69 protein-coding genes (1 of these 69 running past the window's edge) are annotated in these 115,343 nt (G+C 31.2%); 41 read left to right on the plus strand and 28 right to left on the minus strand.

Features of this window, described 5'->3' with window-relative positions; translation table 11 throughout:
- The 8 genes from AC061E_RS09990 to AC061E_RS10025 all read left to right on the plus strand — a co-directional run.
- Positions 1-312: hypothetical protein (locus AC061E_RS09990; protein ID WP_478286109.1), on the plus strand; the 312-nt coding region annotated here is incomplete at its 5' end.
- Positions 313-654: 342 nt separating this feature from the next.
- The gene (locus AC061E_RS09995) at positions 655-1,767 is read left to right on the plus strand and encodes a pyridoxal phosphate-dependent aminotransferase (protein ID WP_478286110.1); all 1,113 of its coding nucleotides are present in this window, start codon (positions 655-657) and stop codon (positions 1,765-1,767) included.
- A 291-nt stretch (positions 1,768-2,058) separates the two neighbouring features.
- The gene (locus AC061E_RS10000; protein WP_478286111.1) at positions 2,059-2,334 is read left to right on the plus strand and encodes a DUF3781 domain-containing protein; all 276 of its coding nucleotides are present in this window, start codon (positions 2,059-2,061) and stop codon (positions 2,332-2,334) included.
- Between the two features lie 169 nt (positions 2,335-2,503).
- Positions 2,504-2,860 carry a Yip1 family protein gene (locus AC061E_RS10005; protein WP_478286112.1) on the plus strand — a complete coding sequence of 119 codons (357 nt, stop codon included), beginning with the start codon at positions 2,504-2,506 and terminating at the stop codon, positions 2,858-2,860.
- 447 nt (positions 2,861-3,307) lie between these two features.
- Positions 3,308-3,919: a hypothetical protein gene (locus tag AC061E_RS10010; RefSeq protein WP_478286113.1), complete on the plus strand. Its 612-nt coding sequence runs from the start codon at positions 3,308-3,310 to the stop codon at positions 3,917-3,919.
- A 208-nt stretch (positions 3,920-4,127) separates the two neighbouring features.
- The gene (locus AC061E_RS10015) at positions 4,128-4,499 is read left to right on the plus strand and encodes a DoxX family protein (RefSeq protein ID WP_478286114.1); all 372 of its coding nucleotides are present in this window, start codon (positions 4,128-4,130) and stop codon (positions 4,497-4,499) included.
- 5 nt (positions 4,500-4,504) lie between these two features.
- Complete coding sequence (locus AC061E_RS10020; RefSeq protein WP_478286115.1) at positions 4,505-4,723, plus strand: DUF4287 domain-containing protein; 219 nt, start codon at positions 4,505-4,507, stop codon at positions 4,721-4,723.
- A gap of 478 nt (positions 4,724-5,201) precedes the next feature.
- A complete protein-coding gene (locus AC061E_RS10025; protein WP_478286116.1) occupies positions 5,202-6,773 on the plus strand; it encodes a carboxypeptidase-like regulatory domain-containing protein in 1,572 nt (523 codons plus the stop codon).
- A 159-nt stretch (positions 6,774-6,932) separates the two neighbouring features.
- On the opposite strand, the gene AC061E_RS10030 is transcribed toward AC061E_RS10025, so the two are convergent.
- Positions 6,933-9,536 (minus strand): DUF6923 family protein, encoded by a 2,604-nt coding sequence (locus AC061E_RS10030; RefSeq protein WP_478286117.1) that lies wholly within the window; start codon positions 9,534-9,536, stop codon positions 6,933-6,935.
- A gap of 143 nt (positions 9,537-9,679) precedes the next feature.
- A complete protein-coding gene (locus AC061E_RS10035; protein WP_478286118.1) occupies positions 9,680-11,224 on the minus strand; it encodes an SDR family NAD(P)-dependent oxidoreductase in 1,545 nt (514 codons plus the stop codon).
- A gap of 275 nt (positions 11,225-11,499) precedes the next feature.
- Between AC061E_RS10035 and AC061E_RS10040 the strand changes: the two genes are divergently transcribed.
- Complete coding sequence (locus AC061E_RS10040; protein ID WP_478286119.1) at positions 11,500-12,279, plus strand: O-methyltransferase; 780 nt, start codon at positions 11,500-11,502, stop codon at positions 12,277-12,279.
- A gap of 57 nt (positions 12,280-12,336) precedes the next feature.
- Here the strand turns inward: AC061E_RS10040 and AC061E_RS10045 are convergent, their stop codons facing one another.
- Positions 12,337-13,008, minus strand: a complete 672-nt coding sequence (locus AC061E_RS10045; RefSeq protein ID WP_478286120.1) for a DUF6565 domain-containing protein — start codon at positions 13,006-13,008, stop codon at positions 12,337-12,339.
- Between the two features lie 374 nt (positions 13,009-13,382).
- On the opposite strand from AC061E_RS10045, the gene AC061E_RS10050 reads away from it, so the two are divergent.
- The 6 genes from AC061E_RS10050 (at position 13,383) to AC061E_RS10075 (ending at position 21,387) form a co-directional block, all read left to right on the plus strand.
- Entirely contained in the window at positions 13,383-14,069 is a 687-nt protein-coding gene (locus AC061E_RS10050) for an ABC transporter ATP-binding protein (RefSeq protein ID WP_478286121.1), read from the plus strand.
- A 181-nt stretch (positions 14,070-14,250) separates the two neighbouring features.
- A complete protein-coding gene (locus AC061E_RS10055; protein ID WP_478286122.1) occupies positions 14,251-15,108 on the plus strand; it encodes an ATP-grasp domain-containing protein in 858 nt (285 codons plus the stop codon).
- Positions 15,109-15,142: 34 nt separating this feature from the next.
- Positions 15,143-15,712, plus strand: coding sequence for a cob(I)yrinic acid a,c-diamide adenosyltransferase (locus AC061E_RS10060; RefSeq protein ID WP_478286123.1), 570 nt, complete (start codon positions 15,143-15,145; stop codon positions 15,710-15,712).
- Between the two features lie 164 nt (positions 15,713-15,876).
- Positions 15,877-16,098, plus strand: coding sequence for a DUF2795 domain-containing protein (locus tag AC061E_RS10065; protein ID WP_007138072.1), 222 nt, complete (start codon positions 15,877-15,879; stop codon positions 16,096-16,098).
- Positions 16,099-16,183: 85 nt separating this feature from the next.
- Positions 16,184-19,525, plus strand: coding sequence for a preprotein translocase subunit SecA (secA, locus tag AC061E_RS10070; RefSeq protein WP_478286124.1), 3,342 nt, complete (start codon positions 16,184-16,186; stop codon positions 19,523-19,525).
- Between the two features lie 941 nt (positions 19,526-20,466).
- Entirely contained in the window at positions 20,467-21,387 is a 921-nt protein-coding gene (locus AC061E_RS10075) for a homing endonuclease associated repeat-containing protein (protein WP_478286125.1), read from the plus strand.
- A gap of 687 nt (positions 21,388-22,074) precedes the next feature.
- Here the strand turns inward: AC061E_RS10075 and AC061E_RS10080 are convergent.
- Positions 22,075-22,734: a hypothetical protein gene (locus tag AC061E_RS10080; RefSeq protein WP_478286126.1), complete on the minus strand. Its 660-nt coding sequence runs from the start codon at positions 22,732-22,734 to the stop codon at positions 22,075-22,077.
- 570 nt (positions 22,735-23,304) lie between these two features.
- Here AC061E_RS10080 and AC061E_RS10085 point away from each other — a divergent pair.
- The 4 genes from AC061E_RS10085 (at position 23,305) to AC061E_RS10100 (ending at position 26,684) form a co-directional block, all read left to right on the plus strand.
- Entirely contained in the window at positions 23,305-23,910 is a 606-nt protein-coding gene (locus tag AC061E_RS10085) for a hypothetical protein (protein ID WP_478286127.1), read from the plus strand.
- A gap of 191 nt (positions 23,911-24,101) precedes the next feature.
- Positions 24,102-25,022: a hypothetical protein gene (locus AC061E_RS10090; protein ID WP_478286128.1), complete on the plus strand. Its 921-nt coding sequence runs from the start codon at positions 24,102-24,104 to the stop codon at positions 25,020-25,022.
- A gap of 621 nt (positions 25,023-25,643) precedes the next feature.
- Entirely contained in the window at positions 25,644-26,201 is a 558-nt protein-coding gene (locus AC061E_RS10095; RefSeq protein ID WP_478286129.1) for a hypothetical protein, read from the plus strand.
- Between the two features lie 231 nt (positions 26,202-26,432).
- A complete protein-coding gene (locus tag AC061E_RS10100; protein WP_478286130.1) occupies positions 26,433-26,684 on the plus strand; it encodes a hypothetical protein in 252 nt (83 codons plus the stop codon).
- On the opposite strand, the gene AC061E_RS10105 is transcribed toward AC061E_RS10100, so the two are convergent.
- Positions 26,667-26,879 (minus strand): hypothetical protein, encoded by a 213-nt coding sequence (locus AC061E_RS10105; RefSeq protein WP_478286131.1) that lies wholly within the window; start codon positions 26,877-26,879, stop codon positions 26,667-26,669. The two genes, AC061E_RS10100 and AC061E_RS10105, sit on opposite strands and share 18 nt — an antisense overlap.
- Before the next feature lie 2 nt (positions 26,880-26,881).
- Positions 26,882-27,103 (minus strand): hypothetical protein, encoded by a 222-nt coding sequence (locus AC061E_RS10110; RefSeq protein ID WP_478286132.1) that lies wholly within the window; start codon positions 27,101-27,103, stop codon positions 26,882-26,884.
- A gap of 341 nt (positions 27,104-27,444) precedes the next feature.
- Here AC061E_RS10110 and AC061E_RS10115 point away from each other — a divergent pair, with 341 nt between their 5' ends.
- The 16 genes from AC061E_RS10115 to AC061E_RS10190 all read left to right on the plus strand — a co-directional run bounded on the left by AC061E_RS10115 (position 27,445) and on the right by AC061E_RS10190 (position 40,790).
- Complete coding sequence (locus AC061E_RS10115; RefSeq protein ID WP_478286133.1) at positions 27,445-27,744, plus strand: hypothetical protein; 300 nt, start codon at positions 27,445-27,447, stop codon at positions 27,742-27,744.
- Positions 27,745-27,928: 184 nt separating this feature from the next.
- Positions 27,929-28,390: a hypothetical protein gene (locus AC061E_RS10120; RefSeq protein WP_478286134.1), complete on the plus strand. Its 462-nt coding sequence runs from the start codon at positions 27,929-27,931 to the stop codon at positions 28,388-28,390.
- Positions 28,391-28,699: 309 nt separating this feature from the next.
- Positions 28,700-28,999, plus strand: a complete 300-nt coding sequence (locus AC061E_RS10125) for a hypothetical protein (protein ID WP_478286133.1) — start codon at positions 28,700-28,702, stop codon at positions 28,997-28,999.
- Positions 29,000-29,171: 172 nt separating this feature from the next.
- Positions 29,172-29,738, plus strand: coding sequence for a hypothetical protein (locus AC061E_RS10130; protein WP_478286135.1), 567 nt, complete (start codon positions 29,172-29,174; stop codon positions 29,736-29,738).
- Positions 29,739-30,014: 276 nt separating this feature from the next.
- Positions 30,015-31,262: a hypothetical protein gene (locus tag AC061E_RS10135; protein WP_478286136.1), complete on the plus strand. Its 1,248-nt coding sequence runs from the start codon at positions 30,015-30,017 to the stop codon at positions 31,260-31,262.
- A gap of 255 nt (positions 31,263-31,517) precedes the next feature.
- Positions 31,518-31,817: a hypothetical protein gene (locus AC061E_RS10140; RefSeq protein WP_478286133.1), complete on the plus strand. Its 300-nt coding sequence runs from the start codon at positions 31,518-31,520 to the stop codon at positions 31,815-31,817.
- A 208-nt stretch (positions 31,818-32,025) separates the two neighbouring features.
- Positions 32,026-33,027 carry an IS30 family transposase gene (locus AC061E_RS10145; RefSeq protein ID WP_478286137.1) on the plus strand — a complete coding sequence of 334 codons (1,002 nt, stop codon included), beginning with the start codon at positions 32,026-32,028 and terminating at the stop codon, positions 33,025-33,027.
- A gap of 155 nt (positions 33,028-33,182) precedes the next feature.
- Positions 33,183-33,470 (plus strand): hypothetical protein, encoded by a 288-nt coding sequence (locus AC061E_RS10150; protein ID WP_478286138.1) that lies wholly within the window; start codon positions 33,183-33,185, stop codon positions 33,468-33,470.
- A gap of 184 nt (positions 33,471-33,654) precedes the next feature.
- Complete coding sequence (locus AC061E_RS10155; RefSeq protein WP_478286139.1) at positions 33,655-34,455, plus strand: DUF4241 domain-containing protein; 801 nt, start codon at positions 33,655-33,657, stop codon at positions 34,453-34,455.
- Positions 34,456-34,641: 186 nt separating this feature from the next.
- Complete coding sequence (locus AC061E_RS10160; protein WP_478286128.1) at positions 34,642-35,562, plus strand: hypothetical protein; 921 nt, start codon at positions 34,642-34,644, stop codon at positions 35,560-35,562.
- A gap of 154 nt (positions 35,563-35,716) precedes the next feature.
- A complete protein-coding gene (locus tag AC061E_RS10165) occupies positions 35,717-36,250 on the plus strand; it encodes a hypothetical protein (RefSeq protein ID WP_478286140.1) in 534 nt (177 codons plus the stop codon).
- Positions 36,251-37,037: 787 nt separating this feature from the next.
- Positions 37,038-37,457, plus strand: coding sequence for a hypothetical protein (locus AC061E_RS10170; RefSeq protein WP_478286141.1), 420 nt, complete (start codon positions 37,038-37,040; stop codon positions 37,455-37,457).
- 167 nt (positions 37,458-37,624) lie between these two features.
- Positions 37,625-38,362 (plus strand): hypothetical protein, encoded by a 738-nt coding sequence (locus AC061E_RS10175; protein ID WP_478286142.1) that lies wholly within the window; start codon positions 37,625-37,627, stop codon positions 38,360-38,362.
- Positions 38,363-38,556: 194 nt separating this feature from the next.
- On the plus strand, positions 38,557-39,366 hold the full coding sequence (locus tag AC061E_RS10180; protein ID WP_478286143.1) for a class I SAM-dependent methyltransferase: 810 nt from the start codon (positions 38,557-38,559) through the stop codon (positions 39,364-39,366).
- A gap of 148 nt (positions 39,367-39,514) precedes the next feature.
- Positions 39,515-39,973 carry a hypothetical protein gene (locus tag AC061E_RS10185; RefSeq protein WP_478286144.1) on the plus strand — a complete coding sequence of 153 codons (459 nt, stop codon included), beginning with the start codon at positions 39,515-39,517 and terminating at the stop codon, positions 39,971-39,973.
- A gap of 166 nt (positions 39,974-40,139) precedes the next feature.
- Positions 40,140-40,790 carry a hypothetical protein gene (locus AC061E_RS10190; RefSeq protein ID WP_478286145.1) on the plus strand — a complete coding sequence of 217 codons (651 nt, stop codon included), beginning with the start codon at positions 40,140-40,142 and terminating at the stop codon, positions 40,788-40,790.
- 880 nt (positions 40,791-41,670) lie between these two features.
- On the opposite strand, the gene AC061E_RS10195 is transcribed toward AC061E_RS10190, so the two are convergent.
- From AC061E_RS10195 to AC061E_RS10300, 22 genes are all read right to left on the minus strand, one after another.
- Positions 41,671-43,611, minus strand: coding sequence for an alpha/beta fold hydrolase (locus AC061E_RS10195; RefSeq protein ID WP_478286146.1), 1,941 nt, complete (start codon positions 43,609-43,611; stop codon positions 41,671-41,673).
- Between the two features lie 12 nt (positions 43,612-43,623).
- Entirely contained in the window at positions 43,624-44,274 is a 651-nt protein-coding gene (locus tag AC061E_RS10200; RefSeq protein WP_478286147.1) for a 4'-phosphopantetheinyl transferase family protein, read from the minus strand.
- A 15-nt stretch (positions 44,275-44,289) separates the two neighbouring features.
- The gene (locus AC061E_RS10205; protein ID WP_478286148.1) at positions 44,290-48,735 is read right to left on the minus strand and encodes a non-ribosomal peptide synthetase; all 4,446 of its coding nucleotides are present in this window, start codon (positions 48,733-48,735) and stop codon (positions 44,290-44,292) included.
- Positions 48,736-48,953: 218 nt separating this feature from the next.
- Positions 48,954-50,597: a cyclic peptide export ABC transporter gene (locus AC061E_RS10210; protein ID WP_478286149.1), complete on the minus strand. Its 1,644-nt coding sequence runs from the start codon at positions 50,595-50,597 to the stop codon at positions 48,954-48,956.
- 236 nt (positions 50,598-50,833) lie between these two features.
- A complete protein-coding gene (locus AC061E_RS10215; protein ID WP_478286150.1) occupies positions 50,834-53,287 on the minus strand; it encodes a TonB-dependent receptor in 2,454 nt (817 codons plus the stop codon).
- Between the two features lie 457 nt (positions 53,288-53,744).
- Positions 53,745-54,110 (minus strand): hypothetical protein, encoded by a 366-nt coding sequence (locus AC061E_RS10220; RefSeq protein ID WP_478286151.1) that lies wholly within the window; start codon positions 54,108-54,110, stop codon positions 53,745-53,747.
- A 72-nt stretch (positions 54,111-54,182) separates the two neighbouring features.
- Entirely contained in the window at positions 54,183-55,538 is a 1,356-nt protein-coding gene (locus AC061E_RS10225) for a M56 family metallopeptidase (protein ID WP_478286152.1), read from the minus strand.
- Between the two features lie 11 nt (positions 55,539-55,549).
- Entirely contained in the window at positions 55,550-55,924 is a 375-nt protein-coding gene (locus AC061E_RS10230; protein ID WP_478286153.1) for a BlaI/MecI/CopY family transcriptional regulator, read from the minus strand.
- Positions 55,925-56,013: 89 nt separating this feature from the next.
- A complete protein-coding gene (locus AC061E_RS10235; RefSeq protein ID WP_478286154.1) occupies positions 56,014-56,715 on the minus strand; it encodes a thioesterase II family protein in 702 nt (233 codons plus the stop codon).
- Positions 56,716-56,806: 91 nt separating this feature from the next.
- Positions 56,807-58,435, minus strand: a complete 1,629-nt coding sequence (locus tag AC061E_RS10240; protein ID WP_478286155.1) for an MBL fold metallo-hydrolase — start codon at positions 58,433-58,435, stop codon at positions 56,807-56,809.
- Positions 58,436-58,471: 36 nt separating this feature from the next.
- The gene (locus AC061E_RS10245) at positions 58,472-68,848 is read right to left on the minus strand and encodes a non-ribosomal peptide synthetase (RefSeq protein ID WP_478286156.1); all 10,377 of its coding nucleotides are present in this window, start codon (positions 68,846-68,848) and stop codon (positions 58,472-58,474) included.
- 318 nt (positions 68,849-69,166) lie between these two features.
- Positions 69,167-70,381 carry a glycosyltransferase gene (locus AC061E_RS10250; RefSeq protein WP_478286157.1) on the minus strand — a complete coding sequence of 405 codons (1,215 nt, stop codon included), beginning with the start codon at positions 70,379-70,381 and terminating at the stop codon, positions 69,167-69,169.
- A gap of 3 nt (positions 70,382-70,384) precedes the next feature.
- Entirely contained in the window at positions 70,385-71,761 is a 1,377-nt protein-coding gene (locus tag AC061E_RS10255; protein ID WP_478286158.1) for an FAD-binding oxidoreductase, read from the minus strand.
- Positions 71,762-71,765: 4 nt separating this feature from the next.
- A complete protein-coding gene (locus AC061E_RS10260; RefSeq protein ID WP_478286159.1) occupies positions 71,766-72,881 on the minus strand; it encodes a 4-hydroxyphenylpyruvate dioxygenase family protein in 1,116 nt (371 codons plus the stop codon).
- 10 nt (positions 72,882-72,891) lie between these two features.
- Complete coding sequence (locus AC061E_RS10265; RefSeq protein ID WP_478286160.1) at positions 72,892-74,211, minus strand: aminotransferase-like domain-containing protein; 1,320 nt, start codon at positions 74,209-74,211, stop codon at positions 72,892-72,894.
- Between the two features lie 52 nt (positions 74,212-74,263).
- Positions 74,264-74,530 carry a phosphopantetheine-binding protein gene (locus AC061E_RS10270; protein ID WP_478286192.1) on the minus strand — a complete coding sequence of 89 codons (267 nt, stop codon included), beginning with the start codon at positions 74,528-74,530 and terminating at the stop codon, positions 74,264-74,266.
- Between the two features lie 237 nt (positions 74,531-74,767).
- Complete coding sequence (locus AC061E_RS10275; protein ID WP_478286161.1) at positions 74,768-77,896, minus strand: non-ribosomal peptide synthetase; 3,129 nt, start codon at positions 77,894-77,896, stop codon at positions 74,768-74,770.
- A gap of 1 nt (position 77,897) precedes the next feature.
- The gene (locus AC061E_RS10280) at positions 77,898-89,135 is read right to left on the minus strand and encodes a non-ribosomal peptide synthetase (protein WP_478286162.1); all 11,238 of its coding nucleotides are present in this window, start codon (positions 89,133-89,135) and stop codon (positions 77,898-77,900) included.
- The gene (locus AC061E_RS10285; RefSeq protein ID WP_478286163.1) at positions 89,135-98,812 is read right to left on the minus strand and encodes a non-ribosomal peptide synthetase; all 9,678 of its coding nucleotides are present in this window, start codon (positions 98,810-98,812) and stop codon (positions 89,135-89,137) included. Before AC061E_RS10285 ends, AC061E_RS10280 begins: the two co-directional genes overlap by 1 nt.
- Positions 98,813-98,985: 173 nt before the next feature.
- A complete protein-coding gene (locus AC061E_RS10290) occupies positions 98,986-104,589 on the minus strand; it encodes a non-ribosomal peptide synthetase (protein WP_478286164.1) in 5,604 nt (1,867 codons plus the stop codon).
- Between the two features lie 808 nt (positions 104,590-105,397).
- Complete coding sequence (locus AC061E_RS10295; RefSeq protein WP_478286165.1) at positions 105,398-107,407, minus strand: tetratricopeptide repeat-containing sensor histidine kinase; 2,010 nt, start codon at positions 107,405-107,407, stop codon at positions 105,398-105,400.
- A gap of 110 nt (positions 107,408-107,517) precedes the next feature.
- Positions 107,518-107,754 carry a hypothetical protein gene (locus AC061E_RS10300; protein ID WP_478286166.1) on the minus strand — a complete coding sequence of 79 codons (237 nt, stop codon included), beginning with the start codon at positions 107,752-107,754 and terminating at the stop codon, positions 107,518-107,520.
- Between the two features lie 111 nt (positions 107,755-107,865).
- Here AC061E_RS10300 and AC061E_RS10305 point away from each other — a divergent pair, with 111 nt between their 5' ends.
- The 6 genes from AC061E_RS10305 to AC061E_RS10330 all read left to right on the plus strand — a co-directional run.
- Positions 107,866-108,540 carry a response regulator gene (locus tag AC061E_RS10305; RefSeq protein ID WP_478286167.1) on the plus strand — a complete coding sequence of 225 codons (675 nt, stop codon included), beginning with the start codon at positions 107,866-107,868 and terminating at the stop codon, positions 108,538-108,540.
- Positions 108,541-110,226: 1,686 nt separating this feature from the next.
- A complete protein-coding gene (locus AC061E_RS10310) occupies positions 110,227-112,056 on the plus strand; it encodes a GEVED domain-containing protein (protein WP_478286168.1) in 1,830 nt (609 codons plus the stop codon).
- 334 nt (positions 112,057-112,390) lie between these two features.
- Positions 112,391-112,549 carry a hypothetical protein gene (locus tag AC061E_RS10315; RefSeq protein WP_478286169.1) on the plus strand — a complete coding sequence of 53 codons (159 nt, stop codon included), beginning with the start codon at positions 112,391-112,393 and terminating at the stop codon, positions 112,547-112,549.
- A gap of 307 nt (positions 112,550-112,856) precedes the next feature.
- Entirely contained in the window at positions 112,857-113,654 is a 798-nt protein-coding gene (locus tag AC061E_RS10320; RefSeq protein WP_478286170.1) for a hypothetical protein, read from the plus strand.
- 144 nt (positions 113,655-113,798) lie between these two features.
- Positions 113,799-114,248, plus strand: coding sequence for a MarR family winged helix-turn-helix transcriptional regulator (locus AC061E_RS10325; protein WP_478286171.1), 450 nt, complete (start codon positions 113,799-113,801; stop codon positions 114,246-114,248).
- Positions 114,238-115,343, plus strand: partial view of a serine hydrolase domain-containing protein gene (locus AC061E_RS10330; protein WP_478286172.1) — the 5' portion only. It continues 226 nt past the right edge of the window; 1,106 of the gene's 1,332 nt are visible here — the first part of the coding sequence; the start codon lies at positions 114,238-114,240; its stop codon lies beyond the right edge, outside the window. The genes AC061E_RS10325 and AC061E_RS10330 overlap by 11 nt, the downstream gene beginning before the upstream one ends.

The raw sequence follows: 115,343 nt of genomic DNA on the forward strand, positions 1-115,343 counted from the left end.
TTTTATCCACCTGCTATTCAACCTTCGTACGCTCCAGAATACTATTTATGGTATCAGTATAGGATAGTAGACAAGAATACTAGCACTATTGTCGAGGCTGGTATGTTTTGCGAAAGTGGGATAAGAAAAAAAATAAAAGTTCAAAAAAATGCTATAGAAGTTGTTAAAAAGCATTTTTCAAACTGTAAAAACATCATGAGTAATTTGGCTGAGTTTGAAACAAGATTACCAAAAAAAATGGGAACTGGGTTTACAGATGCCTATATTGCAGGTTTCATGCATCAAAAAAAGCTTTTGAAATGTGAGTTATAATTCGCAAGTCGACAATTAAATTTACGTCTATTTAGATTACCAAAAATCGAAAATTGCACATGACATCAGAACCGTGAAGGCTAGATTTTGCCGACAGAACGCGAAAAATTTCGGGCTTAATGATTATTTCAAAAGAAAAACCCGGAAACTACATTCGCTACTAAGGATCTGGGCATTAGACTTGATGAAAAAGTGTTTTTTGTATCTTTAATGTCTTGCTTCGACTGATCGCTATAGCTGGAGAGACAAATCCACTGTAATACAACAACTTTGGTAGCAATTTTATAAATCTGCGATTGTAACAAAATATTTTTTTAAAAGTCTAATTAAAGAAAAAGAAATATGGAAACGGACAGAAGACTTTGGCTGAAAAAAATCGGAATTGGAATAGCTGGTATTGGACTTACAAACTTCAATTCATTAGCTTCACCTCTTGTATCAGAAAATTTAATTGATAGTTTTGAGAATGATGCTAACTTAATTTTTTTACGCTCAAATGAAAACCCTTATGGTCCATCTCCATTAGCAAGGAAAGCATTTGTTGATAATGCGAATATTAGTAATCGTTATAATTGGGATATAGAGACACAAATAATTTCTGACCTTGCAAAAAAGAATAGTGTTAAAGACGAAAACATAATGTTGGGTGCCGGTTCAACTGAAATTTTAGATTTGGTTGCAAAATTTGTGTCACTAAAGAAAGGTAATTATGTAATCGCAGACCCAAGCTATGATTATTGGACAGTTACTTTAGATAATTTTGGTTTAAATAAAAACAAAGTACCACTTACAACCGATAAGAAAATTAATTTACAAGCTATGTTGGAAGCCGTAAACCAAGATACAAAATTGGTTTATATCTGTAATCCAAATAACCCAACAGGATCAATTTGTGAAAGAGAAGCATTGGTTGATTGTGTAACCAAGATTTCACAAAATACAATTGTATTAATTGATGAGGCCTATTTGGAATTTACTAAACAGCAATCCCTTAGCAATCTCATAAATGACCACAAAAATATTATTGTAACCAAAACATTTTCCAAAATCTATGGTTTGGCTGGAGCACGAATTGGTTATGCTATTGCGAACAAAACGATAATTGATAATTTGGCAAATTCGCAATCCAATACAAATAATAGCGTTAGTGTATTATCGAAACTTGCTGCTATAGCCTCGTTGAAAGATGATAAATTTGTTTCAAATTGCAACTTGTTAAATGAAAATGCAAGACAATATACCATCAACGAACTCCAAAAATTAAATTGTGAGTGCATTTCCTCTAACACAAATTTTATCTATTTCTCACTTGCAAAATACAATAAGGATTATTTCAAACAATTAGAAGATAATAATATTGAAGGGGGAAGGATATATGAAGAGCAAGGTCAATGGACAAGAATTACAGTGGGTAAAATGGACGAAATGAAAAAATTTATTAAAGCCATACAATAAAAAACATGACTTCAACAAATTATTCAGAAGGTAGAATTATATACTATCTATCAAAATAAAAAACACATGTACTAGCAGTTAAAACCCAATGTTGCGGCTACAAAAATCATCTTATACATGCATAGCGCAATATTATATTTGTTGCTCACAACAAAGAGCATCCTCAATTCGGAGATGAAATAGTTAATAGTTAAAATGGGCAATTTTCCTTTTAGTTGGTTGCCGACTTTTATTGTACCAATCGTTTTATTTGGACATTTAACTTCAATTAGACAATTAATTAGAAAAAAAATGAAAAATTTTAAAAGTGAAATTTTAAAAAACATATGTTACACCGAACTTGTTTACGGAAGAATTAATAAGAAACTAAATATTGAACTTTCAAAAGAAAAAATTGAAGAATTTATTTTGGAAACTATTTCAGAAACTGACGAAGCGAAATTTCAAAAAAAAGGAAAAAATATTTACATTACAAACAAGGAGAACAACATTAGATTAACAATTAATTCCTATACGAACAGAATAATCACAGCAGACAAATTAAATATAAAAACAAAGAACGACTAACAGCAGTTTGTAAAAATGGAGGGTTTTGGGCTTAATTTCCAGTTGGTTTAGTATTTGCAAAGTCAATATTTAACCGAAACTAAAGGCTTTTTTAATCCACTACTTCTGCAAGCTTCAAAACCTTGGCAATAATACTCAAAAATCGAAAAGAAAAGAAACAATAAAAAATATGATTGAAAATTTTGAAGATAATTTAAATCCAAACTTTATTTCGGACAAAAAAATATTTACTAAAATTTGGACTTCACCAAGAGAAGTTTTTAAATTTATTCATACTTACAAATATGACAAGTATGTGACTGGCTTATTGATTTTGGCTGGAATTTCAAGAACATTTGACAGAGCATCAATGAAAAACATGGGTGATGATTTCTCGATTTGGGGAATAATTGCATTTTGCATAATTATTGGAGCAATATTTGGTTGGATTAGCTACTATATTTATTCTGCAATGATTAGTTGGACAGGAAAATGGATAAATGGAAAAGGAAATACAGATTCAATTTTAAGAGTTTTGTCTTATTAATTAATTCCATCAGTAATATCATTGCTATTTCTTGTTCCACAAATTGCAATATATGGAAATGAAATATTCAAGTCAGAAGGAGATATAAGTAGCAGAGGAATTGTTTCAAGTATAATCGTTAATGGTTCTATGATTTTGGAATTTACACTTGGAATCTGGAGTTTAGTTCTATGTGTAATTGGTATATCTGAAGTTCAAAAATTATCAATTGGAAAATCAATTATGAATTTAATATTACCAGCAATCGTAATAATTACTCCTATTTTAATTATAGTATTAATAATATATGCAATTAATTAGAAGCGCTATCTGCAAATAGGCGTTTGGTAGAAATTACTCTTATACTAATCTTGACCCATAAGTTAATGGAAGAAAAGTGGAGAAATAAAAGTAATTAATGAGAAAAAATATTTTTATAAATAATTGTTTTAAATACATTGTTAAAAGTTGACAAAAAAAAACGAGACTGAATTAGAAACGAAAAATAATATGAATAAGTTAGTTTTATTAATCTTCCTAATGACTTTAAACTGTTTTTCACAAAAAATTGAAAAACTTGAATTTTCAGTTTCCGAAATTGATAGTTTAAGTAAAAATGAAAGTTGTCTGATCATTTATGATTTAGGAGGCAAAATTGAAGCACAGAAAGTTTCTAAAAATCTTGAAAAAGATATAAAAACTAATGGAATTGGATATTTTTCAATAAAGCCACATTCATATCAGAGAGAAATTGTAAAAACTGAAAATCTATCTCAAAAAGAGCTAAGAAATTATAATGAAGATCAAAATTGTAAGTTATTAAGAGTCGATTATGACAATGAAATTGATTTTGAAGATGGAACTTTTAATAAAATAAATGTGAAATTTTATTACAATAAAAATCAATTATTTTATATAAAATATCTAGAACAAAACAAAAATGATATAGTCAATGAAACTGATATTAATCATAACTTTTTTTTGGTAGATATTGACAAAGAATTTATCGCCAATGAATATTTAAAAAAATGGATTCTCAATCAAAACAAAGAAATAGTTAAAAAGTGTGTTTTGAATTAAAAATTGAAATAGAAATTAAATAAACAACAGAACGCCTAACAGCTTCAAAGGATTTGGACAATTAACTTTATGGGAAGTTGGTTTTGTATTTGGAAGTTTAGAAATAACTGAAAAATAAATCTTAATTTAGTACAAAAACTACTGACTAACAAAACTTTAGTTGGGATTATAGCAAAACTCATGACAGAAAATAAATAATTCAAAAAAAATGAAGAAAGAAAAAATAATATTTTGGACAGCAACAACAATAATCGCATTGTTTGAAGGAGTAATGCCTGCATTGACTTCACAAACAGAATTGGCAAAAGAAGGTATTAAACATTTGGGATATCCAGAATATTTTGGAGACACTTTGGTAATTTTTAAAGTTTTAGGAGTTTTAGCATTAGTCATTCCACAGGTTCCTAAACGAATAAAAGAATGGGCTTATGCCGGATTTGCTTTTGACTTTATTTTTGCAACAATTAGCCACGGAGCAGTTGATGGAATTAATGGGCAAACTTTTTTTCCATTAGTAGTATTTGGGATTCTAGCCGTTTCATACATTTACTATCACAAATTAAATTCTAACAAAAATTAAATATTATGTTGTTTCAAGCGTACATTGACAATATCAAAGCCAAAACTGGAAAGACACCTGCAGACTTTAAAAAAATGGCGGATGAAAAAGAATTTATCATTGACGGGAAACTTAATCCTAAAATTAAGGCAAAAGAAATTACGAATTGGCTCAAAGAAGAATATGAATTAGGACACGGACATGCAATGGCAATTTATGCAACATACAAAGGAAAAACTGAATGATACAAAACACAACAAACCGCTAAAAAATGCTAAATCCAATGGCTAGATTGCTTTAAATTGTTCGTTTTTTTTACTAACTTCACTCAATCGGTTATAGAAAAAAGGTTTCCATAAGACGCAACAAGCTCTACCACAACCGTTTTCGGTCAGCAGTGCTAGAAAGTAAAAAATCCCGATGTCGCGAATAAATAAAATTATCTCATACGCAGATCGTTCAGCATCATACTATGTCAACACACCAACTTCGGAGATGAAATAGTTCTACCTTAGACTACTCAAATGTCTCCAACTTTACGCTTACAGACATACTCACAAAAAAACACAATAAACCCCACCTCAAGTTCATAATCATAACTTGGGATGGGGTTTTTCGTATGAATACATTAACAGAAAATTAGCACAATTACACTACTTGAGTATTGAAATAACATATACATTTGAAAATTATTTTCAATCATCAAACTGTAAATCAACTCAAATGAACGTAAAATCTGCAAACACACCCATCAAAAAAAAATCTAAATTCATACCATACCTGCTCTTGTTGAGTACGATTTTGTTTTTTCAATATTCTTGGTCACAAAATATTTCAGTAAAAATAATTGATGCCACTACTAAAGAGCCCATACCTTACGCCACCATCAATATTGATAAAAAAGAACATTTGATCTCAAATGCCGAAGGTTTTTTTAACTTATCTGAAACTACAATTCAAGACGAAAATACACTAACCATTACCTATCTAGGCTACAAAAATCTTGAAGTTAAAGTAAGTCAATTATCAAAACTGGATTACGTTATAGCCCTTACTCCCACTATTTTTGAACTAAATGATGTACAAGTAAATGGTGAAAAACCCAATCCATATTCAATCATGGCTACCGTTAAAGCAAATCTTTCTTTGAATTACAGCAATACCGATAATCCTATTAAAGATATGCTATTTGTGCGAAAATCAACAGCGACCAATCCTCATGAAATTGTAGTAGATGTAAATAAGTCTACAGGCTTTTCAAAACAAGCGCTCAAACAAGTCAATGGTGATATTCAAAACTTTACCAATGCCTTAGTTAAATCACCCCCAAAAGAGTATACTGACATGCTGTGTAATTTGTATACTAATACTATTAAAAAAGACAGTAAGTCATTTGTATCACATAAAATGAACGTTCTCAAAGCAACGGTTCTCAAAAATGAAGGAAGTGCAACCTCATCAGAAGAGTTGAAACAAATAGGCATAAAAACAATGCTAAAACACTTAGATTCTACAAAGTATTACCGCATTAAAAGTGGACTCTTTGGTTCCCAAGACACCATTTCATTGCGGAAAGATTTCAATAAAAAGAAAACAAAATCTAAAAAAGAAAATAAAAGTACGCTGCTTACAACCACAAAATACAATTTAACAGAATTCATTCAGAACAATAATTTAGGTAATTCTTCACAGCATGATTTTATAAAAAACCCTGAACTGTACCGTTACAAATTTGAAGGAACTACTTTTACTGAGGAAAACGATTATGCATTCGTACTTTCATTTTCACCAAAGAAAAGCAAAGCAAAATATACGGGTAAACTCTACATTAATGAGTCTGATTATGCCGTTCTTAGAGCTGAATTCCAACTTGATGAAGGAGAGAAACTTAACAATGTTAATTTAAAATTGCTTTTAGGTATTAAAGTAGCTCAAAATAACAACAAAGGAATTTTAATGTACCGAAAAAAATCAGATGAAAAGAACTATTACCTGCACTATGCCTCTGAAGAATTAGGTCAATATTTTTATATAAACCGACCTTTAAAATTTATTGAAATCACCAAAGAAGACAAAGATATTCTATCATTAGACATAAAATTTGAAGGTAACTCTACAACTAAAACTGAATTTTTAAATCTTTCACATTCTCTTGTAACAGATATTGATGTTACTAAAGTTGTTGAAAATGAATTCAAACTTGTAGCTATAAAATCATACGATCCTAAAATATGGAAAGGCTACCATGCTATTGAACCAGTAGCAGAATTAAAGAGATTCAGAGTAAAAGATTAATTTATATCATGCAACTTCTTATCATACTTTTCTAACAGAATATAATTTTAAAAATATAATGGCTGTACAAAAATACAGCCATTTTACTAACTAACTAAAAAAAAACAACTAACTAACTAAAAAAAAACAACTAACTAACTAAAAACTAACTAACAAAAATCACTTAACAATTATTTTTACAACTTCATATGATAAAGTAGAGCTGATTATTTTACCAAAATAGATACCTGCAGTCAAACTTGATTTAGAAATCCCAACTTCATTATTTCCTACTTGTGTATCGTGGTACAACGTTTTTATAAGCTTACCGTTTACATTATAAATTTCTATAGTAACCCTTTCTGAATTCATTGCTGTAAAACGCAGTTTTGAATTTTCATCAATTGGATTTGGAGATATTGAAACTTTGTTTCCCTGGGATCCTATATCAAAATCAGCTCTATCCAGTGTAAGATTTTTTGAAAACTGTATAGTTTGCAAATCCATTTCCTTAATGGTTGCTTTTCCATCAAGAGCAGTCATTTTAAACACTATTGTTTTAATATCGTTTAGCACCAATGGACTTCCAATACTTGACACAAATGCTGTAAATGGTATTGCAAAATCTTGCAAATCATTAGTAAGTATAATTGTAGCTTTATATTGTTGCTCCCAGTTTGCAATACTATTTTTTACAAAAACTATTTCTAGTACACCCGTTCCTTTTCCTCGAAGATGCAAACTTTTATAAGTTGATAAATCTACAGCTTTAAATCTTGGCGTTAGCGCTCTGTACGCAGCAACATAATCTGTAGTAGTGGCTGTAAGATTTAAGTTGCGTTCTACAGGAAAACTTCCAGCATCATATTCTCTTGAATTTAATCCAATAGTATAATTAGTTACTGTGGTAGTACTGGCTGGGGCATCAATTCCCCAAGGTCCATCAGACAAGAATAAATCATCTGGAGTGGCAACCCCATCCCCTATTCTAAATCCGATGTCAAACAAATTACCCGTTGGCACCACAATATCCGTTACATATTTTTTATTCAAATTAATAGAACTGTTTATTTTTTGCTCAGTACTGGTTTCTGTTTTTCTCAAACCTCCATCAAAAGTTACGGCGCTTGTAGCATTTGTATTGATAACTTGTAACTCCAAGTTTCCGTTGCTATATCTTCCTTTTTTGACGAATACTGTTGGTGGCTCTGATAAGGTATAACCAATAATTGGTTTTTGTTTTTGAATTAAATTAACAACTTCTTGCCCTATTTTAAACAAATCATCAATTGAATTTGTCCAAATTTGAAAATTATAAAAGCCAATATTCTTTTCATATTTATCAAGATTCCAATGGCTTTCTAGCGCATAATTCGCATCTGTATTTACTTTCTTAGCCGAAAAACTCAATACATACTCAATACTATTATCTGCATTTTTTATAATCGTTTTGATAAAAGGCTGCTCGTTAATTTCTATAGTTGATACTGAAAGAATTTGTGCTCCTAACAATCTATCGCAAATAAACTTAGTATGTTCATACACGCCATTATTTGTTTTCAAGGCGAGAATAGAGGCAATTGTTTTATTATTTTTAATGTAATCTACTGAGTATACTTCGGATGCATTGGTAATAGAAAGTAAATCTGTAGGAGTAGATTCTACAACTGATTGCTCATTAATAATACCAAATGGAATAAAATCTTTAAGTACTGTACCCGATGCTTTTCTAGAATACAAACTTGGTTTTGTTACTTTTCTTGCTGTGGCAACATCAAACTTGTACGCTGTTTTTACTCTGTTAAAATTTCGTTTGTTAATTTGTTCTGATAATCTATTGTTACTCTCTAGACCGCCCTCATTAGCTCCAGAAATTGAAGCGTTATAAACAGGACAACTAGCATATCCTGAACAAGATGGATCATCACAATCAATTAAATTATCGCCATCATCATCAATCCCATTATCACAAATTTCTTGAGGAACAGGCGCCGTAGGACAACGTGCTCCATCATTGCTAGAACTTGATGGACCAAAGGCAAATAAATTAGAATTCATCCCAATTACACCATCTAAATCTTTAACATCACGGATCACATAAACGGTCCCTGTTTGATTAGCAGACACATAAAAACTTCCTGCTAAATCAAAATATACAGCTCCATAGGTATAATTATTACCTAACATTGCCGGTACAACTCCTAAATTTGTAACTACTCCATTTAATGGATTAACACGATACAAAATATTAGTAGCTTGTTCCACAGTATATAAATTACCGTCAACAGCATTGAAAGCCCAATCGTGAACATTGATGCCTTGTGATAATTCAAAAGAACCTAAATACTGCAAATAAGATTGTGAGGCTGGATCCAAATCAATTTTGTAATAGGTACTCCCACCAGATTTAAAAAAATAAATACCATCTGGACTCACATCACCTACAAATCTACTCGCATCAGGTAATGCGCTAATGGTGTAAATGGTGGTATTAAAATTTTTACCAATCCTAACTATAGATTTAGAAGGAGAGGTTAAATAGCCCCAAATATATCCATCCTTAGCATTATAACCTGCTCCATTTATACTTCCAGTTGTAATATTTTGTGCCACCGAAATAGAATTACCAGATGCTAAGTCAATTGCAAAAATATCATTGCCTTGAAATAAGTAGGCATTAAAATCACAATTAAAAGGTATGTCTTGTGCACTAAATTTAATAGTAAAAAGTAACAAAAACAATAAAAATCCTCTTGATACTTGACGATGTATAATTTTAGTCATATCTATTTCTTTTTAAGTAATTAATATGTTAAAATTAGTTTAACATATTAAAGAAAAAAAAATATTTAGATATTATGGAGAGTAACTATCGATGGATGGTCTTTTTCTATAGACCATCCAAAAAAAAAAACATAAACTACTCTCTACCAAGCAATAGGATTGTAATCTTTCAAAAACTTCCCACACCAATGTTTACCGGTATTGATGCCGTCAAACAAAGGATCCATTACTCTTGCAGCACCATCCACAATATCTAAAGGAGGTTGAAAATCTTGTTCTTCTTGTTTTCTTTTGGCTAATTCTGCTGGATCTTCATCGGTAACCCAACCTGTGTCCACTGCATTCATAAAAATTCCGTCTTTTGCCAAAGTACCCGCAGCGGTGTGCGTTAACATATTCAAAGCCGCTTTTGCCATATTGGTATGCGGATGACGGTCTTCCTTGAAATCACGGTAAAACTTGCCTTCCATCGCCGAAACATTGATGATGTGTTTTTTGCCTGTGTTGTCTTTTTTCATCACCTCCGAAAGGCGGTTGCACAATACAAAAGGCGCTACGGAATTTACCAATTGCACTTCAATCATTTCGGTAGTTTCTATTTGTCCTAATTTTAGACGCCAACTGTTTGTTTTTCTTAAATCTACTTGCTGAAGGTCGGCATCGAGTTCTCCTTCCGGAAAAACTTCTTGTGCGACCAAGGCATTATCAAACGAATACGGAATCTGCGATAATTTGGCGGAAGCCCGCAACCCAATTCCAGGTTCTGGTCCGTGCCAAGTTACAGGCATATTCTCATTGGATGAAAAACCCGTGGTCAACACTTTCAATTCATCAAGACAATTCGTGTGATCCAGCAATAATTCTTGTGCTTGTTGTGGTAATGAAGCTAGGGAACGCTCCTCGTTTTCCATTAGATGCGTATAGAATCCAGCAGGACGTCTTACGGTTTGCGCCGCATTATTGATGAGAATATCCAATCGCTGGTATTTTTGCTCAATGAAATTACAGAAAATCTCCACACTAGGAATGTGTCGCAAGTCTAAGCCGTGAATTTTCAATCGGTGACCCCAATCCATAAAATCTGGCTCATTAGAAAAACGCAAAGCCGAATCGACTGGGAAACGAGTCGTAGCAATAACCGTTGCGCCACCGCGTAAAAGCATCAACGTAATGTGATAGCCTATTTTTAAACGGGAACCTGTAATTACAGCAACTTGTCCCTTTACATCAGCAGTTTGAAAACGTTTGGCATAATTAAAATCGCCACAATCCGTACACATGCTGTCATAAAAGTGGTGCATTTTAGTAAACTCCGTTTTACAAACGTAACAGTTTCTGGGTGTTTCTAATTCTAATTGTTCTTTGCTGGCCAGATCCGTGTAAGCCAGCAATTTGGGCGCTACAAATACGCTTGCTTCGCGCGCTGAACGAATTCCAGTTTCTTTCCTTGCGGTTCTATCTTGCTTTTCTTTTTTACGTTTGGCAACTAATTTTCCATCTTTTTTGCGTCTGGAAAACTCGTCCCGATCAGGGCGAGAAAATTGACCTGCAGCTTTAATTAAAGCCGTTCGTTGTTCTTTTGGAATATCAAATATCTGATTCGTATCGGTATTTAATTGCGCCAAAATAGCGATGCATCTGTCAATTTCTTCTGAACTTATTGCAGTTTTATGTTCTATTTGTTCCATCATTATCATAAAAAAGGATCTCAATTTAGTGTAAAATCCAAGGGCGCAAATATAGACTTTTTAAAGTCGTAAAGTTTCAAGGTAATACCGCAGGAAATTTTAACGCGAAGATGCTAGTTTTGCATTTTGACTTTCGACTATTATCTTACTATCTTCGCACCTACGATGTTCTTTCACAAAGAGGCACGAAGCACCGCAAAGAGTCACAAAATTGAAAAAAAACTGTATCTATTTCTGTTTTGTCTTTGAGAATCTCTGTGTAACAAAAAAGTATTATGCTGTTTCAAATCAAATCCTATTTACAATTCCTTTGGCACTCTAAAAATGAGCATGCGGTGCATTCTCCGTTTGTATTTAACTTGATTACAAAATGCTTTTATGACCACAAACCAAAACCCGAATATGCAGTTTTAAGAAAATACAGAAACACGCTTTTAGCAAATAGTAATTCGATTGAAGTAACTGATTTTGGTGCGGGATCCAAAGTTTTCAAATCGAATACAAGAGTCGTTGCAAAGATTGCGAAAACAGCAGGAATTTCTCCAAAACGAGCCGAATTATTATTCCGGATCACCACATATTTTCAACCTGAAAGTATTTTAGAAATTGGAACTTCTTTAGGATTAGCAACTGCGGCACTTGCTTTAGGTCATAAAAAAGCAAAAATCACAACGCTGGAAGGTTGCCCGCAAACGATGGCAATTGCAAAAAGTCAATTTCAATTATTTAATTTTGATCATGTAAATCCCATCGTAACCGAATTTAGTAATTATTTAAGTGACTTTCGACCTTCGACTTTCGACTTTAAACTCATTTATTTCGATGGCAATCACTCTAAGAAAGCAACTTTAGATTATTTTGAATCCTTGCTTCCAACTGTAACAAATGATACGCTGTGGATATTCGATGATATTCATTGGTCGCTAGAAATGGAAGAAGCTTGGAAAATCATACTAAATCATCCTAAGGTAACAGTGACAATTGATACGTTTCAATGGGGATTGGTATTTTTTAGAGGAGAACAACCCAAACAACATTTTATAATTAGAGTATAAAGCAAAAAAAAATGACAACCATTCCTGATTGCCATTTCCTTTTGAATTAATACAACTTTATTCTTTAGCTCTTTTCATTTCTCCTGATTTTGCACCCATACGGTTTAACGTATACATTGGCGCAAATTTCAATTTCAAACCTGCAATTTTGTTATTATCTGCACTAGTAAGGCCTTCTTTTTCAACGGTATTTTTACGACTATCAAGTGCTTCATACATCAATTTTACTTCATCCCAATCTTCACGAGAGTAGGCATCTTTATTATTTTCAACAGTATCCACAAATTGTTGATATACACTTAAAATATTGTTTTTATTAACCCAAACAAAACTCATATCCTCACCTACTTTTCCTTCTCCAAAAAGCGTATTACGCATTTGTTGTTTTGGATTTACAGGTATAGCAGCAAGTGCTTCGGCTCTCATTTTTTCAAGGTTCGCTTTCATCGTTTCATACTTTGTTCTACTTGCCTCAATACGCGCTTTAGCTTCAGCGTCATCAGCCATATCAGCAAGAGCAATCTCAGCCTCTGCGCTTTTTAATTTAAAAGCCGATTCAATTTCCATCCAGTTGTCCTTAGTATCCTCAGCTGCTACATTACTTAATGAATCCACATACATAACATAATTGTCTACTTTAATTTTTGCTTGTTCTGTTTTTTCATCTTTACAAGCTGTAAATCCTAATGCAATAACTGCAAGTCCTAATATTAGTTTTGTATTTTTCATTTTTTATGTTTTAGTGGTTAATACGTGACAAATGTATACGCAAACCTTTCATTTTCAATTTAAAACAAAAAATTATACAACTAATTACTATAATTGTGCAAAACTGACTAAAACAATGAGAATGCTTCACAAATAGTAATTATAGAGATTGTCTTGCAAAGTTTTAGCTGAGGATTTCATGTCAATGAATGAGATACTGATTCCAGCATTTATACTTCCCAATTTATGAAAACGAAAACCAAATCAAATTACTATACCAATACCTGTAACAAATAAAAAAAACTGCTACTTATTACTCAAATAAAACTTTTATACCTTTATATATCAACTTAACAGCATCTTTCAGGTAACGAAAGAATAAAATTTAATAAAGAATGGCAAACCCACTAATTCAGATCACCGATATTAAGCGAAATTTTGTTCTAGGAAATGAAATTGTATATGTACTTAAAGGAATTAATTTACAAATCAATAAAGGAGAATATGTTGCATTAATGGGACCTTCAGGATCCGGTAAATCTACTTTAATGAATTTATTGGGATGTCTTGACACTCCTACATCTGGAAATTATATTCTTAACGGAAAAGATGTGAGCCAAATGCGTGATGATGAACTCGCAGAAATTAGAAATAAAGAAATAGGTTTTGTATTTCAAACTTTTAATCTCTTGCCACGAACGACTGCCTTAGACAATGTGGCCTTGCCTATGATTTATGCTGGTTTTTCAAAATCAGAAAGAAATAAGCGTGCCACCGAAGTACTGAAACAAGTGAACCTATCAGATAGAATGGACCACCAACCCAATCAGCTTTCTGGAGGTCAAAGACAGCGTGTAGCCATTGCGAGAGCATTGGTTAACAAACCCTCTATTATACTTGCTGATGAGCCTACAGGAAACTTAGATAGTAAAACATCTGTAGAAATCATGAAGCTCTTTGGCGATATTCATGCCCAAGGAAACACCGTAATATTAGTAACGCACGAAGAGGAAATAGCAGCTTATGCACACCGTGTCATTCGTTTACGTGATGGTCTTATAGAAAGTGATGTATCAAAGTAATCGGTAATCGGTGTTCAGTTGCAGATGACAGTTTTATAACGACTGTGATTTTTAGATTTTTTTTTTAAATCAAGTAACATTAAACGAGCACCAATTACAATTATCCCTACGAGAGGTAATCTAGAGTAGGGAAATATAATTTCAATTGCTTTTATTAAGTACCGTATAAACTTTTTCATACATGAAAATCGCTTTACTAACCTGCGAAAAACTTCCCGATTTAAATCCTGAAGATCAAAAACTAATTCCTGCACTAGCAAAATATAACATTCAGGCTGTAGCGGCAGTTTGGGATGATGCTAGCATCAATTGGTCTCAATTTGACTGCTTGGTATTTAGAAATACTTGGGACTATTTTGAGAAAGAACAAGCGTTTATACTTTGGCTTGACCAGATTAAAAAATTAGGCGTTAAAACACTAAACACCATTGATACGGTAAAAAATAACATACATAAATTTTATTTAAAAGAGCTAGAGCAAAAGGGAATCCCCATCATTAAAACCATATTTATTGACAAAACCCAACTGCTGGATTTAAACAAACTAATACCAAATCACTGGAATAAAGCAGTCATAAAACCCGCTTTTTCGGCAGGATCTTATCTCACCGAAGTGTTTGACCGAACACAAATTCAAGCTATAAACAATCAATTTCAATCTATAGCTGCAGATAAAGAATTACTCCTTCAGGAATTCATGCCAGAGATTCAAACACTGGGGGAAACATCATTCATCTTTTTTGACAAGAAATTCTCTCATGCTGTGAATAAAAAACCTATTTCTGGCGATTTTAGAGTACAATCACTCTATGGCGGAAAATATACGCTAGTAGAACCATCAGTAGAACTCATCCAAAAAGCACAAAAAGTAGTCAACACTTTTCAGGAGGATTTGTTGTATGCTCGGGTAGATGGAATCGTAATTGAAAACGAACTTTATTTGATGGAGATAGAATGCATTGAACCTGATTTGTATTTTAATTTGAGTTCAAATTCATTAGATCACTTTGTTACAGCATTAATAAAATTAATAGCCTAAATTTGTTTTTTTTATAAAAACTAAGATCTCATTAATGAAAGTATATACAAAAACTGGCGATAAAGGCACTACAGCCCTTTTTGGAGGTACCAGAGTAGCCAAAGACCATGCTCGCATAGAAAGTTACGGAACTGTTGACGAATTGAACTCTCACATAGGTCTTATTCGGGACCAAGATATCAATGCGCATTACAAAGATATATTGATAGAAATTCAAGACCGTCTTTTTACAGTAGGAGCAATTCTTGCAACGCCTCCAGAAAAAGAGGTAAAGAAAAACGGCGAATTGCGTTTGCAAAATTTAGGTATTATTGAAACGGATATTGAATTATTAGAAAATGAAATAGACGCGATGGAAGAAGCGCTACCGCCAATGACACATTTTGTATTGCCCGGTGGTCATACCACTGTGTCATATTGTCATATTGCACGCTGTGTATGCCGAAGAGCAGAGCGCCTAGCCGTACATTTAAGTCATGACGAACCCGTTGTTGAAATCGCAATTAAGTACTTAAACCGACTTTCTGACTACCTTTTTGTGTTGGCACGAAAGTTGTCCTACGACTTAAAAGCGGATGAAGTTCAATGGATTCCAAGAAAGTAATCAGTCACCGTTTTCAGTAGCAGTTTTTTAACGAAAACTTCAAACTTTAAACCTGAAACTTTAAACAAAAAAAAACGTTCTTAACTTTAACTAAAAATAAATCGTTTTTTACTTGTATTTTTCAGTAAAAAATTTATTTTTGCACAAAACTAAATCGACAACAGATGTATTGGACATTAGAATTAGCATCGTATTTAAGTGATGCACCATGGCCTGCTAACAAAGACGAACTTATTGACTACGCTATTAGAGCTGGAGCTCCATTAGAGGTAGTAGAAAACCTTCAATCTATTGAGGATGAAGGCGAAATATATGAATCAATGGAAGAAATATGGCCAGATTATCCCACAGACGAAGATTATCTTTGGAATGAGGATGAATATTAAAAAGCAAACCAATTAAAAAGTCTCAAAAGAGGCTTTTTTTTGGTTTAAATTTACAGAAATACACAATTAGAAATATAAAAATATCATGAGTTTCATAAACAGCATAATCAAGGTTTTTGTGGGCGACAAGTCTCAAAAAGACGTCAAAGCACTACAACCCTATCTCACTAAAATTAAAACATTCGAGGAACCCCTTAAAGCTTTATCCCATGATGAGCTGAGAGGTAGAACTGTTTTTTTTAAAGACAAAATCAAACAAGATCGAGCTGACAAAGACGCTAAAATTGCTGCTCTAAAGGTAGAAGTAGAAAGCATTGTAGATATTGACAAGAGAGAGGATATCTACGTGGCTATTGATGCCCTTGAGAAAGAAGCTTACGAAATTTCAGAAAAAACATTAATGCAAATCCTTCCTGAGGCTTTTGCAGTGGTAAAAGAAACAGCTAGACGTTTTAAAGACAACACCCAAATTGAGGTTACTGCTACCCCAAAAGACCGTGAATTATCTGGCGCAAAAACATACATCACCTTAGATGGAGACAAAGCCATTTGGGCTAATTCTTGGAGTGCTGCAGGTAAAGAAATCACCTGGGATATGATTCACTATGACGTTCAGTTAATAGGAGGAATGGTATTGCACGAAGGTAAAGTTGCCGAAATGCAAACCGGTGAAGGAAAAACATTAGTAGCTACATTGCCGCTTTACTTAAATGCCTTGACTGGAAACGGAGTTCACCTTGTTACGGTGAATGATTATCTTGCAAAAAGAGATAGTACCTGGAAAGCACCTTTTTTTGAATTTCACGGTATGACTGTGGAATGTATTGACAATTACCAGCCAAGCTCTGAAGGTCGTAAAAAAGCCTACGATGCAGATATCACGTATGGTACCAACAATGAATTTGGTTTTGATTATTTAAGAGACAACATGGCTCATTCTCCAGATGACCTTGTACAAAGAAAACACAATTACGCTATTGTAGATGAGGTTGACTCGGTATTGATTGATGATGCTAGAACACCTTTGATTATCTCTGGACCAGTTCCACAAGGAGATCGTCACGAATTCAATGAATTAAAACCAAAAATTGAAAACCTAGTAAGTCTTCAACGTCAATTAGCAAACGGATTCTTATCTGAAGCTAAAAAACTAATCAAAGAAGGAAACACTAAAGATGGTGGATTTCAATTGCTAAGAGCTTACAGAAGTTTACCTAAGAATAAAGCATTGATTAAATTTTTGAGTGAAGAAGGTATCAAACAACTGCTTCAAAAAACCGAAAATCAATACATGCAAGACAACAAAAGAGAAATGCACAAAATTGATGAGGCATTGTATTTTGTTATCGAAGAAAAAAACAATCAGGTAGAATTAACAGATAATGGAATCCAGTACCTATCTGGCGATACAGATGCTGACTTTTTTATCCTACCAGACATTGGAACTGAAATTGCCAATATCGAAAAGAAAAAATTAGAGAAAGACCTTGAAGCCGAAGAGAAAGAAAAATTATTTCAAGACTTCGGGATCAAGAGTGAGCGTATCCATACATTAACACAGCTTTTAAAAGCCTACGCTTTATTCGAAAAAGATGTAGAGTATGTAATCATGGACAACAAAATCATGATTGTAGACGAGCAAACAGGTCGTATTATGGACGGTCGCCGTTATTCTGACGGATTGCACCAAGCCATTGAAGCCAAAGAAAATGTAAAAATTGAAGCTGCTACACAAACTTTTGCAACGGTTACTTTGCAAAACTATTTCAGAATGTACAACAAGCTAGGTGGAATGACTGGAACTGCAGTTACAGAAGCTGGCGAATTGTGGCAAATATACAAGCTTGATGTAGTAGAAATCCCTACTAACAGAGGTATTTCTAGAAAAGACAAAGAAGATTTCATCTACAAAACAACTCGTGAAAAATTCAACGCAGTTATTGAAGATGTAACCGAATTGTCTAAAGCCGGAAGACCAGTACTTATTGGAACAACATCGGTTGAAATTTCAGAATTACTAAGCCGAATGTTGAAAATGCGTGGCGTAGCACACAATGTCTTGAATGCAAAAATGCACAAGCAAGAAGCACAAATTGTGGAGGAAGCTGGAAAACCAGGCGTAGTAACCATTGCCACAAACATGGCTGGTCGTGGTACCGATATCAAATTATCTCCAGAGGTTAAAGCTGCTGGCGGACTTGCCATTGTAGGTACAGAGCGTCATGACTCGCGTCGTGTAGACCGTCAATTACGTGGTCGTGCAGGACGTCAAGGAGATCCAGGAAGTTCTCAGTTTTATGTATCGCTTGAGGACAACTTAATGCGTTTGTTTGGTTCTGAACGTGTAGCCAAAGTAATGGACCGTATGGGATTACAAGAAGGCGAAGTGATTCAGCACTCTATGATGACCAAATCTATAGAACGCGCTCAAAAGAAAGTAGAAGAAAACAACTTTGGAGTACGTAAACGTTTGTTAGAATATGATGATGTAATGAATGCACAGCGTGAAGTAGTCTACAAGCGTCGTCGTCACGCCTTGTTTGGCGAACGCTTAAAGCTGGATATTGCAAACATGCTGTATGACACGTGCGAGTTAATCATTGATCAAAACAAAGCAATAAATGATTTCAAGAACTTTGAGTTCGAATTAATACGCTATTTCTCGATCACATCTCCAGTAACCGAAAGTGAGTTCGCCAAAATGAACCCAATGGATCTTACCGGAAAAGTATACAAAGCTACATTAGATTATTATACTGAAAAAACAGCACGTAGTGCCCGTGAAGCGTTCCCGATTATCAAAAGCGTTTATGAAGATCAAAACAATCAGTTTGAGCGCATCGTAGTTCCATTTACGGACGGAATTAAATCTTTGAATGTAGTTACCGACTTAAAAATGGCTTACGATTCTCAAGGAGCACAACTAGTTGCTGATTTCGAGAAAAACATCACACTAGCCATTGTAGACGAAGCGTGGAAAAAACACTTGCGCAAAATGGACGAGCTAAAACAATCTGTTCAACTAGCCGTACACGAGCAAAAAGATCCGTTGCTAATTTACAAACTAGAGGCCTTCAACTTGTTTAGAGCCATGATTGATAATGTAAACAAAGAAGTGATTTCATTCTTGTTCAAAGGAGATTTGCCAGCACAAGAAAACCAACGCATTCAAGAAGCCATTGATGTAACTCCCGTTGAGGATTACACCACTTCAAAAGATGAAATTGTAAGCAGCGAAAGTGCAAATCAAGAAGCGATGCAAACACAGCAACGTCAAGTTACGGAGACCATCACTCGCGACATGCCAAAAATCAATCGCAATGACAACGTAACCATTCAAAACGTGGCCAACGGTCAAACACAAGAAATGAAATACAAAAAAGCCGAAAGCCTAATCGCCTCAGGTCAATGGGTATTAGTCAACTAAAACCTTATATTTCAAGATTCATAAAACTCCACTGCGCAAGTAGTGGAGTTTTTTTTATGCTCATTTTTTTTCGGGAGCTATTCCTGCCATACGCTGCAAGCTATTGCGTTTCAAACCCTTTTTCTAGGCACTTTCAGGAGCTTCCTGCGGTCGCTCTGCCAGCGCTATAAAAAGTGGTTTTCAACCCGCATAGGCTTTACGCTGCTGTCAGGGCTATACCGTAAAACTACCCCACAAGAAAATAAAACCATCCAAAAGCAAGCCGCTTCCTTAAAAAAAATCGAAAACAAATAAATACATAAGAAAAGGTAGTAATAATTAAAAAATCAACCAAACAATTTATAAGAGAAATTTACTATATTTGAGAAAACAAAAAAGCGAAACAAACCTTCGCCAATCTACCCAAATTTGGGTGCATACACGAAAGTTTGTTTCGCATATATACTAGTTAGGGTGTATAGCTCCGTTGAAAAGACACAGCCGACATCAACCAGACGTTTTGCAACTGAAAAAATAATAATGAACTAGCTAGCGTGCCGACGCAAATCAAGCTCAGAATCTGACATCGAAATGCGAAAGAAAAGCAAATGTGAATCACTTTGCGGAAAACAGAAAGCGGAAAAAAATTTCGTTTTTTTTTGAGTTTTAATAGAAAAATATAATTCCGACGACAAACAGAAAACAGAAAAGCTACCGAAATTGAAACGTGGAAAAGTTGCCGACATTGGACTGGAAAATTGGAATGGATGAACTTTGGTGCTTTTCAAACGTGTCACTACACACCCTAACACACGCTACAAGCGATTTGGGCAATTGGTTTAATGGGAAAATTGGTTTGTATTTGGAAGTTTTGGCTTATCCGAAAATTTACGCTAATTTAGTCCCAAACCGCGTGTAGCGCGGGAACGTTATAGCCAATAATCCCAAAAAACTGGAGATAAATGAAATTTGAATTAACAAACGGAAGACATAGAATTTCTAATATAGAATATATTAATGATTTACGTTTTGTTGCAAATAATTTAGGTAAAAACTCTTTAAAACAAAGAGATTACTGTAAAGAAAATGGTGCAAAATATAATGTTAAAAGTGCTATAAATAGGTTTGGAAATTGGGATAATACTTTAAAAAAAGCAGGGCTCGAAGGCGAAAAAAGTCTTAAAGGAATGGAATATGGAGAAAAATCAATTAAAGATGAAGTTTTATTAGCTGATTTAGTTAGAGTTGCAAATGAATTAAACAATCCAAACATTACTATAAATGATTATGAAAATTTAGGTAAATATACTCACGTAACAATGGGAGTTAGATTTGGTAGTTGGAATAAAGCTAAAGAAAAGGCTAATCTTGAAGTTATCTATAAAACAAATAATTCCAACGAAGATTTATTTAAAAACATTCTTGAGTTATGGACGCATTTTGGTCGTCAGCCAAAATATGGAGAAGTGATAAGTCCATTGTCAAAATTTAATGGTTCAACATATGCTAGACGATTTGGTTCTTGGCAAAACTCATTGGAAGCGTTTGTAGATTATATCAATAATATAGACGACGATTCTGAAGAAATCGAAACACAAGAATCACAATTAATCCCAATCAATCCAACTCAAAAAGAAAATGATTCTATCAAAGAGATTAAAATAAAAAAAACATCAAGAAATATTAATTTGAGGTTGCGGTTTATGATTCTACAAAGAGACAATTTTACTTGCAAAAAATGTGGACAATCACCAGCAAAAAATCAAAATATTATTTTACATGTTGACCATATTCTTGCTTGGAGTAAAGGCGGAGAAACAGTTATTGAAAACCTTGAAACTCTTTGTAAAGAATGTAATCTAGGAAAGAGCAACGTGCTATAATTACTGGCTATAACACACGCTACAACGGATTTGGGCAATTGGCTTAATGGAAAGTTGGTTTTGTATTTAAAATGATTTGGCAAATCCGAATAATGGGCTTAATTTAGTCCCAAACCCGCTGTAGCGCGAGAACGTTACTGGAGACTTGCCGAAATTACGCAGGTAAAACCAATTAAATATAAACATTTGTTTCCGCAGAAACTATAAAAACAGAAGCGTGAAAGTTGGAATTTATCCGCAGAAACTTGAAAAATGAAAACTGAAAAGCAGAAGCGTGAAAGTTGAAACTTATCAGCAGAAACTTGAAAAGTTGGATTTTGAAAAGCGGAAACTTGAAAGTTGAAACCTGAAAAGTAGAAGCGTGAAAATTGGAACTTGCCAAACAGAAACGTGAAAAGTTGGAACTTGATTTTTTGCGCAGAATTTAAAAATAGAAAAGAAAATAATTGAAAATAAAACGCCGAAAATTACGAACCGAAAAGTAGAAACGTGAAAGTTGGAGTTTGTCAATTGAAATGTGAAGAGTTTGCGGTTTAATCGTAATTTCGTAAAACAAGCCTCCAGTAACACACGCTACAAGCGATTTGGGCAATTGGCTTAATTTAAAAATGGTCTTGTATTTGGAAGATTTGGCAAATCCGAAAATAGGGCTTAATTTAGTCCCAAACCGCTTGTAGCGCGAGAACGTTAGCAGATAGTATCAGACGAGTAGGTTTTAATAACAAGTTCTGCGCATTTAAGCAATATTTGTTGAACATCTGATTCTACATAATTGTAATTACTAAATGCAATTTCTAATTTCCACTTTAAAGATTCGCTATAATCTTTTTTCGTTAAATCCCCATCGTTTAAATCTTCGAGTAACCTATTTGCACAATCTTCATTAGGTTCAAAATTTGTATAAAAATAATGCCCGCAACCTTCACAATTTTTTGGTTCTTTTTCCCCGCCGCCAAAATCAGGGTCGTGTCCTTCAGATGAAAATTTTGATTTTTTAGGATGTTCTTTTAATTCTGTTTTTTTAGAAGATGCAATTAAATCTTTTGGATAATGACTACAATCTTTACCGTTATAAAGTCCTGTTTCTTCAATTTGTTTGTATTTATCTAAAATTTCAAGCCTTCTTTCTTTGTTATGTTTTTTTGCTGATTTAACAGCATCATCAATGCAATTTTCGCAAAAATCTTCATCTCCCATATCTTCATCATCTTGTTTTACAAAATAACCAATATGATGTGGCTCATAAGTAGATGCGGGCAATAGCTCAATAGCTTTTTCCAAAACACCATCTGCTAACATCGGTTTGCACGCATTATGGCACTCTTTTGTGTTTGAATTTTCAGGCATAATTTAAAGTTTGGTTTATTTTTGTTAATATTGTTTCTCACTCGCCACAACGACGAGCAAGCCGAGAACCGTTATGCGTGAGTTGCCGAAATTACGCAGATGAAAACAATCAGAAAATAAACTTTTGTTTCCGCAAGAAGTTTACAATGCGGAAGCATGAGAGTTGGAACTTGCCAGCGAAAAGTTGAAAAGTTTAAACGTGAAAAGCAGAAGCGTGAAAGTTAGAATTTATCAGCAGAAACTTGAAAAGTTTAGACCTGAAAAATAGAAACCTGAAAAGCAGAAACTTTATTTTTTTGCACAGAGTTTTAAAAAGAAAAGAACGTTTTCAAAATAATGAACCGAAAATCAGAAACTTGAAAATTGGAATTTGCCAACAGAAGCGTGAAAAGTTTACGGTTCAATTGTAATTTCGACAAAACAATCCCCGCATAACACACGCTACAAGCGATTTGGGCATTTGGCTTAATGGGAAAATTGGTTTTGTATTTGGAAGTTTTGGCTAATCCGAAAAATAACGCTAATTTAGTCCCAAACCGCGTGTAGCGCGGGAACGTTATGTATAACCTTATGACAGAAATTATCCAAGACATAAAAGACGGACTTAACCTTGCTTTAAACGAAGCAATTATTGTCGGACTTGATTATGACAAGGAACGCAAAACTGTTTACCTTACTTTTTATCCTATTGCTATTCAACAAGACGGGACAATACCCAATGACAATAGATTTCTTTTTGCTTTTAGAAACGTTGGACGACTTGCTTCTTCATTAACTCTTGACATTGAAAATGAAGCTACTAAATTCGACCCAAACGAACTTTCTGACCAAATGAGTGAATTTAAAAACGAATCACTTTATGGTTGGGAATTTATAGACAACTCTGAAGAGTTAGTTTTCAAGCAATGGAAAGACAATGTAAGTTTTGATACAATTATTACTTCCGGCTTTGAAAAACAACATACAATTGACCTTTTTCAAGAAGATAAATACAGCAAAAAGACAATTGACATTAGAATATGGTTTGACAAAATAGAAATATTTGACAGCAACTTAAAGCCGTTTGACACACAAACTTTCATTGACAACGGCAAAAGGGGTTGGGACAAATTGTACAAAGATGGTTGGACAACCACAGAAGCAGAATTAAAAGGAAAACTAATAATAAACGAATGAAAAGAAAGGCTATACATAACACACGCTACAAGCAAGCTGGGCAATTGGTTTAATTTGAAGATAGTTTGTATTTGATACATTTGTTTTTAACAGAAAGAATACGCATCTTTAATCCCAGCCTGCGTGTAGCGCGGGAACGTTGGCGGTAAGTTTAACACGAAATCGTAAATTCAATAACCCATGATAAAAAAATGAAAAAACTTCTTTACATACTTTCCCTATTTTGTTTTTTGAATTCGTTTGCTCAAACTATGATTAAAGTTGAAACCTATGATGATGATGAAAAACACAAATATTTTTTACCCCATTTAATAGATGAAAACGATATGGGAAGCAGTCTAGGAACTGAAGATGACAATGGTTTTTACAGTCTAAAATATTTGAAACTAGACAGCCTAAAAACTTATCGATTATATCTTGATGATTCTCGATTTATAAAGGTCGATAAAAAATTAAATTTAAAAAACAATGATACTTTAATTGTAAAATTACAACCTAATCCAAACTACAAACCCAAAACCTTCTCCAAAGATGTAATATTAATCAATTGCCCGTTTTATGATGTTTATCCGTATATGCCAAAAATAGCTACAAGACTTGATGATTTACCTTTAAAGGTATCTCAAAAAGTTAAAGATTATCTTTTATCTAGAGTTGGAGAAAAGTTTTATAAACAGATTTATTTCAAAGAAGGAAAAATAATTGATAGCATTTTTTATAAAAGACATAACATGGAAACACGATACCTTTATATTTTATGTTTTTCATTTTCAAATATTGAAAAAGGAATTGGCGAATATACTTCTAACATTGAAGTAGATGAATTTGGTAAAATTATTAAAGACATTGATTTACCGATAAAAAATCCTTTAATAAATAATATAATTTCTTTACAAGAAACAAAAAACAAAGCCGTTAACCGTAAATTCAATGTTAAAGAAAAAACAAAAATAGAATTGAATTACGATGTAAGTAAAAATATATTGGTTTGGAAATTCACAAATGAAGATTATAAATCAAATAATACTTTTCTTCAAAAAATATTAAGATATAATGCTCATAATGGAAAGTATTTAGATTCAAATATTGCTGAAGGACAATGGATTGAATAAAACCTACCGCCAACACACGCTACAAGCAATTTGGGTATTAGGCTTAATTTGAAGTTGGTTTTGTGTCAGGAAGATTTGGCAAATCCGAAAAATGGACTGAATTTAGTCCCAAACTGCTTGTAGCGCGAGAACGTTATGGTGTATAGCTCGGTTGAAAAGACGCAGACGACATCAATCAGACGTTTTGCAACTAAAAAAATAATCATGAATTAGCTAGCGAGCCGGCAGAAATTAAGCTTAACATCTGACATCGAAATGCCGACGGCAAGCAAATTTGACTCACTTTACAGAAAAACAGAAAACCGAAAATATTTTCTATTTTATGTGAATCTTAATTGAAAAATAGCATTCGTCCGACAAACAGAATACAGAAAAGCTACCGAAATTGAAACGTGGAAAAGTTTCCGACAATGGAATGGAAAATTGGAACGGATCAACTTTCGTGCTTTTCAAACGTGTCGCTACACACCATAACACACGCTACGAGCGATTTGGGTATTAGGCTTAATTTGAAAATGGTTTTGTATTTGGGAATTTTGGCTAATCCGAAAAATAACGCTAATTTAGTCCCAAACCGCGTGTAGCGCGGGAACGTTAGCGGATATAATCGCGACCAAAATTATGGAAAAAGAGAATTGTTATTTAGAGTTTGATTATTTTGAAGATTTGAATTTTGAAGATTTGAAATTCACTTTTGAAAAAATAAAATATTCGAAAAATAACTCAATTGAAACTAACGATAATTATTGGTTAGAAAATTTTCCTAAATATTCCATTGAGAAATTTTGGTTTTTAGATTCGGACTTGAAACCGAATTTTAAAACTGCCGACAAAACAGAATTTAATTGGCACTTTTATTCTTTGATAGAATTATTGAGCATAAATTACGGAATAGAATATATTGACTTAAAGAAAGTAGACAAAAACAAAGGTTTACTTGAATATAATCCTTACGAATATCCGTATGGCGGAATTGACGGAATCGTAATGTTTGTAAAATCTTTTAATTGTATTCCGAAAATAATTCATGATGGTACAAGTGTTTATGAAATAAACTTTGAAACTTCTGAAGTATTTAATATTACAGATTTAGAAGATGAAAACAAACAAAATAGTTCTCTGGAAAAATTTAATGCGGTTAAATTATTATATAAATTCGCAAACAGATTTAAACAATAAAAAATTACATCCGCTAACACACGCTACAACGGATTTGGGCAATTGGCTTAATGGAAAGTTGGTTTTGTATTTGGGATGATTTGGCAAATCCGAAGAATAGGCTTAATTTAGTCCCAAACCCGCTGTAGCGCGAGAACGTTAGCAAACAGCTTAAGAAAACCGTACAGAAAAGACTAAAACGGAAAAAATTAGCAGTTTGTAAAGCGTTACTAAATAAAAAAAAGTAACAGAATGGAATACAAACCAACAGAAGAGCAACTCCAAAAATGGGGCGAAAAAATTGCAAAGTCCTTGTATGGGTTTACTAAAGATGATTTAGAACCATTATTTGAAAAGTACGTTTTACCAATTTACATAATGTGCGCAAGAAAACCTAATCAGGAAAGTAAGTGGAAAATTGTAAACCGTGAAACAGGAGAAGAATACCCTTTAGAAACAGCTAGAAAAGAGTTAATAGAACAGAAATTAGTTAATTGGAAATAGTTCACTTTCAGGAATAGCAAATTCATCTTCTCCATCAGGGTATTCTTTATATAGCCAAGCGATTCTTTGAGCAGGTGTTCTATCCCAACGAGATATTAAAATAACTGTTGTTTCTAACTTTGAGTTAGGGTTTATAATTTTTAAAATATCTCCTTCTTGATATTTCGGTACTTTTGGTTCAGACTTTTTAGCCATAATTATTTTTTTAATTTTAATTCAGAGTGGTAGACTAAATATTCTTTTTTTGTTTCAACATCTCTAATCCAATAGTTTTCTATAAAAGGTCTATCTTCAAAACTTCCGTCCTTATTTGGTAGAACATCTATAACTTGATACGAAGCGTCAGAAAGGATACCATTACGGGAAGTGTAAGATACTAAATCATTAACAGTAAATTCACAAGAACCAAATTTATGCATAGTAAAAAAGTTTTGCCGAAAGTACAAAAATAAACTATATTTGGAAAGGAAAATAGTAATAAAAAAATAAAGCCGATTTGCTAACAGCGGTTTTGCAAGATGCGGACAACGGTCTTAAAACAAACATAATTTTGTACTTGCGAAGTACAGTGAAAAATATAAATAATAGGTAATGCGAGTTCCGCACCTCGCAAAGCCGCAAAACGTTGGCAGTAAGTTTACCGCAGAAGAAGAAAAAAAATGGAAATGGAAAATAAGAATTTTAAAAGAATATTTTTTTAAGTTTATTATTATGTTCAATAGCAGTAACTTATTTTTACTTTTTTTCTGCAAGAATTCAAGTGGAAGTTTATAATAAAACTGATTTTGATATTGACTCTTTGAAAATTGAAGACAAATATTACGAAATAACAAAGCGAAAATCGATAGTTATTAATTGTAGAAAATTAACAATACAAGACAATTTGCCTTTTGGAACTCCAGAAGGAATAATTAAAAATATGCAACGTGATACAATAACTTATCCTCTTTGTGGAACAGGAATTGAAAAAATAAGAAGTGGAAAATATAAATTTGACATTGAAGCTGAAATTGGAAAAGATTATTACAAACTTAATTGGAAAGAACATAAACAGCATTGAAAAAACCTACTGCCAACACACGCTACAAGCAATTTGGGGATTTGGCTTAATTTGAAATTGGTTTTGTATTTGGAAGATTTGGCAAATCCGAAAATAGAGCTTAATTTAGTCCCAAACTGCTTGTAGCGCGAGAACGTTGTGCGTCAGTTTACCCGAACAGAAACGAAAAACAAAAAATCTGAAAATGAAAAGTAAAATATTTCTTGTTTTAATTCTTGCCTTATCAAGTTTAAATACATTCAGCCAAGCTTGCGGAATGTATAAAGTCAAAATAATTGGAAAGATAGTTAAATCTGAAAAAGTATTTGATAGTATAAATGTACCAAGAATTCGATTTTTTGATATACAAAACATAGAGGAAAAAGATAACTTTATCAATATTAAAATTGAAAATGATGAATTCAATATTGAGACAACTTCAAATTTGACTTCTCATTTATATGATAATGCCGACGATTTAAAAAAGCATTTTATTGAAAACAGAAAAGTATTTCCTATTATTTTATACGAAAATATAGATGGCAAAATAAAACAAACAAAAATCGATATTGATTGGGAGAAAATTGAAATTAAAAAAATTGAGAATACCAAATTTGGAAGTTTTTTTGAAATAAACTTAAAAGAAATAAATACATTTGAAAACTAAATAGCTAAGAAGAAACAGAAGTATAAAAATATATATTAAATAATAAAACCGAACGCACAACAGCAGTTACACAAGATGCAAGGATTTAGTGGAATTGCCGTTTCGCATTGAACTTTTTACTTAAATAGAAAATAAGCAGTCACGAAGCCTTGCACCTCGTGTAGCTGCAAAACGTTGGCAGTAAGTTTACCGCAGAAGAAGAAAAAAAATGGAAATGGAAAATAAGAATTTTAAAAGAATATTTTTTTAAGTTTATTATTATGTTCAATAGCAGTAACTTATTTTTACTTTTTTTCTGCAAGAATTCAAGTGGAAGTTTATAATAAAACTGATTTTGATATTGACTCTTTGAAAATTGAAGACAAATATTACGAAATAACAAAGCGAAAATCGATAGTTATTAATTGTAGAAAATTAACAATACAAGACAATTTGCCTTTTGGAACTCCAGAAGGAATAATTAAAAATATGCAACGTGATACAATAACTTATCCTCTTTGTGGAACAGGAATTGAAAAAATAAGAAGTGGAAAATATAAATTTGACATTGAAGCTGAAATTGGAAAAGATTATTACAAACTTAATTGGAAAGAACATAAACAGCATTGAAAAAACCTACTGCCAACACACGCTACAAGCAATTTGGGGATTTGGCTTAATTTGAAATTGGTTTTGTATTTGGAAGATTTGGCAAATCCGAAAATAGAGCTTAATTTAGTCCCAAACTGCTTGTAGCGCGGGGACGTTATGCGTCAGTTTAGAAAACCTAAATGCCGAAAATATGACAGAATTAAAAAAAGAAGATGTTGAAATTTTAGATTTCATATTAGAAATAATATCACACGAAAATAGATTTGTGAGTACTACTGATTTGTCTAAATTTGGAACTGGGAATCCGCCTGAATTTTCAGAATCAGAATTTGAAAAGATGATGTTCATACTGAATGAATTTAAAGTTTGTAAATGTGTTTTTAGTGCTGATGCTAATGTCGTTTATGCTAATACAAAAACATCTTATTTCGTAAAAGAAGGTGGATTTAAAAAAGTTTATGATGAATCTATCATAGAAAAAAGACATTCACAAATCATAAGAGAAAAAGAACTTGACGATGCTAAATTATCTAAATGGCAAGTAAAATATTTTTGGTACATATTTGCGTTTGGTTTAATAGGGGGAATTTATAGTACTGTTGAAATTATAAAAAGCCTAACAACATCAGAAAACGTAAAAGAAAAACAAGTAACCAAAGAAGAAATGGAATTGGAACTATCCAAACTGCGTACTTTAATTTTAACCCAAAAAAAGGATACTCTTTTAACTCCTGCCAATTCTGAAAAAGGTAAATAATATCTTTAAACATAACATAATAATTAAAACTGAATCCGACTTAAAAACGGTGCGGAAGCGAAACCGAAGTATTGAACATAAAAAACCGAACGCATAACAGCCACTACAACGGATTTGGGCATTTGGCTTAATGGAAAAATGGTCTTGTATTTGGAATATTTGGCAAATCCGAAGAATAGGCTTAATTTAATCCCAAACCCGCTGTAGTGCCAAGACGTTATGTGGCATTAACAGACACGAAACAGCTTGTATTTGAGTGTCATAAATGAAAATATTTTGGAAAACCTAAGAAGTTTATTATATCCAGCTTTGCATAAATTCTACAATGCTTTGAATAGTTTGGAAAAGTTTGAAAAGGGTTCAAACTTTTTTGATAATATTGGCTATTTAGATAACTTTTTTTCGGAATATAGAAATATCACTTTTGTTTTGCAGAAATCTCTGGCTAAAACAGAATATATGCCGATGTACGAAAGGTTAAGAAATAAATATCTTGTTAATGATGTCGGAAAATGGTTTGTTGATAAACGAAATAGCGTACTTAAGGAGAAACCGTTTGATCTTGAAAAACGAATAATTATTAAGATTTATACAGGTAAAGATATTTTTTCTTTGCCTGAATTAGTTTATACAATTGAAAATGATGAAGAGTATTCTTCAATTATTGAATCACTGAAATCTTCTTTTTTGAAGATTGGTGAAATTGAAATCTTCTTTTCTGTAGAATTTACTTTCTATGAAAAAGGTTCTAAGGAAGATTTATATGACAACTTTATTTTTGGCATAACACAAATGAAACTTCTTTTGGCAGAAATGCGAAGGGAACTGAATGAAGATTGCATTCTATCTGAGAAACTTGAAAAGAAGATAAAGGATTTAAACTTTTATCGAGTTCCTAAGGATTTTCTTCTAATAGATGATTATAGTTTCAATTGTAAATATAAAACCTTTGAAAGAGCTTCAAGAAGCGTATTAAATTTTGGTAATAATAACCCTAGAGCTTCAATTAAGTTTTTAGAACAATTTAGCTCTGATGGCGATATTTTTCATAAGTTCGAATTAATGCATTTGTCCCTAATGCAACTTCAAGAAACTTTGATGCCTACTTGTATGGTGATTTTTAATGACGATACCTTTGAAATAAATAGTTTCCATTCTTCAATAAGAACCACAGTTTACAGAAAGTTCAATGAGATAGCTAACCGCATTGATAAAGAAAATATAAAAGGTGTATTCTTTGTTTCTGAAATGCAAGTGTACGATACTATTGATGTAAAACATCTTGATAGTCATGATAGAATTAAACATGTCCAGAAGGAAATGCTTGCATTTTTCATGATTGATAATGAGCTAAAAATTAATTGTCATAGCTACGATATGGAGAAAATTAAAGATTTAGTTTATATCGCTCAAATTATGAGTAGCAAATCAAATCAGGATGTGTTACCTGCATTTATGAATCCATTGAAACTAGAATTTAAAAGGCTATTAGAAGTTGCAGACACAGATAATAACGCCACATAACAGGCGTTTGGCAAGATTGCGAATTTTGTAGTAAATTCACGTTTATTTCTCGCAAGAAATTTTATCTTTGATAGAAAATAATCGGTTCCGAACTTCGCAACCTCGCCAAGCGCCGGAACGTTGGCAGTAAGTTTACCGCAGAAGAAGAAAAAAAATGGAAATGGAAAATAAGAATTTTAAAAGAATATTTTTTTAAGTTTATTATTATGTTCAATAGCAGTAACTTATTTTTACTTTTTTTCTGCAAGAATTCAAGTGGAAGTTTATAATAAAACTGATTTTGATATTGACTCTTTGAAAATTGAAGACAAATATTACGAAATAACAAAGCGAAAATCGATAGTTATTAATTGTAGAAAATTAACAATACAAGACAATTTGCCTTTTGGAACTCCAGAAGGAATAATTAAAAATATGCAACGTGATACAATAACTTATCCTCTTTGTGGAACAGGAATTGAAAAAATAAGAAGTGGAAAATATAAATTTGACATTGAAGCTGAAATTGGAAAAGATTATTACAAACTTAATTGGAAAGAACATAAACAGCATTGAAAAAACCTACTGCCAACACACGCTACAAGCAATTTGGGGATTTGGCTTAATTTGAAATTGGTTTTGTATTTGGAAGATTTGGCAAATCCGAAAATAGAGCTTAATTTAGTCCCAAACTGCTTGTAGCGCGGGGACGTTACCAGCTATATTACCGCAGAGTCAAGAATCTAACGCAATTTTATAACCAAAAAATGTATAAAATTGTAGTATGAAAACAGCTTACAAAAGACTCAATCGTGATCATAGAATTGAGATTGAAAAACTAATCGCTTTGGGCAAAAATAACAAACAAATTGCCACTACTCTATCGGTTCATCCAAGCACCATTTCCAGAGAACTAAAAAGAGTCAAAAATGAACCTTATGACAACCTAAAAGCAGAAGCAAATTATGTCTATAATCTAATGGATAAACGCTTAGGAACATCCAAAATTAACAGCAATCCAAAACTCAAAAATTTTGTATATTCACAGTTGGAATTACATTGGTCTCCAAAGCAAATTTCAGATGCTTTAAAACAATTTTATCCCTTTGATCCAACTATGCAAATCTCGCACGAAAATATCTATTATCACATCTATATTCAACCTAAAAAAGAGGTCGAAAAACTACTAATTTCTCAACTTAGACAAAAAAGAAAATACAGAGGAAATACCCGAAGAGGTGCTGATAAAAGAACCACAATTAAAGACCCCATTCGCATTGATGAACGACCTGCCGAAGTGCTCACTCGCGAGATACCTGGTCACTGGGAAGGCGACCTAATACTGGGAAAAAACAGAGAAAGTGCTATTGGGACTCTGGTAGAAAGAACCACTCGATTTTTAATAATTGTACCCTTGAAAAAGAAAGACTCAACAACCGTGAGAAAAGCTTTTGAAAAGGAGTTTAGAAAGCTCCCAGACAACCTAAAACTATCTTTGACTTATGATAACGGAACCGAGATGGCGCAACACAAAACCTTTACTAAAAATTCCAAAGTAAAAGTCTATTTTGCCCATCCCTATAGTCCCTGGGAAAGACCCACAAATGAAAATACGAATGGGTTAATTAGAGACTATTTTCCCAAAGGAACTGACTTTAATTTAATATCAAAAAAGCAACTCAAAGAAGTACAAAATCAGCTCAATGAAAGACCTCGAAAAACACTCGAATACGAATCGCCACTAAATACAATTAGTCGATTATATATGAACCAAAATTTCATCTAATAATTAGGTATAGTCAAAATAAATCGTAGCTTTATTTTTTGAATTTAGAAAGCCTAAAGACAATCAAAATTTGGCTTTCTGAATTTGAAAAATAAGGCAAAACTCTAAAGCAAAAAATTGCGATAGAAACTTGAATCCGCCAAGTTGCAAACTTTGTGAAAAATGAAGAGAAAATCTCAGTAGATGAAGCTTACAAAAGACTTGAAATAAAATTTTTAGCAAAACCAATCATAAAATTAAATTCAGGCTGTTTAAAAAAACTAAATGTCAATAAACCGAAAGTTAATATCACATATTATTATTATCCAGAATACGGGTTACTCACTGCCGAAATTTCGAAAATAAAATACATGCCTGAATATGGAAAAGGTTTTATAATCTTAGCAAAAATTGACTTAAATGGAGAATTGAAAATAATAAAGACAAGTTTTTGGGAAGAATAAATACAGCCCATAACAGGCGTTTGGCAAGATTGCGAATTTTGTAGTAAATTCACGTTTATTTCTCGCAAGAAATTTTATCTTTGATAGAAAATAATCGATTCCGAAATTCGCAACCTCGCCAAGCGCCGGAACGTTGGCAGTAAGTTAACCATGAACAAACAACTAAATAGGAAACAACAACCAAATGAAAAAGATAATATTCAGTTCTTTAATAATTAATTTATTTGCTTGTAATTCGCAGACCAAAAAGGTTGAATCTAAAAATGAAAGTTTAATTCAAAAATCAAATGAAAAAAGCTCAAATAATGAGAAAGAATCAATTGTTGACTATAATTTGATTTTAGAAAATAAAAAAATTGATGGTATTGAAATTTCGCTACTGAATATTGGAAATTTAAATTTACCAACTGGAAAAATAATTGTTTGTGACCCATTAGTCTATACAGAACTGATTCCCTTATCTACAACTGTAAACCCTGGGAATTATCCAATGAAAATCTATATAGCTAGAACAAAAAAATCGGGCGATAGATTTGCGTTGGCAAAATTGGAAATCACTGACAAAAAAGCCGTTAAATGGATTCTTGCGTTAAGAGAAAACGAAAACAGCAATGAACTAAAAGAAGACGATTCCTTTTTTGGTTTTGCTGTTGATGCAGGTTTAGCAAGTTTTTTTGATTATAAAACAGGTTTAGAATTTGATAAATTCCAAAAGGAATTTTATGAAAAAGATTCAACCAAAAATATTTATGATGATTTTTTTGAAACTGAATTTAAAAAAAATGCAGTTAATAAAAATGACCCAAAAGATGTTGGGAATTGGATTAATTACAAGTTTCCTAAAACAGAATTAAATATTCCAATGTTTCAATCAGGTTACGGCGATGGTTTATATCCAGCATATTGGGGAATTGATGCAAATGGAAAAATCACATCATTAATAATCGATTTCTTCGTTGTGGAATTACCCGAACTGAAGAAATAACCTACCGCCAACACACGCTACAAGCAATTTGGGTATTAGGCTTAATTTGAAAAAAGTGGTTTTGTATTTGGAAGATTTGGCAAATCCGAAGAATGGGCTTAATTTAGTCCCAAACTGCTTGTAGCGTGGGAACGTTGGCGGTAAGTTTAACACGAAATCGTAAATTCAATAACCCATGATAAAAAAATGAAAAAACTTCTTTACATACTTTCCCTATTTTGTTTTTTGAATTCGTTTGCTCAAACTATGATTAAAGTTGAAACCTATGATGATGATGAAAAACACAAATATTTTTTACCCCATTTAATAGATGAAAACGATATGGGAAGCAGTCTAGGAACTGAAGATGACAATGGTTTTTACAGTCTAAAATATTTGAAACTAGACAGCCTAAAAACTTATCGATTATATCTTGATGATTCTCGATTTATAAAGGTCGATAAAAAATTAAATTTAAAAAACAATGATACTTTAATTGTAAAATTACAACCTAATCCAAACTACAAACCCAAAACCTTCTCCAAAGATGTAATATTAATCAATTGCCCGTTTTATGATGTTTATCCGTATATGCCAAAAATAGCTACAAGACTTGATGATTTACCTTTAAAGGTATCTCAAAAAGTTAAAGATTATCTTTTATCTAGAGTTGGAGAAAAGTTTTATAAACAGATTTATTTCAAAGAAGGAAAAATAATTGATAGCATTTTTTATAAAAGACATAACATGGAAACACGATACCTTTATATTTTATGTTTTTCATTTTCAAATATTGAAAAAGGAATTGGCGAATATACTTCTAACATTGAAGTAGATGAATTTGGTAAAATTATTAAAGACATTGATTTACCGATAAAAAATCCTTTAATAAATAATATAATTTCTTTACAAGAAACAAAAAACAAAGCCGTTAACCGTAAATTCAATGTTAAAGAAAAAACAAAAATAGAATTGAATTACGATGTAAGTAAAAATATATTGGTTTGGAAATTCACAAATGAAGATTATAAATCAAATAATACTTTTCTTCAAAAAATATTAAGATATAATGCTCATAATGGAAAGTATTTAGATTCAAATATTGCTGAAGGACAATGGATTGAATAAAACCTACCGCCAACACACGCTACAAGCAATTTGGGTATTAGGCTTAATTTGAAGTTGGTTTTGTGTCAGGAAGATTTGGCAAATCCGAAAAATGGACTGAATTTAGTCCCAAACTGCTTGTAGCGCGAGAACGTTACCAGCTATATTACACTAAATGAACACAGAAGAAAGAAATTTAAAGATAAAAACATTGCGAAAACTGGAAGAAAGAAAATTAAAATTACCTGAATTAATCTCTTTTATTTCCTCAATTTCAGAAAAAATAATTTCAGAAAATGAAATTTTAACAATCGAAGAAATTGAACAGAAAGCAATCGAACTTAACGGAACTGATTTCAAATTTAACTACTTAAATTTAAGTTTTACAGAAGATGAAATTAGAAATCTTACAAAAACGCTTCTAACTCTTAAAGAGGAATTATCTAAAGAAAACTTTCTTAAACTTTACCGTTTTACAGAAATAGCAATTTTGAAAATAGAAACTAAATTTATAATTGAAAATATTGTCGAAATTGTAAAATTTGACGGAGATTCATTTTCTATTTATGACAAAGATTTTAAAAATGGTTTTTGGATTGACTATTCAAAAGATTATTGGTTCAAAAATAACAAAACAGAAAATTTATGGATTTATGAGTTGAGAATATTTGGAAAAGACTGGATAAAATTAATAAGTGCGGAAATATAAATACAGCTGGTAACACACGCTACAAGCAATTTGGGTATTAGGCTTAATTTGAAGTTGGTTTTGTATTTGGAAGATTTGGCAAATCCGAAAAATGGGCTTAATCTAGTCCCAAACTGCTTGTAGCGCGGGAACGTTAGTGGCAAGCTCGAAGAGAAACAGACGTAACTAATTTAATTACAAAAAGTTAAATATATTCAAAACTTTCAAAATGTAAGTTTGAATAGCTAAGCTTTGAAATTAAATAGAAATATAAAAATTGATGTTTAGCTAAAAAAATGCAAAAAGTGGAATCTGAAAAGCAGATACTTGAAAGTTGGAACGTGCCAACAGAAACGTGAAAATTGGAATCTGAAAAGCAGAAACTTGAAAGTTGGAATGTGCCAACAGAAACGTGAAAATTGGACTCTGAAAAGCAGAAACTTGAAAGCTGGAATGTGCCAATAGAAACGTGAAAATTAGAATCATAAAAGCGGAACTTGAAAATTGGAATGAACCAACTGAAACGTGAAAGTTGAAACCTAAAAAGTAGCAACGTGAAAGGCAGATTTTGAAAAATAGATGTTTAATAGTTGGAATCTGAAAGTAGAAACTTGAAAATTGGAACGCTGAAAGAGCCAGCCACTAACACACGCTACAAGCAATTTGGGTATTAGGCTTAATTTAAAATTGGTTTTGTATTTGGGATGATTTGGCAAATCCGAAAATAGAGCTTAATTTAGTCCCAAACTGCTTGTAGCCCGAGAACGTTGGCAGACAGTTTGCCCGAACGAAACGAAAACAGAAAAAAATGAAAAATTTTCTAAATATTTTAATATTGATTTCAATATTTTCATGCAAAGAAAATGTTATTACTTCTCAAGAAAAAAAATCAGAAGTGAAAATAATAAAAGCAACAACGGATAATGAGATTCAGCAAATTGGTAACATTTATCAACCTGAAAAAATGGTAATTAAACAAAACAAAATCAGAACAGACAATAAAAAAGAAAATTATCAAATTACTTTAATTAATAGTAACTTATTGGATAATGAAAAAGAAAACTTGGAAAGTCACGCTGAAAAAATAGTAAAAATGTACCATGAAAATTTACTACGAAATATTGTTGGATTAAATTCTGACAAAATTATTGTGGAAATACAACATAGAAATGAAAAAAAAGAAAGTTTTGAATATACTGAAATAGAGATACAGAAATTAGAAAAATAAAACCGATCTGCCAACACACGCTACAAGCAATTTGGGCATTTGTCTTGTCGGAAAAATAGTTTTGTATCTGGAAGTTTTTGGCAAATCCGAAAATTGGGCTTAATTTAGTCCCAAACTGCTTGTAGCCCGCAAACGTTGGCAGTAATTTTGCCGCACCAAAATGCGACATGATAAAACTAATATATTTAGCGTTAATCTTACCCTTTTTTACTAATTGTACTCGAGAAGAAAACTATCTCCTAGCTCAAAATATATCTCAGGATAAGTTCTTTGGAGGAAAGGAAACTTTATTATTAAAAAAAGATTCGTCTTTTAATTATTCCAGTGTTCTAAACAATAAAGAAATTGGAACTAATAGATCAATTACTGGAAAGTACAAAATACAAAATGACACTATAAATCTTATTAGTAAAAAGATATCAATAAAACTAATTTTTATTGGAAATCAAATTCAATTATTATCATTAAATGCTAAAATGAAAGTATTGACTAATAACACTTCTATAAAAAACAATTATCAATTTGATATTCCAGAAGATTTTACGGTCTTTAGTTATAATGATTCCTTTAAAAACTATTTCAATCATCCTGTTAAAGCCACAAAAATATCAGCTAAGGACTTTTTTAAACTCCAGTTAATAATTCAGAATCAAATAGATTTAAACAAATCTAAATTCAGAAAACATAAATTGGAATCTGATTATTTTAAGCAATGTGTTTTTGTAACTAATGCTAAAAATGAAAAAGAAGTTTGGATAAATGGAATATCTAAAAAAAGTAGTCATCAAGATACATGGGAAAGCTCTATTTTGGAAGTAAACGATGGTGGTGAATATTATTTCACACTTGAAATGAATTTGGAAACTGGAGAAATATATTATTTTTCACCTCATGGCTTAGCATAAACCGCCTATAACAGCTACTACAACGGATTTGGGCAATTGGCTTAATGGAAAGTTGGTTTTGTATTTGGGATGATTTGGCAAATCCGAAAATAGGGCTTAATTTAGTCCCAAACCCGCTGTAGCGCGAGAACGTTAGCAGTAATTTTATAGAACCAACCGAATCCAAAGGAAAATATTAAAAAGCATAAACGAATATGAATACGGAAAAAAATTATATTGAAATTAACAAACACTCTTGGAATAACAGAACTGATACTCATTTGAATTCGGAATTCTATAATCTTGAAGGTTTTTTAAAAGGAGAAACTTCACTAAACCCAATCGAATTAAAAATACTTGGAGATATAGAGGGAAAAAGCATTCTACATTTGCAATGTCATTTCGGACAAGATACCATTTCTTTAAGCCGACTTGGAGCAGAACTTACGGGAGTTGATTTGTCGGACAAAGCAATTGAAAGTGCAATAAAAATTGCAAAAGATACAAACTCAAACACCAAGTTTATATGTTGTGATTTATATGACTTGGAAAATCATCTTGAGAAACAATTCGACATTGTATTCACAAGTTATGGAACTATAACTTGGTTGCCCGATTTAGAAAAATGGGGAAAATTAATTTCGAAATTCTTAAAACCAAATGGAAAATTCATTTTTGTGGAGTTTCATCCTGTAGTTTGGATGTTCGATGATAATTTCGAGAAAATCGGTTACAACTATTTCAATATAGCACCAATAGTTGAGACAGAAAACGGAACTTATGCAGACAAAGATGCTGAAATTTCACAGTCTTATGTAACCTGGAATCATAGTATGAGTGAGGTTGTTGGGAGTTTGCTCAACAATTCAATGGAAATTATTGATTTTCAAGAATACGATTATTCGCCTTATAATGTTTTCAGTAATATGATTGAATTTGAGACGAAAAAATTTCGAATAAAACATTTGGACAACAAAATTCCAATGGTCTATTCAATTGTTGCGGAAAAGAAAAACTACAGCTAACACACGCTAAATGCAATTACCAAATTTATTCTTGCCGGAACGTTCATCTTCACGAATTATATTTATCTTGGCAGAAAGAACTCAGTTCGCTTTGATTGGCAACTGACATTTAACGCGGGAACGTTAGCGGTGATTTATAACTGAACTCATGAAAATACAACTTTTTATCATTCTCGTTGCTTTTATTGTTTCGTGCAATAAAAAAGATGATGCCTTTCCAAAAGACAAAATTATAGAAGAAAAGCAAAAGAAAATAAAATTTACAGATACTATATCTGGAATATATAAAACCGAATTTGACTCTATATCGGATTGTCCAATTACTTTAAAAATATCACGCCACGATGGAAAATACTATTATAACTTAGAAACTTCCAAAAGAAATCTGAAAGGCAAAATTTATTTTATTAATGATCGTAGTTATCTGGTGCTTGAAGGAATCCCATGGGATGAATACAGAGATGAAAATGAAAAAGTAAAGCCAAAAGGTATTCCTTTTCTAATTTTTAAAGATAGACTGAAATTACAAAATACTGGAAATTCAACGAACCATTATAAAATATTTGGTGAATGTGGAACGGAATATATTCAATTAATGAAAAAGTAAACCACCGCTAACAGCCGTTTGGCGTGATTGGGGTTTTAGGCTGAATTTAAAGATGGTTTTGTATTTGGAAAATTTGTGTTTAACCGAAAAATCTCGCGTCTTTATTCCCCAACCACGCCAAGCGCCAGAACGTTAGCGGTTACCAGTTCGAAAAACAGAAATATGTATGAAAGAAGAATTTATAACATTTGAAAAATTTAATGACCAAAATTCAGCAAAAGAATTAGGCGAATTAATAGCTGAACAAAACATTGAATTTTTGTTAGAAGACAATTCTTTGAGTTTCGACCCAACTTTTGCTAACAATGGTTTTGGGAAAGAATATTGCATAAAACTCAAGAAAAGTGATTTTGAAAAAGCCAATAAAATATTAGCTGATAAATCGGAAAACGAAATTCATCACATTGATAAAGATTATTATTTGTTTAGTTTTTCCGACCATGAATTAATTGACGTAGTTTCAAAAAGTGACGAATGGAATAAATTTGACGTTTCACTTGCTAAAAAACTACTTAAAAAAAAAGGCGAAGAAATTACACCCGAAGAAATAGAAAAAATTAAACAGCAAAGAATTTTAGAATTGTCAAAACCCGAGGAAGGTCAAAAAATCTATATAATTCTAGGATATTTAACAGCATTTTTGGGCGGATTATTGGGGATTTTTATTGGTTGGCATTTGTTAACTTATAAAAAAACACTGCCAAATGGAAGCCGAATTTATGCCTATTCAGAAAATGACAGAAAACAAGGAAATCGAATTTTAATAATCGGTGGAATATTTTTGGCGTTTTGGATTATAATTAGAATTCTGACTTAAACCGCATACTCTGGCAACCGCTAACACTTGCTACAAGTGATTTGGGTATTAGGCTTAATTTGAAATAGGTTTTGTACTTTCAAAGACAGTGTTAACCGAAAGTTTAGGCTTCCTTAATCCGCCACATCGCCAAGCAGTAAGACGTTATGCGGGAGTTGCCCAAATCTGTAAAAACCAAAAACACATAAGCTTTTGGTTAAACAAAAACCTCAGCTACTATTGTAAAGAAAATAGTTGTATGATTGTATTTCCAAAAAGGCCGATACGAAATCCGAACTCATAATAACTACCAACGGTAATCAGGAATACTTTAACAGGGTAATTGATTTAGTACTTAAGGCACCACAATTGATGAATTGAAAATTCACTGCGTTCATACATACAACCGAAAGAGTTTATGAAATTACCGATGGATTTACAAGCCATATATCTTCCATGAGCTAACATTAAAAGCCAGTGAACTCAAGTTTCTAACTTTAGTTTATCAAGAAGAAACTCAAAGATTAGTCACCATAGTTTTTCTTAAAATCTACAATTTGCATTGTGATACTAAGACTTTAGGACAAGAAATTTTCATCATAATTCAAGACATACTGGGAGAAAATTCACTTTTCCAAAATATCAAGTCTATACAGCTAACACAAATGCCAGATAACGAAGATGACTTAATATATTTATATGAATTACAAAACTATATCAACGTTTAACAACTAAAAAATCATCATCAAAACTGTCCAGTTTGATCCTGAATAACTCTCCAGTTTAAACCGGAAAAGGGTGTTCTCTTTACTCAAGAATATCCAATATTAAAAAAAGAAAGGCTATCAGCCTTTATCTAACAGCTTCTCTTTTTAATTCACATGTCTAAAATCAATGCTTTTTAAAACAAAAATCCCCAATATTGGAAATAAACACCGATAAGGAATAAAGAAAATAAAATTGTCGCAATAACGCTTGTATTCGAAATAGACTTAATTTTAAAAGCAAAATAAAGAATTGAAATCATTGTAAATGCTATAAAAACCCATTGAATTATAAATAAGTAATCAAATTGATTTGGCACCCCAAAAGCAAGTAAATAAAAATTGTCTTGAGCCGTACTATCAACAGCAAAAACAAACCCAATAATAGTATATAAACCTAATAAAGAAGTTATTATAATTAAACACTTCATCAATTTATTTTGAGTAACATCTTTCCTATTTCTAATTAGTACATAACAAAAATTGAAAATTGAAATTAATAGGATAATAACAGCGATAAAGAATGGAGCAAAAAATAATAAGTTAAATTCGTTTAGGCTATTAGCAAAATTCGAAACTCCTCCATTAATCTTTACATCAGTAACAAAATGAACTTTGTTATTCGATTGAAATCCATTCACATCAGGATTTTGACCTGGATTACTAATAAATTCATTTAAAATTTTAGATCCAATTTTCGAAAAACTAGGTGCATGACCAGAAACTGGAGCGTTTACTAAAAAACTATTTTTGAACTTCCCAACAATAGTTTTCCCGTTTGAAGCCGGAGTGATAGGATCAAATTCACCTGAAAACACTAACACTGGTGCTGTTAATATTGATAGATTCGAAAAATTATTTAATTCCTTAGATGACTTATCAATTCCTAAATTCCATTTATCACATACTAAAAAATCTGATTTATAAAAAGACAACCCTCCTTTTAATTTTTTATAATTAAGTGCCTCCTTGTCAAATTCAGAAATCGAATTATTAGGGATAGCCTCGTTACAGCTTACGCAATAATAAGCTCCATAATCTAAACTTAAAGCCCCTGAAAAAGCAGCTACAAGTGAACTCAAAGTACTTTTGTTTCCTTTATTAAATTCAGTGATTAATAAGGGTAATACTTCAATTAATTTTCTTTGATATAGGGATTGTTGAATAGCAATTTTAAAATCTTCCACATTATAAGTAAACTCCCCACTAGGAATGATTTTCTTATCAACTTTAACCGTAATAGGCTTTTTGTCTAATCTTTCTATTGTTTCATAGTAGGCGCTCTCTAAATTTGGGTATTGCTTATTACAATTTAGGTCATTTTCACAGGCGCTAAAAACTTTTTTAAGGCTATTCATGTAATTTACAGTATTATGATTATAATACTGAGAAATATCTGAAATCGAAGAATCTAGAATTAATGACTTAATATCTTGAGGAAAATCATTTGCATAAACTTGAGCTGTGTAAGTTCCATAAGAAACACCATAAACATTCCATTTTTCATACTTTAATGCCTTCTTTAAAGCATTTAAATCTTTAGCAATTGATTTACTATTATAAGAGTTTAAATCAATATCTCTATTTAATAAATCTTGTTTACACGCTATTGCAGCAATAGTTTTTTGCTGTTCATCTTGAGTACTATTCTGATTTTTTGATAGTATTTCCAAGAATTGCTTTCCTAAGTCAGGACAAAATTTAGGTAAAGAATTACCAGTTCCCCTAACATCAACTAAAACAATATCACTATTTTTTCTTGACGGATGTTTTAACCAATTCCATATTCCTTCAATACCTCCAGCTCCTGGACCTCCTTCTACATATATAATAGGATTTGAAACTATATTTTTTGAGGTGCATTTCAAAATTGCGATTGCAATTTTAATTGTTTTACCCGTTGGTTTATCCCAGTTTTCAGGAACGTTTAAGTACCTCCATTCTATTTTCTCTTGATTAATAATTTTCTCTTCAGGAAAGAAAGTGGTTGTTTTTTCTAATTTAAAAGTATTTGTTTGAGAAAACAAACAAGTAGGCAACAGACATAGTAGTAAAAATAGTCTCCTTAGATTTTTCATTTTGTTTTTTAATTAAATTATTGGATTTGTATTATATTTTTTTATTGATATTTCACTAATATTAGTTTTTAGTGAGATGTAACATTTATACATCTCATCTATTTTTATTTCCTTTAAATAAAAGTTCTCTTCATTTATTTTGGTCTTATTATCTATAATTTCAAATGATTTTAGGGGAATTGACAATCCATTACCATGAGCCTTTATCACAGCTTCTTTTTGTGTCCAATAATCAAAGAAAGCAACTTTTATATTATTCGACAAAACAACACTATTCCATTCAATTTCAGTCATTTGACTTTTAAAGTCATCTATTTCAATATCCATTACAATTTCAACATCAATTCCTATTTCATGTTTATCACATAATGCACATACAACAATGTTTCCAGAATGTGAGATATTAAACTGGATTAAATCATCATCAAAATAAGGCTTACTATATTTTGTGTGTTTTATCACTTTATTGTGAGGATTATGCCCGTAAATTTCTTCAATCCCCTTAAACAATACTATCCGACCTAAAAGTGACAATTGTGCATCTTGCCATCTTCGGTATCGCTTAATTTTCTCTTGATAATCAACTGGAAATTTTGGCAAATCATTTTTCAACAAACTTTCGTGATTTTCTTTAGACAGATACGAATAATAGATGTAAATCAAAACTATAGGTGTTTTTTAGAAATTAAAATCAAAATCAAATGCTGTACTTTTCTCAAATTCTAATTTAGCATCAATCAAATCCACTTTCATTAATGGATTTTTTATTATTTCATTTAAAATTTGACTGTATTTCAGGGCAACAATTTCTATGGTATCTTCTTCAAATAAATCACAATTATAATCAATAATACCTTTCAGCTTATTTTCACTTTCAAACAAATTAAACACAATAGGTATCCTGCTGTACTTGTTGTCAATAGGATAAGACGTTAATTTTAAATCATTTAATTCATCGATATTCTCAAAGGAAAACTCTGGATTCTGATATACCAACATAACGTCAAAAACAGATTGTGACAGCTTCTCAAAAGAGACAGCTTGATAATCATTTATCTCAAATAAATTATGTTGAGTATTTCTCAATATACCAACAAAAGTTTGCTCCGACTCAATTTGTGTTCTTAAAACAAGCGTTTTAACAAACATCCCAATTTGATTATTTAACTCTGGGATATTTCTTCCGGAGTTTACTGTTCCAATACAAATATCATTATGATTAGAGAATTTATAAATCAAAATATTTAAAGTGGCTACTAAAATGGTATAAAAAGTGACTTGCTCACAAAGTGCTAATTCCTTTAAATCTGAAGTAACATCGGTCGTTAGTTCAAACAAATACTTACTTCCGCTTTGCTGATTATTTTCAATGCTAAAATCCGTATCAAAAGAATCTTTAGGTCGATAATTTTCAAGATATTTTTCCCAAAACAACTTGTTTTTAAAGGCATCATCAGCCAAGGTTTTATTAAACCATTCCGAATAATCTTTAAATTGAAATTTCAAAATATTTACTTTTGTAGCGTCTAGAGAAGTACTTTCATTATAATTTTCAATAAATTCTTTTATAAAAATTTCTAAAGACAATCCATCCATTATAATGTGATGCGTAGAAAAAAGCATTATAAATTGATTTGTATCTAATTGAAGAAGTTGGACTCTTATTAATAAATCTGTTTCTAAATCAAATTCTGTATTAACTAATTGGCTTATAGTTTCTCTTGCTTTTTCACTATTTAATTTATTAACAGTAATTTTAAACCTTTCGTTTTCAGCAGCATTAATTTTTTGATAAGGAATTCCATCTATTTCAATAAAATTTGTCCTCAGAATTTCATGCTTATTAATTATTTTATTAATTGCATTTGTAATATTACCCAAATTTACAATCCCCTCAATACTATAACCAGCAGACATATTGTAAGCTATTGAGCCATTTTTTTGTTGAGATGCTAACCAAATATTGTATTGGGACGGTGTTAGACTGAAAAAGTCTTTAGATTCGGATAATGATATAGCAATCGATTGACTCTTTTCAAGTCCTTGCAAATAACTAGCTAGTAATTCAATTGTTGGATAGTCAAAAATAGTTTTTAAAGTAATAGTAAACGAAAGCTGTTTGGCAATTAATCCAATCAATTTAACAGCGTTTAATGAATGTCCACCATGAGCAAAAAAATTATCATTTACACTTATAGGTTCTTTACTATTTAATACTTCTTTCCAATATTCAAAAAGTTTTTTTTCTAAATAGGAAATAGGAGCTTTAAAATCATCATAATTTGTATTTTGTTGAATGGTTCTTTGGGATAAAAATTTCCTATCCACTTTTTGGTTTGGAGTAAGCGGAAATCCTTCCAAAGGAATGATTGCATTTGGAATCATATAGTAAGGGAGATTCTTTTTCAACGCTATAATTACTTTTTCCGTATCAATTTCTTCTTCGCTTTTTAAAATATAAGCCACTAAAAAAGCGTCTTGTTGATTCCCTTTTTTAGCAATTACTACAGAATCATTAATTCCTTCTATTTGATTTAATTGCGACTCTATATCCCCAAGCTCAATTCTATAACCTCTAATCTTAACCTGATTATCATTTCTTCCTAAAAACTCAATTTCCCCATCATCATTCCACTTTCCTACATCACCAGTTTCATATAGTAAACTTCTGATATTAAATGGGTTTTTAATAAATTTTTCTTTGGTTAGTGTCTCATTTTTATAATACCCTTTCGCTAATCCATCGCCTGCTATATAAATGGCTCCGGGTGTTCCTATTGGCTTGGGACTTAAAAATGAATCTAATATATAAAATTGCGTATTATTTATTGGTTTCCCTATGTTGGACTGCTCTTTTGGATGTTCTATTCTTTTTATGCTGGACCAAATGGTAGTTTCTGTAGGCCCATACATATTCCAAACTTCTAAACTAGTGTTGATGAGCTTTTCTGCTAATGTTTCGCTTAATAAATCACCTCCACACAGTACTTTTAATCCTTTGTCTCCAAGCCAGTCGGCATTAAACAACATTTGATAAAAACTTGGTGTGGCTTGAATTATAGTAGGTTGTACATCCTTTATTTTTTGAATAATCAAATGAGGATCTGATAAAACTTCTTGACTTGCAATATATAAAGTAGCTCCTGAAAACAATGGTGTAAAAAACTCTAATATGGAAATATCAAAAGAATAAGTCGTTACCGAAAACAATATATCATTTGAGCTAACTCCTGGTTTTTGTTGGATACTGGTCAAAAAATTAAGCAACGATTTATGGCCAATTTCAACGCCTTTCGGGTTTCCTGTTGAACCTGATGTGTATATTATATAGGCGGTATCTTCAGGAGAAATCATTGCGGATCTATTGCCTTCGAATGCATCAATTCCTAATAAAATATTTTCCAACGACACTATCGCGACATCTTCAACGCCTTCTAATTCATACTCTTTTTCGTTGATAAGTAATTTGCTTTGGCTATTATCAACAATATAACTTAATCGCTCTTTTGGAAAAGTAGGATCTAATGGAATATAGGATCTCCCTGATTTTAATATTCCTAATAGAACGGCAACCATATGAGCAGATCTCCCTAATAAAACCGCAATTGGTGATTTATCCTTTTCTCCATAAGATTTAATAAGGTATTCTGCTATTTGGTTTGAAAACTTGTTAAGTTCAGAGTATGAATAGGATTTATGATCATCTTTAAGGGCTTCTTTTTCAGGGTTTTTTTCTACTTGTGCTTCAAATAAATCAACGATTGTCTTGTCTTTCGAGTAATCAGCTTTTGTATTGTTAAATTCAACTGTTAACTGATACTCTTCTTTTTGCGATAAATAAATCAACTCACTTAGTTTTTTATCAGGAGAAACTAAAATGGCGTTAATTAAATTTTCAAAATGATGAGTAACTTCTGTTATTCTTACATCATCAAAATAATTCACGTTATAATCAAAGTCAATTTTCACATCTTCCTGTTCATCAAACTCTCTAATGTAAATAGCCAAAGCAACTCGCTCTGATTGATGTGTTAATGGAATTACTCGGGTTTGTGTATTCTTAAAATCATTAGAATAATTTTGTTTTTCATAAGAAAGCGTAATATTAAATAACCTTTCTTTCTCATTAAAAATTTGAAGCTCTTGAATTAATTTGCCCAAAGGAAATTTTTGATGGCGATAATCATGTCTTAATTGATTTTTTATATCAATGATTAAATTTTCAAAAGTAGCCTCAAAATCCAGAGTAATTCTTAAAGGTGAAATCCCCATAAAGAGACCAACAGTTTTCTTATACTTGGATTTACTTCTATTCAAAACGGGCAAACCTATTGCAAAATCATTATTCTGGTGTTTTCTTCCAAAATAAGTATATAAAACTGCTAGAATTACATTAAATGCCGAGCTTTTATTGATAGCAGCTAAACTATTTAATTGATTATAAACTTCTCTTTTTACAATCAGTTCTTTACGATTACTTTTATTAATTTGAAGGGTATCGTCTAGTTTTTCAAACAAATTCTCAGGTAAAGAGTTAAACTTGTTAACCCAGTTCATTTTATCTTGATTATACGATTCGGAATTTCTATATGCAGCATCATCTTCCATAAAATCCTTATAACTAAAAGGATAGATTGTTTTAATTTCACCAGATTCTAAAATCTCGTTATAATTTTGAACCAATCTTTGAAACATTAAAGAAGTACCCCAACCATCAGTTATAATATGATGATAGACTGAAAATAAATAATGAAAATCTTCCTGAACTTTTACCAAAGTAAAAATGTGCAAAAGAGTTCCCTTTAATAAATCAAAAGGTTTCATAAATTCCTTTTGCATATAGAAATTGGCATCATCAATTGGATTTTCATGTTTTGAAAAATCTATAAAACCCAATTCAGATTGGTGTTCATCTACTATTTTGATTTGTATATCATCTTCGTTCTTTATAATAATACTCCTATAAGCATCATGCTGATTGATTAATTCAACATAAGCTTTTTTGAATATTTCAATATTTATTATTCCTATAATTTCAATTTTAGCTCCAATATTGTATATCGGTTCATTTGGAAACAACAATTGATCAAAATAAACATCTTGTTGGGTTAAGGTAAGTTTCATTTACAAATAATTTTTTTTGGTTTAATGACTATTAACTATTGCGTCCAAAGAATAAAGAATACAACTTATAGTGTGTTCTTTCGCAAAGATTGGGCTACTAACAATTTTTTTTAAATAGAATTCACAAAAAATAATTTGCGAAGATCTGCGTTTTCATAGTCTGTGCAAATCTGTGTAAACCTTTTTATTGAGATTTTTTATATTTTATTTATCTCATTTTAATTCACCTCATTATACCATAAACTTTCTGCTGACAAAACATTGCTCTCCACCTTAAAATCTTTCACAATTTGACCATAATCAAATTTTATAATTCTATCGGCATATTTAAAATAGGCATCATCATGTGTAACCGCTATAATTGTTTTGCCCTCTTCTTTGAGTTTAGGCAATAGATTTTCATAGAAATATTTGCGGAAATGTGGGTCTTGATCTGCTGCCCATTCATCTAAAATCAAAATAGGTTTATTCTCCAAAAGCGCAAATATCATAGACATCCTTTTGCTTTGTCCTTTAGAAAAGGAACGTCTTGCCGATTCTTCTTTGTCATCTAAAATGACTTTATCGAGTTCCATTATTTTTAACAATTCCTGATATTTCTCATTTTTTTCTAGAGAATAATTATCGTAATTATGAGAAAATATATGATTTTCTGTAAACACAGCGGCTATCAAATTTTGTGTGTCTGTACTTGGATTTGTGGTTACCCCATTTAAAATTATTTCACCTTCCGAAGGTTGGTATAAACCTGTCAATATATTTATAAATGTACTTTTGCCACTGCCGTTTCCGCCAATAACGAATATCGTTTCGCCTTTTTTTATCGATGTATTTATTGGTCCCAAAGCAAAAGACTTCTCCAGAGCATCATTGTCATAAGCAAAGGAAAGATTATTGAATTCCAAAGAACAAAAATTTTCAATATCTACTCTATTGATTTCTAAAGTTACCGGTGCAGTATCAAAATCACTCATGAATTTTTTAATTCTAGCATTAGCAACTGTCAAACGCGTATATACGTTTTGCATATTAATTAAGTTATTTATCGGTCCTGCAATAAACAAGATAATAACTACATACGAAATAACATCTTCTCTTTTAAGAATACCCAATTCTGGCAATAAAAAAAGAATAACTCCTATAACTAAATACAAACCGTATTGACTTATCAAATTGATGGATAAAAAGACATAATTAATTTTAAAATCCAATTCTTTAGCACTTTCTCTATTAGGAGACAGGTGTGAACTCATTAGATTTTCTCTCCTTTGCCTGCTTAGTTTAAAACCTTTAAAACCTTTAATGACATCATCAACATACTTGTAATAATGTTCGTTGAACTTTCTAAGGTTCCCTACTTTTTGAGACATGGTATTGATTACAATAAGATAAAAAACGGCAATTAAAATTATTAAAACAGTAACAATCAAAGCTGCTGCTAACGATAACGTAAACAAATAGATCATGCAAAGTAACACCATCAATAAAGAATTGATAGAATGGGTAACAACCTCGGGAAAAGACGAAAATATTCGCAAATCTTCTATGGCGGTATAAAAGCGTTGTGAACCCATTTTTTCGAGGGTAATCAAAGGTGCTTTTAATATTTTGTCAAATATCATTTTTTCATTTTCATACAATATCTCAAAAGAATATTTATTAATTCTTTTTTGGAATATGATATTCAGCAGATAGGTGTAAATTACGACTGATACAAATACGATTCCCATATAATCTGTCAAAAAATCTTCTTTGCCAGAGATTACATTATTCATTATATAAATAATTCCGAAACTGAGAATGGTGTTAGGAATGGCGTAAAGCAGAAGGTAAATTACCTGTGAAAATTTTATCTTAAGCATAGTTTTTTATTGTATTAGTTGTTTTTTAAATTAATTTTCAAAATATTTCCGAATTCAGCCGCATGATTATTGATAAAAAAATGATTATCGTAAGTATTTTAAATTCAAAATGATTTCAGGCAAAATTTTTCCAATTTCAAATTGATACACTGATTTATTCATTATCTCTCATAAGTGCATATATTGGTATATTTAATTTTATGTCTTTCTCAGAAAAAAAAGCTTTTAAACAATTATTATTTAATTCTACTCTTTTCACTATCTAAACTGTTTCTTTCCCGCTCTTGCTTAGAGATTTTATCTCCAAAATTATAAGTAAAAGACAATCTAATCTGTCTTGTATTACTCAAACTCTTATAATCAGCTACTGTATTGATAAGATTATTAATAGTTCCTCTATTGATATTTGTTCTAAAAACATCTGTAAAAACCAATTTCAATGAGCTTCTGTTCGAAAGTTTTTTACTGAGCGTTACATCAACAAACCAGTTTGGACTGGTTATAAATTGAGCTACATACGACTTTCCTACATACTTGCCCAACAATTCAATATTCCAATCTTTCTTCAATTTAAATTGAAATATGGGATCTATGCTAAAATTATAACCATTGGTCTTTAATTCACCACCAAAAAATTCACTTCTGCTATCTCTATATGATAATTGAGCGTTTCCGCTAAAAATTAACCAGCTAAAAACATTAAAAGAAGAACTAATCGAAATGTTAGCAACCTGAGTTCTTCCTATATTCCCAGGTTTACTATAATATATACCATCTACAATTTTTATCGTTTCTTGAATCTCATCCTTAATTTTACTAAATCCAAGATTAATATTTAAAAGATTTTTATACGAATAGATAAGCTCTATACTATTGGCAAACGATGGTTTTAAATATGGATTTCCTTCATAAAATGTTAACTTATCTACCTGAAGAACAACTGGGTTCAAATCTTGATAAAATGGTCTGTCAATTCGTTTTCCGTAATTAATTCCTATACTATTATTGGCTAAAGAATCTAATTTATAAGATAAATATAGGGTAGGAAATAAATTATCATAATTCGTTGTACTCTTAGCACTTGGCTTTATTTCATTTCCTAATTGTTCACCAGTAAGTTTAACATTTTCATACCTAAGCCCTAATTGCATAGAAAACCTTCCAAAATTTGCATCCGAGTTTGCATATAAAGCAGTGATATTTTCATGGTATAAAAACCTATTGTTCTGATTTAGGTTCGGGGTAGAAATATTGTCCACAATATCAACATAATTACTTTCATTAACTGTTTTGATATAACTCTGTTTAAAACCTGATTGAAAGGTGATTTTTTCATTCATTTGATTGGAATAATCTACTTTACCTGAGTAAATACTTACATTAGAAGCCGATCCTCCTACTAACATATCTGAATATTCCTGATTTGTATTTGGAAAAACTATCGTATTTGTAAATTTTTGAAAAGGATCTGTATCGTATAGTAAGTAATCCAGGTTCGCACTGACATCACTCTTTTCACTAAACTTATGATTGAGGTTTAGGTTTATTCCGCTATTACCGAATTTATTATCAGAATCTCCTTTTGTTTTTACAATTGAATCAAGGGTTTGTGATGAATTATATAAAAAATTACGATTATTATCAATATCATTCCCACTCCAAATTAAACCATCAGTAACTATTCCTATAATCGTATTTTTTGAAAGATTATAATCTGCACCAAACTTAATATTTGTTAGTACACCATCTCCAACATTATTGGTTTCCTGTCTGCTATAACTGCCTGTATCTGTATAATCTCTATTTATATAAAGATCTTGAAAACGTTTTTTAAAACCAATATTTCCACTAAGGAAAATATTATAATTCTCTTTTTTCTTATTCAAATTAAAGGTGGTGTTATACTCCGTGTATTTATGCTGCCTTACTCCTAGTACTACACTTCCGTTTTCTCCTTCTTTTTTACTCTTTTTTAATTTGATATTGATCACTCCCCCATTTCCTGCTGCTTCATATTTAGCAGGCGGGTTTGTCATTATTTCAATTTTGTCTATATTATCTGAAGACAAGCCGCTTAAATAACTTTCAAGTTGTACTCCAGATAAATATGTTGGGCGGTCGTCGATAAAAATGGTGGCATTTGCTTTCCCGTTAAGGCTTACGACTCCCTGATCGTTAATACTTGTTCCCGGCGCTTTCTTTAATAGTTCTAAAGCCGTGATTCCAGTATTTGATTCTAAAGCGTCAACATTTAAAATAGTCCGATCTATTTTAGTCTCAACAAAATTCTTTTTCTTTTGAGTTATAAATACCTCGTTCAGGTTTTCTTCTTTTATTGCTTTGAGCATCTCTATAGGCAACAATTGTTTTTGATTATCATCTTTTATAGTAATGATTGCTGTCTTAAACGTAGTGTAATCATCGTGAATAATTTTAATGATGTAGTTACCACTTTTCAGGTTATTAAAGTTAAAATCTCCTTTATTTTGAGACAATTCACTCTTTATTAAGGTTTCATTCTCATTATTCAACAAAAGAATTGTCGCAAAAATGATTGGCTCTTTATTTTCAGCATCAATAACGTTTCCCGAAATTGATGAATTTGAGTTTTGTCCATATGTTGGATTAGATAGAAAAACAATCAGACATAGCAAAGCGATATAATTTATACGACTATAATAGTATTTCATTTTATTTTATTTTATTTAAATATCTTACAAAACGCAAAAAAAGTTGTCAAATATCTAACTTTTACATTTACACTGTTAACAACTTATGTATCATAAAAAATAAAGTTATACCAATGTTCTAGATCTTGATAATACCTCTAATTCTGCCTGAACAGCTTTTTTAAGCTGCTAAATAGATTTGATTCTTCATTGCGAAATGATTTTTATGTGTCATTTGTTTGAGCCATTAAAGCTTTAGCAGAATGCAAGGGACAAAACATAATGGTGTAACGTTAATATATTAAACAAGATCACCACTAGGAAATACCATGGTGCAGACTCATGCTTTTTTAGGTTAATAAAATATAAGGAATGGAAAATTAGTATTTTAATATTGAATAATACTAATTGTAAAAGTAAGAGCATTAATAAAGAATCTATTAAAAACAAACTTTAGAATATATTTAAAACACTTCAATTATTTCATCTTATAGTTTTTGCAAATATTCCATTTCATATTTTTCTTGATGTATTTATTCATATATCTCAGTTGTATTTCAGGTTTTTGCAAAACTCCGTTTATTATAAATACTTTATTATTAAGCATGTATGATAAACTTCCATTACCCACTTCTACCAACTTTTCTTTATATATTTCATTACTTATTTCTTCAATTAGTTTTTCAACATTGTTTATCTCCGAAGACTCTTTTATAGCTTGTCCTGTAATGCCTGTGAAAGTTCGTTGATTTACCTTTGGTTCTTTTTGATTGTTTTGCGCTAAACTAGCACCCGAGATGAAGATCATTAGTGAAGCTGCAATTAAAGTTTTAGTTGTTTTCATAATTTATTTAGTTTTTTTTGAGTTAGGATTAATTGATTTTTTAGAATGAACCTAAAAAGAAATCAGAACATTTTACTTTTTTATTTTAAAATTATAGCATATACGCCAGTCTCTCTTCTTTATATATTTGCTTTGGTATCTATTAAAAATCTCAGAAGATTTCACTTCCCCATTAATTATGAGTTGATTTTTATCTAATAGAAATGATAATTTTTTAGCATCTTTATTAATAAGTCTTTCATGACTCATTTGATTTATCGTTTTGTTTAATACAGATGCTATATTTTTTCCTTCTTTTTCAGTTAATGTATTAGAGGTAATCCCTGTTAAAATTATATAATCATTATCTAGCGGAGTTTTGTCAATTTTATCTATAGAAGTTTCAGGTAGTAAATTAAATATATTGTAGAGTTTTAATTGATAAACATAGCCTATCAACAAAGCAAAAAGGAATATCGCGAAGCTATGAAATGTAGATATCTTAATTTTATTAAAAGAATTCTGTCCATTTAGTATGATCCTTTCCACTCTATCCAGCAAAATCTCATTATTATTAGCAAAACCTAATGTTAATTCGTGATTTCCTACATTTATTTCGGCACAAAAGTACAAGGCACTGATATAATCTTTTTTGTTATTGGTGATTTTTAAAACAGCATCATCACAACACTTTTCTCTTTCTATCCTGATGAGATTAGACAACCATATTAAAGGCAAATTAAAGAAGAAGATTACTTCTAATAGGTTTTGCACTAAATTTATAATTGAATCATATCGTTTTATATGAAAGAGTTCATGGTATATAACCGTTTCTAGTTGATCCAAAGATAAACCCGTTGTTAGTTGAATTGGTATTAATACCACTGGTTTAAAAAAACCAAAAACAGCTGGCGAACTAATGGCAGACGAAAGATATACTTTGACATTATTTTTGATTCCAATGTTGTTACAATATTGTAGAATTTTCTTACTCCAGTCGTCATTCAACTCTATTTTGTTTTTGAAAATTAACCTTTTTATATTTTGAATTCCCAAAAACAATTTAATCATTTTGTAACTAAATATCAAACCCCATATTAATGTTATTTCTAATGCAAAATCAAAAAATTTAAGATATACTGCTTTAAAAAACAGGAAATATTTTGGCATTTGAACCGTTTTAAGATTATAATTTACTTCATTATGAGACAAAATGGGCAAAATAACCTCATGATGAATGGTTTCATAAGGATTACTTAGATGATTCATTCCAAAAAACAGAATAGCTGCAATAAATACAAATAAGAATAACACTAACACATTATACCGTAGCTTGGCTTTACAATGTGAAGAGAAAGACATAAAAACATAGGTTACAACTGCCAATATAATACCAAAGACAAAAGAACTAATAAATACATGCAATAATGTTTTATACATAACTTCCATTCGCTTATAGTTTAGTTCATTTTATCTAATATATTCTTAATCTTTAACAACTCTTCTTTTGAGGTTTTTTTATTTCCAACCAACTGCATCACCAAATTTTCTATGGAACCATCAAATATTTTACTTAAAAAAGTTTCTAACAAAAAAGTTTTGGTTTTTTCTTGATCTTCAACTACATGATACAAATGTTTAAAATTACTTTCATCTCTATACAAAATACCTTTTTCTTTCATAATTTGCATTAACTTTAAAGTGGTTGTATATTTAACATTACGTTCTTCATTTAATTTATCATTTACGAAACGAACACTTGATACACCATACTTCCAAAGTATGCTTAAAATTTCGATTTCTGATTTCGTTAGTTCAACTTTCTTACTTTCCATAAGTCTCTTTATTTTTGACTTTTCAAAAGTACGAATTTTTTCGTACTTACAAATATTATTACAAAAAAATCATCTCATGAAAATATTATCTATATTAAAATTTTATATTCATTATAACTAGCTTTAAAAATCTCTATTAATTTGTCAGCATTATTGTATATAAAAAAATGGTTTCCATTAAGTACATACGAATTAAATTCAGAAAGTGTGTGTTTTTTCCAATTATTAATGCTACCCACATACTTCTCTAAATTCCCCATTACAGCTATAATTGGAGCTTTTACAATCGTATTTTCAACAAAAGTATCTCCCTCAACTATTTTAAAATCTGCTCTAAGTATCGGCAAAACAAAATCTAACAACTCTTGGCTTTGCAATAATTCTTCTGTTAACCCTCCTAATTCTTTAAGCATATTGATAAAATCGGCTCTGTCTAAATCAGATCTTTCTTTTTCAGCTACAACGCCTGGACCAGGGTTTCCACTTACTATTAAGCATTGCGGTGGCGTATTATTTTTTTCTAATAAATCCGTTACTCCCAGTGCCAAAGTAGAGCCCAAACTGTGTCCATAAATCATAAAAGGCGCACCATTGAGCTTATTAATGATTTGCGAATAAATATCATTAATCGCATCTTTATAGGAGGTCAATAATTTTTCTTTTATTCTTTTTCCTCTGCCAGGAAGCTCTAGTGGTATCATTTCAAAATCTGTATAAATAGATTTTAAGAATTCGAATGAGTAGACATTTCCTCCTGCAAAATGCAATAAAAATAGTTGCTTTTTTTTCATATTTATTTTAAAAATTGATTAGTAAAACCTTGTCTTGCGATATCAAGACAAGGATTTTCTGTAAGTTATTTAATGCATATTACTCATGAAATTAGTTAACTATTAACTCGTTTTTCATTTCATAATCATATAGCAATTCTTTTTCTCCAAACAGTCTTTCGGCAATAATACCTTTGTCTTTACAGGTATTTATTAAATTATTTGATTCAATAATAGCAAGAGATTCCTCAGTATATTTTATGCTGCTTATAAATTCTAGCCAAGGTTCCATTCCCATGGCATAAACATAAGCTTCTTTAGGATTAAATATATCTACTAAAGAAAGTCCTCTTTGACTATCACAACCAGCTAATCTTCTAGATTGATCATCTTCTCTATTTATATCTTGGGTCATAAGACAGCCATAAAGCCAACTTAAAGGAGCCCCTGCACATTCCATTCCTAAAAATAAAACATCTACATCTCCTTTAATGTTATGGATATGTTCGTAGAGTCTTGGCTCCATTACCCTTGAATCGGCTACAAACAAGAAACTTAGTTCATTTATTGCAATATGGAAACAAGATTTTGCTCTAATGTTAAGATCACTGTGTTCACCAGTAAATGGTAAACCAGTAATAGTACAATTTTCGAATTTAATTTCTTGCATCTCATCTATTTCAATTACATTTTTAAACCCGATGCTTTGAAATGCTAATTTGATACTTGGATCCTGAAGTGCACCACTTGTTGTTACAGGCACTATGATGTTTTTGATTTTATGTCTCAACGGCAATAGTGTTTCCAGTACAATATGATCCTGATGATTGTGTGTTATTAATACATAATCAATAACATCAGGTAAGTCAATATCTGAGAAATGTTCTACTGTAGATTCATATCCATAATAACTGATTAAAGGATCTACAAGAATACTAACATCTTTGGTTTCAATCAAAATACAGGCATGTCCCAAATAACGCATTCTGGCTTTGTCTCCTGTATATTTTTTATATGCTGGATGCTCTTTCTTGGTAAAAAAAGTTTTGAATAACTCCATTTGATCTTCTGTAACTCCTAGTTCTTTTGCAACGTCTTCAATAGATCCAGGATTTCTTTTCATTCTGCTTAAAGTATCAATTCCTTTATGATCAAACGGAATATCCAACTGCAAAACCTTAGGATCTTCTAGTTGTGGTGTACTTAAACAAAACGGACGTTCGTCATTCAATGTTTCCCATAAGGAAATAGATTGCGATTGTTTAGAATAAAATGGGCTGCTGTACAATAACGATTCAAAAAAACGAAACGAAACGTTGTTATTTAAATCATAAACAAGTTCTACATATCCTTTTAAAATCTCCGGAACTTCTTTGTACAATGGTTCCAGAGAAGCTCCTTTAGCTTTAGTTTTTAGCATTCTATCCAATTCTTTTATTGCATCGGATAATGCTATGGCGTTGGCCTGTTTATCAAGAATATCGGCTTTTAATTCTTTTACTTCGTCTACTCTTCTTGTTTCATAGTCCATAAAAGGGCCTCCCAGCATTTTAGGATTTTTAACCGCTGCTTCATGAATCATAGGCGCCTGAATGTATGAATTCATTATTTTTAAATGTCGTTCAACAATATTCATTGCAGCCGTTGCAGGCGAGATTAAATGTGTCCAGGCGTACCATTTATCTACTAATGGACCAATAATAACATTCGGTTTGAAATAATACTCTTCTTTAATTTCCATGATTTTAATAATTTAATATTTTAAGTTTGTTTTATTTTAAATTGTCTCTATACTCGTTTTTTCATAAATACTACTCAATACTTCACGATAGATTTCAAAATTTTGCTCAGAAACTGCATCCCAATGTGTACCCAATAAATAATGGTGCATGTAATTTCCAATTGTGTGATTTTGCCAACTCTGCATATTACTCTTACATTCATTATCGACAGCCTCAAAAGCATAGATATTACTGGAAATTTTCCCCTCAAGGTGATACAAATTATTAAGCTCCAAATTGTTTTTTAGAAAAGACAGAATATGTTTCTCTTGTTCTTCATCAAGCTTTATGACCTTCTTGAATTCTACAAGTAACCAATTGACCTGAGCATCCATGTCTTGTGCTTCTGGTTGATCTATCCCTGTAATAGTTGGCCTGTCTACCAGAATTAAATCTATCTTGCTATAGTGTTTTTCTAGTTCTCTCACTATTTCAAATGCAATAGCTGATCCCATAGAATACCCAAATACTATAAATGGTTCGTCAGGTTGATTATTTTTAATCTCGTCGATGAAAGAATTTGCCATTTCTTCGATAGATTGACTGAATTCTTCCTTGTGCTCAAAACCTCTGTATTGTAGTCCAATTGAATCAAATTCGTTGCTCAAAACTTTGGCTAAAGGATGATACAAGATCGAACTACCTGTTAATGGCGGAATGAAATAAATCGTGTTATTACGATTATTAACCTGTAAGTCTATTAGTAATGAATTTGATCTTTCTCCATCTGCAGCCAATCTTTTTATGGTTGGTCTATTATAAATATCTTTTATAGAAAGATTCAGATCAAGTTTTCTTTTTAACATGGACTGCAATTTGATCGCTCTTAAACTATGACCGCCTATTTCAAAAAAGTTATCTATAACACTTATTTCTTCTTTAGATAAAATTTCTTTCCATATTTGAAGAATATTTTCTTCCAGATCGTTCTCAGGTTTTACTATTTCAATAGCCTGTGCTTCTGAATCTGTAGAAATAGCCAGTATTTTTTTTCTATCCAGTTTGCCATTTAGCGTAAGTGGAAGCTTATCAAGCTTTACATAATAGTTAGGAATCATATAATCAGGAAGTTTCTTTTTTAGGGAATTTTTAATTCCTTTTACATCCAGCTCCAAACTACTTACTAAATAAGCAACAAGGTCTAACTCATTTGATGAAGATTTTCTGGCCAATACAGTTGCAGAATCTAAGGTTTCTATTTCTAATAAACATTGTTCTATTTCGCCCAACTCAATTCTAAATCCTCTAATTTTTAGCTGATTGTCGTTTCTTCCTGCATAAATGATATTCCCGTCAGAAGTCCATTTTCCAATATCTCCGGTTTTGTACATTTTTTCTCCCAGAGCAAAAGGATTTTCTACAAACTTTTCTTCTGTTAATTCCGGACGGTTTAGATAGCCTCTTGCCAATCCAGTTCCTGCTAAATAAATTTCTCCTGAACAGCCAATTGGTACAAGATTATTATTTGCGTCTAAAATATAGATCGATGTATTCCAAACCGGTTTACCAATTGGGATAACCGTATCCTGTTTTGAAGTCGTATAATAGGTAACATCAATAGAAGCTTCTGTTGGGCCGTATAAATTTTGTATGGGAGTCTTTAATTTTTCATACCACTTTTTAACGGTGTTTAATTGCAATGCTTCTCCACTGGTAATTACCTGTTTTAAACTACTTAGATTGCTAAAATCATATGATTCATCAAATAAACTGTCTATAAAAACATCTAACATACTTGGTACAAAATGCAAACAAGTTACTTTATGATTTTTTATTAATGATTCTATATTTTGAGGAATACTAACATCTTCATCTGAACATAATATCATTTTTGTGCCCCAACATAAAGGCATGAAAATTTCCCAAACAGAAACATCAAAAGTGAATGTTGTTTTCTGTAAAATAACATCTTGATTTGTATAATTAAATACTTCCCACATCCACTGTATTCTATTTACAACTCCTCTATGCTCTAGTATACATCCTTTGGGATTTCCTGTTGAACCGGAAGTATAAAGTACATAGGCAATATCAGTAGGTTTATTGATTAATGTTAGATTCTCTTTTGAGTAATTTTCTCCTACAGCATGAAACTCCTTGAGTACTTTTGCATCTATTATTAATGCACTCGAACTGTCCTGAACGATATAATCAATACGATCCTGAGGATGCTTAGGATCTATTGGCACATAGGCGCCGCCTATTTTGTGTATTGCTAAAATTGCTGTGATCATCCACTCACTTCTGGGTAATGCTACAGCTATTAAGTCATTTGCACCTAAAGTATAGTTGAATCTCAGATAGTTTGCTAATTGATTTGATCTTTCGTTTAGTTCATAGAATGTTAGTTCTGTTTGTTGAAATACCAATGCAATTTCATTTGGGGCATTTTCTACTTGTTGTGCAAATAAATCTGCCAGCGTTGTTTCGGAAGGAAATTCATGCTTGGTATCATTAAATTCATGAAGTAAAGTATGCTTTTCCTTTGGACTTATATAATCAACTGATTTCAACAATTTATTTGGCGAAGCAATAAATGATCTTAGTACAGAAAAGTACAAATCATTTACTTGCTCTACTGTTAATCCTGACTTCAAGGTTTTAGTTAACGAAAGACTTGCATGATAAAGATCACCCGTTGTGTTTACATTAAAATCTAAAAATGTATTCGTTTTATTTGCTCCCAGTAACGAAACTCCTTCTTCTTTATCCTGAATACTGTTTTCTTTTATTCCGTTTTTTATCTTATCGTAACTGTAAAAATCAACATAGTTAAAATAAACATCAAAAAACGGATTTTCGTTAGCGTGTTGACTATCAGATAAAGTTGCTATTTGTAACAAGCTAAGTCTTTCATACTGTTTTAAAGAGATTAATTTATTCTTAACTTCAATAATAAAATCTTTTACGGTTACATCATAATTAATAGCAAGACGAAGCGGAATGGTATTTAAAAAACATCCCAAAATTTTATCTCCATCTTCGCAACTTGGTCTGTTATTGGTAACTAAACCTGTAATTACATCCGGATCTGAATTTAAGATACTTAACATATACAAGTAAGCACTTAAAGAAATCTCTTTTACAGTCGTACTAAGATTTTCGGCAAGATGTTTTAATTCGTTTACTTCATTTTCAGACAATACATTTCCGTAAATACTACTTACAGGTGTATTGGTAAATATGTTTAGTTTACTATGATCCTGCAACTCTTCTTTCCAATACGACAGGATTTTGGTATCTTTTTTATCAACCTCATGCTCAATTACATAGTTTTTATAACTGGCTTTTATTTTTTCAGGTTTAAATGTGATGTCTGCTAAAAGGGCCAGATATAAGTTATTTAACTCTGTTAAAAGCATAGAATCACTCCAGCCATCAATAATAGCGTGATGACATTGAGAAACAAAAACAATATTATCCTCACCAATATTAAAAGCTGCCATTCTAAAAAGTGGTGCTTTACTAACATCAAACGGATTTAGTAATTCAGACTGAAGAAATGCGCCTATAGCATTTTCTTTTTCTTTTAAAGAATCTAAATGAGATAAATCTTCGTATTCAACAGTTACCTCAACATTTTTATACACGATTTGAACTTCTTGCTCATAATCCTGCATGTTAAAACCTGTTCTTAAAATCTCATGTTTATCAACCATTAATTGCATTGCCAGCCTAAAAACCGAAATGTCAAAATTTACAAATTGTCTTTGTTTAATCATTTGATCATGATAGATACTTGTTCCTTCATATAATAAAGACTCGTATATCATTCCTTTTTGAATATCACTCATAGGATACAAATCCTCTATAGCTTCAGATATATTTTCATCTAAAGATTCTAAAATATTGTATTTTACAGTATTGATATATTGCAGAACGTTCTTTCTGGCTTCAATACCTTCTTCTTTTTTGCTGTCAAGTGATTTCTTATTATCAATTATAAATTCTGATAATTTTGATATACTGTCATACGTATAAATATCTGAAATACTGATCTCTAATTGCATTGCATTATAAATACCGTTAACAATTTTCAGAACCTTAATAGAGTCTCCTCCTAAATCAAAGAATCGATCATTAACACCAATTTTTTCTTTGTCAAGAATAGTTTCCCATATACTTACTAAGGCAATTTCTTCCTCCGTTTGTGGAGCTACATATTCTTCTCCGCTTCTGGTTTCATAACCACCAATTTCTAATAATGCCTTGGTATCTATTTTTCCATTTGGTGTTAGAGGGAAAGTTGTCAAAGTAATAAAGTGAGACGGTATGGCATAACCTGGCAACAAATCTTTTAGGTCGTATTTAAGATCCGAAGTATTTAAGATTTCATCTGATAATAAATAAGCAAATAGCTCATTGTCACCTGATTTATTTTCTTTTGTTAAAACCACAGCTGCTTTTACAAACTCAGATTGTTCAATCGCGTATTGTACTTCTCCTAATTCTATACGATATCCTCTTACCTTAACCTGATTGTCTTTTCTGCCAAGAAATTCAATTTCTCCTGTTGCATTCCATCTACCTAAATCTCCAGTTTTGTAAATCATACCGGATTTATTAAACGGATCTTTTATAAATTTTTGCTGGGTTAATTCCGGATTATTTAGATATCCTTTTGTAACACCATTACCGCCAATGTGTAATTCGCCAATTACACCTACGGGAACTAGATCTTCTTTTTCGTTTAAGATATAAATATGGGTATTGGCTATTGGTTTTCCGATAGTTGCTGTTACCGGTTTTCCTTCTTCGTATTTATGAACACTACTCCAAACCGAACATTCTGTAGGACCATATTCATTAAATAATTGACAACCTGATTGGCCTATATTGCTCTTAAAATGGTCTTCGATCAAGCTTATAGGGCAAGTTTCGCCGGCTACGGTAACTTCTTCAAGGACCATTTCTTTACCTTGTAAAGCCGTTAAAAGCAATTTATAATAAGACGGTACGGTTAATAAATGACTTACTTTTTGCGAAACAATATAATCCGCAATAAAATTTACATTACCAATATTTGCGTTCGTAGTAATCGCTAATTTTCCTCCATTGGTTAATGTGCTAAATATTCCTGCTACTGAACTATCAAAAGCGACAGACGACAATAATAAGAAACATTTTATTGGAGCATAAACATAATTTCTTGGTGCTAATGAATGTTGCAAATTACCATGCGTTACCATAACTCCCTTAGGATTTCCTGTAGATCCCGAAGTATAAATAATATAAGCTAAATGTTCCGGTAAAACGCTTACTTCAGGATTGGTAACCAGATCTGATAAAGTATCTAGCTGTAAATCCATTGCGAAAATTTCTCCCTGATAATACGATAGATCAAAAATATAATCAGATTGTGTAAGCAATACTTTTACGTTGGTATCTTTTAGGATAAATTCTTTTCTGGAAACGGGATAATCAGGATCAATAGGCACGTAAGCGGCACCTGCTTTAAGAATTCCTAAAATTCCAATAAACATCAACTCTGATCTGTCCATCATTATTCCGACAAAATCATTGGCATGAATCTTATAATTTTCAATTAAAAAATGAGCCAGTTGATTCGAACGTTCATGTAATTCACGATACGTTAGCTGAGTTCCTTCAAAAGCTATAGCAATGGCTTCTGGATCATTAACAACCTGCTCGTTTATCATGGCTATGACCGTTTTTGATTTGTCATAATCATTTTTTTCTGAATTAAAATCTAATAAATGCTGCTTTTCATCTTGAGATAACCATTTAACTTCTTGAATTGGCAGTTCTGAATCTTGTAATAAAGCATTTAATAAATGCTCCAGATGATTACCAAATTTTTCAATTCTTTCGGAATCAAATACATCACTATTGTAAATGATGCTTGTACCTAAACCATGCGAAGATTCGACAAAATTAAATACTAAATCAAACACACAAGAATGAGGCAATTCACCCTCAAAAGCACTAACTGTTAAGTTTTTTAATCCTGTATTATTAGTATCCTCATTATTCTGAACAATAACCTGAACATCAAATAACGGGTTACGACTCATATCTCTTGTAATTTTTAGTGATGAAACTAACTCATCAAAAGGATATAATTGGTGTTCATGAGCGCCTAAAACAACTTCTTTTACTCTAGACAAAACATTTTTGAAAGTATCGTTCTTCGAAAAATGGGTTCTTAGAGCCAAAGTATTTACATAAAACCCAATTTGATTCTCTAAATCGGCGTGATCCCTGCCTGCAATTGGACTACCAATGGTAATGTCTTCCTGATTGGTGTAGTGATAAAACAACACGTTTATCGCACTTAACAATCCCATGAATAAAGTTGCCTCCTGTGTTTTAAGGAATTCACTTAATTTATGGCTTAGTTCACTCGGTATTAATTTATTATATACACCTCCGTTGTATGTTTTAATAATAGGACGCTGTTTTCCTCCCGATAAATCCAAAACTGGCAAATCATCTTTGAACTGATTGATCCAATATCCTTTATGAAATTCTAATCTGGAATCGCTTAATTCTTTGAGTAGCCATGATGAATAATCTTTGTATTGAATGTTTAGCGGAGTTAATGCTGTTGATTCTCCGGTCAATAAAGTATTATATAGATATAATAATTCGTTAACAATGATTCCCATAGACCAGCCGTCGCTTATAATGTGATGAATAACATTACTAAATACCCAGCTATTTTCTGCCTGTCTGTAGATACTCGCTTTTATTAATTCACCTGAAGATAAATTAAATGGAGCCATTACATCTTCTGCCAGGTATTTTTCAAGAACTGATTTTTCAGCTCCTCTCAAATCTATATTTCTCAATTTAAAAGAAATATTTTCAGGCTCAATAACAAATTGCAATATTTCTCTTTGATCATCTTCTTTAAAAGAGGTTCTCAAAATTTCATGGCGCTTGATTAATTTTATAAACGCTTCTTCTAAAATGTCAACATTTAAATCTCCTTCAAAGACATAAGCTCCAGGCATATTATAGGCAATATTCGCTGCTTCATGCTGACTTAAGATCCATAAGCGGCGTTGCATAAGCGAAAGCGGATAACCATTTTGTTTCGCCAATACCGGAATTTTATTATATCCTACATGTTGACCTTCACCTATTAATTTGCTTTGAGAATCAAGCGTAGCATGAATGAATAAATCCTTTAGCTGTAATTTTACCTGAAACTCCTTATGAATTTTACTAATCAGTTTAGTCGCTTTTAAACTATGTCCGCCTAAGTCAAAAAAGTTATCTTCGGTACTTATTTGCGAAATACCCAAAACTTCTTCCCATAATTTCGCTAATGCTTTTTCAACTGCCGTAGTTGGTTCTTTATATGCCGCGGTTCTGTTAGAGGTAATATTTTCAGGTAACGGTAATTTAGAACGGTTTATTTTACCGTTTATCGTTAAAGGAAAACTATCAATTACTTCCAGATAAGTAGGAATCATAAACGATGGCAAAAGTCCTGACAACCAATGTTTTACATCCTGAATATTTGTTGGGCAGTTTACTGTGATATATGCAACCAAAACTTTTTCGCCAACACTATCTTCATGAACTATTACCAATACTGAATTTATAGATTCGTATTGAGACAGTACGTTTTCAATTTCGCCTAGTTCAATTCTAAATCCGCGTAGTTTTATTTGATTGTCTTTTCTGCCTAAAAACTCTACCGTACCATCTTTTAACCATCTTCCTAAATCTCCAGTTTTATACAAACGTCTGTTTTCCTGGAATGGATGCGCGACAAATTTTTCGTGAGTTAACTCAGGTTGATTCAAATATCCTCTCGATAATCCTGTTCCTCCTAAACAAATCTCGCCAATTGCGCTTTTCGGTACCAATTGATTGTTTTTGTCCAGAATATAAACACTGCTGTTTGTTATCGGTTTCCCGATTGGTATATTATTATTGTTTCCTTTTTCTACTTTATGGGTTAATGAAAAAGTGGTGTTTTCTGTTGGGCCGTATCCGTTTATGATTTCTAACTCAGGATAATGACTTTTCAATTTGTTAATATGTACCGGAGATAACTTGTCACCTCCTGCTAATATGGTCGTTAAACCTTGAAATAGTCGAATATTTTCATCAACTAACTGATTTAATAATCCAACCGTAAACCACATTGTTGTGATAGACTCCTTTTGTATTATTTTTGATAAATCATCAGACAAAAGTTCATTTTCATCGCATAAAACTAATTTTCCACCATTTAATAACATTCCCCAATATTCAAAAGTGGTGGCATCAAATGAAAAGGAACCTGTAGACAATAAGATGGAACTCGGTGCTATATCGATATAATTCGGCTTTTTCACTAATCGAATTATGCCTCTGTCTTCTATTAAAACGCCTTTTGGCCGTCCTGTAGATCCTGAGGTGTACATCACATAAGCCAAACTGGATTGATCTCTTGAGCAGATGTCTTTTTCTTTAGAATAGTCTCCAATGCTGGATTCGAAATCGTAAATGAGTTCTGGTGTGATCACAACCTTACTTTTGGTATCGGATACGATGAAGTCTATTCGGTCTTGTGGATAATCCAAAGCGATTGGGACATACGCACAACCTGCTTTTAAAATACCTAAGATCGATATGATCTGCCAATGGCTTTTAGGCAGGGCTATAGCTATTAAATCTTCCAAATCCAATTCACTATGCTTCTCCAAATAATGACTGAATTGACTGCTCAGCTCATCCAACTCACTATAGCTTAATGAGATTTCACCATAGATCAATGCGGTCTTATCAGCAACCAATGCAACTTGCTCCTTAAACAAACCCAGTAAAGAAATCTCTTCTTCAAATATTGTCTCTGTTGTATTGTAATCCACTAACAGTTCGTGTTCCTCTAATGCATTTAAACATGAAATCGTGGAGAGGTCTTTTTCTGGAGAGGATACTAGTCCTTCTAGCATCTGCTCCATATGCAGCAATAGCTGCTCACATAGCCTTTTACTGAAAATATCACTATTGTATTCAATTGCTAGGCTTAAGCTATTTGACTCTTCGGTAAATGTAAATGTTAAATCATATTTACTTGACTGATTTTCAATCAATTTATCGTATTGATCCAAATCATTTTGAACTAAATTATTTTCATTTTGTACAGAAATCATTATGTCAAATAATGCACTTCTACTTAAATCTCTTTTAATATTAAGGTCATCTAACAGTTCATCAAAAGGGTAATCTTGGTGTTTAAAGGCATTAAGTGTATTTTCCTTAACCTTTCCAAAAAGAGTTTCAAAACTATCCCCTGACGTAAATGTAGTACGAAGTGCTAGGGTGTTTACATAAAAACCTATTTGATCGTGAAGCACAGAGTTGGTCCTTCCAGAAACCGGAATTCCTATAATAAATTCTTCTTGGCCTGTGTATTTATTTAATATTATATTTAGAAGGCTTAAACACCCCATAAACAAAGTGCCTTCATTGGCTTTGTATAACGTTTTGAATTGCTCATAAAGTGCCGTGTCGATTTTATGCTCTACTATTCCTCCATTATAGGTTTTTATTACCGGACGGGGGAAGTCTCCAAAATGGGATAGTGTTGGCAAATCACCTTTTAAATGTTCTAACCAATAGGTTTTATCTTTTTCTAAATGGCCATTAACCAGCTGTTCTTGCTGCCATACGGCATAGTCTTTATATTGAATTTCTAACGGTTTATTTTTAAGAGGCTGACCATTTTTTCTAGCGTTATAATTTTCTAATAATTCATTAATTATGACATTCATAGACCAGCCATCAGTAATAATATGATGCATTACAAAAGAGAAAATCCATTTATTGTCTCTCATGCGGATGAGTTTTCCTTTGAATAATGAATCCTTTTCTAAATTAAAAAGGGTGCTATATTCTTTTTCTATTATTTCTTTTAGCTTTTTCTCATTATTATCAACATCGATTTGCTTAAATGGAAAAATAAAATCCTCTTCTGATTGTATATATTGCCTAAGATCTCCATTTTCATCTTCCTTAAAAATAGTTCTAAGAATTTCATGTCGATTCATTAAATCTCGAAGCGAATTCAAAAAAGCGTCTACATCAATTTCATCATTTATTATTTGAATTCCGGGCATATTGTAAGATCTATTCGACTCATCTATTTGACTTAGCGCCCATAATCTGTTTTGAGATGATGACAAAGGATAGTTATTACTTTTTTTGGCAACTGGTATTTGTTTGTAATCTGTTATTTTAGAGGTTGAATATTGATTAATTAAACTAATTAAACTTTCTTTATTGGCTTTAATTTCATTTACTAACACTTCATTTAAAACTCCTTTAGGCGCTTTAATATCCAATGTATCGTTGACTACTTTTAAAGTAACTTTAAGTTTTTTCAGTTTTGTAAATAAATCGTAGCTCATATATATGTTTTTTTGTTTAAACTTTTATTTAGTAAATATGTTAAGATTATTCAAATATTTAAATTTATAGTACGTTTCTAGATAATAGGGTAGTAATAAAAAGTAATTAGCAACTCAATATTATATTATTAACCTTTTGGGTGTAATTAGTTTTGATGATAATCTTTCGTCTGTCTGAGTGAACCAAGCTTTTTAGAGTTTGTATTAGAACAAAAGAATATTATTAATTTTTTTATTAAGTTGTCCTATGTCTTCCAATTTAGTTGTTTTTTGTACAATACTATAATATTGATTTTAACTCATAAAACTATTTTTTTTTTAAATAGAAAAGGAATCATATACAATTTCATTTAAAAGTTTTACTTCAATTTTCAAATTCTCTTGTTGAATAAAAAGCTCATTTAATTTATTTAAATTGTTTTTTATTGTAGTATTTTCAATTAGACTTGTAACTTTATTTATCAATTGTTCCATTTCAACGTGGTTAACATCCATTTCATCACCTATCTGATTTTCTCTTATCAACATTGCATTTTCATATTGATCTCTTCCCATTGGAAAAGCCAACATTGGTACCTTTACATTTATAGCTTCTTTGATACTTCCTCCCCCTCCGTGTGTGATAAAAAGTTGTGCACTCTTTAAAACCTGTAATTGCGGTACCCAATTCATAAAAGTAATATTAGGTATATTTTTCTCTTCTATGTTCAATGCTTGCTCAAAATCACTATTTATAGACAGAATCAGATGATGATTAAGAAGTGCTTTTTCTTGCATCATCGCTATTAATAACTTGTAGAATTTTATGCTTTTTTCTTTATAAATATTTGACTGAGAACCTAATGATCCATATATTATTTTTTGTTTTTTTATTCGATTTAAAAGAGAAGACAATTTTTTGTCTTCTAGTTTTTCAGCACGAATATAAGGTCCTATAAAAAAAGTTCGATTATCATGTTTTATATTACCAAGTAAAATATCTAGCGGAAAATGATACAGAAAATGATAATTAACACATTCATCTATTTTTGTTTGATCAAAATTTGGACATTCTTTTTTTAAGAACTCATAAATTTTAAGGGGTAATAATCCTGAGAAATTCGAGAATTCCGCTTCTAAAAAGTCTTTAAATTGATTTAAAGGTCCCTTTTCTAAAATTTTTAATTCTGGAGCATTAGAAACAACAAATAATGGAACCTTATATTTTAAGGATAATAAAAATGCTTCCCATGGTAAAAAAAGAGTTGAAACAATGAGACAGGGGCTAAACTCTTCAATTAAATAATCCAAATGCCCATCAATAATTGAAAAATTGTAATTACTACTTCTTTTATTGTCGTTAATCAATTCTACTTTTGTATCTGCATTCTGAAAAATCACTAAATTCTTAAAACCTTCATCAATTATTAGTTGATGTTGTTTTTCAAATGTGATATAAATTGGGGTGTAACCTGAATCCATAAAATTGTCTGCCATCTTAAAGGTAGGGAAAATATGACCCGCTTCTGCATCCATTAAAAAGAAAATATTCATTGTTTAAATAATTATACTGTTTTTATCAAATAATGCTCTAATATCATTCATTATATTTAGCTGATTTGTCGACAAGGCATCTTCTAAATACGGGAGATTAATTTTACCTATTCCGTGTTCTCCTGATATTGTACCTCCCAATTCTAATGCTTTTAAGAAAATTGCTTTTACCCATACAACAATATTAACTTCCCATTGTTCAATGGTTTGTTTTTTATTTTGAAAGATATTGACATGAAAATTACCATCTCCAACATGTCCAAAAACCGTATAATTAAAATTAAATTTATTGGCTATAATGACAATTGCCTTATACATTTCATCAATTTTAGAACAAGGCACAACAATATCAACATCTCTAAAAAAAGTGTGATGTATTACAGCTTCTCCAACTTTTGAACGCATTTTCCATAATGCTTTTACTTCGCTTGGATTATCCGCTACACGAATTTCCTCTTCTGTATATTGATTAATGTGTTGGCTAATTTTCAAAGCTTCATCTAAGAGTTTGTCTGAATAATCTCCCTCTATCTCTATCCATAGAATTCCTTCCGTCGTCGATTTTATATGGTACGAATTGTCTAAATATTGTGATACTAATTTAAAGCCAACTCCATCAATAAATTCAATACTTGAAGCTGAGTACCCTTTTGCAAAGAATTGCTGAACGCATATAAATAAATTATCAATTTTAGAAAAAGGAGCCATTAACACTAATTCTTTCATTGGGGGCACTAATTTTAAAACGACTTTGGTAATAACTCCTAAAGTTCCTTCGCTTCCACTAAATAATTGAGTAAGATTATACCCTGTTGAATTTTTACTCACATTCTTTCCTGTCCAAATTATACGTCCGTCAGGGAGTACTACTTCTAAATTAACGACAAAGTTTTTAGTAGTCCCGTATTTTAATGATTTTGGACTACCGCTGGATACAGCAACGTTACCACCTATAAAACAAGAATCTGCACTACTAATATTTTGCGGAAAATTTAACCCTTCTTTTAAAACAGCATCTTTTACATCCTTAGTAATCACACCGGACTCAACTATAGCAATTCGATCAACCTTATTAATTTCAATAATTTTGTTTAGTCTTTCTAAAGAAAGTATAATCCCAGAATGAACAGATAATGCTCCACCACTTACCCCTGTACCTCCTCCTCTAACCGTTATCGCAGTTTTTGTTTCATTACAAATTGCAATAATTTTAGAAATTTCCTGAGTGTTTTTGGGTAATACTACTGCAGAAGGGATAGTTTCTTTATTAGAAGTGCAGTCTTTAGAATATTTATATAAAAGATCTGGTTTAGTTATTAAATATTTAGTTCCAACTATAGCCCTGATTTGGTCTAAAATACTAAGCTTATTTTCTATCATTATACTAATATTGCCTTTTTAGTTTTAATTCTTGTTCCATAGCGTCAAATAGTGCATGAATATTATCTAGTCCAAAACCATTATAATCATTTACACGTTGTACGATTTCATAAAAAAATGTAGCTCTATCTCCTATTGGGACAGTAAAAATTTGAAACAATAAGGCACCATCTACCACATCACATAATACTCCATGTTTTCTTAGAATATCGACATCCAATTGTGGGTGTTTTTTTTCAAGTTTATCATAATATGATTCAGGATATTTTGTAAACTTCACACCATTTTCTCTTAGAGCTTCTACTGATTTAAATATATTATTAGACTCAAAAGCAATATGTTGTATTCCAGTACCATAGTTTTGATCAATAAATAACTGTACTTGTGTATTTACTCCATGTTCTGGCTCGACTAAAACATTATTTATAGATTTGTTTTCGGATTGTAATACTTTTAAAAGCATTCCTATTTTCTTTCCATTTTCTTGTCTTTCATCAAATTCTAAAACTGTTTTTGATAGAAAAATATTATTGAAATAATTTTCCCAAAGTGTAATTTCATTTAAACGTAAGGCACAAGCTATATGATCAATTTTCTTTAATGCAGAATCTTTATAATCAAAATCCCATTCTTTTTCAACGTTTTTATAACCTGGAAGAAAATCTCCATTGTAATTGTCATAATTAATTAAAACAATTTCATTATCATCGAACATTTTTAATGAGGCCTGTTCTACAAAACCCATATCATCTGATGTTAAATGTGGATGTTCTATTGGTATTGCGCCATTTTTCATAGCTCTTCCAAAGAATTCCTTTACATTATCAACATTAATAGCCATTCTCTTAATTCCATTTCCATGTAAGTCTACAAATGATACTATTTTATAGGAACTAGGTTGTGATGCAGATGTGATTACAAGTTTTATATCATTCTTAACAATATAATATGAACAACGATCTTTAACACCCGTTTCTGGACCAGCATAAGCGATTACTTTAAAACCTAATGCTTTTACATGCCAGTAAACAACCATTTTTGCCATACCTACATAATACTCTATAAAATCGTACTCTATTTTTAAAAGATCAGATACTATTATTTCATTTTTGCTTTTCATCGTTTAACTCTTATTGGTTGTTTATTTTTGTTTCTATAAAATTTGCTAGTCGTTCTATGCCTATTTTCATCTCTTCTAGAGAGAGATTACTGAATGCTAATCGTAATTCTTTTTCTCCGCCTTCATCTAAGTAAAAAAAAGACATGGGCGTAAAAATGACTTTAAATCTTTCTGCACAATCCCATACATCTTGTTTTGTAACATGAAAAGGAAGCATTATTTTAATAAAAAAACCACCTTCTGGTTTATTCCATTTTATATGTTTAGCCCAAGTATATTTTTCAGTATCGAAAGTCTGTTCAAGACATTTTAAGAGGTGATCTCTCTTTGTTTTCATGCCAAGTATTTTTTCTTGATTTAGTTCTTTCAGAGAATATTTATTCTGCCTTAACAACCCACCAAACATGGCTTGAATTATTGATGGCGTATTTACTGTGATGTATCCTTTTGTCTTTGCCATTAAATCACTCAATCTCACTATTTCCCCGTTAACAGATATTGATTGAGTTACTACCATTATTGAAAGACGTAGGGAAGGATATAAAGTTTTTGAAAGTGATCTTAAGTAAATAACTCTATTGCTTTTGTCTAATGATTTTAGGGAAGGATATTCCTTGTCTTCATATGAAAAATCGCCATAGGCATTATCTTCAAAAATTAAAAAATTATAGGTTTCGGCTAATTCTAATAATCGATATCTATTTGCTAAAGACATTGCTATTCCTGTAGGGTTTTGGAAATTTGGAATAACATATACTACTTTAACATTTTTATCTATACTACGGTAGTACTGAATTTTTTCTTCTATTTTTTCTAATGAAATACCTTCGGAAGTAACAGGAATTCCGTCTATATCATATCCGTTAATTTTCGAAAAATGTGTTATTCCAACATAGGCTGGATCTTCTACTAAGATAATATCTTTGTCTTTATCACATACAGTCATTATCCCCATTGCAATACTTTCCTGCGCGCCAACAGTAATTATTGTATCTTCAGGATCGGCTTGTATAGATTCGTCTATCAATAGATATTTTGCTATTTCATTATTTATTATCCCTTTAGTTCTATTATATTGTCCTAAATCGTTTAGAACTTCTTTTTCTGTTATTCCCTTATCTAAAGCTACTGTTTTTATAAAAAAATTGAGGTATTCTGAAAATTTTTCAATATTAAAATAATTGGCATCAGGACGCCCGGATGCAAATGAGATTGCTTTTGGATATTGTAATTGAACTTCGTTAAGGAAACCCATAACATCTTCGCCTAAATTGGTCAATAGTGGATTTACGACATCATATGTATGAGTCGAAAGAGTTTTTTCAATCATATTTAGTATTTATTTAAAACGGTATTTAGAATTGATATCATTGTTCAGCTTTTTATATGATATAATTTTCAAAATCACTTTCTTCTAGTTCTTCCGTGTTTACCCATATCATTTTGTCTATCTCATCAGACAGGTGTTCTATTGTTAGATTATTAAATATTGTTAACAGATTAAGCCTTAAATTAAATTCTCTGTGGATATTACTAATTACTCTTGTAGCTTTTAAGCTACGCCATCCTAAATCAAATAAATTATCTTTTATTCCGATTTTATCAACTTCCAGGATTTGTTTCCAAAATTTAATTAGTTTTTTATCGATTTATTTCCTTGGCTCAACATATTTAACATGCGTTTGCATTTCAATATCTTTAAAAAATTATTTTTTAAGATCAATCTTATCATTAGTATTTATTTTAATTGAAAAAATGTGATGGCATAATCTTTATTAAGGATCTTGTATGTAAATTTCAGTTTTATTATTAGGCTTGCCTATGATATTCCCTTTCATTACTCTCCAACTCTTTTATTATTTTGCTTGGCCTCGGTCTTTTAATTTTCATATAACAATATCATCTGTTTCTACACCTTTACTATTTATAGCCGTATTAACCCAAATTACATTATCTATTTCATTAGATAAATCTCCTAAAATAGGTGCTTCAAATAATAGAGATATATTAAATTCTACTTGAAAATGTTTATAAATTTCTGCAATTAAACGTGTCGCTTTTAAACTATGTCCTCCTAACTCAAAGAAGTTATCGGTTATACCTATTTTTTCTATTCCTAATACCTCTTGCCAGATCTCTGCTAATTTCTCTTCGGTTTCGTTTCTTGGAGCTACATATTCTCTTTTAATAATGTCTTCACCTGAGATGCTCGGCAGGGCCTTTCTATCTATTTTTCCATTTGAAGTTAAGGGTAGGTTTTCTAATATGACATAAAAACCCGGAACCATATAATCAGGTAGTCTGCTTTGTACAAAATTTCGCAATTCTAATTTATCTACATTGATGTTCGATACTAGATAAGCTACCAATACTTTCTCCTGATTGTTTTCTTTTACTTCAACAACTACTTGTTTTAAATCCTCTGAATACTGCGAAATGGTATTCTCTATCTCTCCAAGCTCAATTCTGTATCCGCGTATTTTTACTTGCTGATCTTTTCTACCTAAAAACTCAATATTACCGTCGGCTAACCAACAACCTAAATCTCCAGTTTTGTATATTCTACCGCTTAAATCAAATGGGTTTTTGATAAATTTTTCTTCTGTTAACTCTAGTTGATTTATATAACCTCTTGTAACTCCGTCACCTCCTACACATATTTCCCCTACTATTCCCAATCCACAAGCTTGATTATACTCATCAAGAATATATATACTTGAATTTGGATTAGGACTTCCTATTAAGGCTCCGTTGTATTCATTATCTTTTGAAGTACTATGATAATGATGAGCCGTAACAAATATCGTACTCTCTGTTGGCCCATAAAGTTCGTGTATGGCTGCATTTGGAAAGACTTCTCTCATTTCTTTTAGAATACTTGTAGGAACTGCATCTCCTCCTATAAACAGGTTATTAATTCCTTGAAATTGATACTGCGTATTTGTGCTTTTTATATAATGCAATACTTGAGTCATTAACGCCGGTACAGCATGAAATGCATTTGCCTTTTTCATGCATTGCGTTAAATAATTTATGTCTTTAATGTTATTATTGCTTAAAATTGTAACTGTTCCTCCTGTCGCTAAAGGATATAACAATTCAAATAAAGAAATATCAAAGGCATTAGATGATAATAATGGTAATCTTAATTTTTCAATACTAAATTCTTTTTTGCAACTTTCAATAAACGACACTATATTTTTATGTTCAACCATTACACCTTTGGGTTTTCCTGTAGTTCCCGATGTATAAATAATATAAGCTAAATCATTTTGTAACAATCTTATTTTAAAATCATTATGTAATGGCCATATTTCGGTTTTATTTTTAAACTGGCTTATTTTTTCTTCATCGATTATCACTTTACAGTTACAATCTTCTACAATAAATTGAATTCTTTCTTTTGGATAATTTATATCAACAGGAACATATACTCCACCAGATTTTAATATTCCTAACAAGGCTATAATAATCCATTCTGTCTTCTCTAGTTTAACAACAACAGTGTCTCCTAACCCAATTTCATAATTACTTTTTAAATAATGAGCGAATTGATTAGATTTTTCTTCTAATGTTTTATATGTTATGCTTTTGTCTTCATAAACCACCGCAATTTCATTAGGTGTTTTTTTTGTATATTCTTCTAAAAGAGTAATTAGATTATTTGCTTTATTATTTACTAATGTATCATTATTAAAATCTATTATTATTTGTTGCTTTTCTTCTTTTGAGACATAATCTAGTGTGTGAATAATAATATTAGGATCTTTGGCAATGGCTTCAATACAATTTTTAAAATGCGCTTTTAATCTTTCTATTACTAAAGCATCATAGATTTGACCATTATAAGTAAACCTGATGTCTAAACTATCCTTTCCTGGAACAACAGCAATTGTAAAATCATAATTATTATGCTCATAAATTTCAGATTCTAATACTGAAAATTCCTGTTCTGACTCAACTATTAAATTATCATCTATAGGAAAATTTTCAAAGACTAAAATATGATCAAATAAATCTCTTCCTAAATCACTCTCTCCTAATACGTCACTTAATTGAATGTAATGATGATAGGTACTGTTAATTGACTGCTGCATAACTTGTTTAAAAAGTTCTTTTGCTGTCATATTCTTTTGCGATTGTATACGAACAGGAATTGTGTTTATAAATAGTCCTATTATTTTTTCAACCCCTATTATTTCAGCTGGTCTACCAGATACTACAGAACCGAAAACAACATCATTAGTTCCATTATATTTTCCTAAAAGAATCCCCCAAATTGTTTGAATAAAAATGTTTTCTGTTATTCCCAGATTCGCACAAACATGCTCTATTTCATTTCTTACTGATCCTTCAATTTTTAAAGTAATTTCTTTAGAAACAGATCCTTTACTGGCCACTGTTTTTTTAGGAGGTGAACTTTTGGTTTCATAATTTAATAAATAGTTTTTCCAATATTCTTTTGATTTGGACACATCTACTTTTTCGAGCCATTGTATATATTTCGAATAAGGAACAACTTGATCTAATACTGGTTTTTTATTGATCTTTAAATCATTATAAATCTGAAAAAAATCTTTAATTAAAATACTTATACACCATCCGTCCATTAAAATATGGTGTTGGCTCCAAACCAATTCGTATGTTTCGGTTTCTATTTTCAAAATACTTATTCGCATTTGTGAGCCTCTGCTCAAATCAAATCCTTTATTTCTATCTTTTTCCTTAAACTCTTGAAAGGAAAAGTCTGGAATTAAGCTTACATCTTCATAAGAAAATGTTGACTCTCCTACTTTTTTAACCACCTGCAGAACTTCTTCTCCAAATTTATGGGTAAAAAAAGTTCTTAGAGCGGCATGTCTATCAACCAAAACTTCATAGCTTTTTTCTAGTAAAGCTATATCTAAACATCCTTTTAACCGATAGCTTACTTGCTCAAAGTAGGATGTTGGAGAGGCTAACCAATGATAATACATTCCCTTTTGTAAAGGACTTAACGGATATACATCTTCCATTTTATTGAATTTTGTTTAATTGCTCTAATTCTTTCATGCTCAATCCTTTAAATGTAAAATCAGAAGGAGTTGTATAGACTACTTTTTCCATCGATAATTCTTCAATTAATCCTATTAAATTAATTTTACTTTGTTTTATTATTTCCTTTATGGTTTCATCATAAAATTGATCTTGACTATAACTTATATCTATATTTACACATCCATCAGATATTATTGCTTTTATATCTAAAAGCTGCTCTCTTTTCATTATTAATGAACTCTCATTCCCTTTATATTTGTCTATTATCTCAAACAATTTTGCGCCTTGCTTTATCTCTATACTATCGTTAGAATTCCCTAAATAGTTAAAAGAAACCTCAGGGTTTAGATTATATTCTTTTGATGCTAAATATTTTAAAACGCCATAGCCAATTCCCTTATTAGGCACTCGCCTTAAAGTATCCTTAACCGATATTAATTCTAAAATATTTTTGTCTTCTTTTAGGCTAAAGACGACTGGATACATAGACGTAAACCACCCTATTGTTCTACTTACATCTATATCTACATCAATATTCTCACGTCCATGGGCTTCCATCCAAATAGCCACTTCTTGAAGGTGAAAAGTTTTTTTAATGGCAGTTACACAACTCGTTAATAAAATTTCATTTATTGCTGTACCGTATGCTTTATTACATTTAGTTAATAAAACTTCTGTTAACTCTTTGTTTAAACTATACGATTGAGTTGATTCATCCTTCACAAAATTATTTCCACTGTCTTTGTCTAAAGGAATTTTATCTATTGCTATTGAATTCACTGATGACCAGTAGGATTGTTCTTTTTCTAAAGCCGCACTCTTAGAATACCTTTGCAGTTCTTTTTGCCAATGAACAAATGAATCTGTTTTTAACGGTAATTTTAAAGTCTCACCTAACATATATTGATTAAACAATACATCTAAATCTTCGAGTAAAATTTTCCAAGAAACAGCATCAATTACCAAATGATGAATAACAATTAATAAATGGTCGCCAGCTTCACCTTTAAATAATCCTAGTTTTAATAGTGGCCCTTCATTTATGTTGATACTAGATTGTAATTGTTCGCATTTTTCATGAAAACTCTCCAAATCATTATAATTCCATTGTTTCAAATCAAATTTTAACTCTTCACCATGATTCTTCTGCATCCAAACATTTGATGCAGATTTATGATAAGTCATTCGTAAAGCATCGTGATGCTGCATTATTTTGTCAAATACTTTTCGAACACCTTCTTCCTTAATTCCTTCACTATTAAACAACAGTATTGATTGATTAAAATGATGATAATTTATTAGGTGTTTTTCGAAGAAATAAAACTGTATTGGATTTAAGCCAACCTCTTCTTTTACGGTTTCTTGAGAAATCGTTCCATCTACTTTTTTAACTATTCTGGACAAATCTTCTATAATTGGATTTAGTAAGATATCTTGAATCGTTAAGGAAAGGTTTCTTTGTTTTAAGCGAGCAACTATTTGAATTGATTTTATAGAATCTCCTCCCATAATGAAAAAATCATCTTTAATTCCTATTTTTTCTTTTCGAAGCACTTCTTCATAAACACCTACTATTATTTCTTCTATTTCGTTCCTTGGTGAAACATAGGTTTCTTGATTTTTTAAATCTGAATCTTCTGGGTTTGGTAGTGCTTTTATATCTATTTTGCCATTAGTAGTGAGCGGAAATGCATCTAATTGTATAAAATATGTTGGTATCATATAATTAGTTAATGTTTTCTGCAACATGTTACGTAAGGATTTTAATTCTATTTCTTTATCGCTTATTAAATATGCTACTAATTCATCATTATTTCCGGATACTGCTTTTACTACTACAACTGCTTCTTTTACAACATTTAAACTATTTAAAGCATGTTCTATTTCTCCTATTTCGATACGATGACCTTTTATTTTAACTTGATTATCTTTCCTTCCAATAAATTCTAAAACACCATTAGAAAGTAGCCTTCCATAATCTCCAGTTTTATATATTTTTTCGTGTTCATTTCTGTATGGATTAGTAATAAAATTTTCAGCAGTTAATGCTTCTCTTTTTAAATATCCTCTTGCCACACTATTACCTCCTATACAAATTTCACCTGGTATTCCTATGCCACATAATTTATTTTTATTGTCTAATATTTGAGAATATGAGACTTTATTTGGTGTACCTATCAATGCACCATTATAATTATTTTCACTATGTTTTTTTAAGTAATGGTTTGCAGTAACAAACACTGTTGTTTCTGTAGGTCCATATAACTCATAAATTGACGCCCTTGGAAACACTTCGTGCATTTCTTTTAGTACACTGGTAGAAACTTTATCGCCTCCTATAAACAAATCTGAAATTCCATAATATTCTTCTACTTCTCCTGTGTTTTTTATATGAGCTAATATTTGTGACATTAGCGCTGGTACAGCATGAAATGCATTCACATTTTTCAGAATATCTGCTAATAAGTACATGTCCCTAATATGTTCATTCGGAAGCATTAACACAGTACCTCCTGTTAGCATAGGATAAAAAGATTCAAATAAAAAGATATCAAAGGCATTAGATGCCAATAAAGGCATTTTCATATTAGAAAGCCCAAACCTACTTTTACAGCTTTCAAGAAAAGCAACGACATTTTTATGCTCAATCATCACTCCTTTGGGTTTTCCAGTAGATCCTGAAGTATAAATGACATACGCTAAATCACTAGGTGTATTTATAAAAGAAATGGCATCTTCTTTATAATAATGCGTTTCATTTTGGAAAGTTAAAATCTCCTCTTCATCTATAAGTACTTTACAAGAGCTATCTTCTAACATATAATCAATTCGTTCTTGAGGGTAAGATGGATCTAAGGGCATATAAGCGCCTCCAGATTTTAAGACACCTAACATTGCAATGATTATCCATTCATTACGCTCCAGCTTAATACCGACTAAATCTTCTTGCTGAATTTTATATTTATTTCTTAAATAATTTCCTAGTTGATTTGATTTTTCTTGAAGATCTTTGAATGTATATTCTTTTTCTTCAAATAATAAAGCAATCGCATCAGGGGTTTTGTTTGCTTGATCTTCAAAAAGTGATACTATGGTTTGTTCTTCATCATATGGCGAAGACTTAGCTCCAAAATTATTAAGCAATTGTTCCTTTTCAAAATCATTTATATACTCTAAATCGTTTATCGACTTATTTGGTTGGGCAATAATACTTTCTGTAACCTGTAGAAAATGTAAAGCGATTCGTTCTGCCGTTTCTTCATAAAACAAATCTGAATTGTATTCTAAACTTAACCATAAGCCATCAGAACTCTGGTTAAAATTAAATGTTAAATCAAATTTTGTGACTTTAATAATTGTTTCATTATAGCTCTCTATTTGCAAACCTGGGAATGATCTATTTTCACTACTTATGACTGTATTTTGTAATGCTACAAATACATCAAATAAAACATTCCTACTCATATCTCTTTGTAAATCTAATTGACCTACTAATTCATCAAATGGATATATTTGATGCTCAAGACCTCCTAAAGCTATTTCTTTAACTTTTTTTAATAGATCCAAGTAACTGTCATTTCCTTTAAATTGAGATCTTAACGCTAAAGTATTTGTATAAAACCCAATTTGGTTTTCTAAATCTGAATGTGTTCTACCTCCTACTGGACTACCTATAATAATATCATTTTGATTAGTATATCTGTATAAAAGTATATTCACTATTGCTAATAGACTCATATACAACGTACCACCTTCTTTTACACTTATTTCTTTTAAAGCTTCTATTGTTGTTTTAGGAAGTTGTTTATTAATAGTACCTCCATTAAATGTTTTAATTATTGGTCTTTTTTTATCGGTAAGAAGATTTAATACTGGTATTTCTCCTTCAAATTGTTTCAACCAATAATATTTATGTTCCTCACTATCATTCTCTTGTAATTGTTTCTGTTGCCAAGAAGCATATTCTTTGTATTGTATACGAAGTGGAGTTAATGGATTTTCTTCTCCTTTAATAAAGGCGTTATACAACACAAATAGCTCTTTTGTTAAAATATCCATTGACCATCCATCACTAATGATATGATGTATTACATAACAAAATACCCATTCATTATTTTCTACCTGTAATAGAGTACATTTTAATAAATCATCAGAAGAAAGATTAAATTTATAATTACATAATTTATCTATAGTTTGTTCTACTTTATCTCTTTTTCCTTTATCTTCTGTTAAGTTTTTAAAGGTAATTTTATTTTTAACGTCCTCCTGTTCTTTAATAAACTGCTTAATTTCTCCATTTTCATCTTCTTTAAAATTAGTCCTTAAGCTTTCATGACGAAGTATTAACGTATGATAGGCTAAATTAAATGCTTCTAAGTTCAACTCACCTTTAAAAACATAAACCTCTGGCATGTTATATGTTACATTACCATCTTCCATCTGGCTTAAAACCCAAACTCTCCTTTGAGAAGATGATAATTCATAATTTTCATGTTTTTTTATTACTGGAATCTGTTTATCTCCTGCTATTTTAGATGTTGAATATTGTTCAATTAATTCAATTAAACTTTCTTTATTGACTTCGATTTCATTTAATAACTCTTTATTTATAACTCCTTTAGGTGCTTTAACATCTAATTTGTCATTAACTAATTTTATAGTAATATTAAGTTTATTTAACCTAGTGAGTAAATCATTAACTATGTCTATATTTTTAATTTCATTATTTTTAACTTCATTTATAACTTTAACTTGGTCTTCTAATGATTGAATTTCATAAATATCTTTTAGTTCTAATTTTATATTAAACTCTCTATCAATTAAGCTAATTAATCGTATTAATTTTAAACTATCACCACCTAAATCAAAGAAACAATCTTTAACCCCTATCCTCTTTTTGTTAAGTACCTCTTGCCATATCGTTACCAATATTTCTTCCTCTACTGTTCTTGGAGCCATGTACGCAACTCCACTCTCTAATCCCGCAATTTCCATGGATAACAAGGCCTTCGTATCGATCTTTCCGTTGGGAGTTCTAGGAAATGAGGATACTTGTGTGTAGTTGGATGGAATGGCATAACTTGGTAATACACCTCCTAGATATTGCTTTAGTTCCAATATATTTAAAGCGTCATCTCCCAGTACATAAACATACAATTCATTATCGCCAGAGGGGTTGTCCTTAGCCAATACTACTGCAGATTCTATTAATTTATAACTTTCTAAGGCATATTGAACCTCTCCTAGTTCTATGCGATAACCCCGAATTTTTACCTGATCATCTTTCCGGCCTAAAAACTCAATCTCTCCCTTCGCATTCCATCTCCCCAAATCGCCAGTCTTATACATCTTCCCTCCAACACTAAACGGATCAGCCACAAACTTCTCTTTAGTTAATTCTGGGCGATTTAGATAACCTTTGGTAACTCCATCACCTCCTATACATAGTTCTCCGATTACTCCAATCGGAACCAAGGCATCTTCTTTGTTCAATATGTAGATATAGCTATTGGCTATTGGTTTTCCTATGGTTGATTTAACTTTATCACCTGCCACATATTTATGGACACTACTCCATACTGTACATTCCGTTGGACCGTATTCATTGAATAAACTACAGCCAGACTGCCCTATGGTGCTATCATAATGGTCTGATATTAGACTTATTGGACAATGTTCTCCTGCTACTGTAACCTCTTTTAATGAACTTGAGTCAACTTCTGACAAGGAATTTAATAGTAAACGATAATATGAGGGAACGGTTAATAAGTGACTAATCTGCTCGGTGATGATATAGTCAGCAATAAAAGGGACATTGCTTATGTCGGAACCCTTTGTCACACACAATTGTCCACCAGTGCTCAAAGTACTGAAAATTCCGGCTACGGAACTGTCAAAGGCTATAGAGGACAATAACAAAAAACGGTCTATTTTTCCGTACACGGATTCGCGTGGAGCCAATGAGTGAATTAAGTTACCATGGGACACTAAAACGCCTTTAGGGTTTCCAGTTGAACCTGAAGTGTATATAATATACACCAAATCTTTTACCTTGATAGATATTGATGGTGCATGCTTGGAGTTTGATAGCCCTAATAACTGTAGATCCATGGCGAACAGGTCCCCGCTATAATAGTTTAAATCAAAGATGTAATCTGATTGAGTAAGTAATACTTTTACATTAGTATCTTTAAGAATAAATTCTTTTCGGGAAACAGGATAATCAGGATCGATAGGCACATAGGCTCCACCTGATTTTAAAACCCCTAAAATCCCAATAAACATCAGCTCTGAACGATCCATCATAATACCAATTAAATCATTCCCAGAGACACCATATTCTTCTATTAAATAGTGCGCTAATTGATTAGAACGGTCTTCTAGTTCCTGATAACTTAAGCGAATCCCTTCATAATATACAGCTATGGCTTCTGGGGTCTTTTTTACCTGTTCCTCTATGAGGGTAACTATTGTAGTTGAACTATCATAAGGAATTTTCAAAGCGTTAAAACTTTCTAATAGATGATTCGCTTCTTGCTCTGTTAGGCAACTTAGCTCTGATATAGATGTTTTTGAGCTCGCTAGCATCTCATTTAATAACTGTTCTAAATGAGTATGTATTTGGACTATCCAATCATAATCAAAAACATCCGTGTTATAGATTGTACTGATATGAATACCGTCTTCGCTTTCTAAAAAGTTAAATACAAGGTCAAAAATACTCTTGTGGGATACCTCTCCTTCATAGTAGGTTACGGACAGGCCTTCTAATTTTTGTGAGGTGATCTTCTCTGTACTTGTTTTGTTTTGAACGATTACTTGCACATCAAACAAGGGGTTGCGGCTCATATCGCGTTGTAAACCTAAACCCGACACTAAGTCATCAAAGGGGTATAATTGGTGGGCATGGGCATCTAAAACGACTGTCTTGACCTTTGATAATAGTTCTTTAAAGTTATCTTCTTTGCTGAATTGGGTCCTTAAGGCCAGGGTATTGACATAAAATCCTATCTGATCTTCTAAATCTCTATGATCACGACCTGCTATAGGACTACCGATTATTATATCTTCTTGGAAGGTGTAATGGTAAAATAATGCGTTCACTGCGCTTAGCAGACCCATAAATAGCGTGGCTTCTTCTTTTTGCAATAAAGCAGCCAAAGTATTACTTAATGTTTTAGAAAGCTTACTGTTAAAAACACCGCCATTATAAGTCTTTATTCCTGGACGTACCTTACCACCCGATAGGTCTAAAACGGGCAATTCCCCTGAAAATTGATTGAGCCAGTAGTCCTTATCCGAACTAGAATCACTAAGAGTATTCAGTTGCCAAGAGGCATAGTCCTTGTATTGGATTTGTAAGGGAGGTAAAGAGTATGTTACTCCTGTTACTAGACTGTTGTAAAGCATCAAGAGTTCCTTAATCATTATTTCCAAAGACCAGCCATCACTTATTATATGGTGTATAACACTACTAAATATCCAGTTGTCTTCCGATATTTGATATATGTCAACGCGTAACAAAGGCCCTTTTGACAGATCAAATGGGTTTTGTAATGTCTTGGATAATGCAAACGAAAGGTCAGCCTCTGAGAACTTACGGGCATCTACAGTTCGCAAACTGAAATCCACGGATGCAATAGGCTGTATGTATTGATGAATATCTCCTGCGACATCCTTCTTAAAATAGGTGCGTAAGATTTCATGTCGTGATATTAAGGTCTTGAAGGACTGCTCTAACAAAGATAACTCTAAATGCCCCTTAAAGACATACACCGCCGACATGTTATAAGCGATATTAGCGTCTTCAAATTGACTCATAATCCATAAACGCCTTTGCATCAATGATAAGGGATAAGAATCTTGTACCTCCAGTCGGGGGATGGAATAGTATTTCTCTGATGTTTTGGAGGATATCAACGCACTTTGTGATTGTAAATCTGGATGGTTGAAGAATTCTAATAATCGGAGTTTTACATTGAATTCCTTATGAATCCTGCTCATTAGTTTTGTAGCCTTGAGACTATGCCCTCCTAATTCAAAAAAGTTGTCTAACAATCCTACCTGAGGGACATTGAGTATCTCCATCCACAGCTCACTCAATTTCTTCTCTATTTCATTCTCTGGTGCAACATATAAATCATTGTTCGGGAGCATTCCAGTGATGCCTGGCAGATTAGTTCTATCGATTTTGCCATTAACCGTTAATGGAAATCTCTCCAGAACATGTATGTAGCTCGGTACCATGTAAGAAGGTAATCTTCGCAACAACCAATCGCGTAAAACACTTTCTGCTATTGCTTCTTCGCTGGTAATGTATCCTAATAACAGCTTATCACCTTGACTTTCCTCTACTATTACTAACGTAGAATTCACCCCAGGATAGGTACTCAATAGGTGTTCAATCTCACCTAATTCTATACGGTAGCCTCTGAGCTTTATTTGGGTGTCTTGCCGTCCTATAAATTCAATATCGCCATTTTGATTCCTTTTTACTAAATCTCCTGTCTTATATAAACTTTGTCCTGGGATAAAAGGAGAAGCTATAAATTTTTCTTCTGTTAGATCCTCTAGATTTAAATACCCTCTTGAAACTCCAGAACCCCCTATATAGAGTTCGCCGACTACGCCTTTTGGAACCAAAGACATGGTAGAATCCAATATGTAAGCGGTACTATTGCTTATGGGTTTCCCTATTGGAATTGTATATGTTCCTTCACCTACTTCCTGTACTGAATAACTGGTTGAAAAGGTTGTGTTCTCTGTTGGTCCATACCCATTTATGATTTCCATCGAGGGGTATCTTGAACGTAATTTCCTAATGTGTACATGTGAAAGACGATCCCCTCCTGATAATAGAGTCGTCAAGCCTTCAAATACATCTATGGCATCGTCTATTAGTTGATTAAGTAAGCCACAAGTAAACCACATCATAGTAACTCCTTTGGCTTTTATAAAAGAAGATAAATCTATAGTAGACAAGAAGAGATCTTCTTCGCTTAAGATCAATGTCCCACCATTTAATAGCATTCCCCAATATTCAAAAGTGGTGGCATCAAATGAAAAGGAACCTGTAGACAATAAGATGGAACTCGGTGCTATATCGATATAATTCGGCTTTTTCACTAATCGAATTATGCCTCTGTCTTCTATTAAAACGCCTTTTGGCCGTCCTGTAGATCCTGAGGTGTACATCACATAAGCCAAACTGGATTGATCTCTTGAGCAGATGTCTTTTTCTTTAGAATAGTCTCCAATGCTGGATTCGAAATCGTAAATGAGTTCTGGTGTGATCACAACCTTACTTTTGGTATCGGATACGATGAAGTCTATTCGGTCTTGTGGATAATCCAAAGCGATTGGGACATACGCACAACCTGCTTTTAAAATACCTAAGATCGATATGATCTGCCAATGGCTTTTAGGCAGGGCTATAGCTATTAAATCTTCCAAATCCAATTCACTATGCTTCTCCAAATAATGACTGAATTGACTGCTCAGCTCATCCAACTCACTATAGCTTAATGAGATTTCACCATAGATCAATGCGGTCTTATCAGCAACCAATGCAACTTGCTCCTTAAACAAACCCAGTAAAGAAATCTCTTCTTCAAATATTGTCTCTGTTGTATTGTAATCCACTAACAGTTCGTGTTCCTCTAATGCATTTAAACATGAAATCGTGGAGAGGTCTTTTTCTGGAGAGGATACTAGTCCTTCTAGCATCTGCTCCATATGCAGCAATAGCTGCTCACATAGCCTTTTACTGAAAATATCACTATTATATTCTATTACTATACTTAAGCTATTTGACTCTTCGGCAAATGAGAATAACAAATCAAATTTACTTCCAAAATGTTGTTCATTTTTATAAGGTGATATAGATAGGGAAGTTCCTTCTAGTACATCTGCTATTTGTTTTTCTTTTGAATCTTGAACTACCAGCATTATGTCAAATAATGCGCTTCTACTTAAATCTCTTTTAATATTAAGGTCATCTAACAGTTCATCAAAAGGGTAATCTTGGTGTTCGAAGGCATTAAGAGTATTTTCCTTGACCTTTCCGAAAAGAGTTTCAAAACTATCCCCCGATGTAAATTTAGTTCGAAGTGCCAGGGTGTTTACATAAAAACCTATTTGATCGTGAAGCACTGTGTTAGTCCTTCCAGAAACTGGACTTCCTATAATAAATTCTTCTTGGCCTGTATATTTATGTAATATTACATTTAGAAGGCTTAGACACCCCATAAACAAAGTGCCTTCATTGGCTTTGTACAACGTTTTGAATTGCTCATTAAGTGCCGTGCCGATTTTACGCTCTACTATTCCTCCATTATAGGTTTTTATTACCGGACGGGGGAAGTCTCCAAAATGGGATAGTGTTGGTAAATCACCTTTTAAATGTTCTAACCAATAGGTTTTATCTTTTTCTAAATGCCCATTAACCAGCTGCTCTTGCTGCCATACGGCGTAGTCTTTATATTGGATTTCGAGTTCCTTTTTTGAGTCAACTCTATTTTCGCCTAGTAATTTATATTGCCCTATCAATTCATTCATCATGACATCAATAGACCAGCCATCACTTATAATATGATGCATCACAAAACAAAATATCCATTTTTCATTAGTTAAACGAATTACAACACCTCTTAATAGAGGGCCTTCTTCTAAATCAAATAGTAATGCACATTCTTTTTCTATGTAAGTTTCTAATTTCTGCTTATAAGTATTGATTCCTCTAAAATCTATCTCTACTAACGAAAAATTTATATCTTCAATGTTTCTTATATACTGCTTTACATTCCCTAGTGTATCTTCTTTGAAAACTGTTCTAAGGATTTCATGACGGTATATTAAATTTTTAAAAGATTGATTTAATAATTCATAACTAAACTCACCCGTTAATTCATAGATACTAGGCATATTATAAGAAATACTAGCACGATCTACTTGACTTAATGTCCATAACCTTTGTTGAGATGATGATAAAGGGTATCCATTTAATTGTGGAGTTTTGTGTATTGTGTTTTTTATATAATTTGAATTATCAAGGCTTCCATTTTCTAAAATAATTTCAGTTAACTCTTCTTTTCTTGCCTTTATTTCTGCAATTAAGTTTTTATTAATATCAGTTCCATTAGTAAACACTTTTAGTTTACCATCTATAACTTTTAATAATAAATTATTCTCTTGTATTTTATTTAATAAATCTTTCATTAATCTATATTTATTTCTTGAAGTTCTTTGTTTTCAGATAACTCTTTTTGCTGTAACATAAATTTCACATGTTCGGAAATTCCAGATATTGTAGGGTCTTCAAAGATTTTTTTTATCTTAATTTTAACTAGAAACAATTCATTAATTTTATTTATAAGCCGTGTAGTTTTTAAACTTTCACCTCCTAAATCGAAAAAATTATCGTAAATTCCGATGGATTCTTTTTCAAGTAAATCTTTCCAAACTTGCGTTATCTTAATTTCAATTTCATTTCTTGCTGGCGCAAATGAGATTCCAGATTCTAAAAGACTTCCATTTTGTTCATGAAGAGCTTTTTTCTCGATTTTCCCATTCGTATTTAATGGCATTTTATCTATTTTAATATATTTGGCAGGAATCATATAATCTGGCAATATTCTATTCAGATACCTTCTTATATCGAGTATATTAAGTTCTTCTTTCACTACAAAATAGGCTACCAATTCTTTTATTCCTTCACTATTTAAAGCTACTAAAACGGCTACACTTTCTACGGCAGGATGATTTTGCAAACTATTTTCAACCTCTCCTAATTCTATTCTATATCCTCTAATTTTTACTTGGTCATCTTTTCTTCCTATAAATTCAATATTTCCATCTGGAAGCCATTTTCCTAAATCACCTGTTTTATAGGTTCTACCGTGAAATTCACTTGTAATAAATTTTTCTGAAGTTAGTTGGGATTGATTTTTATATCCTCTGGCTAAACCGGAACCGCTTATCCTAATCTCTCCAATAATTCCTATAGGTTGAAGTAGTCCTTTATTATTTGTAATAGTTATAGTTCTGTTTGTTATCGGTTTTCCAATGATACATTTTTCAGAAATATTATTAATTTTATAATAGGTACTACAAACTGTAGCTTCACTTGGCCCATAAGTATCATATACTTTGGTTGTATTTAGAAATTTAGAAACATAATTTCTATTAAGTTTATCTCCTCCACTTATTAATAATCTTAATTTGTTTACATTAAACTCAGACTCATTTAATGCTTTTATTATTAATGGCGTAGAACTTAAAACTGTAGCATTTTCTTCTTCTATTAGATGTTGAATTTCTTTAATATCTCTACCTCCAGTTACTCCCATTAAAATTGTTGCTCCTGTCATTAAAGCGGGATATATTTCTTCTACATGGGTATCAAAAGATATTGAAGATTGCTGGATTATAGTATCAAATTCATTTAACTTGAAGGTTTCGATAAATGTTGAACAATAATCTAGTATGTTAGCATGTTCAACCATTACTCCTTTTGGGTTTCCTGTTGTTCCTGAAGTATAAATTGTATATGCTAAATCCGAATTATTGATATTACTTTCTAAGTTGTTTTTTTTAAGTATGTCTATATCTTGTTCAAATTTCAATAATTCAAATTCATTGATTATACAACTACAAAAACTGTCTGATTTAATATATTCTATACGCGATTTAGGATATTGAGGGTCTATGGGTAAATATGCTGATCCTGTTTTTAGTATTGCTAGCATGCTTATAAGCAACCATTCACTTCGTTCAAGTTCAATCCCAATTAATATATCAGATCCAACAGCGTAATTTCCTTTAAGGTAGTTCGCTAATTGATTTGCTTTTTCATTTAACTCTTGATAAGTAAAACACTTGTTATCAAATGATAATGCTTTGTTTTCAGGGTATTTCAATACCGTGTTTTCAAATTCTTGTATAATTGTTTTTTCAGAAATCTTCCTTGAATCTGTAGAACTAAATTTTTCTAATAAGAGCTTCTTTTCTGTTGTAGTTAGAATATCTATATCATTAATTTTAATTTCAGGATTTTCTATTACGCTTAAAATGACTTGCTCTAAATGTTGCAACATTCTTTGAGCTGTTTCTTGAGTATATATATCGCTATTATATTCTATACTCGCTTCTATTTCGTCATTGACTTCTAGAAAATTAAACGATAAATCAAATTTACTTACTTCGTAATCAAAACCTTGAAAATCAGAAATATGTAGTCCTTCTATTTGGTGTTCTTTATTTTTAGTAAGTTGATTATTTGTTGCATTTTGCAATACAACCATTACATCAAATAAAGCATTTTTGCTCATGTCTCTTCGTAGTTTTAAATCGTTTATTAATTCATCGAAGGGATAGGCTTGATACTTATAAGCTTCAAGTGTATTTTGTTTAACTAATTGGAATAATTCTTTAAATGAATTCGTGCAACTAAATTGTGTTCTAAGTGCTAATGTATTTAAATAGAACCCTATTTGATCTTCTAAATCTGCATGTTCTCTATTAGCTATCGGACAACCAATAATAATATCTTGAGAATTTGTATATCTATAAAGTAAAATCTTAACTATTGTGAGTAAACTAATAAATAAAGTAGCTCCTTCCTGATTAGTTTGATATTTAAGTTTCTGTGTTAAATCTGCAGGTATTATTGTTTGAATTATTTTACCATTATATGTCTGTACTAAAGGCCTTGGCTTATCTTCGGGTAATTGAAGTACAGGTAATTCTCCTTCAAATTGTTTAAGCCAATATTTTCTATGAAGCTCTAATTTTCCTTCTTTGAATTGATTTTGTTGCCAAACAGCATAGTCTTTATATTGAATCTTAAGAGTTTCTTTTTCTAAACTTATACCTTTATTGTATTCATCATATGTTTCTAATAGTTCTTTAATTAAAATGTCCATAGACCATCCATCACTAATTATATGATGCATGACATAACTAAAAATCCATTTATCATCTTCAATTTGATAGATAGAAGCTTTTATTAGTAGTCCAGACTCTAAATTAAAGTTAGTTTCAACGTCTTCTTTTATATATGCTGCCAACGTTTGTTTTTTATTAGTAACTTCTTGAAGATTCTTATAGGTTAACTCAAAATCAACTTTTCCAGCTGATAAAATATACTGTCTAGCTTCTCCTTCATTATTTTCTTTAAAAACTGTTCTTAAGCTTTCATGACGTTCAATAAGGCTTTCAAAAGCAAACGTTAAACTATTATAATTTAAGGTCCCTGTGAATTCAAAAACCGCCGGCATGTTATATGCTGTGTTGGCATCTTCAAATTGACTTAGAATCCATAATCTTTTTTGAGAAGAGGAAAGTGGATAATTGGATTGTTCTTTAACTTTCGGAATTTGATAATAATGACTTTTAAAAGCATTATCAATTAGCATCGCCTGATCTTGTAATATCGTTGTTTCGAATAATTTTTTTAGTTCGATTTTAACGTCAAATTCCTTATGTAATTGACTTATTAATCTGGTCACTTTTAAACTATGCCCTCCTAAATCAAAGAAATCATCAGTAATACTTATCTGGTCAAAATCTAATATTTCTTTCCAAATATCAACTAATTTGGCTTCTGTTTCATTTCTTGCTTTTAATATAACTTTTTCAAGATTTAGATCTAATTGTGGTATTGGTAGTTCTTTTTTATCTACTTTCCCATTGGAATTTAATGGCAATGCTTCTAAACAAACGAAATATTTTGGAATCATGTAATCAGGCAAGTGCTCTCTTAAATATTTTGGAAAGTTTTGTATTTCTTTAGCTTTGCTAGTATAGTATGCAACGAGTTCATTATCCTTATTTTTAGTTTCTCTTGCTATGACTATACATGAAACAAGCTCTTCATGATTAGACAAAATATTTTCTATTTCTCCTAATTCAATACGATGCCCTCTTATTTTAACTTGATCGTCTACTCTACCTATAATCTCAATGCTACCATCTGGCAGCCATCTTCCTAAATCTCCTGTTTTATAAATGGTTTTATTGGCTGTATAGGGATGAGGTACGAATTTTTCGATAGTCATTTCAGGATTATTCAAATATCCTCTTGACAATCCTACTCCTCCCACATATATTTCACCAACTACTCCTATTGGTGGAATTGATTTTTTATAATCTTTTTGATTTAGTATATAACATTCTGAATTTGAGATTCCTTTTCCTATGGGTATCGTATTAATATTATCGACAACTTGTTCTACATTATAAAAAGAAGAAAATGTTGTGTTTTCTGTTGGTCCATAAACATGAACTAAATTGACTTGATTATAGCGTTCTTTAAATTGTTTTACATGGGATACTGAAACTCTTTCTCCTCCAAATAGTACATATTTTAAGTTGTCAAATCTTGAAAAATTAATATCAACTAAAGAATTAAACAGTGCTGTAGTTAAAAAGAATATAGATATTTTATTGTGATTAATTGTTTCTCCTAAAAATTCATAATCGAGAAAACATTCTTTAAGTGGAATATGAAGCGTAGCACCATTTAATAGAGATCCAAAAATGTCAAAAACAGAGCCGTCAAAAGTAAAATTAGATAAACTTAAGATGCAATCTTCTTCATCAATATTTACGTAATTCATAGACTTTATTAATCTAATAATACTTTTTTGTTCTACCATAACTCCTTTAGGTGTTCCGGTCGATCCAGAGGTGTACATTACATATGCTAAGTCATTACATACTGATTTAGTAATGATTTCATTATTTGGAACATTGATGTCGTCTAATTGTACATCAATTGCAAAAAATCCTCCTTGATAGAAATCATAATTGAACAGATATTCAGTTTGGGTAATTAGTATTTTTATTGCTGTATCCGAAATGATATATTCTTGCCGAGTTTTAGGATAGTCAGGATCTATTGGAACATAAGCTGCTCCAGATTTTAGTATTCCTAATATAGCAACAATATACATGTGTGATCTATCTAAAGCTATACCAATAAGATCCTCTTTTTTTAGATCGAAGTTTTGCTTTAAAAAGACTGCTAATTGATCTGATTTATAATCTAATTCCCCATAAGTAAGTGCTTCTCCATTAAATACAAGTGCTTTTTTATGCGGATGTTGCTTTACTTGCTCTTTAAATAATTCTAATATATTTTTATCCATTGGATATTCTATAGCTGTATCATTAAAATCCACAAGAATTTTTTCTGTCTCTTTTTTGGTTAAAATATTAATTTCATCTAGAGTATATTCAGGTTTATCACTAATAACTTCTACTATTTTTTCGAAATGCTGCAATAATTGATTAATAGTAAATTCATTGAAAATATCTGTATTAAAAACAATAGTGGTTAAAAGCTCTCCTTGGGTTTCAATGAAGTTAAAACTAAGGTCAAACCTACTTACATTCAATTCGCATTCCTTGTAAACTTGAATGTTTAAATCTCCCATTTTTCCTAATGTCACTGTTTCGTCTAGGTCTGCATTCTGTAAAACAACTGTTACATCAAATAAAGGGTTACGACTAATGTCATGCTTTAATTTTAAATTGTCTATTAGTAAATCAAATGGATAAAGCTGGTGCTCAAAAGCTTCTAATGTTCCTTTCTTTACATTTTGTAATAATTCTTTAAAGCTGTCTAATCCTTTAAACCGAGTTCTTAAAGGCAAAACATTAATATAAAGACCTATTTGACTCTCTAAATCAGTATGTACTCTACCAGACATTTGACTTCCTATTATGATGTCTTCATCACTTGTATATTTATAGAGTAAAGTATTCACAATGGCTTGCAATCCCATGAATAGTGTTACTTCTTCTTCTTGAAAAAGTTTTTTTAAAGTCTTTAAACTTGAAGCATTTATTCTTTTTTCTTTTATGGAACCATTGTATGTTTTAATTTTTGGTCTTACTTTATCTCCCAATAAATTAAGCATAGGAATATCTCCTTTGAATTGTTGAATCCAATAGTTTTCATGCCCTTTTAACACTTGTTCTTCTAATAATTTACTTTGCCAAGTAACATAATCTTTATAATGAATTCTCAATGGATTTGGCATCTTCGAATCTCCATTTACATATATATTGTAAAATAAGAATAATTCTTTAATGAGAATTTCCATAGATAAACCATCACTTATTAGATGATGTAATATGCAACTACAAACCCATTTTTCGTCTTCAAGTTGAATTATGTCTACTTTCAATAATGGACCTACGGCTAAGTTAAATTGAGTTTCTGATAATGTCGATACTTTATTTTTTAACTCATTTTCTTTACTTTCAAACCTTCTAAAGTCGTGGTAATCAATATTAAAATCATAATCGGTGCTTGATATAATATGTTGTCTTGGCTCCCCATCTTCTCCTGCTTTAAATAAAGTCCGTAGGCTTTCATGACGCTCTATAAGCGTTTTAAAGGAAGACATTATTGCCAGTCTATCCAGATTACCCGTAAGTATATAGATTCCAGAAATATTATAAGCTTTTGTCGCTCCTTCAGATTGACTTACAGCCCATAATCTTCGTTGAGAAGAGGATGTCGGATAACTTTCTTGCTTAGGAACAGGCTCAATTTCATTAAATTTGGTTTCGTTTAAAGACTCTATTATTTTTGAAAGTTCAATAATTGTTCTTGTTTCAAAGACATGACTAATTCGAATTTTAATTCCTAGTTCTTTATGAATCATAGCAACCAAATGAGTCGCTTTGATACTATGCCCACCAGATTCAAAGAAATTATCTGTAACTCCTATCTTTTGGATTCCTAAAACTTCCTGCCAAATGTCAACCAATTTTTTTTCAAGCCAATTTCTTGGAGCTATATATTCTTTTCTTACAATATCTTCTCCCGAAATGCTAGGCAGCGCTTTCCTATCTATTTTCCCATTTGGGGTTAATGGCATTTTATCCAATTTTGAATAAAAACTTGGAACCATGTAATCTGGTAATTTTTCCTGTAGAAAACTTCTCAATTCCGACTTATCTATGTCAGCAGTAGAGAATAAATAAGCAACTAATACTTTCTCTCCTTTTACTTCTTTAGTCTCTACAACTACTTGATTTAAATACTCTGAGTATTGTAATATAACGTTTTCTATTTCTCCAAGTTCAATTCTGTAACCTCTAATTTTTACCTGATGATCTTTTCTGCCTAAAAATTCAATATTACCATCAGATAACCAACAACCTAAATCTCCCGTATCATACATTCGCTCTCCAACTTTGAAAGGATTTGCAATAAACTTCTCATTCGTAAGTTCTGGTTTGTTTAAATAACCTCTTGAAACTCCCGAGCCTGATATATAAATTTTACCAGTTACTCCTATTGCCACTGATTGCAAATTTTCATCTAGAATATAAATCTGAGTGTTTGTTATTGGGCATCCGATAGGCGGATTATATTTCAGATAATTGTCTTTTATTGTAATTGTTGAGACAACATGTGTTTCAGCTGGACCATAGTGATTATGGAGTTTGGTATCTGATTCACTAATTTTATCTATCGCGTCCTTACTTAAAATTAGTTGTTCTCCCGCAACTATAATATTTTTTAATAAACTGGTTTTTAATAAACTATAGAAGGCCTTAACATCAATTAATATCTTAAAATATGACGTTGGTAAAAAGACCGTATCGATATTGTTCCTTTTTATAAAGGCAGACAGCTCGTTTGAATCTGTTTTAACTATTTCTGTAACTGGATATAAGGTTGCCCCTCTTGTTAATGTTGTAAATATTTCCTGAAAAGAGACATCAAAACTTATACTTGTGAATTGTAAAACTTTATAAACTTCACTAGTCTCAAATTGTTTGTTATGAAAAACAATTAGATTGAACATGCTTATATGTTCCATCATAATACCCTTTGGAGTTCCCGTAGAACCAGAGGTATAGATAACATAAACGAGATCATTGTTTTTAATAATTAGATCATCTTTTTTTTGAGAATACTTTTCCTTTACCACATTAAACCTCTCCAATTCCTCGTGGTCAATAACAACTTTACAATTGCTGTCTTTTTCCATATAGGCTATCCTCTCTTTAGGATAATTGATATCTATAGGAACATAAGCCGCACCAGCCTTTAACACTCCTAAAATAGCGATGATAAATTTTTCGCTTCTCTCTAATTTTATACCTATTAAATCATCAGATTTAATAGCGTAGTTTTCTCTTAAATAAAAGGCTAATTGATTCGTTTTATAATCGAGTTCTTGATAAGTTAATTCGGTTTCTTCAAACACAACAGCGATATTATTTGGTGCTTTCTGTACCTGCTCTTCAAATAAATCGATTATTGTTTTGTCTTTAGGATATGCTACTTCTGTATCATTGAACACTGATAAAACCAGATTTTTTTCGGATTCTGTTAGATAATCCAATGAACCGATGGAAACTTCAGATTTTGTAATAATGCAATTCAATAAGACTTCAAAATGGCTTACTATATTATCCGCAAAATATGTTGAATAAATATCAGTGTTATATATCAATGTTAAACCCAGTCCTTCAGCTGTTTCTTTAAAAGCAAATTCTAAATCAAACTTGCTAAGAACTTTTTCTTCAGATTGGTATCCCTTAATTTTAACTTCCCTTACTTTTTGGCTACTTACTTTAAATAAATCATCATTCTGAACTGTAACCATAACATCGAACAATGGATTACGGCTAGTATCTCGATTGATTGGCAAATACTCTACTAACTCATCAAATGGAAAAATTTGATGTTCGTACGCTCCAAGGACAACCTCTTTTACTTTTGTTAACACTTCTTTAAAACTGTCATCTGCATTAAACTGTGATCTTAAAGCCAAAGTATTTACATAAAAACCAATTTGATTTTGTAAATCTACATGTTCCCTTCCTGCTATTGGGCTTCCTATAACTATATCTTTGTGATTACTATATCTAAACAATAAAACTTTTACAGCCGTTAGTAACCCCATAAACAAGGTACTCCCTTGTGATTGACATAATTTATCGAAATCATTTAAAAGACTCTCATTGTAAAGTTTTTTTACAGCGTTTCCATTATAGGTTTTAATTAATGGTCTTGCTTTATAAGAAGGTAAATCTAATACCGGAAGCTCTCCATTAAATTGTTGTAACCAATAGGATTTATGTACTTCTATATTATCATTCTTCAATTGTTCCTGTTGCCATGTGGAATAATCCTTATACTGTATTTTTAGTGCTTGCAATGGATTAAGATTTCCTTTTACATGAGCGTCATATAATTCAAATAATTCATTGGTCATTATTTCTGACGACCATCCATCACTTATAATATGGTGCATCACGCAAATAAACACATAGGCATCTTGTGATGTTTTTACTAATTTGGCTCGAAGTAAGGAATCGGTTGATAAATCAAAAGTAAATGCTGCTTCTTCTTGAATAATAGATTTTATTTTTCCTTCCGAATTAACTTCTTTGCTTAAATCTACATATTGTAATTGGAACTTAATATCTTTCAAATTCAATATCACTTGCCTAACCACCCCTGATTCATCTTCTTTGAACAGAGTTCTTAATGATTCATGGCGTTCTATAAGCGACAGAAAAGCACTTTCCAAAGAAGGGATGGCTAATTTGCCTTCCAATTCAAAAACATTTGGCATGTTATAAGCTATATTTCCTCCTTCGAATTGGCTTAGTAGCCACAACCTACGTTGGGAAGAAGATAAAATATAACTAGATTGTTCTGGAACTTTAGGGATAAATACATGTACGTCTTTTTTTGTTTTATATAAAGTAATAAATTCTATTAATTCTTTTTTATTTAACTGAATTTCGTTTAATATATCCTGAGTCATAACTCCTTTAGGAGCCTGAATATCAAGCTTATCATCGAGTAAATCAATTTTTATATTAAACTCATTTAATTTTTTAAGTAGTGTTTTCATTTCTCTTGTCGTGTCAAAATTTATTAATTGCCTATTCTACTTCTTTCCTCTTCATTACCAGTTTCTCTTTTACCAGTCTTAAATTCTTAATTTCTGAACTAAGTATTTTATTTATGGAATAACTCTCAGATTTCCAGTAAATTTTCTTAAATAAAAGAACATCAATAAAAAAATTATATATAAAATTTTTCAATATCAATACTGATTTTATCTTGCTCAATGTCAACACCATAAGCCACATAAACATTTTCAATTAAAACAGCTTGATCTTCTAATGTTCTATTTTTGAACAAATCATTAATAGAAATTTTCACTTCAAATTCTTTATGTATAAGACTAATTAATTTTGTGGCACTTAAACTATTTCCTCCTAATTCAAATAAATCATCTGTAGCCCCAATTTTCTGAATTCCTAAAACTTCTTGCCATATTAAAACCAACTTGTTTTCAACCTCATTTCTTGGAGCTACATACTCTTTTCTCATAATATCATCTCCAGATATCCTAGGTAAAACTTTTCTATCTACCTTTCCATTTGGAGTTAACGGTAATTTTTCCAATTCCACATAAAAACTTGGAACCATATAATCTGGTAACTTTTCTTGTAAAAATTTCTTCAGTCCCGTTTTATCCACGCTTGTAATCGACACTAAATAAGCAACTAATACTTTCTCCTGATTTGCTTCTTTTGACTCAACAATTACTTGCTTCAAATTTTCTGAATACAGTAATATCGTATTTTCTATCTCACCTAGCTCGATCCTGTAGCCTCGTATCTTAACCTGATGGTCTTTCCTTCCCAAAAATTCAATGTTACCGTCCGGCAACCACCTGCCCAAATCTCCTGTGTCATACATTCGTTCTCTGGCTGTAAAAGGATTCGAGATAAACTTCTCTTTTGTAAGTTCTGGTTTGTCAAAATACCCCCTAGCTATTCCTGCCCCAGTTAGGTAAATTTTCCCCACTACTCCAACGGGAACTAAATGAAAATCAACATCTAAAATATAAACCTGAGTATTAAATATTGGTTTACCAATTGGAAAGTTGACATAGGTTTTATTAAGTGCTTTATAACTTGTACTATATGTTGTATCCTCTGTTGGTCCATATAAGTTTCTAACCTCAATTTTTTCTGTCTGAAGTTTTTCCACAATATCAGGAGGTACAATTTCTCCCGCCATATTTATAAAAACTACATTCTTTAAATCTATGTTATCTTCTAATAAATTTCTAACTACGGAAGGCACCGTATTTAATGCTACTTTGTTTTCCTTATTTATATAATTTTTTATTTCCAAAGCATTATTTAAAACCCTAATTTTTTTCCCTATTGCTAAGGTGTAAAAAATCTCATATATTGATAAATCAAAACAATATGATGTTGCAGCATACATGATTTCAAATTTTGACTGATCAAATTCCAATTTTGACCAATTAATCAATGCTGCTGCATTTCCATGTTCTACCATTACCCCTTTTGGATTCCCTGTGGTACCTGACGTATAAATTACATATGCCAAATCATTTGATTTGTTTATCTTATCCGGATTCTCTTTCGAATATTTCTGCTGAACTTCTGTAAATACACCTAAAGTTTGTTCATCAATAACAATCTTGCTATTGCTATCCTTCTCGATATAAGCAATTCTTTCCTGAGGATAATTAACATCTATTGGAACATAAGCCGCACCCGATTTCAATATTCCCAGAATAACGATAATCATCTTCTCGCTTCTATCGAGCTTTATACCAATCAAATCATCCGGTTCAACAGCATAATGATCTCTTAAATAAAAAGACAATTGGTTTGCCTTATCATTTAGCTCCTGATACGTTAGTTGTGTATCTTCAAATACAACGGCAATATTATTTGGTGTGTTGGCGACCTGCTCTTCAAATAAGTCTATTATTGTTTTATCTTTTGGATAAGCTACCGCTGTATCATTAAACCCAAACAACAACTGTTGCTCTTCTTTTTTAGTGAGGTAGCCGATCTCCTGAATAGGTATTTCTGGCTGTTCTATAGCAGCCGAAACAAGATTCTCAAAATGAGTAAACATTCTTTCTATCAAATACGCATCATAAATGTCTGTATTATATTCAATGGTCAGGTCTAATCCTTCTGTTTCTGCAAAAGTGAAGGTAATATCAAATTGCGATGTTTTTCTGGAAAACTCATAATCACTTACCTGAAAATTTGCCAGTTCCTCATTATTAATATTATTCAACTGTCCTTGGTTTTGTAAAACCACTAGAATATCAAATAAAGCGTTACGACTCGTATCCCTTTTTAAGTTCAGTTTGCCTACTAATACATCAAAAGGATAACTTTGATATTCGTAAGCTCCCAATAAAGTCTCTTTTTGGGATGCTACCAGATCAGAAAAACTGGTTTCTCTTTTCAATTTAGTCCGTATGGCAAGCGTATTGAGATACAAGCCTATTTGGTACTCCAGATCCGGATGTTCTCTGCCTGCTATTGGTGTTCCAATTATGATGTCGTCTTGACCTGTATATCTATGCAACAAAGCATTTATTCCCGACATTAAACTCATAAACAAGGTAATACCTTGTTCTTTTGAGAATCTTTTCAATTTCTCTAAAAACACTCTTGAAAATCTGCTTGTAAGGCTCTCTCCATTATAAGTCTGAATTAATGGTCGGATTTTAAAAGTTGGTAAATCCAATACTGGCAACTCTCCTGCAAATTGTTTAAGCCAATAATGCTCAGATGCCTGATACTTCTCGTACTGTATTTCGTTATTGAGCCACACCACATAGTCTTTGTATTGATGGCTTAATTCTGGTAAGGAAATTTCTTTTCCTTGTGTTAATGCATTGTAGGTTTTCACAACCTCTGATATCAATACTTCTATTGACCATCCATCTCCAATGATATGATGAAGGGATAAGAAAAATACATATTCTTCTTCTTTTAATTTGATTAAAGAAGCTCTGATAAGCGGTGCATGTTCTAAATCGAAAGGCTCATTATTTATTTCATGTAAATGATCTGAAATGACTTCTACTTGATTTTCTGTTGCACTATAGTCCTGCTCTGCTATCTTAAAGTTGACCTGCTCTGTTGGTAATATATATTGTCGAACATCTCCAAACTGATTTGTTTTGAAGCAGGTTCTCAAAATTTCATGACGATCGATCAATCGTTTAAAAGATTCTTTAAATTTAGTCCCATCAACAGCTCCTGTTAGTTTGACTGTTGCTGGCATATTATATGCCAGTGAACCGCCTTCCAACTGGCTCAGTATCCACAGTCTGCTTTGCGAAGATGTCAACGGATAAGAGACCGCTTCTTCTGCTATGGGTATTGCTATAAAATCCTTCTCCTGTAACTCCTTACTCAGGCCTTCTATCGTTGGATTGGCAAAAAACACCTTAAAAGATACTGCTTTTCCTAATTGCTTACGTGTACGGTTGATTACTTGAGCTATAATCAAACTATGTCCTCCTAACTCAAAGAAATTATCGGTTATTCCTATTTGCTCAATTCCTAATACTTCCTGCCAAATTAGAACTAAATTTTCTTCAGTTTTGTTTCTTGGTCCTAGGTACTTATTTCTTATGACATCTTCTACAGAGATACTCGGCAAAGAGTTCCTGTCTATTTTTCCATTAGGAGTTAGGGGTAATTTTTCTAATTTAATATAAAAAACAGGAACCATGTAATCTGGCAATTTCTCTTGTAGAAAGCTTCTCAATTCCGATTTATCTATGTTTGTCGTCGATACCAGATAGGCAACCAATACTTTATCTTGGTTTTTTTCTTTTACTTCAACAGCTACTTGTTTTAAATCATCTGAATACTGTGAAATTGTATTTTCTATTTCTCCCAGCTCAATTCTATATCCTCTGATTTTTACTTGATGGTCTTTTCTCCCTAAAAATTCAATATTCCCGTCGGGTAACCACCCCGCTAAATCTCCCGTATCATACATACGCTCCCCTTCTATAAAAGGGTTTGCCACAAACTTCTCTTCAGTCAATTCTGGCTTGTTTAAATAGCCTCTGGCCACACCTGTTCCTGAGACATACATATTTCCCGAAACTCCGATTGGTAACGGTTGCAATGCTTCATCTAAAATGTAAATTTGCGAATTAGAAATTGGTCTGCCTATTGGAATAATTGACTTATCAATATCATTTTTTGTCACTTTATAAATTGACACACAAACAGCACACTCTGTTGGTCCATAAGCATTATAATAATCAATTCCTAATTCTACAAGAGCTATTGCTTTAGTAGGATTAGCCGATTCACCAGCTGTAATAATACATCTTAACCCTGAAATATCATTATCGGACAATAATCCTAAATAACTAGGAGGAAAAGTGATTACTGATACTTTTGTTTCTTTTAAAAAACTTATAAATTGATCTTTATCTTTTATTGTTTCTTCTGTCGGAATGTATAGTGTAGCACCACTATACAAACTCATCATAATTTCAGATATAGAGGCATCAAAAGCAACAGAAGCAAACCATACCACTTTATCACTTTCAGTAATTTCAAAAGTTCTAATCTGATCTAAAGACATGTTTATGTTACTGGTATGCTCAACCATTACTCCTTTAGGTTGGCCAGTAGAACCAGAAGTATAAATTACATACGCTAAGTCTTTGACTGAAATAACTGCATTGATATTCTCACAAACATTAACATCTAAATCTACTGTACTTACAGCTAATGTGTCGCAATTATCAAATTCTAACTTGACATTATCAACTATTAATAATTTTAAAGCACTATCCTTTATCAAATAGTCAATTCTTTCTTGAGGATAATTAATGTCTATAGGTAGATAAACAGCGCCTAACTTTAATATTGCCAATAACGAAATGATTCCAATATCTGATTTAGGCAAAAGCACGCCAACTATATCTCCTTTATTTATGATATGTTTAGAGGAAATATAATTGGCTAGCTGATTAGCCTTTTGATTTAATGCTACATAAGTTAATTTAGATTCTTCAAATACAATCGCTATATTATTTGGAGTTTTCTCTACTTGATCTTCAAATAAATCTACTATCGTTTTATCTTTCGGATAAGCTATATTGGTATCATTAAAATCTACTAATAATTGTCTTTTTTCTTTTTCGGATAGTAGTGAGTATACCGATAAATTAAAAGCTACATTACTTTCTAAATTAACTATAAATTGTTTAAAATGCGCCAATAGATATCCAACTATTGTTTTATTCACAAAACTTTCTAAATAAGAAACATGAATTTCTATATCTTCATTCTCATTTATTTGTACTTTCAACAAAATACCGTTACATTTCGATTTAAAGTTGGAGTTTATATTAATGCCATAATTAGAAAAAATGCTCAAATCATCAACACCTATCTTTTCAGATATAATATCATTAATTTTGTCTGAATGTTTAAATGTCTCTAAAATTTCACATTTTACTTTGTGAAGATATTCTTTAAATGTTGTATTTAAATCTATAGGAAATGATAAAAGCAATGAATTATATTGATCTTCATAGTCTGAAACAATATAACCATCAAATCCATTAATCAGTTTCTTTAACAAAAAAGAATAAATAGCACTTATAACAGTATATTGAGCTATTGGATTTTTATTGGTAAGAATATTAAAATAATTTAGTTCATTAACATCAATAGTTACACAAGGAAGACTATATTGATTCTGCTCCATCACTAAAACTTCATCCCTATTTAATATCTTTTTCTTCCAATATTTCGAAACCAAATTAATATTATTTGACACCGTATTCTTATCCATAAATTTAACATTAATATTTTTTTGTCAAAACCAGCATCCTCTTGTACAGCTTAATTTAACAACCACTTTGAAGGACCATATAAGGCTCTTTATTTCCATTCTAAACTATTTTATACAAAGTCTAAATCTTCTCATAAACCTTCAAAATATTAATTTTTTAGCATTTAGGCATAATTGATTTTAAGCTAAAATAGTAGTAACATTAATCTAAAAATTACGGACTTTTTATATAAAAATTACGGACTTTCTCACACATTACACAAAACATTAATAATGAACTAAATAACTCTACAGATATTATTATAAAAATGATTTCTTCCTTTAAAACATATAAAAAAAAACATTTAACGTCTTATTCAGCAAAAAAACACTTATGTTTATACTGTTTCAACTCAGTTACTTTTAGAGGACTGAGGTAAGGTCTTTTGGATTTTAATAAGTTTGAAATACAATAACTTATATTATTTATATAGTTTACACTATATTCATTTGGAGAATTTGGATGAGATTGAATGATGTTAATTGATATAAATTTTTTGATTACGTAGAATTGAGTGAGAAATAATATATGTATTTACAAAAAATGATGTGTGAAGTATTTTTTAAAAGTAGTATATAAGTTTATTTTTAGAAACTTGAAAATAGAATATGCATAGAACACACCTTCAAAAAAATTACGTGAGATTGTAAAATGTATTTGAAAAATCGGTGTGAACTTTATAAAAATGGAAAGAAATACTAATGAAGCGTAAAATATTGTTAATCCTCTGTAAACGCAACTTAAATTTATCCTTTTTGAATAGACCATTTATGTTAATGACTGAAAATCAAATGTAACTTCAATTTTTGTCCCTTCTCCAATTATTGATTCAATATTAAATTGGCCTTTTAAAGAATTCGCTCTTTCTTTCATATTAATAATTCCAATGCCACTTTTTTTATTTTTAATATCAAATCCTTCTCCATCATCAGTAATACTTAGTTTTAAAAAACTGCTACCCATCCTCTGAATTTTTACATTACAATTTTTAGCATTTGAATATTTATTAATATTTAAAATAGCTTCTTGAATTATGCGATAGACATTTATTTTATATATATTTTGAATAGTTGCCCATTCAAACATTTCATCATTAAAATATTTAAACTGAGTACTACTAATATCTTTTTGATTTTCAATTAAACTTGATATCAACACATTAAAATCATTGCCGTCAAAAAAAGAACTTCGACTTAAGTCATGTGATATAGTTCTTATCTCATTCTCAATACTTTGTAATTCAGAAATATATTCTTTCCTTTTTTCAATTATTTTTGCGTCAATTTTAGAATTGAAAAAACCTAAATTCATTCGAACACCATAAATTTTATTCATAACTCCATCATGCAATTCTTTAGCTATTTTAGCTTTTTCGCTGTCCTTTGCAATATCAATTTTTTTATGTTGCTCAGTCAACAATTGGTATATTTCTTCATTAGCTTTTTGTTGTTGATGCAAAAACTGTAACTCTTTATTTTTATATTTTAAATATCTTAAAACAATAATTAGTACTAGTAATAAAATTAGTCCAAATGAAATAATTAGAATGTAAAAGTTATTTTTGGTCAAAACTTTATTTTCATCCTCTATTTTAGAAGTCTCATATTCAATTCTAGCATACTTATTATGAGTATTTTTTTGAACTATATTAGTACTGTCACTTACTTTAATATATTCATTTGCATAAAAAAACCTGTTCTTTTTATCAACTTCGGAGAGCAATTTCAATGAAGCCAAAATTTCATTACTGCTTTTAATTTTAATTGCTAATTGATTCGCTTCTTTTAAACTTTGAATTGATTTTATAGTATCCTTCTGAGTTAAAAAATATTCTCCAATACGAATCTTTTTGTACAAAACATCAGACTCTACTCCAATACTTTCAACAATTTTTAAGGATTCAAAAAACATTGATTCAACATTTTCATCATCACCATTTCTCATCTTGGAATAAGCCAAATTGCTCAAAACATTTGCATATAATCTAGGCCATTTCTTTTTCAAATCTTCTGAAAGTAGACCTTGTAATTCCTTTATAGACTTCGAAAACTCTTTTTTTAAATCATATAAATTACAAATATTAATAGTAGAAGTTACACTGTAATTATTTATTTCATCTTTATCATTATCATTAATTTTCATTTTTTCTAATTCACTTAATGCTACTTTGTGATACAGCAATGCTTCATCATAATTAGCCAATTTTTCTAAACAATTACCCATTAAAGTATTACAAGAATAAATCAACTGATGATTTGTAGATTTTTTAAAATATTGAAGTGCTTTTGAGACTTCAACTTCACATTCTATATAATTTCCATCATAAAATAAAATATAGGCTTTATTAAATAACATTCTCCCCACATTATCGTAGTCATGAATTTTAGCATATAATTTTTGAGCTTGTAAATAATAAAAGTAAGCACTATCTTTTTTAGAGTTTTCATAACAATCACCCACATAATATAAAGCTTTTGCAATTTTAACGCTATCTTGGGACTGTTTTGATAATTGTAAAGCTTTTAAACTAACAGATAAAGATTTTTTAGAATTATTAATATAATAATATTCAGAGGCAATATTTAAATATAAATTTCTAGTAATAGAATCATTCCTTTTAGATTTTAATAAATTGACTATTGAATCTAAATATTTCTCTTTTTTATTTTCTGACAAATCATCAATATGACTTTTATCAAATAAAATAGCTTTATTTTTTTGGCATGAAAAAATAAAGAGCATTAGAAATAAACATCCTATTTTAGTAAGAGTACTCAAAGTGAAATTATTTTGTTATAGTTTCAAATATAATAATTTGAAAACAAAGAAGACTATGCGATTTGTAAATAAACCACATAGTCATTATTAAAATTACCGCAACTTTTCCGTTAGCCTCTTGGTTTTGGATTACTTGGATCTCCTTCTATGGCATTTTCCTCGTTATTAAAAATTACATCAGTTGAATCAATTGTTTTTTCTTTTAATTCATTTTTCAAACGTGCCTGTGGTATAATTTTAAAATTGTCATTTTTAATTTCTGGCACTTCAGAAGCATAATCGTCTGAACAAGAATAAGTTAACAAAGAAACAAAGACAAGTCCTACAATATATAATTTGCTTTTCATAAAAAATTAATTTGGATTAATATCATTCACCACAAAAAAACATCTTTGATTTCTTTCAATTTTACGGTATAACCGTAATATTTAATTAATTTTGTATGAAATTGGATAAAAATGAACATGTGCCTTAATATTTTAATAGTCGATGATCACCCTATGACAGTTGATAGTTATATAAATCTGCTATCTGGTACCGATTTTCAAAAAAACGAACCAAGTTTTATAAAGAGCTATAATTGTGAAGATGCTTACAAAAAAATAAATTTTCAAGTAAAACAAAATACAAAAATTGATTTTGCTTTATTAGACATAAGTCTTCCTCCTTATAAAGAATTTAATATTGATAATGGAATTGATTTGGCTATACTCATTAGAGAAAAATTCGCAAATTGTAAAATAGTTTTGCTTACAATGCATAGTGAACCTTTAACAGTAGACAAAATCATTAAAGGAATAAAACCTGAAGGATTCATTTCAAAAAGTGATATTAACTTTGAATTATTTCCAATCATTTGTAAAAAAATTATTGAAGGTGATATATACAGAAGTAATACTATAATAGAATCTCAAAGAGAATTATTTAAAAGAAATATAAATTGGGATAATCATGACAATCAAATTTTAACCTTAATTTCTCAAGGGGTTAAAACTGTTAATCTACCTAACTATATTCCTCTTTCTATGAGTGCTATAGAAAAAAGAAAAGCAAACATAAAAGATCAACTTTTAAAAGGAAAAGGCAGCGATAAAGATCTAATTAGTCAAGCTAAAAAAATAGGATTATTATAAATTTATTTAAAAAAATCAATAATTCATTGACCATTATCTTGACATTTTTCGCTCAGTCTAAATGATAATATTTTAATCTCCGAATATCACTCCTTTACCAATACCCCGATAGTTTTTGTATTACCAACAACATTTTACCAAATGGAAAACAACTGGATATAGAGAACAAAAACTATCTCAAGCTTTGTTACATAAAGAGACATTATAGTTCATAAAGCCCACAACCCATCTATTCAAACTTACTGATGAGCCATAATAGCATTATAAAAAAAAGACGCTAAAAAAAATCGTCCTCCACAAATCCCAAATCACTGCTTCAATTGAACCTTTTTTTAACAATAATGCTACTGTTTTTTTTTATAAACTATAACCTGATCTATCAGTAAGTCGCTTAAATCGGTAATATATTAGTAGCTTTTGTAAGTGCTTCTCCTTTACATAATACATTCCTGCTGCACTATATAAAATATAGATGGCAGATAGAATTACTATTCGAAAAGATTAAGCAAAATTTTCCACTAAATTATTTTTTAGGAGATAATAAAAACGCAATTAAAATTCAAATCTACTTTGTCTTGATAATAAATCTTCTAATAGGAGTGATTAAGAAAAGTTTGAAAAAACAATGGTCTTTCGCGAATCTAGTTAGTTTTTGTAGAACTCATTTATTCAACTATATACATCAAACTAATTTTTTCAAAGTCCCGAAATCGACTGGGAATTAGACACATAAAACGATGGATAATTAGGACTATTTGAAAATTATTTAGCTACCGGGTAATTTAATAAATGAAACTAATAAAAATATTTTTCTATTTATTGAATTCTCAAGCAGTGGTAAAAAACAATTAAAGATAAGCTAAAACGTCATTAAGTTCCTAAATAGATAGAACAATCAACCCTCCGAAATTTTTTTATCGGACAACAATAATTATAAAATGAAAATTTTCAAAAAATCATCAATTACTAAAAACAAACAATTTGGGGCGTAATATCAGCTATAGAAAAAATATAATCATAAAATTTAATAAAAATGGTATAACATTCGTTGAAGAAAATGATTTGGTTTGGGAAAATGGCAATCTTCAAGTAAATAATTCAGAAATAGAAGAAATTGCTTTTGATAGTTCTTATAAAAATTGTTAAGTTTAAAAATCAATCTTTGTCTAATAATTACAAATAAAATACAAAATACAATAAATTTAATTCTACCTAAACTAATTGTACTTATAGTAACGTAAAAATCAATTGTTTTCCCCATCACCTAAGAAATATGATTCCAGAAATAATAGAGTTGATTATACTAGTGATAAGTGTAACTCTAATTTACTACCTTCTTTACTTAATAAAATACAACATAAAGAAAAACTCAAAAGTGGTGTAAAAAGAACTAATTTATCGTAGTATTTAAAAGATTATATAGATTTAAAGTTATATTGGAGTTTCCTATTTTTAATTATCCTTTGAATTATTTCTTTGCTCTCGATAGTAGTAATTTAATTGTTTAAATAAAGCAAATTAGAACTTTAAAGAATAAATTGGTCTATGCTAAAATTTAAATGCTAAACGCTTATAAGTATTTCTTACTAAATAATCACTTGGTTAGAGTAGTATGCAAAAAAGTAACAATTTATAGTGCGTTTTACTCAAAATTTGTTTTTTTTGTATTTTATAAAATAGTTGAAAATGAAGAAAACATTACTTACATGCGTTATTCTTTTAGGTACAATTTTAATAAGCCGCGCACAAAACTATTGCCTTGCGGATGAAATGCAAAAAAAAGCAGTCTCAAAAGATTTTACTTTAGATAAAAAAATAGCCCCATATAACACAAAAGGACCTTCGCTAGATATTCAAAAATTCTTACAGTCTAAAGGATTTTCTATGGATAAAATGGGAGCATATAACGGAAAAACCTATACTATTCCTGTTGTGATCCACATTATAGTACCTAATAATGAAGTTGTTGGAACCCAATTTAATCCCTCTGACTTAGAAATTCAAACATGGATAGATAACTGCAATAAAATGCTTAACACCACTTATGGTGATGTTGTTTATCCAGAAGGAAATGGACTTTTGGACGGTACAGTAATGCCATTCAAACTGGTTTTAGCCAAAAGAACACAATCATGCGAAACTACTAATGGAATTGTAAGACATTATGCATCAGCAGCTACATTACCGAATTATACAACATTTGGATTGGATGATACGAAAGGAGTAACAGCGAATCAAGTTAGAAATTTTGCGCCACATTGGTCTGAAACATCTTATTTTAATATCTATGTGATAAATGGTTTTAAAGGTAACTTCAATGGAGGGGATACGGGTTTTAGTGGTATGCCTAAAAACGCGGATATTAGTTATGATGCTTTTATGACTTATAGAGTTGCTACTAAGGTTGATTCGTTTAATGTTGGAATTTTACCTCACGAAATAGGTCATGCTTTAGGGCTAGGTCACACATTTGGTAGTGATTATGATTTTGACACCTCACCTTGTCCAGTTGCAGAAACAGCACAAAACTGTCTCAATGTCAATGACAATGTTTGTGATACAGCACCTGTAAAACCCTATCTTAATCCTCTTCCAGATAACACTATAGTAAATCCATGTACTGGAAGTAATTATGATGGCTCACAATACAACTTCATGGGGTATAATAGCGGTAGAAAATTTACTCAGGGACAAAGAGAGCGAGCTATTACAGAATTTTTAAGCTCAAGAGAAAATCTAACACTTTCCTTGGGAGCTACTCCAATAGCAGATAATTTTGGAGGAGGTATAGTAAGTAATGCTTCGTGTTCAATAACTACTACAAACAATTCTTCTAATAGTTGGTTCGGTCCTACTCTAGTTCAATTAGGAACTATCAATAATGTTACATACCCAAGATTGAGCTTTTCTCAAGGATTTTACACTGATTTCACTGTAAAAAATTGTGTCGATCCCTTTATCTATACTGATCTAACAATTGGGCAATCTTACACATTACAAGTAGGAATTGTAGGTTATTCACAATACATCAATGCTTGGATTGATTATAATGACAATGGTTCATTTGAAGCTTCGGAACTTGTTGCTACTTCTGGAGCAAAAATTTCTCCAACAAGTGGGTTTTATACAAATACAATTTGGTCAGCTACAATAACTCCGCCATCAACCGCAACTACAAACAAACCTTTACGATTAAGAGTGAGAACTGGTGATGAAATAGGAGCCTGTGATGCAACAAAAGAAGGGCAAGTTGAGGATTATACAGTAACCTTAAGACCTTCTTTAGGCATCAAAGAAGAACAAATTGCTGAATCAAAAAATATAATTTGGTACTCAAAAAATGAAAATAAGTTAATATCAAATAGTTATATGGGTAACTACAGAATATTTGATATTACTGGGAGATTAGTGCAAGAAGGAAATAACGATTCCAAAGAGACAATCTTAAACTTTAATACAGCAGGTATTTATATTTTTCAAAACGAAAAAATAAATATGAAGTTTACAAAGGAATAAACTATTTGTATTGACCATAATAGTTTGGAGACGAAAAAATAAGATGATATATAGCCACCTTTTTAAATATAAATAAGGGTAAACTTTCCTAATATTATTTTTGAAAAATATAATAAAAAAAAGGCAGACTTATATAATGTTCACAGTATGCCGATTTGATCTATGAAAACAAGCTCAAAATCGAAAACAACTATGAATTCTATTGCAGGCGGCAAGCTATTTATGAGCATCCTAACGCTTGTCTCGCTTTTGGCAGAAGAGTAATTAAAAGACACTGGGGATTTTACTTTATTACAACCAAAAAACGATCAAAACCGCCTCAGCGGATGTTGAAATGACCCCTGAAGATTATTTTTATAAAAATTATGAAAAAGCTTCTGAAAATCCATATGTTTATGGGTATATGCAGTTTGAACAATTTATTCAACTGTATGAAGATCAAAACCTGCGTAATTTTGAAAAATTTATTGAAAGTTATTTGGCTAAAAAATAATTTGAATACCAGCGTTACTAAGACGATTACTTTTTTTTTAATATTTAATAAATCACAACTGTTGTAAGTAACTGTGAACCCTTTTATTAAATCCTCTTTTTCATACTTGAAAATAATTATATTTACGATTCTTTAGATCGATTAAAAGACAATTCAGGTTGTGGAGATTTTGGAAATCGTAAAAAAGAGATTTGATAAAGTAGCAAAATATATTTCATAATAAGTATGATTAATAGGTTGATTTTTTTTAAAACGATACTCCTACTTATATAACTCAATAAAAAAGAACTTAGCACGTGTTAAAAAAATGATAGATTTTATTCAACAACTCAAATACCGCAATGAAACCCTATTTTTTTACGGTTTATTATGCTTTCTGCTTTCCGTAATTTTTATTATTCTTACCAAGTATACATCTACACAAATTTATAATGTAAATGCATGGTACAAGCCCTTTAAATTTGCTTTTTCAACCTTTCTATTTTCTTGGGCAATGGCTTGGTATTGTTATTACTTACCCAATTTCAATATCAAAATGTTCAATTGGTCTGTTATCGTTTTATTAGGCTTTGAGATTTTTTATATCGCTTGGCAAGCCAATAAAGGACAGCTTTCGCATTACAATATCAGTACTCCTATTTATGCAACCTTGTATTCTTTGATGGCACTAGCAGCCACATTGGTAACACTTTATACAGCTTATGTCGGCCTATTATTTTGTACACATTCATTTCCTAGTTTGCCGGATTACTATGTTTGGGCTATACGATTGGGCATTCTTATTTTCGTTATTTTTTCATTTGAAGGTTTTGCTATGGGGTCACGATTGAACCATAGCGTTGGTGCACTAAATGATAATTCAAATTGGTTTATCATTGGTTGGAGTAAAACTGTGGGTGACTTGAGAGTGTCCCATTTTATAGGAATGCATGCTTTACAAATACTGCCACTATTGTCATTCTATGTTTTGAAAAATACAAAACTAACTCTATCAATTGCGTTTGTATACGGACTATTGGCCTTGTTGACACTCATTCAAGCCTTACAAGGAAAGCCCTTAATCAAGGCTCCTGATTCGAAAAATGAAGTGACCCATACAACTTAAACTAAACGCAATAAAGTTTTACAAGTTTTCGCTTGTAACAACATAAAGACTCGTACCCATTTAAAATTTCAAAAAATAAATATTTTTCAAAAAAATTAATCAATTATTTGATATATCAATTATATTTGTATCAAATATAAAAATATGAAAAACAAAACCCCCACTGGTACGGTACTTTACACCTTAGAGCAAACTATCAAAGAATACCGAAAAATGGCTCAAAAGAATATAAGCTCTATTGTACATGATATTACCGTCGACCAATGTTTGGTACTCATTATTCTTCACAAAAATCCTGAGTATTCCCAAAAAGAAGTAGCAGATATGATTTTTAAAGACAATGCTTCTGTAACAAGAATTATTGATTTGATGGTAAAAAAGGACTACATCAGTCGGAAAATTCATGAGACTGACAGACGCAAATTCAATCTTGAAATTACACAAAAAGGAATTGAAACCATTGCTTTACTCACTCCCACTATTCAAAAAAACAGAATAGATGCTCTAGCCGGATTGTCTGAAAATGAAATAATTCTTCTGGACCAACTATTAACTAAAGTAATCATCAACTGTAAAACGGATCATGAAAAATAGAAATCAAACTAGTGTAAGTTTCGCAGTGCTGCTATTCACAATTTTGCCAACGGTTCTTTTTTGTCAAAAAAACACATCTGCAGCTATTGAAAAATACATGCAAGCACAGCTTGATATTAATAACTTTAGCGGTACTGTTTTAGTATCCAAAAACGATACTGTACTCTTCAAAAAAGCCTATGGATTTGCTGATTACGAACAAAAAATTAAAAATACTATTGACACTAAATTTCAATTGGCATCAGTTACTAAACAATTTACTGCAGCGGCAATCCTTCAATTGGTGCAGGAAGGAAAATTATCTCTAAATGATCCGTTAAGTCGTTTCGTACCCGATTACCCCAAAGCAGATCAGGTTACCATACACATGCTATTGTCCCATTCGTCTGGACTAGCCATGGGTTTCAAAAATATTGCAACAAGTACCATGTCTGCTGATTCAGCCTACAACGAAATAAAAAAAATGCCCTATGAATTTGAACCTGGCACAAACACAGCCTACAGTAATATTGGCTATTATTTGTTAGCTAAAATTATAGAATCTGTTTCTAGCGAAAAGTATAGTACCTATCTTCAAAAAAATGTATTTGAAAAAGCAGGTATGTACAACTCTGGTGTAATTAGTAATGATGCATTAATTCCTAGCAAAGCTAAAAACTACATCAAAGAACACAATCACTATGTTAGTAACCCTTATATCAATTGGGACATCAACTATGGTCATGATGGTGTTTATGCAACTGTTGAAGATTTGGCTCTTTGGGACAAAGCTCTTTATGGCACAACCCTTTTATCCGAAAAAATGAAACAACTAATGTTCACACCTTATAGTACACAAAATTGGGGATATGGTTTTGTAATCAATCCATTTTACAATCACGGTCATGAACTGATTGCGCATGACGGAGGCTTTTTTGGAGCTATGACATCCTTCAACCGGTTTACAAAAGATCGCCTTTTAGTCACTGTGCTTTCCAATAATGAATCTCTTTCACATATTATTGCCTACGGACTTTCGGCGCTGGTTTTTCAAAAAGAAGTTACACTGCCATACAAACACAAAAAAATAAATGCAAACCCATCCATTTATGATCA

This window comes from Flavobacterium sp. GNP011 (genome assembly GCF_056428925.1).

Bases quoted from the DNA above. Each gene is read 5' to 3' on its own strand.
- AC061E_RS09995 (WP_478286110.1), top strand. From the start codon at position 655: ATGGAAACGGACAGAAGACTTTGGCTGAAAAAAATCGGAATTGGAATA.
- AC061E_RS10000 (WP_478286111.1), top strand. From the start codon at position 2,059: ATGAAAAATTTTAAAAGTGAAATTTTAAAAAACATATGTTACACCGAA.
- AC061E_RS10005 (WP_478286112.1), top strand. From the start codon at position 2,504: ATGATTGAAAATTTTGAAGATAATTTAAATCCAAACTTTATTTCGGAC.
- AC061E_RS10015 (WP_478286114.1), top strand. From the start codon at position 4,128: ATGAAGAAAGAAAAAATAATATTTTGGACAGCAACAACAATAATCGCA.
- AC061E_RS10020 (WP_478286115.1), top strand. From the start codon at position 4,505: ATGTTGTTTCAAGCGTACATTGACAATATCAAAGCCAAAACTGGAAAG.
- AC061E_RS10025 (WP_478286116.1), top strand. From the start codon at position 5,202: ATGAACGTAAAATCTGCAAACACACCCATCAAAAAAAAATCTAAATTC.
- AC061E_RS10030 (WP_478286117.1), bottom strand. From the start codon at position 9,536: ATGACTAAAATTATACATCGTCAAGTATCAAGAGGATTTTTATTGTTT.
- AC061E_RS10035 (WP_478286118.1), bottom strand. From the start codon at position 11,224: ATGGAACAAATAGAACATAAAACTGCAATAAGTTCAGAAGAAATTGAC.
- AC061E_RS10040 (WP_478286119.1), top strand. From the start codon at position 11,500: ATGCTGTTTCAAATCAAATCCTATTTACAATTCCTTTGGCACTCTAAA.
- AC061E_RS10045 (WP_478286120.1), bottom strand. From the start codon at position 13,008: ATGAAAAATACAAAACTAATATTAGGACTTGCAGTTATTGCATTAGGA.
- AC061E_RS10050 (WP_478286121.1), top strand. From the start codon at position 13,383: ATGGCAAACCCACTAATTCAGATCACCGATATTAAGCGAAATTTTGTT.
- AC061E_RS10055 (WP_478286122.1), top strand. From the start codon at position 14,251: ATGAAAATCGCTTTACTAACCTGCGAAAAACTTCCCGATTTAAATCCT.
- AC061E_RS10060 (WP_478286123.1), top strand. From the start codon at position 15,143: ATGAAAGTATATACAAAAACTGGCGATAAAGGCACTACAGCCCTTTTT.
- AC061E_RS10065 (WP_007138072.1), top strand. From the start codon at position 15,877: ATGTATTGGACATTAGAATTAGCATCGTATTTAAGTGATGCACCATGG.
- secA (WP_478286124.1), top strand. From the start codon at position 16,184: ATGAGTTTCATAAACAGCATAATCAAGGTTTTTGTGGGCGACAAGTCT.
- AC061E_RS10075 (WP_478286125.1), top strand. From the start codon at position 20,467: ATGAAATTTGAATTAACAAACGGAAGACATAGAATTTCTAATATAGAA.
- AC061E_RS10080 (WP_478286126.1), bottom strand. From the start codon at position 22,734: ATGCCTGAAAATTCAAACACAAAAGAGTGCCATAATGCGTGCAAACCG.
- AC061E_RS10085 (WP_478286127.1), top strand. From the start codon at position 23,305: ATGACAGAAATTATCCAAGACATAAAAGACGGACTTAACCTTGCTTTA.
- AC061E_RS10090 (WP_478286128.1), top strand. From the start codon at position 24,102: ATGAAAAAACTTCTTTACATACTTTCCCTATTTTGTTTTTTGAATTCG.
- AC061E_RS10095 (WP_478286129.1), top strand. From the start codon at position 25,644: ATGGAAAAAGAGAATTGTTATTTAGAGTTTGATTATTTTGAAGATTTG.
- AC061E_RS10100 (WP_478286130.1), top strand. From the start codon at position 26,433: ATGGAATACAAACCAACAGAAGAGCAACTCCAAAAATGGGGCGAAAAA.
- AC061E_RS10105 (WP_478286131.1), bottom strand. From the start codon at position 26,879: ATGGCTAAAAAGTCTGAACCAAAAGTACCGAAATATCAAGAAGGAGAT.
- AC061E_RS10110 (WP_478286132.1), bottom strand. From the start codon at position 27,103: ATGCATAAATTTGGTTCTTGTGAATTTACTGTTAATGATTTAGTATCT.
- AC061E_RS10120 (WP_478286134.1), top strand. From the start codon at position 27,929: ATGAAAAGTAAAATATTTCTTGTTTTAATTCTTGCCTTATCAAGTTTA.
- AC061E_RS10130 (WP_478286135.1), top strand. From the start codon at position 29,172: ATGACAGAATTAAAAAAAGAAGATGTTGAAATTTTAGATTTCATATTA.
- AC061E_RS10145 (WP_478286137.1), top strand. From the start codon at position 32,026: ATGAAAACAGCTTACAAAAGACTCAATCGTGATCATAGAATTGAGATT.
- AC061E_RS10155 (WP_478286139.1), top strand. From the start codon at position 33,655: ATGAAAAAGATAATATTCAGTTCTTTAATAATTAATTTATTTGCTTGT.
- AC061E_RS10160 (WP_478286128.1), top strand. From the start codon at position 34,642: ATGAAAAAACTTCTTTACATACTTTCCCTATTTTGTTTTTTGAATTCG.
- AC061E_RS10165 (WP_478286140.1), top strand. From the start codon at position 35,717: ATGAACACAGAAGAAAGAAATTTAAAGATAAAAACATTGCGAAAACTG.
- AC061E_RS10170 (WP_478286141.1), top strand. From the start codon at position 37,038: ATGAAAAATTTTCTAAATATTTTAATATTGATTTCAATATTTTCATGC.
- AC061E_RS10175 (WP_478286142.1), top strand. From the start codon at position 37,625: ATGATAAAACTAATATATTTAGCGTTAATCTTACCCTTTTTTACTAAT.
- AC061E_RS10180 (WP_478286143.1), top strand. From the start codon at position 38,557: ATGAATACGGAAAAAAATTATATTGAAATTAACAAACACTCTTGGAAT.
- AC061E_RS10185 (WP_478286144.1), top strand. From the start codon at position 39,515: ATGAAAATACAACTTTTTATCATTCTCGTTGCTTTTATTGTTTCGTGC.
- AC061E_RS10190 (WP_478286145.1), top strand. From the start codon at position 40,140: ATGAAAGAAGAATTTATAACATTTGAAAAATTTAATGACCAAAATTCA.
- AC061E_RS10195 (WP_478286146.1), bottom strand. From the start codon at position 43,611: ATGAAAAATCTAAGGAGACTATTTTTACTACTATGTCTGTTGCCTACT.
- AC061E_RS10205 (WP_478286148.1), bottom strand. From the start codon at position 48,735: ATGAAACTTACCTTAACCCAACAAGATGTTTATTTTGATCAATTGTTG.
- AC061E_RS10210 (WP_478286149.1), bottom strand. From the start codon at position 50,597: ATGCTTAAGATAAAATTTTCACAGGTAATTTACCTTCTGCTTTACGCC.
- AC061E_RS10215 (WP_478286150.1), bottom strand. From the start codon at position 53,287: ATGAAATACTATTATAGTCGTATAAATTATATCGCTTTGCTATGTCTG.
- AC061E_RS10220 (WP_478286151.1), bottom strand. From the start codon at position 54,110: ATGAAAACAACTAAAACTTTAATTGCAGCTTCACTAATGATCTTCATC.
- AC061E_RS10225 (WP_478286152.1), bottom strand. From the start codon at position 55,538: ATGGAAGTTATGTATAAAACATTATTGCATGTATTTATTAGTTCTTTT.
- AC061E_RS10230 (WP_478286153.1), bottom strand. From the start codon at position 55,924: ATGGAAAGTAAGAAAGTTGAACTAACGAAATCAGAAATCGAAATTTTA.
- AC061E_RS10235 (WP_478286154.1), bottom strand. From the start codon at position 56,715: ATGAAAAAAAAGCAACTATTTTTATTGCATTTTGCAGGAGGAAATGTC.
- AC061E_RS10240 (WP_478286155.1), bottom strand. From the start codon at position 58,435: ATGGAAATTAAAGAAGAGTATTATTTCAAACCGAATGTTATTATTGGT.
- AC061E_RS10245 (WP_478286156.1), bottom strand. From the start codon at position 68,848: ATGAGCTACGATTTATTTACAAAACTGAAAAAACTTAAAGTTACTTTA.
- AC061E_RS10250 (WP_478286157.1), bottom strand. From the start codon at position 70,381: ATGAATATTTTCTTTTTAATGGATGCAGAAGCGGGTCATATTTTCCCT.
- AC061E_RS10255 (WP_478286158.1), bottom strand. From the start codon at position 71,761: ATGATAGAAAATAAGCTTAGTATTTTAGACCAAATCAGGGCTATAGTT.
- AC061E_RS10260 (WP_478286159.1), bottom strand. From the start codon at position 72,881: ATGAAAAGCAAAAATGAAATAATAGTATCTGATCTTTTAAAAATAGAG.
- AC061E_RS10265 (WP_478286160.1), bottom strand. From the start codon at position 74,211: ATGATTGAAAAAACTCTTTCGACTCATACATATGATGTCGTAAATCCA.
- AC061E_RS10275 (WP_478286161.1), bottom strand. From the start codon at position 77,896: ATGGAAGATGTATATCCGTTAAGTCCTTTACAAAAGGGAATGTATTAT.
- AC061E_RS10280 (WP_478286162.1), bottom strand. From the start codon at position 89,135: ATGAAAGATTTATTAAATAAAATACAAGAGAATAATTTATTATTAAAA.
- AC061E_RS10285 (WP_478286163.1), bottom strand. From the start codon at position 98,812: ATGAAAACACTACTTAAAAAATTAAATGAGTTTAATATAAAAATTGAT.
- AC061E_RS10290 (WP_478286164.1), bottom strand. From the start codon at position 104,589: ATGGATAAGAATACGGTGTCAAATAATATTAATTTGGTTTCGAAATAT.
- AC061E_RS10300 (WP_478286166.1), bottom strand. From the start codon at position 107,754: ATGAAAAGCAAATTATATATTGTAGGACTTGTCTTTGTTTCTTTGTTA.
- AC061E_RS10305 (WP_478286167.1), top strand. From the start codon at position 107,866: ATGAACATGTGCCTTAATATTTTAATAGTCGATGATCACCCTATGACA.
- AC061E_RS10310 (WP_478286168.1), top strand. From the start codon at position 110,227: ATGAAGAAAACATTACTTACATGCGTTATTCTTTTAGGTACAATTTTA.
- AC061E_RS10315 (WP_478286169.1), top strand. From the start codon at position 112,391: ATGACCCCTGAAGATTATTTTTATAAAAATTATGAAAAAGCTTCTGAA.
- AC061E_RS10320 (WP_478286170.1), top strand. From the start codon at position 112,857: ATGATAGATTTTATTCAACAACTCAAATACCGCAATGAAACCCTATTT.
- AC061E_RS10325 (WP_478286171.1), top strand. From the start codon at position 113,799: ATGAAAAACAAAACCCCCACTGGTACGGTACTTTACACCTTAGAGCAA.